This window comes from Streptomyces sp. NPDC048270 (assembly GCF_040652335.1).
In the GTDB taxonomy this organism is placed as follows: Bacteria; Actinomycetota; Actinomycetes; order Streptomycetales; family Streptomycetaceae; genus Streptomyces.
On sequence record NZ_JBEZLV010000003.1, the window covers coordinates 112004 to 227346 of the forward strand.

General features: G+C 72.3%; 100 protein-coding genes, 2 tRNA genes and 1 pseudogene (2 of these 103 running past the window's edge). 75 read left to right on the top strand and 28 right to left on the bottom strand.

Going from position 1 to position 115343, the window contains the following annotated elements:
• The 7 genes from AB0D66_RS03815 to fxsT form a co-directional block, all read left to right on the top strand.
• Positions 1-833: the 3' portion of a trypsin-like peptidase domain-containing protein gene (locus AB0D66_RS03815; RefSeq protein WP_362296132.1), read on the top strand. Its footprint begins 1228 nt before the window's first position; only the last 833 of its 2061 coding nucleotides appear in the window; the start codon falls outside the window, past its left edge; its stop codon occupies positions 831-833.
• Between the two features lie 22 nt (positions 834-855).
• Complete coding sequence (locus AB0D66_RS03820; protein WP_362296135.1) at positions 856-1878, top strand: MoxR family ATPase; 1023 nt, start codon at positions 856-858, stop codon at positions 1876-1878.
• A gap of 6 nt (positions 1879-1884) precedes the next feature.
• Positions 1885-5457, top strand: coding sequence for an SAV_2336 N-terminal domain-related protein (locus AB0D66_RS03825; RefSeq protein WP_362296138.1), 3573 nt, complete (start codon positions 1885-1887; stop codon positions 5455-5457).
• 99 nt (positions 5458-5556) lie between these two features.
• Positions 5557-5757, top strand: coding sequence for an FxSxx-COOH cyclophane-containing RiPP peptide (gene fxsA / locus AB0D66_RS03830; protein ID WP_069921917.1), 201 nt, complete (start codon positions 5557-5559; stop codon positions 5755-5757).
• Positions 5758-5910: 153 nt separating this feature from the next.
• Positions 5911-7158, top strand: coding sequence for an FxsB family cyclophane-forming radical SAM/SPASM peptide maturase (locus tag AB0D66_RS03835; RefSeq protein WP_362296142.1), 1248 nt, complete (start codon positions 5911-5913; stop codon positions 7156-7158).
• The gene (locus tag AB0D66_RS03840) at positions 7155-8411 is read left to right on the top strand and encodes an HEXXH motif domain-containing protein (RefSeq protein ID WP_362296145.1); all 1257 of its coding nucleotides are present in this window, start codon (positions 7155-7157) and stop codon (positions 8409-8411) included. Before AB0D66_RS03835 ends, AB0D66_RS03840 begins: the two co-directional genes overlap by 4 nt.
• Positions 8412-8484: 73 nt before the next feature.
• Positions 8485-11496 (top strand): FxSxx-COOH system tetratricopeptide repeat protein, encoded by a 3012-nt coding sequence (gene fxsT, locus AB0D66_RS03845; RefSeq protein WP_362296148.1) that lies wholly within the window; start codon positions 8485-8487, stop codon positions 11494-11496.
• Between the two features lie 416 nt (positions 11497-11912).
• On the opposite strand, the gene AB0D66_RS03850 is transcribed toward fxsT, so the two are convergent.
• Positions 11913-12125: a hypothetical protein gene (locus AB0D66_RS03850; protein ID WP_362296151.1), complete on the bottom strand. Its 213-nt coding sequence runs from the start codon at positions 12123-12125 to the stop codon at positions 11913-11915.
• A gap of 284 nt (positions 12126-12409) precedes the next feature.
• Here AB0D66_RS03850 and AB0D66_RS03855 point away from each other — a divergent pair, with 284 nt between their 5' ends.
• Positions 12410-13255 carry a helix-turn-helix transcriptional regulator gene (locus AB0D66_RS03855; RefSeq protein WP_362296154.1) on the top strand — a complete coding sequence of 282 codons (846 nt, stop codon included), beginning with the start codon at positions 12410-12412 and terminating at the stop codon, positions 13253-13255.
• Positions 13256-13269: 14 nt separating this feature from the next.
• Positions 13270-13848, top strand: a complete 579-nt coding sequence (gene cyaB / locus AB0D66_RS03860; protein ID WP_362296157.1) for a class IV adenylate cyclase — start codon at positions 13270-13272, stop codon at positions 13846-13848.
• Between the two features lie 201 nt (positions 13849-14049).
• Here cyaB and AB0D66_RS03865 read toward each other — a convergent pair whose 3' ends face one another.
• From AB0D66_RS03865 to AB0D66_RS03880, 4 genes are all read right to left on the bottom strand, one after another.
• Positions 14050-17925: a multifunctional oxoglutarate decarboxylase/oxoglutarate dehydrogenase thiamine pyrophosphate-binding subunit/dihydrolipoyllysine-residue succinyltransferase subunit gene (locus tag AB0D66_RS03865; protein ID WP_362296160.1), complete on the bottom strand. Its 3876-nt coding sequence runs from the start codon at positions 17923-17925 to the stop codon at positions 14050-14052.
• Positions 17926-18184: 259 nt separating this feature from the next.
• Positions 18185-19264: a HAMP domain-containing sensor histidine kinase gene (locus AB0D66_RS03870; protein WP_362296164.1), complete on the bottom strand. Its 1080-nt coding sequence runs from the start codon at positions 19262-19264 to the stop codon at positions 18185-18187.
• Positions 19261-20001 (bottom strand): response regulator transcription factor, encoded by a 741-nt coding sequence (locus AB0D66_RS03875; protein ID WP_069921921.1) that lies wholly within the window; start codon positions 19999-20001, stop codon positions 19261-19263. The genes AB0D66_RS03870 and AB0D66_RS03875 overlap by 4 nt, the downstream gene beginning before the upstream one ends.
• A gap of 127 nt (positions 20002-20128) precedes the next feature.
• A complete protein-coding gene (locus AB0D66_RS03880; RefSeq protein ID WP_362296169.1) occupies positions 20129-21898 on the bottom strand; it encodes a glycoside hydrolase family 3 N-terminal domain-containing protein in 1770 nt (589 codons plus the stop codon).
• 136 nt (positions 21899-22034) lie between these two features.
• Here AB0D66_RS03880 and AB0D66_RS03885 point away from each other — a divergent pair, with 136 nt between their 5' ends.
• On the top strand, positions 22035-22754 hold the full coding sequence (locus AB0D66_RS03885) for a TetR family transcriptional regulator (protein WP_362296172.1): 720 nt from the start codon (positions 22035-22037) through the stop codon (positions 22752-22754).
• Here the strand turns inward: AB0D66_RS03885 and AB0D66_RS03890 are convergent.
• Complete coding sequence (locus tag AB0D66_RS03890; protein WP_362296175.1) at positions 22744-23301, bottom strand: hypothetical protein; 558 nt, start codon at positions 23299-23301, stop codon at positions 22744-22746. The two genes, AB0D66_RS03885 and AB0D66_RS03890, sit on opposite strands and share 11 nt — an antisense overlap.
• A 36-nt stretch (positions 23302-23337) precedes the next feature.
• On the opposite strand from AB0D66_RS03890, the gene AB0D66_RS03895 reads away from it, so the two are divergent.
• The 4 genes from AB0D66_RS03895 (at position 23338) to AB0D66_RS03910 (ending at position 28734) form a co-directional block, all read left to right on the top strand.
• The gene (locus tag AB0D66_RS03895) at positions 23338-24735 is read left to right on the top strand and encodes a hypothetical protein (RefSeq protein WP_362296178.1); all 1398 of its coding nucleotides are present in this window, start codon (positions 23338-23340) and stop codon (positions 24733-24735) included.
• A 44-nt stretch (positions 24736-24779) separates the two neighbouring features.
• A complete protein-coding gene (locus AB0D66_RS03900) occupies positions 24780-25667 on the top strand; it encodes a sulfurtransferase (RefSeq protein WP_362296181.1) in 888 nt (295 codons plus the stop codon).
• 107 nt (positions 25668-25774) lie between these two features.
• Complete coding sequence (lon, locus tag AB0D66_RS03905; RefSeq protein ID WP_362296184.1) at positions 25775-28183, top strand: endopeptidase La; 2409 nt, start codon at positions 25775-25777, stop codon at positions 28181-28183.
• Positions 28184-28287: 104 nt separating this feature from the next.
• Positions 28288-28734, top strand: coding sequence for a MarR family transcriptional regulator (locus AB0D66_RS03910; protein WP_362296187.1), 447 nt, complete (start codon positions 28288-28290; stop codon positions 28732-28734).
• A 161-nt stretch (positions 28735-28895) separates the two neighbouring features.
• Here AB0D66_RS03910 and AB0D66_RS03915 read toward each other — a convergent pair whose 3' ends face one another.
• Positions 28896-29669, bottom strand: a complete 774-nt coding sequence (locus AB0D66_RS03915; RefSeq protein WP_362296190.1) for a hypothetical protein — start codon at positions 29667-29669, stop codon at positions 28896-28898.
• A 390-nt stretch (positions 29670-30059) separates the two neighbouring features.
• On the opposite strand from AB0D66_RS03915, the gene AB0D66_RS03920 reads away from it, so the two are divergent.
• The 5 genes from AB0D66_RS03920 to AB0D66_RS03940 all read left to right on the top strand — a co-directional run bounded on the left by AB0D66_RS03920 (position 30060) and on the right by AB0D66_RS03940 (position 36036).
• Entirely contained in the window at positions 30060-33050 is a 2991-nt protein-coding gene (locus AB0D66_RS03920) for a nitrate- and nitrite sensing domain-containing protein (protein ID WP_362296193.1), read from the top strand.
• Positions 33047-33523 carry a roadblock/LC7 domain-containing protein gene (locus AB0D66_RS03925; RefSeq protein WP_361754853.1) on the top strand — a complete coding sequence of 159 codons (477 nt, stop codon included), beginning with the start codon at positions 33047-33049 and terminating at the stop codon, positions 33521-33523. Before AB0D66_RS03920 ends, AB0D66_RS03925 begins: the two co-directional genes overlap by 4 nt.
• Positions 33520-33903 (top strand): DUF742 domain-containing protein, encoded by a 384-nt coding sequence (locus AB0D66_RS03930; protein ID WP_069921927.1) that lies wholly within the window; start codon positions 33520-33522, stop codon positions 33901-33903. Before AB0D66_RS03925 ends, AB0D66_RS03930 begins: the two co-directional genes overlap by 4 nt.
• Positions 33904-33919: 16 nt before the next feature.
• Complete coding sequence (locus AB0D66_RS03935; protein WP_362296727.1) at positions 33920-34525, top strand: ATP/GTP-binding protein; 606 nt, start codon at positions 33920-33922, stop codon at positions 34523-34525.
• Positions 34526-34677: 152 nt separating this feature from the next.
• Positions 34678-36036: a styrene monooxygenase/indole monooxygenase family protein gene (locus AB0D66_RS03940; RefSeq protein ID WP_362296198.1), complete on the top strand. Its 1359-nt coding sequence runs from the start codon at positions 34678-34680 to the stop codon at positions 36034-36036.
• Between the two features lie 119 nt (positions 36037-36155).
• Here the strand turns inward: AB0D66_RS03940 and AB0D66_RS03945 are convergent.
• Positions 36156-37271, bottom strand: a pseudogene (locus AB0D66_RS03945) (NlpC/P60 family protein); the annotation flags it as partial.
• Between the two features lie 817 nt (positions 37272-38088).
• Between AB0D66_RS03945 and AB0D66_RS03950 the strand changes: the two are divergent.
• Complete coding sequence (locus tag AB0D66_RS03950; protein WP_362296201.1) at positions 38089-44265, top strand: DNRLRE domain-containing protein; 6177 nt, start codon at positions 38089-38091, stop codon at positions 44263-44265.
• Between the two features lie 150 nt (positions 44266-44415).
• Positions 44416-44748 carry a hypothetical protein gene (locus AB0D66_RS03955; protein WP_362296204.1) on the top strand — a complete coding sequence of 111 codons (333 nt, stop codon included), beginning with the start codon at positions 44416-44418 and terminating at the stop codon, positions 44746-44748.
• Positions 44749-45113: 365 nt separating this feature from the next.
• On the opposite strand, the gene AB0D66_RS03960 is transcribed toward AB0D66_RS03955, so the two are convergent.
• Entirely contained in the window at positions 45114-45515 is a 402-nt protein-coding gene (locus AB0D66_RS03960; RefSeq protein ID WP_362296206.1) for a hypothetical protein, read from the bottom strand.
• A complete protein-coding gene (locus AB0D66_RS03965; protein WP_362296207.1) occupies positions 45515-45922 on the bottom strand; it encodes a DUF6325 family protein in 408 nt (135 codons plus the stop codon). Before AB0D66_RS03965 ends, AB0D66_RS03960 begins: the two co-directional genes overlap by 1 nt.
• Positions 45923-46017: 95 nt before the next feature.
• On the opposite strand from AB0D66_RS03965, the gene AB0D66_RS03970 reads away from it, so the two are divergent.
• The 3 genes from AB0D66_RS03970 to nadE all read left to right on the top strand — a co-directional run bounded on the left by AB0D66_RS03970 (position 46018) and on the right by nadE (position 49816).
• A complete protein-coding gene (locus AB0D66_RS03970) occupies positions 46018-47385 on the top strand; it encodes an FtsW/RodA/SpoVE family cell cycle protein (RefSeq protein ID WP_362296210.1) in 1368 nt (455 codons plus the stop codon).
• Complete coding sequence (locus AB0D66_RS03975) at positions 47382-48842, top strand: penicillin-binding transpeptidase domain-containing protein (RefSeq protein WP_362296212.1); 1461 nt, start codon at positions 47382-47384, stop codon at positions 48840-48842. Before AB0D66_RS03970 ends, AB0D66_RS03975 begins: the two co-directional genes overlap by 4 nt.
• Before the next feature lie 143 nt (positions 48843-48985).
• Positions 48986-49816 carry an ammonia-dependent NAD(+) synthetase gene (gene nadE / locus AB0D66_RS03980; RefSeq protein WP_362296215.1) on the top strand — a complete coding sequence of 277 codons (831 nt, stop codon included), beginning with the start codon at positions 48986-48988 and terminating at the stop codon, positions 49814-49816.
• A gap of 27 nt (positions 49817-49843) precedes the next feature.
• Here the strand turns inward: nadE and AB0D66_RS03985 are convergent, their stop codons facing one another.
• Entirely contained in the window at positions 49844-50950 is a 1107-nt protein-coding gene (locus AB0D66_RS03985; RefSeq protein ID WP_362296218.1) for a ferritin-like domain-containing protein, read from the bottom strand.
• 167 nt (positions 50951-51117) lie between these two features.
• On the opposite strand from AB0D66_RS03985, the gene AB0D66_RS03990 reads away from it, so the two are divergent.
• Genes AB0D66_RS03990 through AB0D66_RS04000 form a run of 3 tightly spaced genes read left to right on the top strand, consistent with a single transcriptional unit; the run spans position 51118 to position 53101 of the window.
• Positions 51118-52047: a diiron oxygenase gene (locus AB0D66_RS03990; RefSeq protein ID WP_362296220.1), complete on the top strand. Its 930-nt coding sequence runs from the start codon at positions 51118-51120 to the stop codon at positions 52045-52047.
• A gap of 60 nt (positions 52048-52107) precedes the next feature.
• Positions 52108-52821, top strand: coding sequence for a helix-turn-helix domain-containing protein (locus AB0D66_RS03995; RefSeq protein WP_362296222.1), 714 nt, complete (start codon positions 52108-52110; stop codon positions 52819-52821).
• Positions 52822-52831: 10 nt separating this feature from the next.
• Entirely contained in the window at positions 52832-53101 is a 270-nt protein-coding gene (locus AB0D66_RS04000) for a hypothetical protein (protein WP_362296225.1), read from the top strand.
• A 43-nt stretch (positions 53102-53144) separates the two neighbouring features.
• Here the strand turns inward: AB0D66_RS04000 and AB0D66_RS04005 are convergent, their stop codons facing one another.
• From AB0D66_RS04005 to AB0D66_RS04015, 3 genes are all read right to left on the bottom strand, one after another.
• The gene (locus tag AB0D66_RS04005) at positions 53145-54374 is read right to left on the bottom strand and encodes a HAMP domain-containing sensor histidine kinase (protein ID WP_362296228.1); all 1230 of its coding nucleotides are present in this window, start codon (positions 54372-54374) and stop codon (positions 53145-53147) included.
• A complete protein-coding gene (locus AB0D66_RS04010; RefSeq protein ID WP_362296231.1) occupies positions 54371-55258 on the bottom strand; it encodes a hypothetical protein in 888 nt (295 codons plus the stop codon). Before AB0D66_RS04010 ends, AB0D66_RS04005 begins: the two co-directional genes overlap by 4 nt.
• Before the next feature lie 120 nt (positions 55259-55378).
• Positions 55379-56065: a hypothetical protein gene (locus tag AB0D66_RS04015; RefSeq protein WP_362296234.1), complete on the bottom strand. Its 687-nt coding sequence runs from the start codon at positions 56063-56065 to the stop codon at positions 55379-55381.
• A gap of 192 nt (positions 56066-56257) precedes the next feature.
• Between AB0D66_RS04015 and AB0D66_RS04020 the strand changes: the two genes are divergently transcribed.
• Positions 56258-57079, top strand: coding sequence for a nuclease-related domain-containing protein (locus tag AB0D66_RS04020; RefSeq protein ID WP_362296237.1), 822 nt, complete (start codon positions 56258-56260; stop codon positions 57077-57079).
• A 630-nt stretch (positions 57080-57709) separates the two neighbouring features.
• On the opposite strand, the gene AB0D66_RS04025 is transcribed toward AB0D66_RS04020, so the two are convergent.
• Positions 57710-58930, bottom strand: a complete 1221-nt coding sequence (locus AB0D66_RS04025) for a Ku protein (protein ID WP_362296240.1) — start codon at positions 58928-58930, stop codon at positions 57710-57712.
• 31 nt (positions 58931-58961) lie between these two features.
• On the opposite strand from AB0D66_RS04025, the gene ligD reads away from it, so the two are divergent.
• Both ligD and AB0D66_RS04035 read left to right on the top strand, forming a co-directional pair.
• Positions 58962-59867 carry a non-homologous end-joining DNA ligase gene (gene ligD / locus AB0D66_RS04030; RefSeq protein WP_362296243.1) on the top strand — a complete coding sequence of 302 codons (906 nt, stop codon included), beginning with the start codon at positions 58962-58964 and terminating at the stop codon, positions 59865-59867.
• Entirely contained in the window at positions 59867-60913 is a 1047-nt protein-coding gene (locus tag AB0D66_RS04035) for an ATP-dependent DNA ligase (protein WP_362296730.1), read from the top strand. Before ligD ends, AB0D66_RS04035 begins: the two co-directional genes overlap by 1 nt.
• A gap of 49 nt (positions 60914-60962) precedes the next feature.
• Here AB0D66_RS04035 and AB0D66_RS04040 read toward each other — a convergent pair whose 3' ends face one another.
• Positions 60963-61358: a DUF6479 family protein gene (locus AB0D66_RS04040; RefSeq protein WP_362296246.1), complete on the bottom strand. Its 396-nt coding sequence runs from the start codon at positions 61356-61358 to the stop codon at positions 60963-60965.
• 139 nt (positions 61359-61497) lie between these two features.
• Here AB0D66_RS04040 and AB0D66_RS04045 point away from each other — a divergent pair, with 139 nt between their 5' ends.
• Entirely contained in the window at positions 61498-61824 is a 327-nt protein-coding gene (locus AB0D66_RS04045; RefSeq protein WP_362296248.1) for a plasmid stabilization protein, read from the top strand.
• A gap of 236 nt (positions 61825-62060) precedes the next feature.
• Here the strand turns inward: AB0D66_RS04045 and AB0D66_RS04050 are convergent, their stop codons facing one another.
• Both AB0D66_RS04050 and AB0D66_RS04055 read right to left on the bottom strand, forming a co-directional pair.
• Positions 62061-63047: an XdhC family protein gene (locus AB0D66_RS04050; RefSeq protein WP_362296251.1), complete on the bottom strand. Its 987-nt coding sequence runs from the start codon at positions 63045-63047 to the stop codon at positions 62061-62063.
• A 652-nt stretch (positions 63048-63699) separates the two neighbouring features.
• Positions 63700-63777 (bottom strand) — tRNA-Arg (locus AB0D66_RS04055).
• A gap of 244 nt (positions 63778-64021) precedes the next feature.
• Here AB0D66_RS04055 and AB0D66_RS04060 point away from each other — a divergent pair.
• Complete coding sequence (locus AB0D66_RS04060) at positions 64022-65233, top strand: hypothetical protein (RefSeq protein ID WP_362296254.1); 1212 nt, start codon at positions 64022-64024, stop codon at positions 65231-65233.
• Between the two features lie 276 nt (positions 65234-65509).
• Here AB0D66_RS04060 and AB0D66_RS04065 read toward each other — a convergent pair whose 3' ends face one another.
• Positions 65510-66442 carry a hypothetical protein gene (locus AB0D66_RS04065; protein WP_362296258.1) on the bottom strand — a complete coding sequence of 311 codons (933 nt, stop codon included), beginning with the start codon at positions 66440-66442 and terminating at the stop codon, positions 65510-65512.
• Between the two features lie 1074 nt (positions 66443-67516).
• On the opposite strand from AB0D66_RS04065, the gene AB0D66_RS04070 reads away from it, so the two are divergent.
• The gene (locus AB0D66_RS04070) at positions 67517-68056 is read left to right on the top strand and encodes a nuclease-related domain-containing protein (protein WP_362296261.1); all 540 of its coding nucleotides are present in this window, start codon (positions 67517-67519) and stop codon (positions 68054-68056) included.
• Here AB0D66_RS04070 and AB0D66_RS04075 read toward each other — a convergent pair.
• Both AB0D66_RS04075 and AB0D66_RS04080 read right to left on the bottom strand, forming a co-directional pair.
• The gene (locus tag AB0D66_RS04075) at positions 68029-68712 is read right to left on the bottom strand and encodes a YdcF family protein (RefSeq protein WP_362296263.1); all 684 of its coding nucleotides are present in this window, start codon (positions 68710-68712) and stop codon (positions 68029-68031) included. The genes AB0D66_RS04070 and AB0D66_RS04075 overlap by 28 nt on opposite strands.
• The gene (locus AB0D66_RS04080; protein WP_362296266.1) at positions 68709-69503 is read right to left on the bottom strand and encodes a GntR family transcriptional regulator; all 795 of its coding nucleotides are present in this window, start codon (positions 69501-69503) and stop codon (positions 68709-68711) included. The genes AB0D66_RS04075 and AB0D66_RS04080 overlap by 4 nt, the downstream gene beginning before the upstream one ends.
• Positions 69504-69659: 156 nt before the next feature.
• Here AB0D66_RS04080 and AB0D66_RS04085 point away from each other — a divergent pair, with 156 nt between their 5' ends.
• The 12 genes from AB0D66_RS04085 (at position 69660) to AB0D66_RS04140 (ending at position 76510) form a co-directional block, all read left to right on the top strand.
• On the top strand, positions 69660-69989 hold the full coding sequence (locus tag AB0D66_RS04085; protein ID WP_362296268.1) for a hypothetical protein: 330 nt from the start codon (positions 69660-69662) through the stop codon (positions 69987-69989).
• 2 nt (positions 69990-69991) lie between these two features.
• Complete coding sequence (locus AB0D66_RS04090) at positions 69992-71332, top strand: FtsK/SpoIIIE domain-containing protein (protein WP_362296271.1); 1341 nt, start codon at positions 69992-69994, stop codon at positions 71330-71332.
• 77 nt (positions 71333-71409) lie between these two features.
• Positions 71410-71601: a hypothetical protein gene (locus AB0D66_RS04095; RefSeq protein WP_362296273.1), complete on the top strand. Its 192-nt coding sequence runs from the start codon at positions 71410-71412 to the stop codon at positions 71599-71601.
• A 67-nt stretch (positions 71602-71668) separates the two neighbouring features.
• Positions 71669-72334, top strand: a complete 666-nt coding sequence (locus AB0D66_RS04100; RefSeq protein WP_362296276.1) for a DUF2637 domain-containing protein — start codon at positions 71669-71671, stop codon at positions 72332-72334.
• An 18-nt stretch (positions 72335-72352) separates the two neighbouring features.
• Positions 72353-72541: a mobile element transfer protein gene (locus AB0D66_RS04105; RefSeq protein WP_266786457.1), complete on the top strand. Its 189-nt coding sequence runs from the start codon at positions 72353-72355 to the stop codon at positions 72539-72541.
• Between the two features lie 19 nt (positions 72542-72560).
• Complete coding sequence (locus AB0D66_RS04110) at positions 72561-72719, top strand: hypothetical protein (RefSeq protein ID WP_362296280.1); 159 nt, start codon at positions 72561-72563, stop codon at positions 72717-72719.
• Between the two features lie 23 nt (positions 72720-72742).
• The gene (locus AB0D66_RS04115) at positions 72743-73084 is read left to right on the top strand and encodes a SpdD-like protein (protein WP_362296282.1); all 342 of its coding nucleotides are present in this window, start codon (positions 72743-72745) and stop codon (positions 73082-73084) included.
• Positions 73085-73176: 92 nt separating this feature from the next.
• Positions 73177-73362, top strand: a complete 186-nt coding sequence (locus AB0D66_RS04120; RefSeq protein ID WP_362296285.1) for a hypothetical protein — start codon at positions 73177-73179, stop codon at positions 73360-73362.
• 5 nt (positions 73363-73367) lie between these two features.
• The gene (locus tag AB0D66_RS04125; RefSeq protein WP_362296288.1) at positions 73368-73553 is read left to right on the top strand and encodes a hypothetical protein; all 186 of its coding nucleotides are present in this window, start codon (positions 73368-73370) and stop codon (positions 73551-73553) included.
• Positions 73554-73557: 4 nt separating this feature from the next.
• The gene (repSA, locus tag AB0D66_RS04130; protein WP_362296291.1) at positions 73558-74955 is read left to right on the top strand and encodes a replication initiator protein RepSA; all 1398 of its coding nucleotides are present in this window, start codon (positions 73558-73560) and stop codon (positions 74953-74955) included.
• A gap of 11 nt (positions 74956-74966) precedes the next feature.
• The gene (locus AB0D66_RS04135) at positions 74967-75140 is read left to right on the top strand and encodes a helix-turn-helix domain-containing protein (RefSeq protein ID WP_362296733.1); all 174 of its coding nucleotides are present in this window, start codon (positions 74967-74969) and stop codon (positions 75138-75140) included.
• On the top strand, positions 75137-76510 hold the full coding sequence (locus tag AB0D66_RS04140; RefSeq protein WP_362296294.1) for a site-specific integrase: 1374 nt from the start codon (positions 75137-75139) through the stop codon (positions 76508-76510). The genes AB0D66_RS04135 and AB0D66_RS04140 overlap by 4 nt, the downstream gene beginning before the upstream one ends.
• A gap of 219 nt (positions 76511-76729) precedes the next feature.
• On the opposite strand, the gene AB0D66_RS04145 is transcribed toward AB0D66_RS04140, so the two are convergent.
• Positions 76730-76801 (bottom strand) — tRNA-Arg (locus AB0D66_RS04145).
• A gap of 82 nt (positions 76802-76883) precedes the next feature.
• Here AB0D66_RS04145 and AB0D66_RS04150 point away from each other — a divergent pair.
• The 25 genes from AB0D66_RS04150 (at position 76884) to AB0D66_RS04270 (ending at position 103262) form a co-directional block, all read left to right on the top strand.
• Positions 76884-77381: a response regulator gene (locus AB0D66_RS04150; RefSeq protein ID WP_362296297.1), complete on the top strand. Its 498-nt coding sequence runs from the start codon at positions 76884-76886 to the stop codon at positions 77379-77381.
• Positions 77382-77641: 260 nt separating this feature from the next.
• On the top strand, positions 77642-78598 hold the full coding sequence (gene nrtL / locus AB0D66_RS04155; protein ID WP_362296300.1) for an ArgS-related anticodon-binding protein NrtL: 957 nt from the start codon (positions 77642-77644) through the stop codon (positions 78596-78598).
• A 19-nt stretch (positions 78599-78617) separates the two neighbouring features.
• A complete protein-coding gene (gene lysA, locus AB0D66_RS04160) occupies positions 78618-80009 on the top strand; it encodes a diaminopimelate decarboxylase (protein ID WP_362296302.1) in 1392 nt (463 codons plus the stop codon).
• Positions 80010-80169: 160 nt separating this feature from the next.
• Positions 80170-81459, top strand: a complete 1290-nt coding sequence (locus AB0D66_RS04165; RefSeq protein WP_069924058.1) for a homoserine dehydrogenase — start codon at positions 80170-80172, stop codon at positions 81457-81459.
• Positions 81460-81465: 6 nt separating this feature from the next.
• Entirely contained in the window at positions 81466-82536 is a 1071-nt protein-coding gene (thrC, locus tag AB0D66_RS04170) for a threonine synthase (RefSeq protein WP_362296304.1), read from the top strand.
• Positions 82537-82861: 325 nt separating this feature from the next.
• The gene (thrB, locus tag AB0D66_RS04175) at positions 82862-83788 is read left to right on the top strand and encodes a homoserine kinase (RefSeq protein ID WP_362296307.1); all 927 of its coding nucleotides are present in this window, start codon (positions 82862-82864) and stop codon (positions 83786-83788) included.
• Between the two features lie 423 nt (positions 83789-84211).
• Positions 84212-86368: a transcription termination factor Rho gene (gene rho, locus AB0D66_RS04180; RefSeq protein ID WP_362296310.1), complete on the top strand. Its 2157-nt coding sequence runs from the start codon at positions 84212-84214 to the stop codon at positions 86366-86368.
• A gap of 367 nt (positions 86369-86735) precedes the next feature.
• Entirely contained in the window at positions 86736-87836 is a 1101-nt protein-coding gene (locus AB0D66_RS04185; RefSeq protein ID WP_362296313.1) for an LCP family protein, read from the top strand.
• Positions 87837-88085: 249 nt separating this feature from the next.
• Complete coding sequence (rpmE, locus tag AB0D66_RS04190; RefSeq protein ID WP_069921957.1) at positions 88086-88304, top strand: 50S ribosomal protein L31; 219 nt, start codon at positions 88086-88088, stop codon at positions 88302-88304.
• A 120-nt stretch (positions 88305-88424) separates the two neighbouring features.
• Positions 88425-89504 carry a peptide chain release factor 1 gene (prfA, locus tag AB0D66_RS04195; protein ID WP_362296317.1) on the top strand — a complete coding sequence of 360 codons (1080 nt, stop codon included), beginning with the start codon at positions 88425-88427 and terminating at the stop codon, positions 89502-89504.
• Positions 89505-89585: 81 nt separating this feature from the next.
• A complete protein-coding gene (gene prmC / locus AB0D66_RS04200) occupies positions 89586-90431 on the top strand; it encodes a peptide chain release factor N(5)-glutamine methyltransferase (protein WP_054224694.1) in 846 nt (281 codons plus the stop codon).
• 58 nt (positions 90432-90489) lie between these two features.
• Positions 90490-91137, top strand: a complete 648-nt coding sequence (locus AB0D66_RS04205; protein WP_362296320.1) for an L-threonylcarbamoyladenylate synthase — start codon at positions 90490-90492, stop codon at positions 91135-91137.
• Positions 91134-91766 carry a protein-tyrosine-phosphatase gene (locus AB0D66_RS04210; RefSeq protein WP_362296324.1) on the top strand — a complete coding sequence of 211 codons (633 nt, stop codon included), beginning with the start codon at positions 91134-91136 and terminating at the stop codon, positions 91764-91766. Before AB0D66_RS04205 ends, AB0D66_RS04210 begins: the two co-directional genes overlap by 4 nt.
• Positions 91767-91890: 124 nt before the next feature.
• Positions 91891-93120, top strand: coding sequence for a serine hydroxymethyltransferase (gene glyA, locus AB0D66_RS04215; protein WP_362296327.1), 1230 nt, complete (start codon positions 91891-91893; stop codon positions 93118-93120).
• 116 nt (positions 93121-93236) lie between these two features.
• On the top strand, positions 93237-94571 hold the full coding sequence (locus AB0D66_RS04220; protein WP_362296329.1) for an MraY family glycosyltransferase: 1335 nt from the start codon (positions 93237-93239) through the stop codon (positions 94569-94571).
• Between the two features lie 274 nt (positions 94572-94845).
• Positions 94846-95283 (top strand): hypothetical protein, encoded by a 438-nt coding sequence (locus AB0D66_RS04225; RefSeq protein WP_362296332.1) that lies wholly within the window; start codon positions 94846-94848, stop codon positions 95281-95283.
• A 241-nt stretch (positions 95284-95524) separates the two neighbouring features.
• Entirely contained in the window at positions 95525-96334 is an 810-nt protein-coding gene (gene atpB / locus AB0D66_RS04230; protein ID WP_361755181.1) for a F0F1 ATP synthase subunit A, read from the top strand.
• A gap of 77 nt (positions 96335-96411) precedes the next feature.
• Complete coding sequence (gene atpE / locus AB0D66_RS04235) at positions 96412-96636, top strand: ATP synthase F0 subunit C (protein WP_030545783.1); 225 nt, start codon at positions 96412-96414, stop codon at positions 96634-96636.
• A gap of 42 nt (positions 96637-96678) precedes the next feature.
• On the top strand, positions 96679-97221 hold the full coding sequence (locus AB0D66_RS04240) for a F0F1 ATP synthase subunit B (protein ID WP_069921965.1): 543 nt from the start codon (positions 96679-96681) through the stop codon (positions 97219-97221).
• Positions 97218-98033 carry a F0F1 ATP synthase subunit delta gene (locus AB0D66_RS04245; protein WP_362296335.1) on the top strand — a complete coding sequence of 272 codons (816 nt, stop codon included), beginning with the start codon at positions 97218-97220 and terminating at the stop codon, positions 98031-98033. Before AB0D66_RS04240 ends, AB0D66_RS04245 begins: the two co-directional genes overlap by 4 nt.
• Before the next feature lie 130 nt (positions 98034-98163).
• Positions 98164-99759 (top strand): F0F1 ATP synthase subunit alpha, encoded by a 1596-nt coding sequence (gene atpA, locus AB0D66_RS04250; RefSeq protein WP_362296338.1) that lies wholly within the window; start codon positions 98164-98166, stop codon positions 99757-99759.
• 20 nt (positions 99760-99779) lie between these two features.
• Positions 99780-100697 carry a F0F1 ATP synthase subunit gamma gene (locus tag AB0D66_RS04255; RefSeq protein WP_362296341.1) on the top strand — a complete coding sequence of 306 codons (918 nt, stop codon included), beginning with the start codon at positions 99780-99782 and terminating at the stop codon, positions 100695-100697.
• Complete coding sequence (gene atpD, locus AB0D66_RS04260; protein WP_030008700.1) at positions 100697-102139, top strand: F0F1 ATP synthase subunit beta; 1443 nt, start codon at positions 100697-100699, stop codon at positions 102137-102139. Before AB0D66_RS04255 ends, atpD begins: the two co-directional genes overlap by 1 nt.
• Positions 102140-102279: 140 nt before the next feature.
• Positions 102280-102651 (top strand): F0F1 ATP synthase subunit epsilon, encoded by a 372-nt coding sequence (locus AB0D66_RS04265; RefSeq protein ID WP_030720897.1) that lies wholly within the window; start codon positions 102280-102282, stop codon positions 102649-102651.
• Between the two features lie 164 nt (positions 102652-102815).
• Positions 102816-103262 (top strand): DUF2550 domain-containing protein, encoded by a 447-nt coding sequence (locus tag AB0D66_RS04270; protein ID WP_215148874.1) that lies wholly within the window; start codon positions 102816-102818, stop codon positions 103260-103262.
• Between the two features lie 74 nt (positions 103263-103336).
• Here AB0D66_RS04270 and AB0D66_RS04275 read toward each other — a convergent pair whose 3' ends face one another.
• The 3 genes from AB0D66_RS04275 to AB0D66_RS04285 form a co-directional block, all read right to left on the bottom strand.
• Entirely contained in the window at positions 103337-105235 is a 1899-nt protein-coding gene (locus AB0D66_RS04275) for a glycosyl hydrolase family 18 protein (RefSeq protein ID WP_362296346.1), read from the bottom strand.
• Between the two features lie 150 nt (positions 105236-105385).
• Entirely contained in the window at positions 105386-106030 is a 645-nt protein-coding gene (locus tag AB0D66_RS04280; protein ID WP_362296349.1) for a response regulator transcription factor, read from the bottom strand.
• Positions 106027-107226 carry a histidine kinase gene (locus AB0D66_RS04285; protein WP_362296738.1) on the bottom strand — a complete coding sequence of 400 codons (1200 nt, stop codon included), beginning with the start codon at positions 107224-107226 and terminating at the stop codon, positions 106027-106029. Before AB0D66_RS04285 ends, AB0D66_RS04280 begins: the two co-directional genes overlap by 4 nt.
• A 153-nt stretch (positions 107227-107379) precedes the next feature.
• On the opposite strand from AB0D66_RS04285, the gene AB0D66_RS04290 reads away from it, so the two are divergent.
• Complete coding sequence (locus AB0D66_RS04290; protein WP_362296352.1) at positions 107380-107925, top strand: hypothetical protein; 546 nt, start codon at positions 107380-107382, stop codon at positions 107923-107925.
• A 58-nt stretch (positions 107926-107983) separates the two neighbouring features.
• Here the strand turns inward: AB0D66_RS04290 and AB0D66_RS04295 are convergent, their stop codons facing one another.
• Entirely contained in the window at positions 107984-108556 is a 573-nt protein-coding gene (locus AB0D66_RS04295) for a cob(I)yrinic acid a,c-diamide adenosyltransferase (RefSeq protein ID WP_362296355.1), read from the bottom strand.
• A 211-nt stretch (positions 108557-108767) separates the two neighbouring features.
• Here AB0D66_RS04295 and AB0D66_RS04300 point away from each other — a divergent pair, with 211 nt between their 5' ends.
• From AB0D66_RS04300 to AB0D66_RS04310, 3 genes are all read left to right on the top strand, one after another.
• Entirely contained in the window at positions 108768-109616 is an 849-nt protein-coding gene (locus tag AB0D66_RS04300) for a 3-hydroxyacyl-CoA dehydrogenase family protein (RefSeq protein ID WP_362296358.1), read from the top strand.
• A gap of 186 nt (positions 109617-109802) precedes the next feature.
• Positions 109803-110126, top strand: a complete 324-nt coding sequence (locus AB0D66_RS04305; RefSeq protein ID WP_069921974.1) for an STAS domain-containing protein — start codon at positions 109803-109805, stop codon at positions 110124-110126.
• 182 nt (positions 110127-110308) lie between these two features.
• The gene (locus tag AB0D66_RS04310; RefSeq protein WP_362296362.1) at positions 110309-113407 is read left to right on the top strand and encodes an ATP-binding protein; all 3099 of its coding nucleotides are present in this window, start codon (positions 110309-110311) and stop codon (positions 113405-113407) included.
• Between the two features lie 60 nt (positions 113408-113467).
• Here AB0D66_RS04310 and nucS read toward each other — a convergent pair whose 3' ends face one another.
• Positions 113468-114139 (bottom strand): endonuclease NucS, encoded by a 672-nt coding sequence (gene nucS, locus AB0D66_RS04315; protein WP_362296365.1) that lies wholly within the window; start codon positions 114137-114139, stop codon positions 113468-113470.
• Positions 114140-114359: 220 nt separating this feature from the next.
• Here nucS and AB0D66_RS04320 point away from each other — a divergent pair, with 220 nt between their 5' ends.
• A complete protein-coding gene (locus AB0D66_RS04320; protein WP_362296368.1) occupies positions 114360-114752 on the top strand; it encodes an SCO5389 family protein in 393 nt (130 codons plus the stop codon).
• 56 nt (positions 114753-114808) lie between these two features.
• Here the strand turns inward: AB0D66_RS04320 and AB0D66_RS04325 are convergent, their stop codons facing one another.
• Positions 114809-115343 carry the 3' portion of an LLM class flavin-dependent oxidoreductase gene (locus AB0D66_RS04325; protein ID WP_362296370.1) on the bottom strand. The gene runs 497 nt beyond the window's last position, so the window shows 535 of its 1032 coding nt (coding positions 498-1032); its start codon lies off the right edge, out of view; it ends in the stop codon at positions 114809-114811.

Consider the following 115343-nt stretch of genomic DNA (forward strand, 5'->3'; position numbering starts at 1 on the left):
CGGCCGGGCGCGCGGTGCGCGGCCCGGTGCGGCCGTCCGGCGGGCTGCCGTCCGGGGCGTCGGTGCTGCTGGAGGTGTGGGCGCACGGCTGGGAGGACGTCTACGACTGGCGGGTCTCGGTGCTGGCCGGCCCGGAGCGTCCCGGGCGGGTGACGCCGGTGGAATCCGGGGTGCGGGCCACCGAGGCGGGCCTGCCGGAGGTGTTGCGGGCCCCTCTCGCGGAGTCCTTCCGGCGCTGCGACACCCACGAGGCCGCGGCCCCGCTTGAAGTGGCGGTCGCCCCCGAGCTGTTCGGGCTCGCGGTGGACGAGTGGGTGCTGGTGGGCAGGGTGCCGGTGGGGGTGCAGCGGCCGGTGGTCTTCCGCCACCCGGCGGGGAACCCCGGGCCCGCCGCGGCCGCCCGGTGGGCCCGGGCGCAGACCGGGCCGCTGCTGGACGAACGGGCCGACTGCGTACGGGGGCGGCCGCGCAGCCCGTCCGCGGCCTGGCTGGCCGGCCTCCCCGACAACACCGTGCCGGTGCACTGCCGCGCGGCGGCGGTGGAGCCCACGCTGGGCTCGCTGCACGCCGTGGGGGACGCCGGGTACGGGGTGGTGGTGTGCCGGCGGCCCCCGGCGGATCCGGGGGTCTCGTGCGCGCCCTTCCACCGCGGGCTGCGGGAGGAACTGGCCGACGCCGGGCGGGCGGAGGTGCTGCCGCTGCGGCTGCAGGCGCTGCGGGGGCGGGCGTACGGGGCCGACCCGGACGCGTACTGGTCGGCGGGGGCCGCCCTCGTCTGGAACGACCCTGCCCGCGCCCTGCCCGAGGACGAGCCGCTCCAGGGCGACCTGTGACCGGCAGGAGGGAGCAGCACCCATGAACGACGAATGGCTCATATACCGCGGTGTCGGCGAGCCCCACGACGGGATCGAGGCCCTGCCCGACCCGCCGCCGTGGCGGGACTTCGACGGCGGGCCCGTGGGGGAGGCCGGCGGCCCGGCCTCGGTGGCGGACGGGAACGTCGCCCGGCGGCTCGGGGCCCACCGGCAGGCCGCCGAGCTGCACCGGCCCGAGCCGGAGGAGCTGGAGGCCATCAACGCGGCCCTGTACCTGCGGCGGCCGCTGCTGGTGACCGGCTTCCCGGGCACCGGCAAGTCCACCCTCGCGCACGCCGTCGCGCACGAGCTGAAGCTCGGGCGGGTGCTGCGCTGGCCGGTGGTGTCGCGCAGCGTCCTCCAGGACGGGCTGTACCGCTACGACGCCCTGGCCCGGCTCCAGGACGTGCAGCTCGCGGCGAGCGGCGGGGCGACGGGCGGGGCGCCGGGTGGGGCGACGGGCATCGGGAAGTACATCCGCCTCGGTCCGCTGGGCACCGCCCTGCTGCCCACCGCGCGCCCCCGGGTGCTGCTCGTCGACGAGCTCGACAAGAGCGACATCGACCTGCCGAACGACCTGCTGAACGTGCTGGAGGAGGGCGAGTTCGCCCTCCCCGAGCTGGAGCGGGTGGCCGACACCGAGCCCGAGGTGCAGGTGCTCACCGACGACGGGGCCAAGGTGACCGTCCGGGGCGGCCGGGTGCGCTGCCGGGCCTTCCCCTTCATCATCCTGACCAGCAACGGGGAGCGCGACTTCCCCGCCGCGCTGCTGCGCCGCTGCATCCAGCTGAAGCTCGGGCAGCCCGGCGAGAAGCGGCTCGCCACCATGGTCCGGGCCCATCTGGGGGAGGAGGCGGCCCAGTTGGGCGCCGACCTGATCCGCGAGTTCCTCAGCCGCTCGCAGTCCGAGCTGGTCGCGGCCGACCAGCTGCTCAACGCCGTCTACCTGACGCACTACGCCGCCCCGCCCACCCGGGAGGACCTCGCGGACCTGCTCATCCAGCGCCTCGACCGCCCGAGGTGACGGGCCGTGCCGCCCGCCGGAGTGCCCGGCATCCGTGAACTGGTCGTGCTGCTGCGCGGGGCCGGGCTCGATCCGTCCGCCGAGGAGCTCGCCGACGCGCTGTGGCTGGCCGCGCGGATGGCCCGGCCGGAGCCGTCCGCGCCGGATGCGGAGGCGCCCCTGGCAGAATCGGAGGCTGAAGATCCGGTCAGGCTGCCCGAGGGTCCCGAGCGGGTAGAACCGGAGACCGAGGAACCGGTCAGGCTCTACGCCCCCGGGCCGCGCCGGGCGGGCGAGGCGGAGGCGGCGCCCACCGGGGAGCCGCCCGGTGAGCGCGGTGTGCCCGTACGGGTGCCCGCGGCGGCCGCGCTGCCCCGCATCCTCGAGATCCAGCGGGCCCTGCGGGCCCTCCAGCGGCACCGGCCGCCCGCCCCGCCCACCCGGACGGTGCTCGACGAACCGGCCACCGCCGAGGCCAGCGCCCGGGCCCTCGGGCTGGTCATCCCGGTGCTCCGGCCGGAGAGCCGGCGGGAGGCCACCGTACGGCTGGTGATGGACGCCTCGCCGTCGATGGCGGTGTGGCACGACATGTTCGAGGAACTGCGCTCCGTGTGCGAGCGGTTGGGTGCCTTCCGGGACGTCCAGGTGCACTACCTGCACCGGCTCCCCGACGGCACGGCGGCCCTCGGGCGCGGCCCCGTGCCCGGCGCCGGCCTGCGCTCCGGGGACCAGCTGCGCGACCCCACCGGCCGGGCCCTGACCATGGTGGTCTCCGACTGCGCCGGACCGCTGTGGCGGGAGGGCTCGGCACACCGGCTGCTGCACCGCTGGGCCGAGTGCACCCCGTGCGTGGTCGTCCAGCCGCTGCCCCAGCGGCTGTGGGGCCGCAGCTGGCTGCCGACCGAGCGCGGCACGCTCACCCGGATCGAGGGCAGCGGAGGGAAGCTGAAGTTCCGGTCGGACCGGCCGCCGCTGCCCGGCCGCCCCACGGGAGGCCTGACCGTCCCCGTGCTGCCGCCCAGCGCCATCGCCCTCGGCGCCTGGGCCCGGCTCGTCGCCGGGCTCGGCACCGGGCCGGTGCCGGCCGAGGTGGGCCGGGTGTCGGCCGCCCATCCGGCCGCGCCCCTTCCGCCGCCCCGCGCCGTACGCCCGCCGCGCGAACTGGTGGCCCGCTTCCGGTCCTCGGCCGCGCCCCGCTCCGTCCAGCTGGCCGTGTACCTGTCGGCGGCCCCGCTGACGCTGCCCGTCATGCGGCTCGTGCAGCGCACGATGCTGCCCGACTCCGAACCCTCGGACCTGGCCGAAGTCCTGCTGAGCGGCCTGCTGCGGCGCAGCGCTGACACTCCCGGCCAGTGGTACGAGTTCGCCCCCGGGGTGCAGGACGTACTGCTGGGGCCGCTGGGGCGGGACGAGGCCGCCCTGGTGCTGAAGCACTGCTCGGAGTATGTGCTGGCCCACTTCGGGCGGGGGGTGCGCAACTTCCCCGCACTCGCCGTCTCGCAGCTCACCGGAGCACCGCCCGCCGAGGCCGAGGACGGCCCGGACCTGAACACGGCTCCGGCGCCCGGCACGGGCCCCGGGCTCGTGCCGGGCGACGCCGAGCGGGTTCCCGCCGGGCGGCTCCCGCAGGCCTTCGCGCAGGTCTCGGCCAAGGTCGTACGGCGCTACCTGCCCGGCTTGCCGGAGGAGGGACCGCCGGTGCGCGAGTCCGCCACGCCCCCGCCGCCGCCCGCGAGAGCCGGCGCGGTGCGCGCCGCCCGGGAACGGCTCGCCGACGCGGACCGGGACCGGACCGGCGACACGGACGGGGACGCCCGGGCGCTCTACGAGGCCGTGGCCGTCCTGCGCCGCGCGGTCGCCGCCCCCGCCGGGCCCGGCGACCCGCCGGAGGAGGCCGAGACCGAACTGGCCGGCGCCCTGCTGCGGCTGTGGGCGGCGCAGCGGGACCCGGAGCTCCTCTCCGAGGCGGAGCGGACCCTGACCGGCCTGAGCACGCCCCCGGCCCGGGCCGTGCACGGCCGGGTGCTGTACGAGCGGGCGCTGGCCGGCGAACCCCGGGCGGACCTGCTGGCCGCCGCCGACCGGGAGTTCGCGGCGGCCGCCACCGCCTCCGGCGACCCCGGACTGCGGCGGGACTGCGCGGTGCGGCGCGCCGAGACCCTGATCCGGCTGAGCGTGCTGCGCGAGGACCCGGGCGCGCTGCGCGAGGCGCGGGCCGCCCTGGAGCCCGTCACCGGCGCCGCCGGCGACCCGGCGGCCCACCCCGAGCTGCAACGGGCCCTGGGCCGCGTCCTGCTGGCCCTGCTGCCCCACACCCCGGACCCGGCCGAGCGCACGGCCGTGGCCGCGGAGGCCGCGGCCCGCCTGGCCGTGACCGGCCCGGCCGCGGACGACGCAGCCGGGCGGGAGACGCGCGCCCGGACCCGGGTCGAACTGGCCGGGGCGCTGCGGTACCTGCCCGCGCGGCTCGAAGAGGCGGCGGGGGAGCTGCGGGAGGCCTTCGAGGAGGCGGGCGGGGACCCGGACCTGCGGGTGGCCGCCCTGGTGTGCCTGGCGCGCGTGCACCGGGCCCGGTACGAGCGGGACGCCGACCCGGTGGCGCTGGAGGACGCCGCCCAGGCGTACGGCCGGGCCCGCCGGCTGATCCCCCGGGACGCGGAGGCCTTCGGGGAGCTGCTGCCCGAGTGGGGCGACGTCCTGCTGGAGCGCGCCCGGGCCGCCGACGGCCGGGCCTTCACCGGAGCCGCCGTACGCGTGCTGCGCGAGAGCCGGGCGGCGGTGCCGCAGTCCGACCCGGGGGTGGCGCACCGGCTGCTGCGGCTGGCCGCCGGGCTGCGGCTGCGGCACGGCTACGAAGGGGACCCGGTGGACCTGCGGGAGGCGGAGTACCTGCTGGAGCTCGCCGTCCGGCAGAGCCGCAGCCCGCTGGAACGGGCCGGGGCCTGGCGGGACCACGCGGACGTGCAGCTGGAGATCCACGGGCACACCCGGGCGGCGGACCGCCTGGACCGGGCGGCCGACTCCTACCGGCGGGCCTGGCGGGCCGCCCTCGAGGCCGACCGCGACGAGCGCCGGGACCTGGCCGTGGAGCTGGCGGCCCGCGTACAGGAACTGCGCGGGGAGGTACTGGAGCGGCTGGCCCGGCCCCGGGCGGCCCTGGACGCCTACCGCTCGGCGCTGGAACTGTGGGCGCGGCTCGGCGGCGGGGGCGCGCAGGAGAGGCCGGAGACCGGAGCCGAGGAGCGGCCGGCCGGACCGCCGGAGGGCCGGCACGACGGCCTGGACGGCGGGCTGGACAGCGGCCCCGGCGGGTCGGACGACGGGCTGGACAGCGGCCCCGGCGGGCCGGACGACGGGCTGGGCGATGACCCGGGCGGCGGGCTGGGCGCCGAGCTCGGCCGCGGGCTGGGCGGCGGCCCAGGCGGCGGCCCGCGCGGCGGACGTCCGGACGGACCGCCGGCGGGCCGGTCGGCGAGACCGTCGGAGGGCCGGTCGGGCGGCCCTGCGACGGTCCCTCCGAGCAGGGCTTCGGGCGGGCAGGCGCAGGGGCGGGCCGAGGCGCTCGCCGAGCGGATCAGAGCCCTGGAAGCGGCTCTTTGAGCGGCTTTGCGCCCCCGGTGCCGCCGTTTCCGGGCGCCGGGGGAGGGGAAAGGGCAGTGGACCATCGAACATGCGACGCAACAGGGGGACCGGCGGCCCATGGTGACGAAGGATCAGGACCTGGCGGTGGCGGCCCAGGCCCACAAGTGCCCCGCACGGCTGCCGGACCTCTCCGGACTGGATCTGGCCGCGCTGCGCGGGATCGACCATCCCGTGCTGGCCCAGGTGATCGAGGGCATGGTCGAGCGGGTCACGCACCCGGCCGAAATCCTGAACGCCTTCGACTCCGGCGTCGATTGACCGGGCGCGCCACCCGGCCCGCCCGAGTTGCGGCGCCCGCAGCCCACTTGACCACTTTCCGCCGTTAGCCGAGGCCGTCCGGAGGGCAGGGATGCACCGTCCGCAGGGGGCGCCTCCCTGCGGTGACCGGGGGCGGGGGCGGGAGGTACAGCGATGAGGCACACCCACACGAGCGCGGCCGGGCAGCCCGCGCACCGCACCCACGCGCCCTGGCCCTACACCCGGCTCGACGTGCCCGCCCTGCGCGCCGCCGGACACCGGCCCCACCCCGTACGGCAGTTCGTGCTCAAGACGCGCAGCCGCTGCAACCTCGCCTGCACCTACTGCTACGTCTACGAGATGGCCGACCAGGGCTGGCGCGCCCAGCCCACCGCCATGGACCCCGCCACCGCCGCCCGCGCCGCCGAGCGGATCGCCGAGCACGCCGCCGCCCACGACCTGCCCCGCGTCGACCTGGTGCTGCACGGCGGGGAACCGCTGCTCACGTCGCCCGCCGGGCTGGCCGGGCCGGTCGACGCCGTCCGGGCCGCCGTGGCCGCGGCCGCCCCGCGCACCCGCGTCACCGCCACCGTCCAGACCAACGGCACCCTCCTCACCCGCGGCCGTCTCGCCGCCCTCGGCGCCGCCGGGATACGCGTCGGCGTCAGCCTCGACGGCGGGCTCCCCGCGCACAACACCCGGCGCGTGGACCACGCCGGCCGCCCCGGATTCGGCGCCGCCGCCCGCGGCCTGCGGCTGCTGGCACGGCATCCGGACAGCTACGCCGGGGTGCTCTGCGTCATCGACCTCGCCCACGACCCGGTCGAGACGTACGAGTCCCTGCTCGCCTTCGCCCCGCCCACCCTCGGGCTGCTGCTGCCGCTCGCCAACTGGAGCTCGCCGCCGCCCGGCCACCACCCGCCCGGCACCCCGTACGCCGACTGGCTCCTCGCCGTCTTCGAACGCTGGTGGCACGACGGGCTGCGGCGCACCCGGATCCGCGTCTTCGAGGAGATCATCGCCCTGCTGCTCGGCTTGCCCGCCGCCACCGAGACCCTCGGGCTCGCGCCCGCCGCCACCGCCGTCATCGAGACCGACGGCTCCATCGAACAGGCCGATTCGCTGAAGTCCGCCTACGAGGGCGCCGCCGCCACCGGCATGACCCTGCGCACCCACAGCTTCGACCAGCTCCTCGACCACCCCGGCTTCGCCGCCCGCCAGCTCGGACTGGCCGCACTCCCCGACGGCTGCCGGGCCTGCGAACTCGTCGAAGTGTGCGGCGGCGGGCACTACCCGCACCGCTACCGGGCCGGCGAGGGCTTCCGGCAGCCCTCCGTGTACTGCGCGGACCTCCAGGTCCTGATCCGGCACATCGCCGCGGCCGTCGCGGGCGCCGCCCGCCCCCCGGCGGTCGCCTCATGACCGCCGCCCTCACCTCGTTCACCGTCTCCTCCCGCACCCTGCGCGCCCTCGCCTCCACCGAACCCTGCGCCGAGGGCACCCGCCTGGTCCGCGACGTACGCCGCTCCAAGCGCCTGGTCCTGCTGCGGGCCGTCCTCGACGCCGCCCCCGGCGCCCGGGCCGGGGAGACCGCCGACCACTGGGCCCTGCTGGAAGCGGCCGAACGCCACGCCCCGGACGCCGTGCGCGACGTCCTGCACTACCCGGCCACCGGAGTGTGGGCCGAGGAGACCCTGCGCCGCCTGCACGCCCCGTACGGGCCCCCGCCGGACCTCGGCCACCTCGGAGCCCTCGCCGTCGCCGCCGCCCTGCGCGCCCGGATCGCCTTCACCCACACCCTGCGGCCCCAGCACGGCCGCCTCGTCCTGCCCACCCTCGGACTGCTGCGCCCCGAACGCCCCGGCCCGCTCGCCCTCACCGAGCGCTCCTGGGACCCGGAGGACCCGGCCACCCTGCCCCTGCACCCCCTCCCCGGAGGGCGCACCGCCCTCGACGACCTCGACCCCTACCGGGCTCCCGGCCCCGCCCGCCCGGCCCCCGTCCGCCCCGCCCGCCGGCTCACCCCCAAGGGGCACAAGCGCTGGGACACCCAGTGGACCGGCGCGCTCACCCTGCTCCAGCGCTACGACACCGCCCGCGCCGAGGAGACCGTCCGCCTGCTGCGCTCGGTCGTACCGCTGGCCGGCGGCTCCCGCTCCAGCGGCGCCACCCTGCCCGCGGCCGCCGGCTCCGTACTGGCCCGCGCCCAGGCCCCGCCCGCCCTGGCCGCCACCCTCGTCCACGAGGTGCAGCACGGCAAGCTCACCGCCCTCGCCGACGTCCTGACCCTGCACACCGCCGACCGCACCCCCCGGTACTGGGCCCCCTGGCGCACCGACCCCCGCCCGCTGGAAGGACTCCTGCACGGCGCCTACGCCCACCTGGCCCTGGCCGGGTACTGGCAGCGCGCCGCCCTCTACGGCGCCCGGGGCGCCTGGGCCCAGCACGCCCGCACCCGCGCCCAGGTCGCCGCCGTACTGCCCGTCCTGCGCAGCCACGAGCAACTGACCTCCGCCGGGCGGGAGTTCACCGACGCCATGGCGGACGCCGAGCGGGCCATGGACGAGCTCCCGCCGCCCGGGGACCAGCACACCACCGCCCGCCGGGCCGTCGACCGCGAGCGCCGCACCTGGTGCGAGGCCCATCCCGAACTCGTCCCGTTCGTACGGGCTTGAGGGGCTTCGCCGGGGGCCGTGCTGCGGTACCTTTCAAGCCCGTCCACTGCCCGGATTTCAGGGAGACGGCCGCATGACCACCGGTAGTCGGCAGGAACAGGGCTCCACCGCTGGACCACAGCGCTTCGTCATCAGCTTCGCCGGGTTCAACCGGCCCTGGGCCGTGTGGATCGCCCACCGCCTGGAGGAACACGGCCACCGGGTCGCCCTCCAGCGCTGGGACCCGCAGAACAGCCCCGGCGTCGCCGAGGCCCTCGACGACCTCGCCCGCTCCGGCAGCCGGGTCCTCCTGGTCCTCAGCGAACGCTACTTTTCCGCCGGAACCCATGCCGACATGCAGGACGCGGCGTGGAATACCGCCCTGCGCACGGTCACCGACCGCCACCCCGACCGGTTCGCCGCGGTCTGCCTCACCGACGCCCCGCTGCCCAGCGCCGTGGCCGTACTGGAGAAGACCGACCTGTGGGGCCTGGACGCGTACGAGGCGGAGTACCGCGTGCTGCGCCGCCTGGAGCTGCCCACCGACCGCATCGGCACCGAGACCGGCCGCCGGGGACCCCGCTTCCCCAACGACCCGCCCGAGATCTGGGGCCGGGTCCCGCGCCGCAACCCCCGCTTCACCGGCCGCAACGACGTCATCGGCACCCTGCGCGCGGCGCTCACCGAAGCCCCCGCCGGCGCCTCCACCGTCACCCTGCTCGGGCTCTCCGGCGTCGGCAAGACCCAGGTCGCCACCGAGTACGCCTACCGCTTCGCCTCCGAGTACGACATCGTCTGGTGGGTCCCCGCCGAGGACCGGCCCACCCTGCGCGAACGCCTCGCCGACCTGGCCCCCGCGCTCGGCCTGCCGCGCGGCGCCGGCAGCTACGGCGAGCAGATCCGGGCCGTCCTCGAAGCGCTGCGGCGCGGCTCCCCGTACGGCCGCTGGCTGATGGTCTTCGACGGCTGCGACAACCCCGACGACCTCACCGACCTGCTGCCCTCCGGCGCGGGCGACGTCATCATCACCTCGCGCAACCGCGAATGGGCCTCCCGCCACACCAGCCTCGTCGAAGTCCCCCTCTACGCCCGGCCCGAGTCCATCACCTTCATCCGCCGCCGGGCCCTGCGGCTCACCGCCGCCGAGGCCGACCAGCTCGCCGAGGCCCTGGAGGACTACCCGCTGGCCCTCGACCAGACCGCCGGCTGGCTCGCCGACTCACCGCTGACCGTCGGCGACTACCTGGCGCTGCTCCAGCGCCGGCTGGACTCCCGCGAGGCCGTCACCGTCTCCGACGACTACCCGCTGCCCTTCCCCACCGCCCTGGCCATACTCCTGAACAACGTCCGGGAGAACTTCCCCGACGCCCTCGCCCTGCTGCGGCTGTTCGTGTTCTTCGCCCCCGGACCCGTACCGCTGCGGCTGCTGCGCGAGTTCCCGGCCGACGACGTGCCCGAACAGCTCGCCGGGCTGATCAACGACCAGATCCGGTGGAACGCCGCCCTCAACAAGCTCGTCCAGTTCTCCGTCGTCCGCCTGGAGTACTCCGACCTGCCCGTGGAAGAGGGCGGCGGCGGGCTGGAGACCGTACAGCTGCACCGCATGGTGCACGGCATCGTCCGCGAGAACCTCTCCGAGGACGAGGCCGAACCGCTCGCCCGCGCCGTCCGCCAGGTCCTCGCCGCCGCCGACCCCGGCCGGCCCTCCGACGCCCGGCTGTGGCCCCGCTACGCCGAGCTCATCCCCCACCTGACCACCTCCGGGGTGCTGACCAGCGGCAACCCGCGCATCCAGAACTTCCTGCTCCAGTGCCTGCGCTACCTGGTCCTCGCCGGGGAGTACCGCACCTGCCTGCGGCTGTGCGAGGAGACCGACCAGGCCTGGCGGGCCATGCTCGGCGAGGACCACCCCAAGGTCCGCGAGCTCAGCTACCAGTACGGCGGAGCCCTGCGCAACCTCGGCCTCTTCCGCAGGGCCGAGACCCTCACCAGGGCCGTCGCCGACCGGATCACCGGCGAGCGCGGCGAACGCGACCTGGAGACCCTGCGCGCCAGCAGCGCGTACGGCGGAGTGCTGCTCTGCATCGCCAAGTTCGAGCCCGCCCGCGAGATCTTCGAGCACTGCCTGGCCACCTACCGCGACCTGCTCGGCGAGGACGACTCCACCACCCTCGGCGCCCAGAACAACCTCGCCGCCACCTACCGGCTGCTGGGCCGCTACCAGGACGCCTACGACCTCGACCTGGACACCCTGCGCCGCCGCGAGCGGGTGCTGCGGCCCCAGCACATCTCCACCCTGTCCTCCGGCATCGCCTGCGCCATGGGGCTGCGGCTGATGGGCCGCTACCGGGAGGCGCAGACCCGGCAGGAGCAGGGCGTCAAGCTCAACACCCAGGTGCTGGGGCTGGGCCACCCGCAGACCCTGCGCGCCGAGCACAACCTGGGGCTGTGCCTGCGCCGTTCGGGAGACATCCCCGGCGCCGGGCTGCGGCTGCGGACCGTGTGGGAGCGGGCCACCCGCGTCTTCGGGGTGGACTACCCGTGGACGCTGATGGTGGCCTCCGACTACGCCACGTACCTCCGCGAGTACGGGGACATCGGCGAGGCGCGCCGGATCTCGGAGGACGTGGTCCGCGGCTACCAGTCGCAGCTGGGCCTCGCCCATCCGTACAGCATCGGCACGGTCGGCAACCTCGGCCTCGTCCTGCGCGCGCAGGGCGAGCGCGCGGAGGCCCTGTCCCTGGCCGAGCAGGCGCTGGTCGGCATGCGGGGCGCGCTGGGCGACCGGCACCCCTGGACGCTGGGCTGCGCCCTCAACGCCACCGGGCACCGCAACATCACCGGGCGCCTGGAGGACGCGCTGTCCCTGAGCCGGGACACGCTGCGCGCGGCCGAGCAGGTCCTGGGCCCGGACCACCCGATGACGCTGAGCGCCCAGATCGCCCTCGCGGCCGACCTCCGCTCGGTCCGGGAGGACGCGGAGGCGGGCAAGCACGAGGACGCGGGCATCAAGGGCCTCACCCGCACCCTGGGCCCCCAGCACGTCCACACGGTCGCCGCGAAGCAGCAGACCCGGCCGTACTGGGACTTCGAGCCGCAGCCTTAGGGGGGTGGGGGCGGGGTTTCGGCTGGGCTCGATCAGGGAGGGTTTGGGGGTTTCCCGTCAGTCCCATCGTCCTTCCGCGTCGGGGCGGTCCCTCAAGAGCGCTCCTTCGTCGCGTCGCTTCGCGATGTCGCTGCGCTCCACTCTTGACCGACCACCCCGCCCCGGAAAGACAAGGACTGCCGGGAAGCCCCCAAAGGAACGGTCCACTGGTTCCCGGCCAGAGCCAGGGGGCATCAGCGACCGGTTCGCTGGTTCCCGTTTGCCGTGCCTCCGCCCGGGCCGCCGGGAGGGGCCCGGGGGGCGGCGGGCGCCCCAGATCGCTACGCGCTCCTGCCGCTTGGCGTCCGCAGCCCGTCTTGGGTGGGACATAGGCCACCCATGACGGGGTGCGCGTCAGGATGCGTTGCGCCTGAGGATCAGTCGGCGGGCGCGACGCTGCCCACCGCGGTCGTGAACTCGCGACCGGTGGCGCCCCGGATGTACGCCAGTTCCACCCAGTGCTCGCGGACGGCAGAGTCCGAGACGTTCTCGTTGATCACGGCCATCAGCTCGCCCTCGGCCCCGGACGCGATATCGCGGACACGGCGGCGCAACAGGCGGTGCGGCACGTACGCGTACCGCTCAGCCATCGGACCACTCCTCGATGGAAGCGATGAAGCGTTCCCAGCCGACGCGGGCACGGTCGAAGAGGTCCTGGCTGAGGCCGGCGCCGGCCTCGGGGCTTGGCAAGGGGCTGTCCGGAGTTTCACGGGCGTCTGGAGTCATCGGCGGGCCTTCCGGATCTGGACGAGTTGAGGTCGCGCGGGCGCATGGACAGCATCCGGTGACTGTGCGTACAAGCTCGATACCCGCGCGGTAATCTCACGGTGGGATGATTTCCCATCTCGCAGGAGGATGAGGGGAGTAGTCGACCGTGAGCACACCGCTCGTGCCGACTTCCCTGCCCGACTGGGCGTGGGAGCGCGCTGATGTACGCCAAGCACTGCGTGCGCGCGATGTGGGGGCGGTGTTCCGGTGTGTGCAGCAGTACGGCGGAGCCAGTCAGGCGCGCATCGCCGCAGCGGTCGGTATGACCCAGGCGCGCGTGAACGAGATCATCAATCGGCGCCGTGAGGTGTCGCGCCTCGATGTGTACGAGCGGATCGCCGACGGGCTGAACATGCCTGACGACGCCCGCCACCTCCTCGGATTGGCGGCCGGTCGTGAGCGGCGCTCCGGTGGGGCGGCGTTCGACCTCGCGGCGTTTCCCGAGGTGGTGCGGGTCTACTCCGCGCAGGCCTCCGCGCGGGCGGAGATTCAGCAGCAGGTGCGGGGTGCGGCGGAGTTGGACATCCTCGCTGTGCGTGGACTCGGCTTGATCGGGCTGAATGATTCGATGCTGCGCGCCCACCTGGGGCGTCAGGGCGGCGGTCTCCGAGTGCGTGTGCTCCTGCTCGACCCCGAGGCGCCGACTCTCGCCTTACGGGCCGCTGAAATCGGTGAGTCTGCGGAGTCTCTCGCAAGCGGTGTGCGGCTGGCCGAGGTTCGGCTCCGTGAGCTTGCGGGGATCTGCGACATCGAGGTGTACCGGTACGGCATGCTGCCGACGTGGCGGTTGATCCGGGCTGACTCCACGATGTTCGTCGGGGCGTTCGACGCAGGTTGGGAGGGGCACGAGCCTGCCACCTACAAGGTGATGGAGACGCCGCACGGCCCGTTGTTCAGGGGGTTTCGGCGCATGTTCGAGGCCATCGTCAGGGACGCCGCGCGTACGGTCTGAGAGGGGACTGGCGGATGATCGAAGCGGAGCTCAAGGCGTGCGTGCGCGTGCCGGAGGAGACGCTGCGCCGGCTGGAGGAGCGAGGCGTGGGCCGGGCCGAGGTATACCAGGACACCTACTACGACACGGTAGAGGGGGCGCTGGAGGCTCGGGACGAGGAACTCCGGGTCAGAACGGTGCACGGGGTGGACGAGACGCGCACCGTCCTCACGTACAAGGGCGCCCCGGTGGATGAGGAGTCCGGGTCGAAGCCGGAGCACGAGACGCGCGTGGAGGACGCCCAGGCTGTGCATGCAATGCTGCGCGGCCTCGGGTATGTGCAGGCTGTCGCGTTCGAGAAGAGGTGCAGGAACTACGCGTTCGAGGCGCGGGGCCGGCAGATGCTCGCCACCTTGGTCCGCGTCCCCGAGCTGGACGGGACGTTTCTGGAGCTGGAGACCCTGGTCGAGGAGAAGGACGTACCGGGTGCCCTTGAGGATGTTCGTGAGGTTCTGACCGAACTCGGCATCTCCGGAGTGGATCTGACGCGTGAGCAGTACACCGCTGCGGTAAAGGCGCGTCGTCGCGCCGGGGCTGTGAGCCCCACTGTGTGACGGGGTCTGCGGCGGCCCGGGCCTCGGGGGCGTCTGCGCGAGGTGGCCGCCAAGACCGCGACACCCACCAGCGCGGAAACCAACGCCGGATGAAGGAGCCTCGGCTCACCCCGGAGTGAGGGGTCGTGCGCTGGACGGCCGGAAGGCCCGGCTCCCGTGAGGGGGCCGGGCCTTCCGTGTTGCGTCAGCTCCGCGCAGCGGCTACGCCTCGAAGACCTCGTCCAGGAGGAGCTGCTGCTCCGCCTGGTGGCGCTTGGCCGAGCCGACCGCCGGGGAGGAGCCGTGCGGGCGGGAGACGCGGCGCAGGCGCTCGCCGGCCGGGACGTCCGCGCCGACCGCCAGGTCGAGGTGGTCGATCAGGTTGAGGGCGATGAAGGGCCACGCGCCCTGGTTCGCCGGCTCCTCCTGGGCCCAGATGTACTTCGCCGCGTTCGGGAACTTGGCGATCTCCGCCTGGAGTTCCGCCCCCGCCAGGGGGTAGAGGCGCTCGATGCGGATGATCGCGGTGTCGGTGATGCCGCGCTTCTCCCGCTCGGCCTCCAGGTCGTAGTAGACCTTGCCCGCGCAGAAGACGACCTTGCGGACCGCGTTCGGGTCCACCGTGCTGTCGCCGATGACCGGACGGAACGAACCGGTCGTGAACTCCTCCGCCTTCGACGCCGCGGCCTTCAGACGCAGCATCGACTTCGGGGTGAAGACGATCAGCGGCTTGTGGTGCGGGTTGTGGACCTGCCAGCGCAGCAGATGGAAGTAGTTCGAGGGGAGGGTGGGCATGGCCACCGTCATGTTGTCCTGCGCGCACATCTGGAGGAAGCGCTCGGGGCGTGCGGACGAGTGGTCCGGGCCCTGGCCCTCGTAGCCGTGCGGGAGGAGGAGGGTGACGCCGCTGGTCTGGCCCCACTTCTGCTCCGCCGAGGAGATGAACTCGTCGACGACGGTCTGCGCGCCGTTGACGAAGTCGCCGAACTGGGCCTCCCAGAGGACCAGCGCGTCCGGACGGGCCAGCGAGTAGCCGTACTCGAAGCCCATGGCCGCGTACTCGGAGAGCAGCGAGTCGTAGACGTTGTAGCGGGCCTGGTCGTCCGACAGGTACTGCAGCGGGGTGTAGTCCTCGCCGGTCTGACGGTCGATGAGGACCGCGTGGCGCTGGCCGAAGGTGCCGCGGCGGGAGTCCTGGCCGGACAGCCGGACCGGGGTGCCCTCCATCAGCAGCGAACCGAAGGCGAGGGTCTCGCCCATGCCCCAGTCGATGGTGCCCTCGTCGATCATCGCCGCGCGGCGCTGCAGCTGCGGCAGCAGGCGCGGGTGCACGGTGACGTGCTCGGGGACGTTGACCTGGGACTCGGCGATCCGCTTCACGACCTCCTGGGAGATCGCGGTGTTCACCGGGACGGGGAACTCCTGCGCGGTCTGCGCGGGAGCCACCGGGGCGCCGGCGGCGGGCTGCGTGGCGGCCTCGCGGACCTCCGCGAAGACCTTCTCCAGCTGGCCCTGGAAGTCCTGGAGCGCCTGCTCGGCCTCTTCCAGCGTGATGTCGCCGCGACCGATGAGGGACTCGGTGTACAGCTTGCGCACCGAGCGCTTCTTGTCGATCAGGTCGTACATCAGCGGCTGCGTGAAGGCCGGGTTGTCGGACTCGTTGTGGCCGCGGCGGCGGTAGCAGATGAGGTCGATGACCACGTCCTTGTTGAACGCCTGGCGGAACTCGAAGGCCAGGCGGGCAACGCGGACGACCGCTTCCGGGTCGTCGCCGTTCACGTGGAAGATCGGCGCCTCGATCATGCGGGCCACGTCGGTCGCGTACATCGAGGAACGCGAGGACTCCGGGGCGGCGGTGAAGCCGACCTGGTTGTTGATCACGACGTGGACGGTGCCGCCGGTGCGGTAGCCGCGCAGCTGCGACATGTTCAGCGTCTCGGCGACGACGCCCTGGCCGGCGAAGGCCGCGTCGCCGTGGAGCGCGAGCGGGAGGACCGTGAAGTCGGTGCCGCCCTTGTTGATGACGTCCTGCTTGGCGCGGGCGACACCCTCCAGGACCGGGTCGACCGCCTCCAGGTGGGAGGGGTTGGCGACGAGCGAGACCTTGATCTGCTCCCCGTCCAGGCCGGTGAAGGTGCCCTCGGCGCCCAGGTGGTACTTGACGTCGCCGGAGCCGTGCATGGACTTCGGGTCGAGGTTGCCCTCGAACTCGCGGAAGATCTGCGCGTACGACTTGCCGACGATGTTCGCGAGCACGTTCAGGCGGCCGCGGTGGGCCATGCCGATGACGACCTCTTCGAGGCGGGCCTCGGCGGCCGAGTCGATGACGGCGTCGAGCAGCGGGATGACGGACTCGCCGCCCTCCAGCGAGAAGCGCTTCTGGCCGACGTACTTCGTCTGCAGGAAGGTCTCGAAGGCCTCCGCCGCGTTCAGGCGGCGCAGGATGCGCAGCTGCTCCTCGCGCTCCGGCTTGGAGTGCGGGCGCTCGATGCGGTCCTGGATCCAGCGGCGCTGCTTGGGGTCCTGGATGTGCATGAACTCGACGCCGGTGGTGCGGCAGTACGAGTCGCGCAGCACGCCGAGGATGTCGCGCAGCTTCATCATCGACTTGCCGGAGAAGCCGCCGACCGCGAACTCGCGCTCCAGGTCCCACAGGGTGAGGCCGTGCTCGGTGATGTCGAGGTCGGGGTGCTTGCGCTGCTTGTACTCCAGCGGGTCGGTGTCGGCCATGACGTGGCCGCGGACCCGGTAGGAGTGGATCAGCTCGAAGACGCGGGCGGCCTTGGTGACGTCGTCGTCGTGCGAGGCGTCGATGTCCCGGTTCCAGCGCACCGGCTCGTACGGGATGCGCAGCGCCTCGAAGACGTCGTCGTAGAAGCCGCTCTCGCCGAGCAGCAGGTTGGCGACGATGCGCAGGAACTCGCCGGAGGCCGCGCCCTGGATGACCCGGTGGTCGTAGGTCGAGGTCAGGGTCATGACCTTGGAGATGCCCAGCTTGTTCAGGGTGTCCTGCGAGGTGCCCTGGAACTCGGCGGGGTAGTCCATGGAGCCGACGCCCATGATGACCGACTGTCCGGGCATCAGGCGGGGCACGGAGTGCACGGTGCCCAGGCCGCCGGGGTTGGTCAGCGAGACGGTGACGCCGGTGAAGTCGTCCATCGTCAGCTTGCCGACGCGGGCGCGGCGGACGATGTCCTCGTAGGCCTGCCAGAACTCGAAGAAGTTGAGGGTCTCGGCCTTCTTGATGCCGGCGACGACGAGCTGGCGGTCGCCGTTGGCCTTCACCAGGTCGATCGCGAGGCCGAAGTTGACGTGCTCCGGCTTGACCAGGGTCGGCTTGCCGTCCTTCTCCGCGAAGGAGTTGTTCATCGACGGCATGGCCTTGATCGCCTGCACCATCGCGTAGCCGATGAGGTGGGTGAAGGAGATCTTCCCGCCTCGAGCGCGCTTGAGGTGGTTGTTGATCACGATGCGGTTGTCGAACAGCAGCTTCACCGGGACGGCGCGGACGGACGTGGCCGTCGGGACGTCGAGGGAGGCGTTCATGTTCTTGGCCACCGCGGCAGCCGGGCCGCGGAGCGTCACCAGTTCCGGGCCCGCGGGGGCCTCGGTGGCGGGCGCGGCCTGCTTGGCTACGGGAGCGGGGGTGGCGGGCGCGGCCGGTGCGGCGGCCGGGGCCTGGGAGGTGACAGTCACAGCAGGGGCACCAGAGGGGGTGGCAGGAGCAGGGGCAGGAGCTGGCACGGGCGTGGGCGCGGGGCTCGGGGCGGCAGGGGCCGCGGCGCGCGCCGCCCCCGTGGCGGCGGCGTCGACGGCCTGCGGAGCCGCGGCGACGGCGGGGGCGGCCTGTGCGGAGGCGCCGTCCGTCGTCGGGGACTTCTTCGGCTCTTCGGCCTTGACCGGAGCGGCGATGCCCCCCGGCTTGTAGTCGGCGAAGAAGTCCCACCAGGCCCGGTCGACCGAGTTCGGGTCCTGGAGGTACTGCTGATAGATCTCGTCGACGAGCCACTCGTTGGCACCGAAGCCTGAGGCAGGGGTCTTCCCGCCCTCTGCTGCTTCGGTCGTGGTGCTCGGGTTACTGGGGGACTGTGGCGACACGGCGGCAACCGCCCTCTTCCGCTTCACAAGGTATGGACAGCGGGAATAAAGGCTACGCCTCCTCGGCCGCGACATGCAGACCGGGCGGGACATCCGTCGCGTAGGTCACATCGAACGGCGGGTTTCGCTGCCTGGAATGGCGGGAAACAAGCGTGGTTCGGGTAGGGGGCACCGTGGTTGCGGCCCCCTTGGCTTCGCACCCCTGACGGACCCCGGGTACGTGTGGCCGAGATCATGTCCTTCCCACTCGAACCCTACGTCAACGCGGCGCCTGCGAGCTGCCCGGAAGCGTGACAAGGATGCGGCAGCCCCGTGACGATTCGGCCACGCCGATATGCCCTCCGTGCAGCTGCACGGCCCAGCGGGCGATCGCCAGGCCCAACCCGGTGCCGCCGTCCCCGGCCCGTGCGCTGCCCCGGTTGAACCGCTCGAAGACCCGGTGCCGCTCCGCCTCCGGGATGCCGGGGCCCTCGTCCCGGACCTCCAGCGCCAGCGAGCCCGGCGCGTCGCCGGCCCGGGCGCGGACCGTGACCCGGCCGTGCGGGGGGCTGTGCTTGACCGCGTTGTCGATCAGGTTCGCGACGACCTGGTGCAGCCGCTCCGCGTCCGCGTGGGCCGTCAGCTCGGGCGGGAAGACGTCCAGGTGCAGGTGCACGTCGTTGCGCGTGTGCCCGCCCGAACCGGAGAGCAGGCCCGGCCGTCCGGCGGCCGCCAGCCCCGACTCCTTCAGCACGCCCGAGAGGTACGGCCACACCTCGAAGCGGCGGGCCTTCAGCGGGACCACCCCGTTGTCCACGCGGGACAGGTCCAGCAGGGTCTCCACGAGGCGGCCGAGGCGCTCGGTCTGCTTGAGCATCGTGCGCATGGTCTCCGGATCGGCGGCCGAGACCCCGTCCACCACGTTCTCCAGGACGGCCCGCAGTGCGGAGATCGGCGTGCGCAGCTCGTGCGAGACGTTGGCGACGAGCTCCTTGCGGTGCCGGTCCACCGCCTCCAGGTCGTCCGCCATCAGGTTGATCGTCGAGGCCAGGTCGCCCAGCTCGTCGCGGCGCCCCGCCTCGCGCACCCGGCGGGTGTAGTCGCCGTGGGATATCGCCCGGGCCACCCGCGTCATGTCGTCCAGCGGCGCCGTCAGGCTGTGCGCCACGAACTGGGTGATCAGCATCGAGGCGATCACCGAGAAGACGGTGATGAACCGCAGCTCGGTGTCCGTGCGCAGGGCGACCAGCAGCAGGCCCGTCGTGATGAAGACCGAGACCACCACGAGGGTGCCCAGCTTCGTCTTGATCGAGAACGGCGAGAAGGGCCGCAGCCCCGGCCCGGGGTGCCGGCCGCTCATGCCTGCGCCGGTGTCTCCAGGGCGTACCCGACGCCGTGGACGGTCCGGATCCGCTCCGCCCCGATCTTCCGCCGCAGGGCCTTGATGTGGCTGTCGACCGTACGGGTCCCGGAGGCGTCGGCCCAGTCCCACACCTCGGCCAGCAGCTGCTCCCGGGAGAGCACCGCCCGCGGGGTCCCGGCCAGGCACACCAGCAGGTCGAACTCGGTCGGCGTCAGGTGCACGTCCTCCGCCTGCACGCGGACCCGGCGCTGCGCGTGGTCGATCTCCAGGTCGCCCAGCCGCAGCGTGGCCCCGCGCGGGGTGTGCGCGGCCTGTGTGGCCCGTTCCACACGCCGCAGCAGGACGTGCACCCGCGCGGCGAGCTCGCGGATGGAGAACGGCTTGGTCATGTAGTCGTCCGCCCCGACCCCGAGGCCGACCAGCAGGTCGGTCTCGTCGTCGCGGGCGGTGAGCATCAGCACCGGGACCGGCCGCTGCGCCTGGACCCGGCGGCAGACCTCCAGTCCGTCGAAGCCCGGCAGCATCACGTCCAGGACCAGCAGCTCGGGCAGCCAGCTCTCGGCCGCTGCGACGGCGGCAGGGCCGTCCGCGGCGGTCTGGACCTGGAAGCCCTCGGCCCGCAGGCGCGCCGCGATGGCCTCGGCGATGGTGTGGTCGTCCTCGACGACGAGCACGCGCCGCTGGGCGCCGGGGGTCGCCGAGGCGCCGTTGTGGGTGGTGTGTGTCTGTTCCATGTCCCGGTCCGCCCCTGAAGATCTGCGTGGTGGGGTGCAGCGTAGAGGAGGCACCGGCCTGCGGCTATGCGGGGTTCGGACAGGGCATTTGTGCTGATGATCCGGGTTGGGGGAGGGATGTACCGGCCTACAGGGACAGCCCGTGGCCGTGTGCGAACACCGGGTCCTCGGTGTCGTTGGGGACGTCGGGGCGGGAGGCTTCGACGGCCTCCATGGAGCGCGGGAGCTCGAACGGGAGGCGACCTTCGGGGACGGCCCGGCCGAAGGCCACGTCCAGCAGGGCGGCGTCCGAGGCGCCGTAGTCGGCGATCAGGGCCGCGGCGCGCGCCGCGATCTCCGGGATGACGGCGGCCCGTTCCAGGTTGATGCAGACCAGGGTCGGCACCTGGTCGAGCAGGGCGAGGATCCCGGCGAGCTCGGGCTCGGGGAAGGCCAGCGAGCCGGAGTGGAAGAAGGACTCGAAGATGTTCTCCCTCGGCTCGTACGGGGTCCGCAGGCGCAGCACGGCCAGGTCGGCGGCGGCCGGGTCGGCGACGACCTCCCCGTACTGGGCGGCCACGGCCTCGTCCACGTTCCGCACGTAGAGCTTGTGCGGGGGCTCCGACTTCGCGGAGAGCGGAATAAATCGCTCCGGATTTGTCAGAACGGTCAGCGAGCGGCGCTGGGCCGCCGCGCCCAGGGCGGTGAAATCGGCGCGCCCCACCGTCTCCTGCGCCGCGTCCGGGTCGACGTACGGGTTCTCGAAGAGGCCGAGGCGGAACTTCTCGCGCAGCAGCCGCCGTACCGACGCGTCGACGCGGGACTCCGCGACCCGCCCGGAGCGGACCAGCTCCACGACCACCTCGGGGCACTGCTCGCCGCCGAACTGGTCGCAGCCGGCGTCCAGGGCGCGCGCCGCGCGCTCGGCGACGCCCAGGTGCTCCAGGCCCCAGGCGCGCGCCGGGTGCGTCTGCCCGAAGATCGAGGAGTCGGTGAGCAGGCCCCAGTCGGTGCACACGACGCCCTCGAAGCCGAGCTCCTCGCGCAGCAGGCCGGTGACCACGCCCTTGTTGAAGCCGAAGCCGACCTCCTCCCAGTCGGTGCCGATCGGCTGGCCGTAGTACGGCATCATCTGCGCGCATCCGGCGGCGACCGCCGCCCTGAAGGGCTCCAGGTGGTGCTCGCGCATCCCGCCCGGGTAGACCTGCTCCTTGCCGTGCGCGAAGTGCGGGTCCTCGCCGTCCTTCTGCGGGCCGCCGCCCGGGAAGTGCTTGACCATGGCGGACACGGACGCGGGGCCGAGCTCGGGACCCTGCAGGCCGCGTACGTACGCCCGCACGAGCTCGGCGGTCAGCCGGGCGTCGGAGCCGAAGGTGCCGGTCTGGCGGGCCCAGCGCGGTTCGCTGGCCAGGTCGATCTGCGGGTGCAGGGCGACGCGGAAGCCGACGGCCAGGTACTCGCGGCGGACGGTGTCGGCGAACCGGAAGACCAGCTCCGGGTCCCCGATCGCGGCCAGTCCCAGGGCCTCGGGCCAGGCGGAGAAGGCGCCGGAGTTGAAGGAGGCGCCCACGTTGTCGGTGAAGGCGTGGCGCGGGTCGGTCGAGAGGGTGACCGGGATGCCGAGCCGGGTGGCCGCGGCCATCTCCTGCACGGCGTTCTGCCACCGGGCCATCTCGCGGGCCCCGTGGCTGCCGAGCAGGTTGAAGTGGGTCAGGAGCCGGTCCCCGATCAGCTCGGGGGTGGTGAAGGGGAGCATCGAGCCGTCGGTCTCGGTGACCGGGCTGCCGTCCGCGTTCATCATCAGCATGGAGTGGAAGAGCTGGCCGGCCTTCTCCTCCAGCGTCATCCGGGACAGCAGGTCCTCCACGCGCCGGTCCAGGGGGAGCGAGGCGTCTTTGTAGGCGGGGGTCGCGTTCATCGGAAGGCTCCTGGGAGGCGGGGAGGACCGGGTGCCCCAACGTAGACGCGAAAACCGTGTACCCACTAGGTTTTCGAAAGTGACCTGGATCACTCCGTTCCCGTGGTCCCGGACGCCCAGGCCTAGGGTGGTGCGCATGGCACAGGACAAGGGGCGGGCGGCCCCGAAGGCCGCGGGCCGAGGGACCTACGCGGTGGGCGACGCCCGCCGGCAGAAGATCCTCGACACCGCGGTCGAGCACTTCGCGCGGTGGGGCTACCACGCCTCCTCGCTGGCCCGGATCTCCGCCGACTGCGGGATCACCCAGGGCGGCCTGCTGCACCACTTCCGCAGCAAGGAGGACCTGCTGCTGTCCGTGCTGGCGCAGAGCGAGCGGCACGACATCGAGCGGCTGTTCAGCCCGCCCGCCGGCTCGGTGGCCGCGCACTTCGCCACCGTCGTCGCCCTCGCCGCCGACAACGCGCGGCGGCCCGGGCTCGTCCGGATGTTCAACACCCTGGTCGGCGAGTCCGGCAACCCCGGACACCCCGCCCACGCGTACTTCCGGGAGCGCTACGCCCGCGTCCTCGGCTACACCGTCGACCTGCTGGAGGCCGGCGTCGCGCGCGGCGAACTGCGCCCCGGCACCGACTGCGAGGGTGTCGGCCGCGAGCTCCTCGCGGTCATGGACGGCCTGCAGATCCAGTGGGTGCTGGCTCCCGCCAGCGTGGACATGCCGGCCCGGCTGCACTCCTACCTGGACCGGCGGCTGCGGGAGGTCTCGGCCGACGGGGCGGGCCTGCCGGCCCCCGCCGCCACCCCCGCCCCCGACCGCTCGCCCGACCCCGACCGTGCCCTGCCGGCTCCTAGGCGGTGAAGGGGGGCAGCGCGTCCAGGACCTTCTTCAGGGCCGGGGCCAGGGCCTCCTGCTCGGCGGCCACCTCGAAGCCGCCGTGCACGAACGCGTAGGTGAACCCGTCGTACACCGTCGTATCGCCCGTGGCCATCCGCGGCAGGCGCGCGAAGTCCGCCTCCCCGAGCGCGGCGCGCAGGGCGGCGAGCCGCGCCTGCGGCAGCTTGCCGGCGCCCTCCGGCTCGGCCTTGGCGCCCAGCCGGGTCCACGAGCCGTCGCCCTTGACGACGAGGGTGTGGGTCCGGCCGGCGTAGCCGCCGCTGCGGGTGGCCCGGACCAGGGTCCCGGCCGGGTCCGGCGACGCGGCGGGGGCCGGACTCGCTGCCGTCGGGGCGGTCGCGGACGGAGCGGCGGGCGTGGGGCTCGCCGTGCCCGCCGCGTCCGCCGGCGTCTGCGGGCCGCTCGCGGGCGGCCGGCCGTCGACATCATCGGAACCGGACGGCCCGCATCCGGCGGCCGGAATCGCTGCCAGGACCGCCGCCGTCACCGCCACCACTCGGAACGCTCGCACACCCACCTCCGCAGGTACTCCGACCGAACCCCGAGTATGGAGTCCCCGCACCCGCGACAACAGCACCCGGAGGCAGCCATCCGCCGCATCGCCCCCTGGCGCGTGCTCCCGCCGCTGCTCGCCGCCCTCCTCGGCCTGTGGGGCCTGGAGCGCGGCGGCAGCATGTGGCGCGACGAATCCGTCACCTGGCAGGTGGCGCACCGGCCGCTCGGCGGCCTCTGGGACCTGCTCGGCGAGGTGGACGCCGTGCACGGCCTGTACTACCTGCTCATGCACGGGGTGTTCGCCGCCTGGGACGGCGGCCCGTGGGCACTGCGGCTGCCCTCCGTCGCCGCCACCGCCCTCGCCGCCGCCGGCGTGGCCGCCCTCGGCCACCGGCTCGCGGGGGAGCGGGCCGCACTGCTCGCCGGGCTGGCGTACGCCGTGCTCCCGCCCGTGCAGATGTACGCGCAGGAGGGCCGCTCGTACGCCCTCGTCGCCGCGGCCGTGGTGTGGGCCACCTACCTGATGCTGCGCGAGCGGTGGACCGCGTACGCCGCCGTCCTGCTGCTCGGCTGCTGGCTGCACGAGTTCGCGGTGCTGGCCCTGCTCGCACACGCCGTCCCGGCCTGGCGCTCGCGCGGCTGGCGCATCGCCGCCGGGGCCGTCGTGGCCCTGCTGCTGCCCCTCGCCCTGGTCAGCGCCCGACAGGCGGAGCAGCAGCTCGGCTGGCTCGGGCGGCCGTCCTGGCAGGACTGGGCGGCCTACGGGGTGCTCGCGGGCGCCGCGCTGCTCCTCGCCCGGGGCGCCGGGCGGCACGGCCTGGCCGGCCTGGTGCGCGTGGCGCTGCCCCTCGCGCTGCTGCCGCCCGGGCTGCTGATGACGCTCTCGCTGGTCCACCCCTGGTACGTCGACCGGTACGTCCTCTACGCGCTGGCCGGGCTCGCGCTCCTGGCGGGCGCCCGGCTGGCCGCGACGCGCGGCTGGTGGCCGTGGCTGCTGGTCGCGGCCCTGCTGGTGCCCGCCGGCTGCTGGTCGGTGTGGCTGCGCACCCCCGAGAGCCGCAAGGACGACGCGCTCGCGGTGGCCGCCACGGTCCGGGAGCTGGCCCGCCCCGGGGACGCCGTGCTCTTCCTGCCCTCCCGGCGCCGCGAGTGGCTGCTGTCCTCGCCCGGCGTCTACGACGGGCTGCGCGACGTGGCCCTGGCCCGCTCCCCGGAGGCCTCGCACAGCCTCCAGGGCACCGAGCTGCCCTCGGTGGACCTGCGCGCGGCGCTCATCGCGTCCCCCCGGGTCATCGCCCTGCTGGACCCGGCCGGCCAGCCGCTGGACCCGTACCCGCGCGAGGCCGTGAAGCGGCAGACGCTGGCCGCCTGGTTCGACCTGTGCTCGGTCACCGAGGTGCGGGGCGCCCGCGTCGCCCTCTACGCCCGCCCGGGCGGCTGTCCGGCCTGAGGGGTGCGGCAGGATCGAGCTCCGACCACCCGAGGAGCCGCCGCATGACCCCCGACGTCCCCAACTCCCCCGAACCGCCCGGGCCGCTGGTCGGCGCCGACTGGCTGGCCGCGCGGCTCGCCGGGCCCGGGCTGGTCGTCTTCGACGCCTCCGTGGGCGCCCACCGCGGCGCCGGCCGGCGGATCCCCGGCGCCCGCCCCTTCGACCTCGACGGGGAGCTGTCCGACCACGGGGCCCCGGCCCCGCACGCCATGCCCACGGCCGCCCGGTTCGCCGAGGCGATGCGGGCCCTCGGCGTCGACGACACCGACACCGTGGTGGTGTACGACGGCGCCGGCGTCTACTCCAGCGCCCGCGCCTGGTGGATGCTGCGCGCCATGGGCTTCGACCGGGCCGCCGTCCTCGACGGCGGGCTGCCCGCCTGGACCGCCGCCGGCCTGCCCCTCCAGGACGCACCCCCCGCGTACGAAGGCCCCCGCGGCTCGTTCACCGCCCGGCCGCGCCCCGGGCTGATCGTCGGAGCCGAGGCCGTCGCCGCGGCGCTGGCCGACCCGGCCGCCGCCGTCCTCGACGCCCGCACCCGCGAGCGGTTCTCGGGCGCCGCCCCGGAACCCCGCCCGGGTTTGCGCGGCGGCCACATGCCGGGCGCCCTCAACCTGCCCTTCGGCGACCTCCAGCGGGAGGACGGCCGGATGCGCCCCGCGGGGGAGCTGCGGGAGGCCTTCGCGGCCCTGGCCGGCGAGCGGGAACGGCTCTACTTCAGCTGCGGCTCCGGAGTCACCGCCTGCGTCCTCGCCCTCGGCGCGGACCTCGCCGGCTACCGGCGGACGGCCGTGTACGACGGCTCGTGGAGCGAGTGGGGCCTGCCCGGCCCGGCCTCCGGCGAGCGCCCGGTGGCGGTGGGCCCGGCGAGCGCCGAGACGGCCGGGTGACGGCCGCCCACGCTGCGTTCGCCCCAGGCGAACGCAGCGTGGGGAACAACGGGCGGCGCAGCTGCATTGAGTCGGCATAGCTCAACTTCACTGCCGAAGGGTTGATCATGGCTTCGACGTCCGTAACGCTCACTCTGCCCGTGCTGCCGCTCGACGACGAGGTCGTGCTGCCCGGAATGGTCGTTCCGCTGGACCTGTCCGACGCCGAGGTGCGCGGGGCCGTGGAAGCGGCCCAGGCGGCGGCGGGCACCGGCAAGCCCCGGGTCCTGCTCGTGCCGCGCATCGACGGGAAGTACGCCGCGACCGGGGTGCTCGGCACGGTCGAGCAGGTGGGCCGGCTCTCCGACGGGGACCCCGGCGCGCTCATCCGCGGCCGCGGCCGCGTCCGGATCGGCGCCGGGACCACCGGCCCCGGCGCCGCGCTCTGGGTCGAGGGCGAGACCGTGGACGAGCACGTGCCCGACCCGCTGCCGGGAGCCGTCGCCGAGCTCGTCAAGGAGTACAAGGCGCTCGCCACCAGCTGGCTCAAGAAGCGCGGAGCCTGGCAGGTCGTCGACCGGGTCCAGCAGATCGAAGGGGTGTCGGCCCTCGCCGACAACTCCGGGTACTCGCCGTTCCTCACGGTCGAGCAGAAGGTCGAACTGCTCGAGACCGCCGACCCCGTCGCCCGCCTCAGGCTGGCCGTCAAGGCGCTCAGCGACCACCTCGCCGAACAGGACGTCGCCGAGTCCATCGCCAAGGACGTGCAGGACGGCGTCGACAAGCAGCAGCGCGAGTTCCTGCTGCGCCGCCAGCTGGAGGCCGTCCGCAAGGAACTGCGCGAGCTGAACGGCGAGAAGGACGGCGAGGAGTCCGACGACTACCGCAGCCGCGTCGAGGCCGCCGACCTCCCCGAGAAGGTCCGCGAGGCCGCCCTCAAGGAGGTCGACAAGCTCGAGCGGGCCAGCGACCAGAGCCCCGAGGGCTCCTGGATCCGCACCTGGCTGGACACCGTCCTCGAACTCCCCTGGAACGAGCGCACCGAGGACCGGTACGACATCCAGGGCGCCCGCGCCGTCCTCGACGCCGAACACGCCGGGCTCGGCGACGTCAAGGACCGCATCACCGAATACCTGGCGGTCAGGAAGCGCCGCGCCGAGCGCGGCCTGGGCGTCATCGGCGGCCGCCGCGGCGGGGCCGTGCTCGCGCTCGTCGGGCCGCCCGGCGTCGGCAAGACCTCGCTCGGCGAGTCCGTGGCCCACGCCATGGGCCGCACGTTCGTCCGCGTCGCCCTCGGCGGCGTCCGCGACGAGGCCGAGGTGCGGGGACACCGCCGGACCTACGTCGGCGCCCTGCCGGGCCGGATCGTCCGCGCGATCAAGGAAGCCGGGTCGATGAACCCGGTCGTCCTCCTCGACGAGATCGACAAGGTGGGCTCCGACTTCCGCGGCGACCCGGCCGCGGCCCTGCTGGAAGTCCTGGACCCGGCGCAGAACCACACCTTCCGCGACCACTACCTGGAGGTGGAGCTCGACCTCAGCGACGTGGTCTTCCTGGCCACGGCCAACGTCCTGGAAGCCATCCCGGAGGCACTCGCCGACCGCATGGAGCTGGTCCGCCTCGACGGCTACACCGAGGACGAGAAGATCGTCATCGCCCGCGACCACCTGCTGCCGCGCCAGCTGGAACGCGCGGGCCTCGGCGCCGACGAGGTGGTCCTGGAGGACGAGGCGCTGCGCAGGCTCGCCGGCGAGTACACCCGCGAGGCCGGCGTGCGCACCCTGGAGCGGTCCCTCGCGCGCCTGCTGCGCAAGGTGGCCTCCCAGCACGAACTGGGGCGGCGGGAACTGCCCTTCAGCATCGGCCCCGACGACCTGCGCGGGCTCATCGGACGGCCCCACCACGTCCCCGAGTCCGCCCAGGACCCGGCGGAGCGGCGGACCGCCGTCCCCGGCGTGGCCACCGGCCTCGCCGTGACCGGCGCCGGCGGCGACGTCCTCTTCGTGGAGGCCTCGCTGGCCGATCCGGAGACGGGCGGGGCCGGCCTGACCCTCACCGGCCAGCTCGGCGACGTCATGAAGGAGTCGGCGCAGATCGCACTCGGCTTCCTGCGCTCGCACGGCGCCGAACTGGAGCTCCCGGTCGGCGACCTGAAGGACCGGGGCGTGCACATCCACTTCCCGGCGGGCGCGGTGCCCAAGGACGGACCGAGCGCGGGCATCACCATGACGACGGCCCTCGCCTCGCTGCTCTCCGGGCGCCCGGTGCGCACGGACGTGGCCATGACCGGCGAGGTCTCGCTGACCGGGCGCGTCCTTCCGATCGGCGGGGTCAAGCAGAAGCTGCTGGCCGCGCACCGGGCCGGCCTGACCACCGTGATCATCCCCAAGCGCAACGAGGCCGACCTGGACGACGTCCCGGCCGAGGTGCTGGAGGGACTGGAGGTGCACCCGGTGACCGACGTGCGCCAGGTGCTGGAACTGGCCCTGTCGCAGGCCCGAGCGCAGGAGGTGGCGCCGGTCGGCGCCGCCGCCTGACGGGCGCCGTACGACGGCCCGGGACCCCGCGCGGCGGGGCCCCGGGCCGTCGGCGCGCCCGCTGCGAAATACTGGCGGCCCACCCACCACCGAAGGAGCAGGACGTGTACGGGAGCGAAGACCAGGAGTTCCTTGCCCTGGAGCGGGAGCTGTCCGTCTTCCTCCGGCGCGCCCGCGCCTCCTCCGGCGAGATGGCGCGCGCCCTGCACCCCGAGCTGGAGCCCGCCGCGTACGGGCTCCTCGTACGCCTGGAGGCGGCCGGCCGGCAGCGGGCCACCGAGCTCGCCGCGTACTTCGGCGTCGGCAAGGCCACCATGAGCCGCCAGCTGCGGGCCCTGGAGGTCCTCGGCCTGATCGCCCGCGAGCCGGACCCCGCCGACGGCCGGGCCTTCCTGGTCGGCCTCACCGAGGAGGGCCGCGAGCGGTTCCTGCGGGTACGGGGCGCCCGGCGCGAGCAGTACATGCGCAAACTCGCCGACTGGGACCGCGGCGAGGTGGCGGAACTGGCCCGGCTGCTCAACCAGCTGAACGCGGGCGAGGACACGCCGTAGGCGGCGCGCGGGAGCCCGGCGGCGCCAGCGGGCCCGGCCGTGCGGGCCTGCGGCTCGTGCGGGCCTGAGGCTCCGTGCGGCTCCTGCGGGCCTGAGGCTCTTGCGGGCGTGCGGCTCCTGCGGGCCGCTCGGGGGGCGGGGTCCCGCCCGTGCAGCCCTCGCTACAGCTCCGCGTAGACCGCCGAGGCGTCGTCGTGCCGCTTGTACCGGCCCGGCGGGCGTGCCGGGTCGGACTCGAGGGCGCGGACGCGGCCGATCAGCCCCTCCGCGCCCTCCTTCCGCAGGACCGCCAGGCACTGCGCCCAGTCGCCCTCCCCGAACGTGTCCGTCCACCGGCTCGCCCCGTCCGTGAGCGCCGCCACCGCCCGGACCCGGTCGCGCGGGGTGCGCCCGGTCACCGCCCGGGCCGCCACCTCCGGATCCGCGGCCGCCGTGAAGAAGCCGCCCTCCGCGTTCCGCAGGGCGTCCGTCGCCTCCACCGACCGCAGCACCTCCCGGGGGACCCGGTCCAGCCGGTCGTCGAGCACCGCCGTGACGCCGCCCGCCGGGTCCTGGAGGAGCAGGACCGAGTCCGAGAGCACCAGGTGCTCCACGTACGCCTCGTCCCAGCGCACCACGACCACCGTCGCCTGCGGCGTGCGGACGTGAGAAAGGTCACAGGTGGCCCGGTGCGCCTCGGCGGTGGTGCGGACCGCCTCCGCCAGGATCCGGTCCAGCGACATGTCCCGCCGCGATCCGGACAGTTCGGTCAATCGGCCGCCGAGCCGGGCCGCGAACCACGGCACCCCGTGCACGCAGCCGTCCTCGCCGCGCGGCGGGGTGACCCCGTCCAGGGCGACCAGTACGCCACCGCCCGAAGCGGGGATCGCGGCCGACAGCCAGTCCTCATTGGGGCGTTCCGGACTGCCGGGGGCGGAGGCGAGGTCGATGCGCATGCGGACATTCTGCCCGGGGAGGGGGTGTGGAGCGCGGGTAGGTCCGTACCAAGTGGCGGGACGGCCGGCCGGCGCCGCCGCAGGGCGCCGCGGGGCCCCGCGCGGGCCCGACCCCGGAATGTGGGCGGGCATACTGCCAAAGCCCGCGACGATCTTTCAACCGCCTGTCCACGGACGCGCCCTGACACCGGATGTCCGAGTTGGTCGCCAACTGATCCTTGATGTTCACTCGTTCGAGTGGCCGGGTGGGCGATGTGCGGCTCTCTTCCCATCGCACTGCAAAGGTCTGAGGCGGTACGAGGGGGCAGGAGGCGTTTACTTGTTGACCGGCCGTTACCTCGGCCACACGAGTAGACGAGCAAGAGCACACGTACAGGATTGCGAGCACCGGTGCAGAAGAAGCGGTCTCGGAAGAACGGCACCGCCACCGACGGCCCGGCCCCCGCAGGACGCCGCGTCCGCGTGCGCCGCAGGCTGGTCGTAGGCGTGGCCGTCGCCGGCCTCACCGTCCTCGCGGCCGGCGCCCCCGCCGTCGTCTCCGCCTCGAGGGAACTGAACGACTCCCAACGCCTGGTCACCCTCGCGGAACAGACCCGGCACACCCTCACCCTCGCCCACCTCCTCGGTGACGAGCGCGACGCCGTCGTCGAGTACGCCGCCAAGGGCCGCCCCGGCTCGGCCAAGGCGCCCGTCCAGGAACGAGCCGCCCGAACCGACCGGCAGATCGCCGAGGTCCAGGCCGACGCCGACGAGGCGACCGCCCGCGCCCTCGCCCGCGTCCAGGCCGTCCGCACCGAAGCCGTCGACGGCAGGGGCAGCGCCCTCGCCGCCCACCAGGCCTACGCCGGCGTCCTCGCGGAACTGCTCGCCCCCGGCGACCGGCTCGCCGAACTGACCCCGCCGCGCGCCACGGCCGCCCTCGCCACCACCCGCCCGATGGCCCCGCTGGGCCAGGCCGTGGAACAGGCCTCGGCCACCCGCGGACTGCTGCTCGCCGCGCTGGCCGTCCCCCGCGGCGAGCAGCTCCCCAACTCGGCCGTCGTCGACGAACTCACCACCGCCGCCCAGCGCTCGCGGGTACGGGAACAGGCCGCGCTGGACGACTTCGCGCGGGCCGCGCGGCCCGACGTGCGCCAGACCCTCGCCGCCACCGTCACCGGACCCGAGGTCAAGGCAGCCGACGACTACCTCAAGCGGCTCACCGACCGGCCCACGCTCACCTCCGCCGACCGCAGGACCGACGCGGGCGCCGTGGGCTCCGCGCTCACCGCCCGCATCGACCGCATGCGGTCCGTCGAATCCACCCTCGCCGGCCAGCGCGCCACCGCGCTCGCCGCGCAGCGCGACGACGACGTGACCCGGCTCGAGACCGTGATCGCGCTGCTCGGCGTGCTGTTCCTGGTCACCGTGGGCGTCTCCACCGCCGTGGCCCGCTCGCTGACCCGGCCGCTCTCCGTGCTCCGCCGCGGCGCGGCGCGGCTGGCGACGCCGGAGGGCTCGGTGGAGCCGGTCCGGTTCACCGGCCGCAACGACGAGTTCGCCGAGGTCGTGCGCCACCTGAACGCGGTGCGCGACCAGACCGTCTCCCTGCACACCCGGATCGCCGGGCTCGACGCAGACCGGCGCCGCATCATCGGCCGCAACGAGGCGCTGGCCTCGGGCCGTGAGGTGCTGGAGGAGGAGCTGGCCAAGCTGCGGGCCGGGCTCGAAGAGCACCGCCGCATCATGTCGACGACCTCCGTCTCGCTGTCGCTGCGGACCCTCGGCCTGGTGGAGCGCCAGCTCGCCGTGATCGAGGAGCTGGAGTCCAAGGAACAGGACCCCGACCGGCTGGCGACCCTGTTCAAGCTGGACCACCTGGCGACGGTGATGCGCCGCCACAACGAGAACCTGCTCGTCCTGGCCGGCCAGGAGCACGGCCACGGCCAGGGCCTGCCGGTGCCGCTGGTCGACGTCATGCGGGCGGCGGTGAGCGAGATCGAGCGCTACGAGCGCGTCGACCTCGCCGCGCTGCCCTCGTACACCCAGGTCGCCGGGCACGCGGCCGACGACATCTCGCACATGCTGGCCGAACTGCTCGAGAACGCCACGACGTTCTCGCCGCCGGAGGTCAAGGTCAAGGTGTCCGGATGGCTGCTGGACTCCGGCGACGTGGTCCTGTCCGTCGTCGACGAGGGCATCGGCGTCACCGAGGACCGGCTGGAGGCCCTCAACGCCCGGCTGTCCACGCCCGAGGCCTACGACGAGGAGCCCGAGGCGGAACACGGCCTGGGCCTCGGCCTGTACGTGGCCGGGCGCCTCGCGGCACGGCACGGGGTCACCGCCGAGCTGCGCACGCCGCGGCACGGCGGCACCGAGGCACTGGTGGTCGTCCCGGCCACGCTGCTCCCCGCGACCCCGCCGGCCTCCCCGATCCACAGCCTGGCCACGCCGGGCGCGCCCGCGCTGCGGCTCCCGGGCGTGATCGCGGAGGCCAACGAGAACACCCTCCAGGGCCGCCTGCGGCGCAGTGCGGCGCAGGACGGGCCGGTGGCGGAGGCGGAGGCGGAGACCGCGGCTGCGGCCGGGGCCGGGGCCGGGGCTCCGGAGGAGCAGGCGCAGGCGCCGGCGACGGCTTCGGCGGCCGAGGCTTCGGGGGACGCTCCGGGGGGCCTTCCCGGGGAGGGGCCGGCGGCTGAGGTTCCGGACGCCCCGGTGGACGCCCTGGCGGCCGAGGCTCCGGTGGTTCCGGCGGCCGAGGCTCCGGTGGTTCCGGAGGCGGCCCCGGAGGTCGGGGTTCCGGCCGCGGCTGCGGCCGGGGCTACGGCGGCGGCCCCCGCGGCGGAGGTCCCGGGTGGGCCCGGTCCCGAGGAGCAGTTGCTCGCGCGGGTCGTTCCCGACGCGGAAGGGGCGGGCTTCGCGGCGGCGGACCCCGAGTCGGGGATCCCGGCCGGCGCGCCCGGTGCCGCGTCAGGTGCCGACGTACGAGAGACCGCGCACGAGCCCGATCCGCACCGGCATGCCGCCGCCGAGGACAACTGGCTCCCGCGCCAGGGCAGCCACCCCGCCGACCCGGCCGGCCCCGAGGCCGAGGCCGTCACCGACAAGGGCCTGCCCAAGCGCACCCCGCGCTCCGTGCCCGCCGGCCGACCCGGCTCCGGCGACGCACCCCCCGAGCCGCCGCGCAAGGTCGACGCCGACGAGCTGCGGCGCCGCCTCGGCGGGTTCTACCAGGGCGCGCAGGACGGCCGGCGCGTGGCCGCCGCCGAGCTCCGGCAGGACCGGGACGGGGACCAGGACCGGGACCAGGACCGGGACCAGGACCGGGACGGGGACGGGGACCAGGTCCGGCATCAGGGGCAGACCGACCGGGGGGACACCGCACAGGAGGCACGCACATGACCGCGCCCAGTACGTACGGACTGAGCACCCAGGCCCGCAACCTGCAGTGGCTGCTGACCGACCTGGTCGAGGAGGTACCCGGCGTCAACTCCGTCGCCGTCGTCTCCTCGGACGGGCTGCTGCTCCTGTCCTCGGACCCGGGAGCGGACTCCCCCCAGGGGCCCCGCACCAAGGGCCCGCGCGGCGCCTCGGCCGACCTGGCCACCATCGTCTCCGGCCTCGGCAGCCTCACCACCGGCGCGGCGGCCCTCATGGACGGCGGCGGCGTCAAGCAGACCATGGTGGCGATGGAGCACGGCTCCGTCTTCGTCATGGCCATCAGCGACGGGTCCCTGCTGGGTGTGCACGCCGCCCCCGACTGCGACATGGGCGTCGTCGCCTACCACATGGCCCTGTTCGTCGGCCGCGCCGGCCACGTCCTGACCCCCGAAGTCCGCAGTGAGCTGCGCCAGTCGATGGAGAAAACCCCGTGAGGAGTCCGGCCTCCGACCGGCTGCCGATACGCGGCGCCGACCGCCGTCCCGCCCGCGTCCGCCCGTACTCCCTGACGGGCGGCCGGACCCGCTTCACGCAGGTCCTGCTGGTGGAGACCTTCGTCGCCGCCCTGGACACCGGTCCCGCCAAGGCGCCCGACCGCATGCCCGAGATGCCCGCCATCGTCGAGGTCTGCCGCCGCATGCGCACGATCGCCGAGATCGCCGCGCTGCTGAAGCTGCCGCTCGGCGTGGTCCGCGTCCTGGTCAGCGACCTCGCCGACCAGGGAAGGCTCCGCGTCTACGGCACGGGCCACGGCACCGGCCGACCCGAACGCGCGCTGCTGGAAAGGGTGCTCAGTGGTCTTCGCCGTCTCTGACCAGCCGGTCCGGCCGATATCCGCACCGGAGGCGGAGGACGAGCCCGTCCAGCCGTGGCAGTACGACCGCTCCCGCGCTCCCGTCGCCGTCAAGGTGCTGGTCGCGGGCGGCTTCGGCGTCGGCAAGACCACGTTCGTCTCGTCCGTCTCCGAGATCACGCCGCTGCGCACCGAGGCGGTCATGACCCAGGCCAGCGTCCCGACCGACGACCTGACCGGCACCCCGGACAAGCACACCACCACCGTCGCGATGGACTTCGGCCGCGTCACCCTCGACGACGACCTGGTGCTGTACGTGTACGGGACCCCCGGCCAGGAGCGGTTCTGGTTCATGTGGGACGACCTGGTGCGCGGCGCCGTCGGCGGCATCGTCCTGGCCGACACGCGGCGGCTGCGGGACTGCTTCCCGGCCCTCGACTACTTCGAGAGCTGCGGGCTGCCGTACGCCGTCGCCGTGAACCACTTCGAGGGCTCGGAGTCGTACGAACCTCAGGACGTGCGGGAGGCACTGACCATCCCGCCGGAAGTGCCGGTCGTGATCATGGACGCGCGGCGTCGGGCGACGGTCGTCGAATCCCTGCTGACGCTGGTGGGGCACGCCCTGGACAGCACTCCGGAATAGGGGCGGCGGCCGGCCCGCCCGACAGCGACAGCCCGACCGAAGAGCGACAGCCCGCTCGAAGAGCGACAGCCCGCTCGAAGGGCGAAAAGACTCCCGAAGAGCGAAAAGCACTCCCGAAGAGCGACAGCACCTCCGAACAGAGAACGTGAGAAATGCGCAGGATACTTGTCGTAGGGGCCGGCCAGTCCGGGCTCCAGCTCGCCCTCGGACTCCAGTCGAAGGGGTACGAGGTCACCCTGATGTCGAACCGGACGGCGGACGAGATCCGCACCGGCCGGGTGATGTCCACGCAGTGCATGTTCGACTCGGCGCTCCGGCACGAACGTGACCTCCAGCTCGACTTCTGGGACCAGCAGGCCCCGAAGATCGAGGGCCTCGGCGTCTCGGTGGCGGCCCCCGACAGCAGCCGCGCCATCGACTGGCTCGGCCGCCTCAAGGGGTACGCGCAGTCCGTCGACCAGCGCGTGAAGATGGCCGGCTGGCTGGACACCTTCGCGCAGCGCGGCGGGCAGCTGGTCATCCACGGCGCCTCGGTCGCCGACCTCGACTACTTCTCCCGTACGTACGACCTGGTGCTGGTGGCCGCCGGCAAGGGCGAGCTGGTGTCCCTGTTCGAGCGGGACGCGGCCCGCTCCCCGTACGACGCCCCGCAGCGGGCGCTCGCCGTCTCCTACGTGCACGGGCTCGGCCCGCGCCCGGAGCACCCGCAGACCGAGGCCGTGCGCTGCAACCTGGTCCCGGGTGTCGGCGAGCTGTTCGTGATGCCGACCCTCACCACCTCCGGGCGGGCGGACATCCTGTTCTGGGAGGGCCTGCCGGGCGGGCCGCTGGACGTGTTCCAGGGCGTGCGGGACCCGGGCGAACACCTGGCGCTCACGCTGAAGCTGATGGAGAAGTACACGCCGTGGGAGTACGCGCGTGCCACGAAGGTGGAGCTGACGGACGCGGGCGGCACGCTGGCCGGCCGTTACGCGCCGGTGGTCCGCAAGCCCATCGGGCGGCTGCCGGGCGGCGGGCTGGTGCTGGGGGTCGCGGACGTGGTCGTCGCCAACGACCCGATCACCGGGCAGGGCTCGAACTCCGCCGCCAAGTGCGCGGCCTCGTACCTGTCGTCGATCCTGATGCACGGGGACAAGGCGTTCGACGAGGCGTGGATGAAGGCGACCTTCGACAAGTTCTGGTTCACGACGGGCAAGCCGGTGACCCAGTGGACGAACGCGATGCTCGGCGTCCCGCCGGAGCACGTACTGAACCTGATCGGGGCGGCCGGGCAGCTGCAGCCGGTGGCGGATCGATTCGCCAACGGCTTCGACCACCCGGCCGACTTCGACGCGTACTTCTACGACCCGGAGGACGCGGCGGACTACCTGGAGTCGGTGGCGGCCGCGGCCGCGGCTGCGGAGGCGGCTTCCGGGTCGGGGTCGCGGGCGGCTTCGGCTTCGGGGGCGGGCCCGGATTCCGAGTCGGCTTCGCCTTCGGGGTCGGTCGCGGGCGACGCCGCGGAGGAGTAGCCGGTGTCATCCCCCTCCGCCGCGGCCTCGGGCAGCGGCGGAGGGGTGAACTCCGCCAGCGGGACGCCCTCGGGGTCGGGGCGTACGGCGCCGAGGAGCGGGTTCGCGGCGATCGGTGAGACCTTGACCTTCGCCCCCGGGCGCGGCGCCTGGATCACCTTCCCGCCCCCGATGTACAGGCCCACATGGGTGGCCTTGGGGAAGTAGACCACCAGGTCACCGGGCCGCAGCCGGTCCAAGGGGACCCTGGGGAGCGTGGCCCACTGCTCCTGGCTGGTCCGCGGGATGCCGCGGCCGGCGTGCGCCCAGGCCTGCGAGGTCAGCCCGGAGCAGTCGAAGGAGCCCGGCCCCTCCGCGCCCCACACGTACGGCTTGCCGATCTGGGCCGCCGCGTAGGTGAGGGCCCTGCCGCCGGCGGCCGTGGGCGTGCCGGTACGGGCGGGCAGCCGGCCGGAGTCCACCAGCTCGCGCTGCGCACCGGCGGTGTTCGCGGCCTCGCGCGCGCCGAGCTGCGCGAGCTGCTCGGGGGTCAGGGCGGCGAGCGTCCGCTCGACCTCCTTGAGCTGGGTGGCGACCTCGTCCTTGTGTCGCTTCTGCCGCGCGGCCAGCGTCTGCTGGGAGCCCAGGGCCTGGCGGGCCCGGGTGGCGAGGGCGCCGGCCTCCCGCTCGCCGCGCCTGAGCCGCTCCAGTACGGCGGCCTGCCGGGCACCCTCGCGGGCGGTGATGCGCCGCTGGTCCAGGGCGGCCTGGGGGTTGCCGGCGAGCAGCATCCGGGCGTAGGGGGAGATGCCGCGGCCGCCCTGGTACTGCTCGCGCGCCAACCGCCCGAGCAGCGCCTTCTCGGACCCCAGGGCGGTACGGGCCTTCCCGAGCTCGGCGGCGAACCGCCGCTCCTCGTCCTGCCGCCTCTTGAGGGCGACCTCGGTGGCGTTGAACGCCTCGGCGGCCTCCTCGGCCCGCTGGTACAGGCCTTGCAGGCGGGCGAGGAGGGCCCCTACGGACTGGGTGGAGGTGCGGGGGGTGGCGGGGGTGGTGGGGGTGGTGAGGGTGCCTGGGGTGGTGAGGGTGGCTGAGGTGCCTGGGGTGGCTGGGGTGCCTGGGGTGGTGGGTGCGTCTGCGGCATTGGGGGTGCCTGCGGCAGTGGGTGCGCCGGGGTCGGCGTGGGTGACGGGGAGCGGGCCGGCGGCGACGAGCACCGCGGCGATGCAGGCGGCGCGAAGCAGCCGATGGGACATGGGATCACCTCCGAGGCGCCCGATGCTGCCACGCCCGGTATGACAAATCGCCCAACGGAGTCGGCGGGCCGGGCGGGCTCACCCGGTTGGGGGGCGGGGCTTCAGGGGGCGGGGTTTCGGCTGGGCCTGATCAGGGAGGGTTTGGGGGTTTCCCGTCAGCCCCACTGTCCTTCCGGGGCGGGGCGGTCCCTCAAGAGCGCTCCTTCGTCGCGTCGCTTCGCGATGTCGCTGCGCTCCACTCTTGACCGACCGCCCCGCCCCGGAAAGACAAGGACTGCCGGGAAGCCCCCAAAGGAACGGTCACGGGGGACGGATGGGGAGGAGGGGCATCAGCGATGCGAAGCCCCGGCCCCAAGGAGCCCTGCCGGCGCCGAGCCCGTCCCCAGCGGGCTCCAGGGCGGGGCGGGGGGTGGTCTGCCCACACCGGGCAGCGCCCAGAGGCGCGGCTCGCGGCTGTAGGCGCGGTAGATCGCTACGCGCTTCCCTCGGTTCGGCGTCCGTCGGCCGTCTGGGGCCGGGGCCGTCCCGCCGGGGTCTGTGGCGGCGAGGGCTGGAGTGGGTGTTTGCGGGGGTGCTTCGCTGTTTCGGGTGCAACTGGCGGTGTGCGGAAGGCAGTAGGGCGCAGGAGGTGGGAGGGGGTTCTCGCACTGAGATCTTGGCCATTGCAGGAGCGATCTTGAGGTGCGAGTATCGGCTCCGTTTTGCCTTCCCTTGAGAAAGTACTTCGTTGAACAGACCTTTCATATCCCCGGCGGAAACGGGTCATCCCCGTTCCGCAGGGGGTCGTTCCTCCCGGCGCATCAGAACCGTCGCCGGTATGGCGGCCCTGGTCCTGGCCGCGAACACCGTCCTCGTCGCGCAGGCGGCGGTCGCTGCCCCGCCGGCTCCGAAGCCGGCCGCCAAGCCTTCGGCCGGACCGGCCGAAGCGCAGGACGCCGCCACCGCGCACCTGCTGGCGCGGCTGCAGAAGCGCCCCATCGAGATCCTGGACGAGCGCACCGACTCGACCACGTCCTTCGCGGAGCCGAACGGCAGCACCTCGGTGCAGACGTACACCGGTCCCATCCGCGTCAAGGACGCGCAGGGCCGCTGGCAGCCGGTCGACACCAGCCTCGTCGACGCCGGTGACGTCGTGCGCCCGAAGTCGGCCGCGGCCGACGTGGCGCTCTCGGACGGCGGTTCGGGCGAGGCCCTCGTCAAGGTGGGCCGGGGCGGCCAGTCCCTGGGCATCGGCTGGCAGGACAAGCTCCCCGCGCCGCAGCTCAAGGGCTCGACGGCGACGTACAAGAACGCCGTCGCGGGCGGCGGGGACCTGGTCGTCACCGCCCTGAAGGAAGGTTTCTCCCACTCCGTCGTCCTCCATGAGGCGCCCAAGACGGCTGTGGAATACCGGATTCCGGTCGAGGCGACCGGGCTGAAGCTCTCCGAGACCGCCGACAAGCGCCTGCGGTGGAATGATTCCGCCGACAAGGCCAAGGCGACCGCGCCCGCTCCGGTCATGTGGGACTCCTCCTACGACCGCGCCTCCGGCGACGCCGAGCACATAGCCCCGGTCGAGGTGGAGGTCGAGGAGGCCAAGGGCGGCAAGGGCCAGGTCCTGGTCCTCAAGCCGAGCCTGGAGTTCCTGCGCGACCCCAAGCTCACCTATCCGGTGACGATCGACCCGACCGACTCCCTGATGGGCCCGGTCACCGACACCTGGATCCAGTACGACGACTACCTGACCTCCCAGCGCGGCTCGACCGAGCTGAAGGCCGGTACGTACAACGGCGCCGAGAAGGCCCGCTCGTTCCTCCAGTTCAACGTCGAAAAGTACAAGGGCAAGCAGATCCTCGACACGGACCTGCGCCTGTACTCGCACTACTCCTCCACGTGCTCGACGGCCAACTCCGGCAACCAGGTGAGCCGCATCACCGCCGCCTGGGACCCGTCCGCGATCACCTGGGCCAACCAGCCCGCGACGACGTCCGCCGGCGCCGTGACCTCCACCGCCGCCAAGGGCTACAACGCCTCCTGCCCGGCCGGCCACGTCTCCTGGGACGTCGACGCGATCGTCCAGGCCTGGGCCGACGGCCAGCCGAACCACGGCGTCCGCATCGCGGCCGTGAACGAGGGCGACGCCCTCACCTGGCGCCGCTACCACTCGGCGAACCAGACCGACGGCGCGCACAACGCGGCCTACGAGCCCTCGCTGACGGTCAACTACAACACCAAGCCCGGTGCGGCCGTCCCCGTCTCGCCGCTGTCCGGCACCGCGACCGGCGACACCACGCCGACGCTGACCGGCAAGGCCACCGACGCCGACGGCAACACCGTCCAGCTCAGCTACGAGATCTGGACGCCCACGGGCACCGCCGCCCTGCAGGCCGGCAAGTCCGCGTTCACCGCCTCCGGCGTGGCCGCGCCGTGGACCCCCGCCACGGCGCTCGCGCCGGGCAGCTACAAGTGGCGCGCGGCCGTCTACGACGGCACGACGTGGAACGGCACCTGGTCCGCCTGGCAGACCTTCACCGTCGACACGGCCAAGCCCGCCACCACCGCGGTCTCCTCCACGGCCTTCCCGGCCGGCCAGTGGTCCGGAACGGCCGACCCCAAGGGCGACTTCTCCGGCTCCTTCACCTTCACGCCGCCGGCCAGCGACGTGAAGGACATCCAGTACCGGCTGGACTCCGGCGCCTGGGTGACCGTCGCGACGACCGGTGCCGCCGTGGCCCGCACGCTCACCTTCAAGGCGGGCCCGCACACCGTCACGGCCCACACCCGCGACGCGGCCGGCAACGCCTCCGCCGACGTCACGTACACCTTCTCGGCCGGCAAGGGCGCGGCGCTGACCGCCCCCTCCGAGGGGGACCGGCCCGCGCGCCGAGTCACCCTGCTGTCCGAGGGCAGGACCACCTACACGGGCGTGCGCTACCAGTACCGCCACGGCGAGGCGGACACCTGGAAGGACGTGCCGGCGCCCCACGTCCGGCGCAGCTCCGACGGCACCGCCATCACCGCCTGGCCCGTCGCGGCCACCGGCGGCAAGCCCGCGTCGCTGTACTGGAACGTCACCGACACCCTGAACAACGACGGCCCCGTCGACGTACGGGCCGTCTTCACCGACGGCACGCTCTCGGACGCCTCCCCGGAGGCGACGGTCACCGTCGACCGCAACGCCGGCGAGGCCCCGACCACCTCGGTCGGCCCCGGTTCGCTCAACCTGCTCACCGGTGACTACCGCCTGAGCGCCAAGGACGTCTCCGCGTTCGAGGTGTCCGTGGCGCGCACCGCCTCCTCCCGGGCGAACCCGTCCGACTCCGAGGGCCAGGCCCAGATCTACGGTCCCGGCTGGGTCTCCTCGGTCGTGGCACAGACCTCGGGCAGCGGCTACACCCAGCTGCGCAAGACCTCCGCGACCTCCGTGGAGATCCTCGACGCGGACGGCTCCTCCACCGCGTTCACCGCCACCGCCGGCGGCGGCTGGGCCGCCGAGGCCGGAGCCGGCACGCTCACCCTGACCGGATCCCTCACCTCGGGCTCCTTCACCCTGCGCGACACCGGCGACGCGTCCGTCAACGTCTTCACCAAGGCGGCCGCCGGGTCCACCACCTGGACCCTCGCCACCTCCGCGGCGGCCGTGGACGACTCCACGGTCACGCAGGTCTCGGAGACCGTGGTCAAGGGCACCGAGACGGTCGCCCGTCCGAAGTACCTGATCTCGCCCACCGAGGGCGTCACGGCGGCCGCCTGCCAGGCCGCCCCGGCCACCAAGGGCTGCCGCGTGGTGGAGTTCGGCTACGCGACGGCCACCACCGCCACGGGCTGGTCGACCGCGGCCGACTTCGGCGACTTCGCCGGACAGGTCAAGGAGATCAAGCTCTGGGCCACCGACCCCGGCGCGGCCACGGCCCGCTCGGAGGTCCTGTCGGTCTACCGCTACGACAAGGACGGCCGCCTGCGCCAGCAGTGGAACCCCCACTACTCGCAGGCCACGCAGGTCCAGTACTCCTACGACGCCGGCAACCGGGTCTTCTGGATGCAGCCCGGCGAAGAGCTGCCGTGGAACTTCCACTACGGCAAGGCCGGCTCCTCCCTCACCGCCGGTGAGGGCATGCTCCTGAAGGTGACCCGCCCGACCCTCGCGCAGGGTTCGGCGACCACCGTCTCGGGCGAGGCCGTCAGCACGGTCGTGTACGACGTACCGGTGGCCGGTGCCAAGGCGCCGTTCACCATGGACGCCGCCGCCGTCGCCACCTGGGCGCAGAACGAGGTTCCCGCCGACGCGACCGCGGTCTTCCCGGCCGATTCCGTGCCGGCCTCCTCGACGGGCGGCGACCTCGCGGCCACCGCCTACGCCCGCGCGAGCCTGACGTACATCGACGCCAACGGGCGGGAGACCAACACCTCCACCCCCGGCGGCGGTCTGACCACCACGGAGTACGACGCCTACGCCAACCCGGTCGCCTCGCTGAGCGCCGCCAACCGCGACCTCGCCCTGGGCACCGCCCCGGACGCCGCGGCCACGCTCTCCGCGCTCGGCCTGTCGGCGCTGTCCACGGCCGAGCGCGCCGAGCGCCTGTCCGAGACGGGCGTCTACTCGCAGGACGGCCAGCGCCTCCTCGACAGCTACGGCCCGGTCCACCAGGCCGTGCTCATCGGCGACGTGGCCGCCTCCGGCGCCAACCCGGCGCTGCCGGCGGGCTCCCAGGTCCCGGTGCGCCTGCACACCGCGAACAAGTACGACGAGGGCCGGCCCGCCGGTGCCGAGGTGTCCGGCCAGGTCACCTCCAGCGTGACCGGGGCGTCGATCGAGGGGTACCCCCAGGACGCGGACGGCCGCACCACGGTCACCACGTACAACTGGGCCACCGGCGAGGAGATCACCACCAAGGACGGCCAGGGCAAGCAGCTGGCCAACACCCGCTCCACCTACCGGGCGGACGGCCGGCTGGCCACCACCAGCGTCGCCGCGTCCAACGGCAGCGACGCGGGCACGCTCACGTACACCTACTACACGGCGACGGGCAGCGGAGAGTGCGCCGCCCGCCCCGAGTGGGCCGGCCTGCTCTGCAAGACGGCTCCCGCGGCGGCGGTCACCGGCGGCGGCTCCAACCCCGCCGAGCTGGCCACCACCACCTACCAGTACAACCGCTGGGGCGGGGTGGCCGTCACGGCCAAGACGGCCAACGGCGCCACCGTCACCAGCACCATCACCTACGACGACGCCGGACGGCGGGCCAAGGCCTCCGCGAGCGGCGGACCGGGCACCGCGGTGGCCGACACCCTCTTCACCTACGACCCGCAGACCGGCAAGACCACGTCCCAGACGTCCAACGGGCAGACCGTGAGCCTCGCCCACGACGCCCTCGGCCGTCTGATCTCCTACACGGACGGGTCCGGCAACACGACCCGCACCGAGTACGACGCGATGGACCGGCCGGTGAAGTCCTCGGACTCCACCTCCGCCTCCACCACCTACGGCTACACCGCCGCGGGTGACCTGGGCACCATGACCGACTCCGTCGCGGGCACGTTCACCGCCGGCTACGACGTCGAGGGCCGGCTCGTCTCGCAGAACCTGCCCGGCGGATACCAGCTCAAGCTGGGGTCCGACACCACGGGCCGGGTGACCTCGCGCCAGTACACCGACTCCGCCGGCGTGATCGCGCTGGCCGACGTCGCCGAGTACCACATCACCGGGCGCCAGGCGGGTCACACCCAGACCGACGGCGCCACGGTCGCCAGCGGACTGCGCTACGACTCGACCGGGCGCCTGACCCAGGTCACCGACTCGGGCACGGCCGGCTGTGTCGTGCGCGGCTACGCGTTCGACGCGAACGGCAACCGCACCTCCAAGTCGTCGACGGCCGACGACTGCGACCCGGGGACCGCGGACGCGGTCAACGCGACGCAGGCCTACACGTACGACAGCGCGGACCGGCTGACGGGCCGCACCTACGACGCCTTCGGCCGCACCACGGCCAACGGCGGCGTGCAGCTGGAGTACTTCGCGGGTGACAAGCTGCGCTCCGAGACGGTGGGAGCGCAGCGCCGGATCTGGGACCTGGACGCCGCCGGCCGCGGCGCCGTCGCCACCACCCAGACCCAGGGCACCGACGGTGTCTGGAGCACGACGGGCAAGACCACGCAGCACTACGGCGACGAGTCGACCAGCCCTGACTGGCTCGCGGAGGCCGACGGCAGCATCACGCGCTTCGTCAACGACATCACCGGCGCGCTGGGTGCCACCACGGGCCAGGCGGGCGGGACCGTCCTGCAGTTCGCGAACCTGCGCGGGGACGTCGCGGTGCGGCTGGACCTGGACAACCCGGCGGCGTCGGTCGTCCAGCGCTACGACGAGTACGGCGTGCCGCTCGACGACACCGGGGCCGCCCGCTACGGCTGGAAGGGCTCCGCGCAGGTCTCCAGCGAGACCCTCAGCGGCCTGGCGCTCACCGGCGCCCGCGTCTACGAGCCGTCCACGGGCCGCTTCCTGCAGTCCGACCCGAAGTACGCGGGCGGCTCCAACGCCTACGGCTACTGCAGCGGCGACCCCGTCGGCTGCAGCGACATCAGCGGGCAGGCGAGCTACTACCGGTACTACGACCTCGGCAAGACCGGTGCGTCCGACAAGTCGGTGTTCAAGTACTGGAAGAGCCACTTCAAGGCGGTCTTCCCGATCCCGGGTCGGCCGAACAAGATCACGCACGAGGGCCAGGACTTCACGCTCTGGCCGGTGGTCCACGGCATCTCTATGTACTTCCCGATGAACGTGAACAGCATCGGCAAGAGCTACCTGCAGCTGGGCGCCCGCTTCGGGCACCCCGACTGGCCGGGCGGCTGGATCGGCTTCGACCTGTACAAGTCGAAGGGCCGCATGAAGCTCGAGGTCCGCGGCAAGCTGGGCGGCGCGGCGGCGGTCGGCGGCCGCACCTTCAGCGAGAACCGTGCCAAGGGCTACTGGGACAAGCTGGGCAAGAACCTCAGGAGCGTGGTGCGCAACAAGTTCTGAGCAGGCGTGACACCTCGGTGGGCGCGCTGCCGAGAATGAATTGAACCCGTTCAATCCCGTGGTGTCATAATGGAGCCCGGGCCGTCCTTCCGTGCGGGAGGGGGCCCGGGCTCTCCGTCGTTTCCGCACCTCACAGGGACCGTGCCGCACATGAGGCCAGGACGATCCGCCCGACTGCTCCGTGCCGCGGCCGCGCTGTACGTCGCGCTGGTGGCGGCCGGTGTGCTGGCGGGCGCCCTCACGGGCGCGCCGCCGGACGCCACGGTGCCGCTGTACTTCGCGACCCTGCCCGGCTCGCTCCTCGTGACGGTCTTCGTGCTCTTCCCCGCGGGCGCGCTGGCCGGGCCGGGGGACCCGGGGGCGGCGCACCCCTTCGGGCTCCTGGTCCCGCTCGTGGGCGGGGCCGTGCTGAACGTCCTGCTGGTGTGGGCGGTCCTCGCCTTGGCTCGCAAGGCGGCCGCCTCCCGGCGCACCGGCCGCTGAGCCGCGCGGGGCCCTGCGGGGAGGCCCGCCCGCCCTGCCACCCCCTCTGCCGGGATGCGACCGCCCGCCGCTCGCCACCGGGTCGTCCGCCACCGGGTCGTCCGCCGCCGGGTCGTCCGCCACCGGGTCGTCCGCCGCCGGGCCGCCGGGCCGCCGCCCGCCGCGGGGTCGTCCGCCGCCGGGCCGTCGGCCGCAGAGCTGCCCGCCGTCCGCCGCCCGCCGCCGGGTCGTCCGCCGCCGGGCCGTCGGCCGCAGAGCTGCCCGCCGCCCGCCGCCGGGCCGTCGGCCGCAGAGCTGCCCGCCGCCCGCCGCCGGGTCATCGGCCGCTGAGCCGGGCGCGCCCCTGTGCGGAGGCGGGGCGCCTTTCAGCCCCGCAGCAGCCGGGCCTTGGCCGCGGTGAACTCCTCCGGGGTGAGCAGGCCCTCGCGGGCCAGGGCGGCGAGGGCGGCGAGGTCCGGAGCCAGGCCCGCCGGGGGCGCGGGGGCGGCCGGCGGCGGCTCCTCCGGGGAGCCGGGGTCCGGCGGCCACGGCCCCTCCTCGTGCTCCGGCTCCGGTTCCTGCTCCGGCGGCCACTCCACGCGCCCCGTGTCCTCCGCGGCGCCGACCGCCCGCCCCAGCAGCCCCCGCGGCGGCGCGTCCACCGCCCCGGCCGCACCCGTCGAGCCCTCCACCGCCCCCGCCGCGCGCGCCAGCAGCCCCCGCAGCAGCGGACGGCCCGCCGGGCGGTCCGCGGCGCGGACCGTCACTCCCACCGGCCGGATGAACATCAGGCCGCCCCCGTCCGGGTGTCCGCGGGGACCCGGTCCGGCGGGATGCGGACCGAGCCCACGATCCGCCCGCCCGCCGCGCGTACGGCGATCGCCGCGTCCTCGGCCCACACGTGCTCGACCAGCAGCAGCAGGGCGCAGTTGCCGCGCTCCAGCAGCTCCGCCGCCTCGTGCACGTCCTCCGGTCCGATCAGCCGCGCCACGTCCCGGCCCGTCAGCAGGCCCCGTAGCTCCACGAACTCGTCGAACTCCGCCGCGAGCACCTCCCCGGCGGCCGTCCGCGTCGCCACGAGCCCGTCGATCAGCCGGACCACCCCGGTCTTGCGCAGCCCCATCACCGCCTCGACCGCCGGCACCCGCAGCTGCTCCTCCGGGAAGGCGAGGACGATGAACTCCACAGGTCCCATAGGGCTCGGCTCCTGATTCCGACCGTTTATGACGACTCTTCGGCACACTATGACATAAGCGGACATAGCATCCGTTCGCTTGCTACGTTTCGCCTATGACCGCTCTGACGGCACAGGTGGCGGAGCCCGCCCCGCCCCCACCGCCCGACGCCGGCGCCCCCAAGCGCCGGGGCGTCGAGCTGACGCTGCTCGTCGGCGCCGTCCTGATCTCCGTACTCGGCCACCTCCACGTCGGTCTCGCGACCACCGGCCACTTCCCCCGCCCTGCCGCCCACTACGCGGCCGGCCTCGCCGTCGCAGCCCTGCTCGCGCACCTCGCCGTCCGCCTGCGGGCCCCGTACGCCGACCCCGTCGTGCTGCCGATCGCCGTCCTGCTCAACGGACTCGGCCTCGTCCTCATCCAGCGCCTCGACGCGACCACCCCCGGCCACCTCGCCGCCGGGGACCAGCTGCGCTGGTCCGCCCTCGGGGTGGCGCTCTTCGTCCTCGTCGTCCTGGTCCTGCGCGACCACCGGGTGCTCCAGCGGTACGCGTACCTGTCCGTCGCCGTCGCCCTCGTGCTGATGCTCGTCCCCGTCTTCTTCCCGGCGGTCAACGGCGCCCACATCTGGATCCGCTTCGCCGGACTCTCCTTCCAGCCCGGGGAGTTCGCCAAGATCCTGCTCGCCGTCTTCTTCGCCTCCTACCTCGCCGCGAACCGCACCGCCCTCGCCCTCACCGGCCGCCGGCTCTTCTGGAAGCTGCGCCTCCTGCCGGGCCGGGTCCTCGGGCCGATCCTCGCGATCTGGGCGCTGAGCGTCGGCGTGCTGGTCCTGGAGCGGGACCTCGGCACCTCGCTGCTGTTCTTCGGACTGTTCGTGATCATGCTGTTCACGGCCACCGGACGGATCGGCTGGATCGCCATCGGCCTCGCCCTGGCCGGGCTCGGCGCCTACGCCGTCGGGACCTTCGAACCGCACGTGCACAGCCGCGTCGACGACTGGCTGAATCCTTTCGCCTCCATCGAGCGCGGCGAAGGCCCCGGCCAGCTCGCCCAGTCCCTCTTCGCGTTCGGCGCCGGCGGGCTGCTCGGGGCCGGGCTCGGCCACGGCCAGTCCTTCCTGATCGGCTTCGCCGCCAAGTCGGACTTCATCCTCGCCACCGCCGGCGAGGAGCTCGGCCTCGTCGGCCTCGCCGCGATCCTGCTCCTCTACGGCCTCCTCGTCGCCCGCGGATTCCGCGCCGGGCTGGCCCTGCGCGACCCCTTCGGCCGCCTGCTCGCCACCGGCCTCGCCTCGATCATCGCCCTGCAGGTGTTCGTCATCGCCGGCGGCGTCACCGGCCTGATCCCGCTGACCGGCATGGCCATGCCCTTCCTCGCCCAGGGCGGCTCATCCGTCGTCACCAACTGGATCATCGTCGCCCTGCTGGTCCGGCTCAGCGACAGCGCCCGCAGGCCCGCACCGCAGGAGCCCCCCGAGTGATCCGCTACATCCGCTGGTGCGCGTACTTCTGCGCCCTGCTGCTCGTCGCCCTGCTGGTCAACATCGCCCGCGTGCAGGTCTGGGAGTCCGCCGCCTACGGCGCGAACCCGGCCAACAAGCGCCCCGCGATCGAGCGCTACGCGCAGCCGCGCGGGGACATCCTCGTCGACGGGCGTCCCGTCACCGCCTCCCGCGACAGCGGCCAGCTGCTGCGCTACGAGCGGACCTACGCCGACGGCCCGCTGTACGCGCCCGTCACCGGCTTCTCCTCCCAGACGTACGGGACCAGCTTCGTCGAGCGCGCCGAGGACCCGGTCCTCGCGGGCGCGGACCCGGGGCTCTCGGCCTTCCCGCTCTGGTACGACCTGACGCGCGGCCGTCCGGCCGGCGGGAACGCGGCCACCACCGTCCGGGCCGGCGTGCAGCGGGCCGCGTACGCCGGGCTCGCGGGCAAACGCGGCGCGGTGGCCGCCGTCGAGCCGGCCACCGGGAAGATCCTCGCGCTGGTCAGCAGTCCCTCGTACGACCCCGCCGCGCTCTCCGGCACGGGCAGCCGGGTCAAGGCGGAGTGGGCGCGGCTGAACGCGGACCCCGCCCGGCCGATGCTCAACCGGGCGCTGCGCGAGACCTACCCGCCCGGTTCCACCTTCAAGATCGTGACGGCGGCGGCCGCCCTCGACGCGGGGGTGGTCACCGATGTGGACGCGCCCACCGAGACCCCCGACCCCTACCCGCTGCCCGGTACCCGCACCCTGCTGCCGAACGCGGGCACGGGCTGCCAGGACGCCTCGATGGCCGAGGCCGTGCAGTGGTCCTGCAACACGGTGATGGCGAAGATCGGGGTGCGGGTCGGGCTGCGCGGCATGGTGGAGGCGGCGGAGCGCTTCGGGTTCAACCGGGACGGGCTGCGCGTGCCCTCGTGGGTGTCGCGGTCCAACTTCGACACCGACATGAGCCAGGACCAGCTGGCCCTGTCCGCGATCGGGCAGTTCAACACCCGGGCCACGCCGCTGCAGATGGCGATGGTGGCGGCCGCGGTCGCCAACGGCGGGGAGCTCAAGTCCCCCTACCTGGTGGACCGCACCACACAGGACGACGGATCCCCCGTGCGGCGCGGCCACCAGCGCAGCCTGGGCCGCGCCATGAACCCGGCCACCGCGCTGCGGATGCAGGAGCTGATGGTGAAGGTGGTGGAGGACGGGACGGGGAAGAACGCGGCCGTCCCGGGCGCGGTGGTCGGCGGCAAGACGGGCACCGCCCAGCACGGGGTCGGCAACGCGGGCACCCCGTACGCCTGGTTCATCTCCTGGGCCAGGGCCGAGGGCGCCCCGCTGCCGGCCGTGGCCGTCGCGGTGGTGGTCGAGGACGCGGCCGCGAACCGGGGCGACATCAGCGGCAACCTGGCGGCGGCGCCGATCGCCCGGGCGGTGATGGAGGCGGCGCTGTCCGCACGGTGACCGGCCCGGGCGGCGGGACGAGCGGCGGGGGCGGGCCGTACGGGCGGGACGTACGGGGGCGGGCCGTACGGGTGGGGCCGGGCGTCGATTAGGGTCGGGGGAGCAGCGAACCGCGTACCCACGCACGACCCCGAGGAGCAGCCGTGAGCGAGCCTGCGTCCACCGCACTGCAGCAGCAGATCGCCCGGGAACTCCTGGTGAGCGAGACCTTCGACGCGGAGCGCGAGATCGAGCGCCGGGTGGCCTTCCTCACCGAGCGCCTCACCTCGACCGGCCTGCGCTCCCTGGTCCTCGGCATCAGCGGCGGCGTGGACTCCACCACCGCCGGCCGGCTGTGCCAGCTCGCCGTGGAGCGGGCCCGCGCGGCCGGGCACGAGGCCGCCTTCTACGCGATGCGGCTGCCCTACGGGGTCCAGGCCGACGAGAAGGACGCGCAGCTCGCGCTCTCCTTCATCCGCGCGGACCACGTCCTGACCGTCGACGTGAAGCCCGCGAGCGACGCCGCCCTCGAGGCCTCGATCGCCGGCGGGGTGGCCTTCCGCGACGCGCACCACCAGGACTTCGTCCAGGGCAACATCAAGGCCCGCCAGCGCATGATCGCGCAGTACGCGGTCGCCGGCGCGCACGACGGCCTGGTGGTCGGCACCGACCACGCCGCCGAGGCGGTCTCCGGCTTCTTCACCAAGTTCGGCGACGGCGCCGCCGACCTCGTCCCGCTGACCGGCCTGACCAAGCGCCGGGTGCGCGCCGTCGCGGACGCCCTCGGCGCGCCCGCCGAGCTCGTCTGGAAGGTCCCGACGGCCGACCTGGAGACCCTCGACCCGGGCAAGGCCGACGAGGACGCGCTGGGCGTCACGTACGACGACATCGACGACTTCCTGGAGGGCAAGCCGGTGGACGGGCGCGCCTTCGAGGTCATCGCCCGCCGCTACCGGCTCACCGAGCACAAGCGGCAGCTCCCGATCGCGCCGTAGCACCCGCCCCGGCCGCGGCGCCGGGCCTCAGGCGTCCGCCCCGTCGGAGATGGCGGCGCGGACCTCCGCCACCCGCTGTGACTCCTCGGCCGCGAACCGCTCGCGGTCGAGGGCCTCGGCGATCTCCTCGTCCTGCCGCATCAGCAGGTCCAGGTTGGAGTCGCCCATCTCGAAGACGCCCATCTCCAGATACGCCTTCTGCAGCCGCTCGCCCCACAGCCCGATGTCCTTCACGCACGGCACGATCCGGCTGAACAGCAGCCTGCGGAACAGGGCCAGGAACTCCGACTGCTCGCTGAACCGCTCGGCCTCCTTCTTCGGGATGCCGAAGTTCTCCAGCACCTCCACCCCGCGCAGCCGGTCCCGCATCAGGTAGCAGCCCTCGATCACGAACTCCTCGCGCTCGCGCAGCTCGGCGTCCGTCAGCTGTTTGTAGTAGTCGCGCAGCGCCATCCGGCCGAAGGCCACGTGCCGGGCCTCGTCCTGCATCACGTACGCCAGGATCTGCTTCGGCAGCGGCTTGTCGGTCGTGTCGCGGATCATCCCGAAGGCGGCCAGCGCCAGTCCCTCGATCAGCACCTGCATGCCCAGGTACGGCATGTCCCAGCGGGAGTCGCGCAGGGTGTCGCCCAGCAGTCCCTGGAGGCTGTCGTTGATCGGGTACAGCATCCCGACCTTCTCGTGCAGGAAGCGCCCGAAGATCTCGGCGTGCCGGGCCTCGTCCATGGTCTGGGTGGCGGAGTAGAACTTCGCGTCGAGGTCCGGCACGGACTCCACGATCCGCGCGGCGCACACCATCGCGCCCTGCTCGCCGTGGAGGAACTGGCTGAACTGCCAGGAGGCGTAGTGCCGGCGCAGTTCGCCCTTGTCCCGCTCGGTGAGCTTGGCCCAGTGCCGCGTCCCGTACAGGGTCAGCACCTCGTCGGGGGTGCCCAGCGGGTCGTACGGGTCCACCTCGGTGTCCCAGTCGACGCGCTTGGCGCCGTCCCACTGCTTGTCCTTGCCCTTCTGGTAGAGCGCGAGGAGGCGTTCGCGGCCTTCGTCGTACTCCCAGCTGAAGCGGGCCGAGCCGGAGGAGGGGATCTGCCAGACGCCCTCGCCCGGGTCCGTGGTGTAGAGCTCGTGCGTCGACACTGACGCCCCCTTTGTCACCTACTGCCGTACAGGACCGGTCAGTTGGCAGCGTCACACGTTGGTAGACGCGCGGTCAACAAGTCGTGCGCGGGGGATTGACGACCTTGCTGACAAGCAGTCTCATAACCAGTGACCGCCGGTAACTCGACGACGAGGTGTCCGAAGCCATGACGACCGTGACCGATCGAGCCGTGCTGAGGGACGCCCTCGGCCTGCTCAAGGACCGCGAGCAGATCGCCGAGCGGCTGCTCGAATCCTCCGCCAAGCACTCCTTCGATCCCGACAAGGAACTCGACTGGGACGCCCCGGTGATCGAGGGCAAGTACTACTGGCCCCCGGAGCTGCTCTCCCTCTACGACACCCCCCTCTGGAAGAAGATGGGGGAGGAGCAGCGCATCGACCTCTCCCGCCACGAGGCGGCGGCGCTCGGCTCGCTCGGCATCTGGTTCGAGATCATCCTCATGCAGCTCCTGGTCCGGCACATCTACGACAAGTCCCTGACCAGCAACCACGTGCGCTACGCGCTCACCGAGATCGCCGACGAGTGCCGGCACTCGATGATGTTCGCCCGCATGATCCAGAAGGGCGGCGCCCCCGCCTACCCGGTCTCCCGCGTCAACCACAACCTCGCCCGCGTCCTCAAGACCGTCTCCACCACCCCCGGCTCCTTCGCCTGCACCCTCCTGGGCGAGGAGATCCTCGACTGGATGCAGCGCCTGACCTTCCCGGACGAGCGCATCCAGCCGCTGGTCCGCGGCGTCACCCGGATCCACGTCATCGAGGAGGCCCGGCACGTCCGGTACGCCCGCGAGGAGCTGCGCCGCCAGATGCTGACGGCCCCGCGCTGGGAGCAGGAGCTCACCCGCATCAGCTGCGGCGAGGCCGCCCGCGTCTTCTCCCTCGCCTTCGTGAACCCGGCCGTCTACGAGAACGTCGGCCTCGACCGCCGCGAAGCCGTCGCCCAGGTCAAGGCGAGCGGCCACCGCCGCGAGGTCATGCAGAGCGGCGCCAAGCGGCTCACCGACTTCCTCGACGACATCGGCGTGCTGCGCGGGGTCGGCCGCAGGCTGTGGAAGAGCTCGGGCCTCCTCGCCTGATGCCGTGACCCCGTGAAGCGTTCCGGTCACAGCCCGAGGGACGTCGTCTAGTCTGCGGGCATGACCGTACGCGCGTACCGCAGGCTGAGCGTCGAGGAGCGGCGGGCCCAACTCCTCGACGCCGCCCTGTCGCTGTTCGCGCACCGGGCGCCGGAGGAGGTCTCGCTCGACGACGTGGCCGAAGCCGCCGGGGTCTCGCGCCCGCTCGTCTACCGCTACTTCCCCGGCGGCAAGCAGCAGCTCTACGAGGCCGCCCTGCGCTCGGCGGCCGACCTGCTCGAACTGTGCTTCGCCGAACCGCAGCAGGGCCCGCTGACCCGGCGCCTCGGCCGGGCCCTCGACCGCTACCTGGCCTTCGTCGACGAACACGACACGGGCTTCGCGGCCCTCCTCCAGGGCGGCAGCGTCGTGGAGACCTCCCGCACGACGGCGACGGTCGACGGCATCCGCCGGGCCGCCGCCGAACAGATCCTCTTCCACCTGGGCGTCCCCGCCCCAGGCCCCCGCCTGCGCATGATGGTCCGCACGTGGATCACGGCGGTCGAGGCGGCCTCCCTCATCTGGATCGACGAGGGCAAGCAGCCGGAGGTCGGCTCGCTGCGCGACTGGCTGGTGGACCAGTTCATCGCCCTGCTCACCGCCACCGCCGCCACGGACCCGGAAACCGCCGCCGCCGCCCGCGCCGCCCTCGCCCTGGAATCGGCGGACGGCCCGGTCGGGGTGCTGGCCCGGCGCGTGATCCCGGTGGTGTCCGAGGCCGCCCACCTCCTGTGACACTGGTGGGGTGAGAAGCGAACCGACCCCGTTCGAGGGCGGCCCGATGGACGGCCGGGTCCTCCCGATCCTCCTCGGCCCGACCGGCCACCCGCCGAAGTGGTACGAGATCCCGGTCCCGGCGCCGGACGGCGGCGCGCCGACGGTGCTCCTCTACGAACGCGTCCCGGCGGGCTACTCCAAGCGCCTGGGCCTCCAGAAGGGCTGGAAGTACCGCCACGTCCCGACGGGCACGAAGCCCCGCCCCCGCTGGCCCTGGACCAAGCCGCCACGCCCCTGACCCGGGCGGGGGCAGGTCCCGGCCCCTGCCGAGGCGACGGCGGTCAGCCCGGCAGGGAGAGGACCGCCTCCGCCCCGCCGCCCGACGCCGTCCGGAACTCCAGCCGCGCCCCGATCGCCTCCGCCTGCCCCGCCGCGATCGTCAGCCCCAACCCGTGGCCCTTGCCCCCGCTGCGGAACCGCTGGGGGCCGTGCGCCAGCAGGTAGTCGGGGAACCCGTCGCCGTGGTCCCGTACCGTCACCACCGGCCCGTCCACCGTCAGTACCACCGGCGCCCGCCCGTGCTTGTGCGCGTTGGCCACCAGATTGCCCAGCACCCGCTCCAGCCGCCGCCGGTCCGTCTCCACGTGCGCGTCCCGGACCACGACGACCTCCGTGTCCGTCCCGGACGCCCGGACCACCCGCCCCGCCAGCCGCCCCAGCTGGTGCAGATCCGTCTCCACCACCTCGCTGCCCGAGTCCAGCCGCGAGATCTCCAGCAGGTCCTCCGTCAGCTGCCGCATCGTCCGCACCCGCTCGCGCACCAGCTCCGTCGGCCGCCCCTCCGGCAGCAGCTCCGACGCCGCCTGCAAGCCGGTCAGCGGCGTGCGCAGCTCGTGCGCCACGTCCGCCGTGAACCGCCGCTCGCTCTCCAGCTTCGCCTGCAGGCTCCCCGCCATCGTGTCCAGCGCCCCGGCCACCGTCGCCACCTCGTCCTGGTGCCGCGAGGGGTCCTTCGTGCGCGGGTCGCCCACCCGCGCGTCGAGGTCGCCCTGCGTGATCCGGCGCGCCACCGTCGCCGTCTGGTGCAGCCGGCGGGTCACGCGGGTCACCGCGAAGGCGCCGACCAGCAGCGTCCCGCCGATCGCCAGGACCGAGGACCCGATGATCGCGTTGTCCAGCCCGCTGATCGTGCGCGCGCTCTGCTCGTAGTCGATGGCCGTGGCCAGCGCCCGCCCGTCCGCCGGAGCCGCCGCCCACATCGTCGGGCGGCCCCGGTAGTCGCCCACGACCGTCCCGCGCTGCCCGCTGAGGGCCAGCGCCCGCAGCCGGGGCGGCAGCCCCGCGGGATCCAGGGCCGAATCGGGCGGCAGGGCCTCACCGGCCTCGTACGCGCGGGAGGCGTCGTGCAGCTTGCCGAGCGCCTTCTCGCGCGCCGTCGCCACGGTCTGCCGGGTCACCTCCACATGCACCAGCACGCCCAGCGCCGCCGCCAGCGCACAGCACATCACCACGATGAAGCACGCGGACTTCCAGGTCAGCGTGGCGGTCCAGGCGGGCAGCCGGGGTCTCACGGCGTGCCTGGGCCCTCGGGCGCGCCCGCGCCCGACGGCTTCGACCGGGGGCCGGTGCCGGGCCCGGTGCCGGTACCCGCGCCGGGGCCGTCCCCGCTGCCCGTGCCGGAACCCTTGCCCGGACCCTTGCCTGGCCCCTTGCCGGGGGCCGCGCCGTGGCCGGGGCTCGCCGGACCCTGCGGATTGCCCGGCACCCGTACGATCTGCTCGCGCGTCGGCAGCATGGTCAGCTGCTTCTCGTCCCAGGACCAGGCGGTGATCAGCTCGTACCCGTTGTTTCCGCTCGGCACCCGCAGGATCACGTCCCGCCCGGCCAGGTCCACGTTGATGACGGTCTGCGTCGTCGCCATGATGCGGTTGAGGCGTCCGTCGGCGTCCGCCGTGTACACCCGTACCGACATCATCTTGTCCGGGTACTCGATGCCGACGATCAGCTCGTCCTTGCCGTTGCCCGTCAGGTCCCGGTAATACGGCGTCAGCACCGGGCACTCCCCGGGCTCCGCGCCCTCCTTGCCGCACTGCCTGATCGCGGCGGCGGTCTCGGCCGGCATCCCGTCCGGGCCGACATCGGTCTTCGGATGGGCCCGCAGCTCCGCCTGCACCAGCCCCACCGGGTCCACGGCGTGCACGTCCTGGCCCTGGACGGGGGCGATTCCCTTGACGTACTCGGGCGGGGCGCCGCCCGGATCGGCCGGCGGTACGACGGCGCCCTGGCGGTCGGGCCACAGGTGCACGGGCCCGCTCGCGGTCGGCGTCGAGCCCGCGCCCACCAGCCCGCCGGCATCGCCGCAGCCCGTCAGCAGGGGCAGCGCCGCGAGCAGGCCGGCCAGTACGAGCGCCTGCGGAACGCGGGCGGCGGCCGGGCGGAAGGGAAACGTTTTCACAGAGCCCAGCGTCCTCCATGTCCGCAGCGGTACGACCTTCGGGTCCCGCCAACCTTATGCGGAGGTTTGCCCAATTCACTCAAGGCTTTTTCGCGGGGCCCTGGTGCCGTGCCGCCGGTGTCAGCTCTCGGTCCGCCCGCGCCGCAGCATCGCGAAGCCGAGCCCGGCGGCGCCGACGGCCGCGATGCCGCCGCCCGCGGCGAGCAGGAACACGCCCTCGCCCGGTCCGTCGGCCAGCGTGTCCAGGCGCAGCGACTCGGCCGGGCCGGTGGCCGCGGACCGGCTCTCGCCGCCCGCCGCCTTCGGCGCCGACGCGGGCACGACCTGGCCGGTGCGGGTGCCGGTCTTGTGACCGTCGCGCGCGACGGCGTGGGCCCGGCCCCCGGCGGAAGCGCCGGCCCCGTCACCGGCGTCGGCGCCGGTGTCGGGGCCCGTGTCGGGGCCCGTGTCGGCGCCCACCCAGGACGTCAGCCGCCCGTCGGACTCCAGCGCGGCGTGCAGGTCCCCGGCCCCGCCGAAGCCGGTGATGCCGTCACGGCTCGTCAGCGTGGTGGCCTTGTGGCCCCCGGCGGTCAGGATGTCGGCCCGGTAAGCGCCTTCGGCGGTGCGGTAGACCTTGGCGGTGGAGGTGCCGTCCGCGAGCGTGAGGCTCTTGACCAGCGTGGCCTGCGGTGCCGCGGAGTGCGCGGACGAGGCCGCGGGCACCCCTTCGGCGAGCGCGGCGGCAGCGGGCAGCGCCAGCAGGCTTCCGGCGCATGCGGTCACGGCGGCGGCGCGAACGAGAGTGCGGCGGCTGACGGTGCTCACGGAAAGCCCTTCGGTGCTGGTCACTGGTCGGCGTTGGTCGGTCCTGGTGGGACAAACCTAGGCGCCGGCCGTTGCGGCCGAGCCCCGGTCTTGTAACAGCGATGTCGCAGGGTCACGTCGGAGTCGTTACACGGCGGGGGGATTGCCGTGCGGCGCCCCGGCTGCTCCCATGGACGACGGGGGTGAGGGCCCATGAAGGGACTCAGGGTGATGCCGGGCGGCCGGGCCGCCCGGGGCCGGTTGTATGTCAATCTGCCCGACGGGCGGGCCGTGGCCTGGTACGACCGGCAGGCCAACCGGATCAGCGTCCTCGCGGACGACCAGCGCGACGCGATCCTCGCCGCGTTGCGGCCCTACCTGACCGGAACGGTCTCGATCGGCCCGCCTCCCGTCCCCACGGCCGCCACCCTGGCCGGCCTCACCCTGCCGCCGGACGCGGACCTGGCCCCGAACCGCCCCGGCGAGACCCTGCTGGGCGAACTGGAACACGGCCCGGCGGGGACCAGGGCCCGCCAGCGCCTGCGCCAGGACCTGTCGGCCCAGCAGCGGATGGGGGACACCTTCGACGCCCTGGAGACGGAGGGCTGGCGGACCCTGCACTGCGTCCCGGTCCCCGGTCTCGGCCGCATCGACCACCTGCTCATCGGCCCCGCCGGGATCTACTGCGTCCGCACGGTCCCGGGCCGCCGCCAGCGCGCGGTGGCCGGCGACCTCCTGCTCACGGTCGGCCGCACGGAACCCCGCCCCGACCCCCGCTGGACCCGCCGCGCGGCAGCCCGCGCCACCCGCGCCCTGCACGCCCAGGTCACCCCGGCCCTGGCCGTGGTCGACGCCTCCCGCGTGGAGGTGGCCCCGACCCTCCGCGACATCCGCATCCTCCAGCCCCCCACGGCCCCGGCAGCCCTCACCTCCTCCCCGCCCGCCCTCAAACCCCCGGACATCGAAGCCCTGTTCACCCTGGCCCGAGACACCAGAACCTGGCTAGGCACTACCCCCACCCCCACGACCACCTGAGACACGGCCCGCCTCCCAGCCCCACGGACGCCTGCCGCACGGCCCTCCTCCCACCCCCACGACCACCTGAGACACGGCCCCCCTCCCAGCCCCACGGACGCCTGCGGCACGGCCCTCCTCCCAGCCCCACGGCCACCTGAGGCACGGCCCTCCTCCCAGCCCCACGGCCACCTGAGGCACGGCCCTCCTCCCAGCCCCACGGCCACCTGAGGCACGGCCGCCTCTCACCCCCACGGCCACCTGAGGCACGGCCGCCTCTCACCCCCACGGCCACCTGAGGCACGGCCCGCCTCCCAGCCCCACGGCCACCTGAGGCACGGCCCCCTCTCACCCCCACGGCCACCTGAGGCACGGCCCGCCCCCAGCCCGGCCGACGCCTGAGACGGGGGCGCGCGGAGCCCCCTCCCAGCCCCGCCGGCGTTTGAGGCGCGGGCGCGGAGCGCCGTAGGGGGTACCGGAGCCCGATGGTCGGCGCGGGCCAAGTCCAGCCCGCCGCACGGCGACCCGCACCCAACGGCCTGCGCAGCCCCCTCCCAGCCCCGCCGGCGTTTGAGGCGCGGGGTCTGGGGCGGAGCCCCAGTTCGGGAAGGGGCGGGGAGGGGGGAAAGCGCCGCAGGCCCCGCCCACCCCTCAGGCGGAGCTCCGCTTCCGCGCCGGCGCAGCCTTCTTCGCGGCACCCGCCGCCTTCTTCGCCGCCGCCGAAGTCGACTTGGCCGACGCCGACGCCGACGCACCCGCCGACTTCCCGCCCGAAGCCGTCGACTTGGCCGTCTTCGCCGTCGACTTGGCCGCCCCCGCCGCCTTCTTCCCGGCACCCGCCGTCTTCTTCGCCGCGGCCGAAGCCGCCGTCGACTTCTTCCCACCCACAGCCTTCGGCGCAGACGCAGACGCAGACGCAGACGCCGCCTTGGCCCGAGCCCCACCCCCACCCGCCTTCCGCCGCCCCCGAATCGGCGTCACCTCGGCCCCGGCCCCGCCCCCGGCCCCGCCCCCGGCCCCGCCCCCGGCCCCGCCCCCGGCACCCGCCCCCGCCCCACCCTCCGCAGAACCCCCGGCACCCGCCTCCGCCTCCCCCCGCGAAGCCTTCGCCGCCTTCACGCTCTTCTCCAGCGCCGCCATCAGGTCGATCACCTGCCCCCCGGCCGGCTCCACGACGGCCTCCGTCGGCTCGAACGCGCCACCCGCCTTCGCCGCGATCATCGCCTCGACGGCCTCGCGGTAGTCATCGTGCAGCGAGGACAGCTCCACCTCGCCCAACGTCGCCATCAGCGCGTCCGCCAGGTCGAGTTCGGCGTCCCGTACGCTCACGTCCGCATCCGGCGCCACCCCCTCCGGCACCCGGATCTCATCCGGCCACAGCAGCCCGTGCATCGCGATCACGTCGTCCACGACCCGCAGCATCCCCAGCCGCTCCCGCCCCCGCAGCGCGTACTTGGCGATCGCGACCTTCCGGCTCCGCTTCAGCGCCTCCCGCAGCAGGGTGTAGGGCTTCGCCGCCGTGGCCCCGTTCGCCGCGAGGTAGTACGCCGCGTCCATCTGCAGCGGATCGATCTCGTCCGCCGGTACGAACGACATGATCTCGATCGTCCTGGCCGTCGCGATCGGCAGCTGCGCGAGGTCCTCGTCCGTGATGGGGATGATCGACCCGTCCGCCTCCTCGTAGCCCTTCCCGATCTCGGCGCTCGGCACCTCCTCGCCGTCCAGCTCGCACACCTTGCGGTAGCGGATCCGCCCGCCGTCGCCCAGGTGGATCTGGCGGAAGGAGATCGAGTGGCTCTCGGTGGCGTTCACGAGCTTGATCGGAATGCTGACCAAGCCGAAGGAGATCGCCCCGTTCCAAATGGATCGCACGGTTCCTCCTGATTCGTGGCAATCTCATCGTATGACGCCGATCACACTGGTGGAGGGCCGTCGCATCGCGCTGAGCAATCTCGACAAGGTGCTCTACCCCGAGACCGGCTTCACCAAGGGCGAGGTCCTGCACTACTACGCCACCGTCGCGGGCTTCCTGCTGCCCCACATCCACGACCGGCCGGTGTCCTTCCTGCGCTATCCCGACGGCCCGGACGGCCAGCTCTTCTTCACCAAGAACCCGCCGCCCGGCACGCCCGACTGGGTGAAGACCACCCCCGTGCCCCGCTCCGAGGACCTCTCCGCCGAACAGGTGGTCGTCGCCGACCTGGCCACCCTCATGTGGTCAGCCAACCTCGTCGTCGAGTTCCACACCCCCCAGTGGACCGCCGGCAGCCCCGCCATCGCCGACCGCATGGTCCTCGACCTGGACCCCGGCGCGCCCGCCTCCGTCGTCGAGTGCTGCGCCGCCGCGCTGTGGCTGCGCGACCGGCTCGCCGCCGACGGCCTGCACGCGTACGCCAAGACCTCCGGCTCCAAGGGCATGCACCTGGCCGTGCCCCTGCGGCCGACCCCCTCCGAGCAGGTGTCGGCGTACGCGAAACTGCTCGCCCAGGAGGCCGAGCGCGAGCTCCCCGACCTGGTCGTGCACCGCATGGCCAAGGCGCTGCGCCCCGGCAAGGTCTTCGTCGACCACAGCCAGAACGCCGCCGCCAAGACCACCGCCGCCCCCTACACCCTGCGCGCAAGGGCCCGGCCGACCGTCTCCGCACCGGTGTCCTGGGAGGAGGTCGAGGCCTGCCGTCGCCCCTCCGACCTGGTCTTCCTCGCCGACGACGTCCCGCCGAGGCTGGAGCGCGACGGGGACCTCTTCGGCCCGCTGGCCGACCCCGACCGGGCGGGCCGGCTGCCCGGAACGCGAGGAGCCCGGCCGTGATCCGCGTCGCGCTGGCCACGGCCGTACGGACCCTCCCGCGCGGGGCGGGCCTGGCGTACGAGCCGAAGTTCGACGGCCACCGCCTGGTCATCGTGCGCACGGAGACCGATGTCCTGCTCCAGGCGCGCTCCGGCCGGATCGTGACCAGCGCCTTCCCCGATCTGGAGGTGGCCGCGCGGCAGTTGCCCGCCGGTACCGTCCTCGACGGCGAGGTGGTGGTCTGGCACGCGGGCCGGACCGACTTCGCGCTCGTGCAGCGCCGGGCGGCCGCCACGGCCGCGCGGGCCGCCGTACTCGCCCAGACTCTGCCGGCCTCGTACGCCGCCTTCGACGTGCTCGAGCTGGCCGGGCTGGACCTGCGCGGGCGGGCGTACGAGCGCCGCCGGGCCCTGTTGGTGGACCTCCTGCTGCCGCTCGGCCCGCCGCTGCAGCCGGTCCCGATGACCACCGATCCGGAACTCGCGGCCACCTGGTACGAGACCCTCCCCGCCAGCGGCATCGAGGGCCTGGTCGTCAAACGGCTGGACCAGACCTACCCGGCCGGGCGGCGCGGCTGGCAGAAGCTGCGGCACACGGACGTGCGCGACGCGGCGGTGGTCGGCTACACGGGGACCCCGCGCCGCCCGCTGGCCCTGGTGCTCGTCCTGCCGGTCGGGGACGAGACCCCGCTGGTGTCGAGCCCGCTGACGGCGGCCCTGCGCGCGGAAGTGGCACGGGCGGTGGCGGCGCGGACGGCGGCCGCGACGGCTGAGACGGAAACTCCGGCGGGAGCTCCGACGGGCGCGACGGGAACTGCGGCGGGAACGACGGGCGGGGCCGGATCGACGGGCGGGACCGGATCGACGGGCGGGACCGGATCGACGGGCGGGACCGAAACGGCGGGAACAACGGTCGGGGCCGGGGCTCCCCCCGGGCCGACGGTCACCGCGATCGGCCTCGGCGAGGTGGCTTACCGGCCGCTCGACCCGCCCCTGACCGCGGAGGTCCGCCACACCTCGGCCCGGCACCCGCCGCCCGAGGTCCTGCGGCTGCGCACAGACCTCTGACCCGCGCGGGAGGCGCGGGCCAGAGGGAGTGCGGGGACCGGGGCCGGTGTCAGCTGTGTGCGCCGCGTCCCGAGTCCGGGGGAGCGCCGGGCTGTGGATGCGGACCCGGCCCCTCCGAGTGCTTGTGGGCGGATTCGCGCGCCTTGCGGACCTCGTCCGGGTGGCTGGAGGTGGTGGAGCCGAAGTTCCCGTAGCCCTGCATCTCGTGCGGCCTCAGACCGCCCTCGGGGATCTCCACGTGCTCGCGTTCCTCGCGGACCTCGTAGACGGCTCCGCCGTTCGGCAGGTGGGGCTGGCTCTCGGGCGCGGGGGGCGGTGGCTCCTTCGCCCGGACCCGCTGACCCAGCCTGAAGCCGGCGAGCAGGAAACCCGCGACGATGATCCCGATGACCAGGAACCAGGCGATGTCGGTCAGGGTCGAGTCCACGCTGAGGATCGTGTCCATGGAGCCAGTTTCCCGCACTTCGGAGCGATATGCGCTGTTCTGGGCTGGATACCTTGCGCCACCCGGGGTACGCGCCAAGGGCAGCGGAACGAAGCCGTACGCAGCCGAAAGCGATCCCGACCCGATGAGGAGGCCGGTCATGCCCCGCGGATCTTCCCCCAAGCGCGAACGTCAGTACGAGCACATCAAGGAGGGCCTGGAGGAGCGCGGCGAGCCGGAGGAGAAGGCCAAGGAGATCGCCGCCCGGACGGTCAACAAGGAGCGCGCCCGGGCCGGCGAGTCCAAGACCGCCAGCAAGGAGTCCCTGCAGGACATGTCCTCGTCCCGCCGCGGCGGCCTGCACTCCCACTCCGGCCCGCAGGGCCCCACGTACGACCAGCTCTACGCGGAGGCCCGGCGCCGCAACGTCCACGGCCGCTCGGACATGAACAAGGCCCAGCTCAAGCGCGCCCTGGGCGAAACCTGAACCAGCCGCCGACCGAACCGGCCCGGCGCAGCCGCAGCCGAAACCGCGGCCGCGCCGAGCCGCTCCCGCGGCGGAGCCGCCCGAGCACCCGAGAGACCCCCGCACCGGCTCGGCGCACGGCCGGATACTCAGCCCGTACGCCGGCACTCCGGTGCACTCCGGGGCGCTCACAGCCGCACAGCACACCGCATGGCCTTCCCACCGGCGAAGGCCATGCGGCTAAGACGCTGATCCCCTCAAGAATTGATGGGACCGTCCGTGTCCCGCAGGGTGTCGAGCTCGCGCCCGCCCAGCACCCCCAGGATCTCGGCGCAGATCGCCAGCGCGGTCTCCGCCGGCGTTCGCGCACCGAGGTCCAGCCCGATCGGCCCGTGCACCCGGGCCAGTTGGGCCTCGCCCACCCCGGCGGCGACCAGCCCCTCCCGCCGCCGCGCGGTCGTCCGGCGCGAGCCGAGCGCCCCGACGTACGGGACTCCCAGGGCCAGCGCCAGGCGCAGCGTCGGCACGTCGAACTCCTCGTCGTGGCTCAGCATGACCAGGCACGCGGCGTCCCGCCGCGCCTCGACCACCTTGGCGGCCTCCTCCGCACCGTCGACCAGTACGGCCTCCCAGCCCAGCAGCAGCGCCTGCCGCTCGATGATCCCGGCCAGCTCCCCGCCCCCGCCGATCACCAGGTACGGAGCCGACGGGTACGCCTCGACCAGCACCAGCCCGGTCTCCCCGTACAGCGCGTCCCGCCCGGCCCGCCGCGTCGCGAGCAGTTCCCCGGCCCGCCGCCCGGCATCGTCGAAGGCGGCATCGGTGGCCCGTACGACCTCACTGACGGCCCGGTCGGCACCCTCGTTCAGGCGGGTCACCAACGCCACCCCGACCCCGTCGCCGAGCAGCTCCCACCACTCGGCCGGGATCGCCGCCAGCGGCTGGAGCAGCACCTCGGCCTGCCCGCCACAGGTCAGCTTCGCCTCCACGGCCTCGGCCCCGCGCACGGACACCTCGCACACCCGCGCGGTGTCCCGGGCCCCCATGGCCCCGGCCTCGGCGACGAGCTCGGCATCAAAGACCCCCCGGTACAGCGCCCCGACACACTCCCCCCGCGACGCATCGACGAGCACGGCCCCGGCCGGATCCCGGGGCCCGAACCCCTGCTCGGTGACGGGCCGCGCCAGAAACCCGTCCCGCCCCTCGGCCACCCACTGCCGCGCCGTCTCCACCAACTCACGCATCGGTGCCGCCCCATTCCTGTATGCGCCACTTCCCGCAAAGCACCAGGTCAACGGCACAATGCGGCCTCACACCCCACCCTACGCACGCTCCCCACCCCCACCCACCCCCCAAACCCACAGACCCACCCCCACCCCCCTCGTACAGACCACCGGGACCTCAACCGATCCCGCAGCCCGAACCCAAGCCGCAGGCGCGATGGCCGGCCTTCGGGCGGTGCGGAAACAGGAGGCCAGGGCCGGGGCGACGGCCCGCGCTGCGCGTGGCGGGCACCTTGCGGAAGTCGGGAAGGCCTCACCACCCGGTCCAGGCCCGGAACTTGTCGAGGAGGCCGAAGAAGAGGCCGGGGCGCCGTGAGCTCGAGCGCTCGCCCGGCAGTCCCCAAGTTCCCCTGCCCGCTCGGCGGATCGTCGAGAGACGGCCGTCTTCACGCCCCACTGCCCCGACCGCGGACACGGAACGCAGAGGCGTCGGCCCGGCCACCGAGGAACCCGCACTCACAGGCCGGAGTGAGGGGTTGGGAAGTGCGGGGGAGGTGGACGCCCCGGGGCCGCTGTCTCATCCAACGCAGGGCGGCAGTTGGCTGCGCATACGCGAAGACCCCGTCCTCAGCGTTCTCGCTGATGGCGGGGTCTTTGGGCACTTCCTGCGAAGTGCCCCCGGCAGGATTCGAACCTGCGCACACGGCTCCGGAGGCCCCGTGCGTCTCATACGTTTCGCGAGGTCAGGCGCCCAGAGAGAGTACTTGTTACCCAACCCGTCCACGAATGGGCCGCACAGGCAGGTCCATCCTGCCAGCCGTACGGGCCGAGGTGTGGGGAAGGCGTCGGCGAACGAGAGGCGGGGGAGGTGTCGGGAGAAGATTGTCTCCCCAGTTTCTCCAAGGCCTGCCTCAGTTGCCCGAGCTTTCGGCATCATCGCGGAAGGGAAGCGACCGCGACGAGGAGATGGGGGCAGGTTGCACACCCAGCGTTTCATGGAGATGGCCGGCGAAATGATGCGTTCGGCTCTGAAGTCGTGGCGGGGCGGGAACCGCTTGTTTGCGGCTCTGCATGCGGGCATGGGGGCTGAGCACTCCCTCAAGGCGATCCTCTGTCACCATGATCCGCTGCTCATCTCCGCCCACGGCGACCGTGCGTTGAGGTTCCACGCTCTCGGGTTCAGTGGCGAGAAGGGTGTCAAGCCTCTGGAACAGGCCCGCACGATCGGCATGGCGGAGGCCTTCAAGGACGCAGAGGTTGTCATGCGGGGCCAGATGCCAGTGACGCTCGAAGCCTTCGCGCCCGTGATGGACGCCCGGAACGGAATCGCTCACCTTGCCCACCATGACCCGACCACCGCGGAGCATGTGGTGTCCACAGCCCTCAAGGTGGCGGAGGCTGTACGCGAGGGACTGAAAGCGCCAGCAAGTGACTTCTGGGGCGAGTACGTTCACACCTTCGGCGACCTTGCGCAGGTCTCGGCTATGTCCGAACCGCCGGAGATCGACCTTCAGCGGGCCGCGGAGGGCCTTGCTCAGGCGGAGGCGGCCGAGGCTGAGTGCGCGGCGCGGGAAGCCGTTCGAGCCGTGATCAGTACGGCACGTGAGGCGATCACCCAGATCCCGCTCTGGGGGGATCCGCTGGGCAGCAGCGAGGCTGCCAAGAGTGCACTGGATGTCACCCGCCGATCCATCGTTTCGGCTGCGTTGTACGCGGCTAGTATGCGGGCTCAACGCGAAACATCGGCGCTCCTGAGGTCGTACGGGTATCTATCGCGCAGGGAGCCGACTGCGTCCGTGTCAGCGCGTGATGCAGTGGCCGTGAAGACCCTCGTGGCGCGGGAAGTCCAGGGAGCCTTCGCGGCCGGGCTTCCGACGGAGCTGCAGTACGTCCTCACAGCTCCCTCCAGCGACGTGGTCTGGCGTCCTCGCCCGCACGAGTCGTCGGGATACGGCATGAATCTCTCCCGTTGGGAGGCGTGCCCCGCGTGCCCGGCTTGGGGAGACCTTTACGGCTACCTAGAGCCTGGTGCGTGCAGCGATTTCGAGTGCAACGCGGGTGGGTCCTACTGCGGGCAGCACGACGAGGGACCTCCCACGACGGCACACGCGCAGGCTTACGTCTGCCCGATGTGCTGTCTGGTGCTTGACACTGAGCAAGAGCTGGAAGCGGCTTACATGGAGTTAGTCGCTCTCTACGAAGGCTAGCGCGGTCATGAGCCTCAGCTCAGGTCTCGTACCTGAGCTGAGGTTCATGCCGTGCGCCCTCTTCGTCCCGAAGGAACTCGGGTGGTGCTGCTTCCTGGGGCTGCTGCGTCTCTCACCTGCGCTGATGGTCCGCAGACGTTCGCACTCGTCCGCCGCTGTTCGTCGGCATTGTCACGCAGATAGACACTCAACCGAAGCTCGCAAGTCGGGCCGTTGAGCGACCCTAGCTTTTGATCCCAAGTGCGGAGCCGACTCCTGGTGGGTCCTCATTTGAACTTAACCGAGCCTTCGATTGATCTCCTCATCGGAAAGGGGTTGATAGGCCTCATCTACCCTTTCTCGATAGGCTTCGAGGAGATTTACATTGTCGCGATTCCAGATCTCCTCGGTCCTCTTCGTGTTAAGAAGGCGGCGAGCTTGATACTCGTCACGCTTCTTGAGGTCCTCTTTTCGAGGGGCGACCGGTTTTCCGTTGATGAAAGTAGTCAGATCGTCTTGGATGGATCCCAAGATTTCACCCTGCCAGTATTTGCCGTGACTCATGCGGAGGTTCCGGTGGGTGGCAGTCTTGGGGACTAGCAGAAGCGGCTTAGCCTTACCGCCTCCCGCCTGCTCTACGTGTGGGAGGGGCATGGGCGCCTTCCCCCATGCCTTAGAGTCGCGATCCCACACCTGGTAATCGCCCTCGCGTGCGCCCCGCTGGAGTTCGGGGTGCTTTTCCATCTGCCGTGCAGTGAATCTGGCAAGGTCGCCGAAGATCAGTCGGGTCGTGAGATCGGAAACCCGATCATCCGCAATGTCTGGGACAAAGAGCGGTATGTCTTCCAGTCGCTTCAGGATCGGAACGCTGAGAGTGCAGAGCGGGTTCTCACTCAGAGAGTGCCAGATAGCGTCGCCGATCTCTTTGCTGGCGCCAGACCCGTCGAAGCCGACCGCAGACATTCCCAGCCGGGTTTCTCGCGGCTCGTGGAATTGCCAGAGCATTTCCCGGGCGCTCTGGTTCTCGGAGCTGGATGTCGACCACAGGCGACGAAGGAACTCGCTAAAGAAGGCGTCGATAGATCCGTAGGCTTCTAGCGCCCACTTGTCTCCGCTCTTGGCCCAGAATCGGATAGAGGATGGGTCTACGTACAGCCTGTTGTCCCGATCCACGTGCACATCGACGAACTCAACCGAATCGTTAAGGTTGTAGTGATCTGTTACGCGCACTTCCCCCCCTGCGGTTCACTCACTCGTAGGGTGAGAGGCTGACTAGGCCCAAGATCACCCGTTTGCGCTGTTATTTCCATCCCAACGCCGCGCTAAACAGAACTTTGAGCTGAGAAGTCCACCGGCCCCGTGAAGGATCAGAGCGGAAGCCGGACTGAGACAACAGCCCCTCCCCAACTCCCATCCCGTCTGCCGTCGACCCACACACTGTGGAGCAGGCGCGGTGCCGGGCGTCCAGGTGGAGCGCGCCACTGTACGAACGACCTGGACGCCCGGTGCCGTGTCTGCTCGGCTCTGCCTGGGTCGACGGCAGACGGGATGGGAGCCCCCACCGCCACAACCCACCGGCCGGCACCCGCTCACGGAGCCCCCGCCATCCCGGAGCCGGAGCGCCCCCGCCGGAGGCATGTCGGTAACGGTGAGACGACCGCGGGCGTCGGGGGCTCGGACTCATGCCCTTGGGCCTATCCCACTTGTAGGGGCGGGCGTCGGCGCAGCGGGGGCGGAGCGGGCCGAAGGCAGGAGCGTCGCCCCGAGCGGAGCCGGGAAGCCCGCCCGGCGGAGCGGAGCGCAGCCGGGTGCTTGATGAGGTAGAGAAACCTGTAACAGCTCGTGCTGCTCCGGCGGTCTTGCCGATCTGCCCACCGCCTGTTCGCATATACGTGGGGACGGCACGCAGGGGGGCGGCTGATGAGCGAGCTGACGGTCCATCCGTGGAAGAGGCATGGCAGAGACCGGCTCTACGTGAATCTGCCGGACGGTGTGGCTGTGGCTTGGGCGGATCGAGCGACCAAGGTTGTGACGATCAAGATTGCGAAGTACCAGGACGAAGCTCTGGCACTTCTGCGGCTTCACCTTGGCGACGGGCTCGTGGTCGGCCCCACTCCGGCGCCTACCCGTGAGCCCCGCCCCGCGGCGCCTCCCAGGCAGTCAGGGCAACCCGCCTCCACACCCCCGCCACGCCGATCCGAGCGGCTGGCGTCGGTCCCACCCCTCAGCCCGAGTGAGGACCTGGCCAGAAATCGGCCCGGCTCCCGACTCGTCGGGACGATCGCCGAACGAGGACCGTCAACGGTGCAGCGGCTGAAGGCGAAGTTACTGCGGCAACCCTCCGAGTGGGACAGCTGGTACGCCGGCCTGGAAGGTGAGCGCCGGGTAGGTCGTGAGCTGGAACGCCTCGTCCCACTGGGCTGGCGGGTGCTCCACGGGATCGAGAAGGGCAACGGCGGCGACATCGACCACCTGATGATCGGCCCCGGCGGGGTGTTCACCGTCAATACCAAGCACCACCGGGGTGCCTCGGTCTGGGTGGGCGACTCCATGGCGAAGATCAACGGCGGACCGCCCCGCCCGTACGCTGCGGCAAGCCAGTCAGAGGTTGACTTCGTGCGGAAGGTCCTGGGGCGGTACTGCGCCTTCGAGGTTCCTGTCGAACCGGTCCTGGTCTTCGTCGGCATCGCGTCCCTGGATCGGGCAGTAACGCAGTACGCCGTCCGCGTCTACCAGGAGCGGGAGGTGGCCGCTCTGGGACCGCTCGCCGGTGCGCTCACGCCTAAGCAGGTGGAGCACGTTCACGGCGTCGCTCGTCACCGACGCATCTGGCTCCGCGCCTGACCGGCAGCATCTCGCAGGAGGCGACTCGTGAAGCCCTGCCGGCAGAGTCGTTCGTACGCCTCTGTCACGTCGTCCGGGACGTGCTGGCTGATTATGAATCCCTGCTCGGGATAGACCATAAGCCTCTGCAACGCTCCGACCAGCATGTCGATGACCAGTCGGGCGTCGCCGATCGAGTCGACGTACTCCTCCAGCGTCATCGGGCTGGAAGCGCTGATGACCTCCACTCCGGGCCAGAGCTTTCGTGCCGTGGCGTACGCCCGGCGTTCCTCGTACGGCTTGCTGATCAGCAGGATGGAGGACACGTCGACGCCGGCCTCTTGCAACAGCGTGCGAGAGAAGGTGATGTTCTCTCCCGTGTTCCGGGCGCGCGGTTCGACAAGCACGGCAGAACTGGGGACGCCGAGTTCCAACGCCCGCTCGCGGTAGTGGACGGCCTCACCGCGGGGCATCCGCTCGCGCGTCGTCGGGCTGGTGGCTCCGGTGAACACGAGCAGGGGGGCCATGCCGCGCTCGTAGAGCTCGACTGCCGTCTCGGCCACGCCCAGGTCGTGGCTACCGAGCCCGATCGCCACCGAGCACGGCTGCGGAGCGTGACCCATCTGGTGGTAGTCCCACAGGAGTCGGGTGTCTGCCCAGTCTCGCGTCGAGATCACTCCTGGCCGTCCCTGTCCTTTGCCGAGTCCGGTACCTGGAAGTCGTATTCCCAGGCGAAGCGCGAAGCAGCGTGCACCCCGAGGGCGAATTCGACCACGGTGCCGTCGGCCGTGTACGTCGTCCGGTGCAGCTCGACTACTGGTTCGCCCTGCGGAAGCTGCAAGAGCCTGACTTCGTCAGCTGTGGGGGTGCGGGCGAAGATTCGCTCCTTCATGTGGTCGATCTCGTAGCCGGCGTCGTACAGGACGCGAAAGCCGCCGCCACGACCGGCCGGACCGGGGGTCGGATCCACCAGCCGGGTTCCCTCGACGTGCTCGGGCCGGTAGTAGCTGGTGAGCGTGTGGGTCGGCTGGTCGCCTTCCTTCACCAGTCGTGCGCGTGCGTAGACCTGCGCGCCCGCCGGCAGCCCGTGCGCGGCAGCGGCCTCGGGTGGCGCCTCGATGAGGCTGACCGATTGCGTCTGCTCGTTGCGGCGGTACGCACGTCCTGAGGCCACACGGTCCGCGATGAACGCCACCTCGTCGCCGTCGCGCCATTTGGCCTTGTCGTACCGGGCGATGCCGAGTCGCTTCAGCGGCACCTGCTGTCGCACGACAGTTCCGTGGCCGCGAGATGAGGTGACCAAGCCTTCCGCTTCCAGCGCCTTGTAGGCCGCATGGACGGTTGCCTTGGAGCCCTCGCCGGCGTCCACCAGGTCCCTGATGTGTGGCAATTGCTGGCCGGGGGCGTAGTCGCCTCCTCTGATCCGCTCAGCCAGCTTGTCAGCTAGCTCTCTCCACTTCGGGGCCATCGCGTATCCCTTTCGTCGGCATCAAGTCAAACACAGTCCTAGGACTGTTGGCAGTCCTAGGACTGCGCTGCACTATCTACTCAAGCGCTCGCAGTCCTAGGACAGCGGGCGTCGGTAGTCCTCTTCGGGCTGCCCCCGACAACGCTGGAGGCATTGATGCCGTCGTTCAAGGTGGACACGTCGACCGCCGTGGTGTTCGTGGCCACGGCCCCGACCCCGAAGCTCGTGAGCAAGCAGACCGGTGAGCGGGCCATGGACCGGGAGACGGGCGCCGGTCTGTCGACCGTGGGCCTGCTGATCTCGGACGAAGGGGAGGGCAACCTCTACCAGGTGACCGTCCCGGAGACCGGTCTCCCCGAGGGCCTGGTGCCGGGCATGCCGGTTTCGGTGATCGGCCTCAAGGCCCGTGACTGGGAGAACACGTTCAACGGCCAGACCCGGCACGGCATCTCGTTCCGCGCCGTCGCCCTCACAGTCGGGGCCTGACCATGGCCGACCTGACGCCCTTATGGGAGATCGGTCTGCCCCTGGCCGGTGCGGGAGGTGCCCTCGGCTACGCCAGGGCTCGCGCACCCCGCGTGTACTGGTCCCTCGTCGGGCTGCCGATGGCGAGTGCACGGTTCACGATGACGTACCGCTCGACGATGGACGTGTGCGGGCTGACGGTCCAGCCGTCCCGCTTCCGGGCCTTCCTCGTCCGCAACGTCGCCCGCCGCAGCGACGTACAGCCCGTCCCGCCGAAGGTCCGCCGGCTGCGGGGCTCCACGACCGGCATGTGGGTCTCCCTGCGTCTGCCGGCCGGGCTGGAGCCCGCTGACGTGGTCGCAGCCTCGGAGCGGCTCCGCCACGCCTGGGGTGTCCACTCCGTCAACGTCGTGGAGACCAAACCCGGGTTCGTGGAACTGCGGATGACCGGCTACGACGTCCTGCGCCGGGTGAAGATGCCGCGCCGGCTGCCGTCCGGTCGGCTGGTGGCGCCGGTCGCGCTCCGGGAGGACGGAACGGCGTTCGTCCGGGACTACGAGAAGGTTCCGCACGCGCTGACGCTCGGCGCCAACCAGTCCGGCAAGTCGATGTACCAGCGGAACTTGATCAGGGGGCTCGCGGGCCTTCGAGTCGCGCTCGTCGGCATCGACTGCAAGCGAGGAGTCGAACAGCGTCGGTACGCTGCTCGGCTCTCTGCTCTCGCCGTCACGCCGGATGAGGCATCCGGCCTTCTCAATGCCCTCGTCGGCGAGATGGAGGACCGCTTCGACCTGCTGAACCAGTACGGAGCTACCGACCTCTGGGCCCTGCCAGACGAGGTCCGGCCGGTGCCGGTCGTACTGCTCGTGGACGAGGTCGCGGAACTGTTCCTCGTAGCCACCAAGAAGGACGAGGAACGCCGGGACCAGATGGTCACGCAGTTGATCCGCCTCGGGCAGATGGCCCGCGCCGCCGGCATCTACCTGGAGATCTGCGGCCAGCGCTTCGGCTCCGAACTCGGCAAGGGCGCCACCACGCTCCGCGCTCAGCTCACCGGCCGCGTGGTCCATCGAGTCAACGACAAGCAGACCGCCGACATGGGCTTGGGCGACATCGCCCCGGACGCCGTCATGGCAGTGACGACGATCCCGGCGGACAAGCCCGGCGTCGCGGTGGCAGGCGACTCGTCCGGCGGCTGGACCCGAATCCGTACCCCCGAACTGAGCGCGGAAGGGGCTGCCGAGATCTGCGCCCAGTTCGCGCACCTGACCCCGGGCCTTCCCGCCCTCGCGGCGTACCGGCCGGTGCCCCCGGCCACCGCACCGGTACCGCTGGTGAAGCCGATCCCGGCCATGGACCAGTAGTCCCTTCCCCTTGGTCGGCGCGACCTTCTCGCGCCAGGTCCCTACCCGGCCCATGCCTGGAACCGAAAGGAACCGACATGACCACCGCCAAGACGCCGTCACCCCGAGAACCCCGCCCGCGCAAGCCCGCCCCGGCAGCCGAGAAGTGCGCCACCTGCGCCGGATCGGGCGAGACCACGACGACGGTCCGGGTCGGACGGAAGCGCCGGGAGATCGGCGCCACGCAGACCGGGCTGTGTCTGGACTGCCTCGGCTCCGGCACCGCGTGACCCGTTCCCGAACCCGCCGGTGCCGGAGAACTGGACCGGCACCGGTCTCCCCGAAAGGAGGTGACCCGTGTCCCGCACTCTCCGCCTCGACCCCGTGCTCATCCAGGCCGTCATCGCGGGCGCCCTGTCCTTCGCCCACCTTCACGACCTGGCTGCGGCAGCCGGACAGCACGGCTGGAAGGCCTGGGCCTATCCCGTCAGTGTCGATCTGCTGCTGGTCGCCGCATGGCGCCGGATGCGTGCGGACACGGAGAACCGCGACGCCTGGCTGTGGTTCACCATCGCCCTCGTCGCGTCGCTCGGCGCCAACGTCGCCACCGCCGGGCTGCTCGACCTGCACAACGTCCCGCCCTGGCTGCGCATCCTCGTCGCCGGCTGGCCAGCGCTCGCCTTCCTCGGAGGCACCCTCCTGGCCCACGCTCCCGCCCCCGCGGCAGAACCCGAGCGCACGGAACAGCACCAGGTCGAGCCCGCCCCGGACGTCACCGTGGAGCGGGCACCCGAACCGGCTCCCGAACTGCCGCCGGCGGACCCCGCTGCGGAGTACGAACCGCCGCAGGCAGCCCCGACCACCCCCGCCGTCTCGGTACCGCCCGCGCTGCTGGACCACGCCCAGAAGATCGCGAACGCCCACCAAGCCCAGACCGGCACCCCGATCGACACCGCGACCCTGCGGAGCCGCCTCGGCGTACCGCCCGCGCTCGCCGACGCGATCGCACTCCAACTCGCCTGACAGGAAGGAGACATATCCGTGCGCCCGAACCGCTTCCACAACGTCATCCGCATCGGCCCGGTGCAGGTCGGCACCCACAACGACGGCCGGGGCCGTACCCGCCACACCGCCGTGTGCACCGCCCCCGGCTGCGACTTCTCCGCCGACTACCTCACCCGCGCCGCCGCAGAACTCGCCGCCCGAACCCACCGCTGCAACCCGCGCTGACCACGAGGAGATCCACGTCATGGACGTACCGCTCTGGCTCGCGCTGATCGTCGTCGGCGCGCTCGGCATCAAGTTGGTCCGCCCGCCCTGGTGGCTCGTCGCCGTGATCCTCCTGGGCGGCTACCTCCTCGCGGACAGCCTGCTCGCCCCGGCCATCGACACCGCGACCACCAAGTAACCCACCTCCGAAGGGAGAACGCCATGATTCGCCCGAAGATCCCGGTCAACCCGCTCCCGACCGGCCTCGTCGCCCCGCTCGTCCACCCCACCACCGGGGACGTCACGTACGGCGCGACCGCCGTCCCGGCCTGCGACTGCAACCAGGTCCCGGCCGCCACGACCGGTCAGCCTCGCGTCCAGCTCCCCGCGGTCCGCCTCACCCCGGCCGGCCTCGTCGCCGTCGTCGCTGGTGGCGCCGGACTCGTCCTCGTCGTCGGCGCGGTCCTGGTTTCCATGCTGCTCGCCGTCGCCATCACCGGCGCCTCGGTCGCCGTCTGCGCGGTCGTCCTGCGCTCGCTCCTCAACGGCCAGAACCACCGCTGACCGGCCCCGGGACGGCCCTGAAACCGCCAAGTCTCCGCCGTCCCGGCGCCGTGCTCCTGCCCGAACCAAGCGATCCGGAAGGAAGCGCCATCATGACCCAGAACACCCCTGCCCTGCGTCCGGTCTGCCCGAACTGCGACGGCCACCCCACCGTCGCCGTCACCCTCGGAGGCCGCGACCACGCCGGACGCCTCCGCACCATCACGGCCCACTGCCCGGCCTGTCACGGCACCGGCACACTCGCCCGCCGCACCACGCCCATCACGGCCGGGCGGTGAACGGCATGACCAGCCTCAGCCCCGCCACCGACCGCCCCGGTCTGCACATCAGCAAGCCGTCCCCGGAGGCACCCGTCACTGCCTCGGCGGTCTGCCACTGCGGCGCCTCCGCCACGGCGACCGGTGACACCCAGGTGGGTGCGTTGGTCGCCGGCTGGAACGCCAACCACGGCTCCGCCCACGGGAAGTGAGCACGTGACCGACACCGCCACCCTGGCGGGCCTGGACCCGGCCACCCTGAGCGACCTGCTCAAGGTGGCCGGGGCCCCCGGCTTCGACCGGCTGCACGAACAGATCCGCCGCACCGGTGGTTGCGCCGCCCCGGTCCGGCTGAGCGGCGGAACGAAGCTCCTCGACCCCGCCACCCGCACCGTCCTCCACGCCTACAGCACTGACACCGAACCCGGTGGCGTGCTCCGTGTCGCCTGCGGCAACCGCCGGGCCTCGAGGTGCCCAGCCTGTGCCTGGACGTACGCGGGCGACACCTACCACCTGATCCGGGCCGGACTCGTCGGCGCTCCCGACAAGGGCACCCCCGAGACGATCCGCGACCACCCCCGCGTCTTCGCGACCCTCACCGCTCCGTCCTTCGGGCCGGTCCACAACCGCCGCCCCGGCCTCCGGCCCTGCCGCTGCGGCATCCGCCACGACGAGGACGCGCCCGCGCTCGGCACCCCGCTCGACCCGGACACCTACGACTACGCGGGCGCCGTGCTGTGGAACAACCACGCCTCCGAACTCTGGCGGTACTTCACGATCTACCTCCGCCGCGAGATCGCCCGCCGCGCCGGCCTGACCCAGAAGGCCGCCCGCGAACAGTCCCGCGTCTCCTTCGGCAAGGTCGCCGAGTACCAAAAGCGCGGCGCTGTCCACTTCCACGCGGTGGTCCGCTTCGACGGACCGGACGGGCCCGACAGCCCACCGCCCGCCTGGGCCACCCTCGACCTGCTCACCGACTCGATCCGCGCCGCCGCTGCTCGCGTCCGCGTCGTAGTGCCTGCCAGCCCGAAGCACGGCATCAGCAACGACTGGGTGCTCGAGTGGGGCGAACAGCTCGATGTGCAGCCCATCGGCGCCTTCGGGGACGGGGAGGAGCTGACGGAACAGGCGGTTGCCTCCTACGTCGCCAAGTACGCGACCAAGGCAGCCGAGACCACCGGCACCGTGGACCACCCGGTCGGCAACAAGGAAGCCCTCGTGCTCCTCGGCGTTCCCGACCACCCGCGGCGCCTCATGGAAGCCTGCATGGACCTGGACCGGGCTTACCCGGACCGACGGCTCAGGGCCTGGGCCCACATGCTCGGGTTCCGCGGGCACTTCTCCACCAAGTCCCGCCGCTACTCCACCACCCTCGGGGCTCTCCGCCAGGTCCGTGCCGACTACCGCGCCGCCCAGCAACGCGCCTCCCTCGGCCTGCCCGACCCCGACGACCACCCGGAGGCCACCCTCCTCGTCGTCGCCCACTGGGCCTACGCCGGCCACGGCTCCACCCCCGGCGAATCCTGGCTCGCCGCCAACGTCCGCCGCGATATCCGGCTCAACCGCGAGACCGCCCGCGAAGCCCTGATGGACCTGGAAGGAGCGTTGACGTGAAGGACGAATTGATGACCGTTCCAGAGATCCTCGGGGAGCTGAAAGGAATCTCCCGGCGCACCTTTTACCGGTGGCGCGAGCTCGGTCATGCCCCTGAGGCCTTCAAGCTGCCCAACGGCGAACTGCGTGTGTGGCGGAGTGACTTTCTTGCCTGGCTGCGGAGCCGGGAGGGTGCTGCCGCGTGAAGTCGCTCGACGTCAAGATCTGGAGTGTCCGAAAGAGGGACACGAAGAAGCCTTCCTACGACGTGCGCTGGTCTGTGGCCGGGCAGGTCTTTTCCGAGTCGTTCAGGACGAAGGGGCTCGCGGACAACTTCCGATCCAAGCTGATGCGGGCGGCCCGTGACGGCGAGGAATTCGACACGGAGTCGGGCCTTCCCGGTTCGATGGCCGAGCAGAAGGCGACGCTGAGCTGGTACGCCTTCGCGCTCAAGTACCTCGCCATGAAGTGGCCCCACGCTGCGCCGAACACCCGGGACGGGATCAACGAATCCTTGGCCTCGGTCACGATGGCCCTGCTGGATGACCGACCCGGCCGGCCTGCCGATGTCGAGATGCGGAAAGCTCTTCGGAACTGGGCCTTTGTGCTGCCCGGTCCGGACAGCAGGGAGCTTCCCCCGGAGATCGGAAACATCCTGCACTGGGTCGGCAAGGCCTCTCGGCCCTTGTCAGACCTCACCGACCCGGCTCTTGGGCGAGCGGTGCTCGATTCCCTGAAGATCAAATTGGATGGGACTGCGGCTGCTGCCGAGACCGTACGGCGGAAGCGGCGCACCCTGGTCAATGCCCTGCACTACGCGGTGGATCTCGGGGAATTCCGGGAGAACCCGCTCGCGACGGTCCGCTGGCAGAAGCCCAAGGTGTCGAACGAGGTCGATCCACGTGTGGTGGCTAACCCTGAGCAAGCGCGATCACTCCTGCACGCCGTCTCGTACGTCGGCGGGTATAGCCGGGCTCATGGGCGGCGGCTGGTGGGGCTCTTCGCCGGGATGTACTTCGGGGGCTTCCGGCCGGCTGAGGTCGTGGGGCTGGCCGAGTCGGACCTGACGCTTCCGGTGGCAGGCTGGGGGACGGCACTCCTTCACCGGACGCGGCCGAGCGTCGGCAAGCAGTGGACCGATTCCGGGGAGAGCCATGACGACCGCGGGCTGAAGAACCGGCCCACGGAAGACGTACGGCGGGTGCCGATTCCTCCGCAGCTCGTGGTCATCCTGCGCGATCACCTCGACACCTTCGGCACCGCCAAGGACGGGCGTCTGTTCTTCAGTGAGGGTGGGGGAGTGGTCTCTTCCTCGACCTACTACCGGGCGTGGCAGGAAGCCCGAGTGCTGGCTCTTCCGCCGGCCGTCGCCGCCTCGCCGCTCGCCCACCGGCCCTACGACCTGAGGCACTCGGCGCTCTCCACGTGGCTCAACGCCGGCGTCGACCCTACCGAGGTCGCCGAGCGCGCGGGCAACAGCGTGGAGGTGCTGCTCAGTCGGTACGCGAAGTGCCTCGATGGTCGGCAGGAGGTGGCCAACCGGAGGATCGAGGATCTGCTCAGCGAGTACGAGTGATCGCGAGTGACTGGCGGTACGCTGCGAGGCCCCTGGACCTGTCCGGGGGCCTTCAGCGTTTCTACCGCTGACCTGGGGCGATGGGCCAAGATCCTGTCCACGAATAGTCCACAGGGTCTGACATACGGGTGCACAGGGCCGCAGTTGGCTGCACATACGCGAAGACCCCGTTCTCAGCGTTAGGGCTGATGGCGGGGTCTTTGGGCACCTCATGCAAGGTGCCCCCGGCAGGATTCGAACCTGCGCACACGGCTCCGGAGGCCGTTGCTCTATCCCCTGAGCTACGGGGGCGTGTCGTTCGCTGTGCGGCGACGGGTTGAACACTACCAGCTTCCCGGGGGTGATCAGGAACCCGTTTGCGGGGGAGAGGGAGGTGGGTCGCCCGGAGGGGGTGGAAGTGGCGAAAACCCGGACGCGGGGCCCCGTGCCGACCTACTCTCGAGTTGTGCCAGGCGTCTCGGGCCGGGTGCTTGTTGTCGACGACAACAAGGTCATCCGGCAGCTGATCAAGGTCAATCTCGAGCTGGAGGGCTTCGAGGTCGTGACCGCGAACGATGGTGTCGAGTGCCTGGACGTCGTCCACCGCGTGTGCCCCGACGTGATCACCCTTGATGTGGTCATGCCCCGGCTGGACGGGTTCCGGACCGCCGCGCAGCTGCGGGCCGATCCGCGGACCAGCGGGGTGCCCGTCGCGATCGTGAGTGCCTGTACCCAGCACGAGGTGGAGACGGGGATCGTGGCCGGGGTGGATGCCTTCGTGGCCAAGCCCTTCGAGCCTGCCGAGCTGGTGCGGGTCGTGCGGCGGCTGGCCGAGGGGAAGGACCGGCGTGACGGGCGGAAGGGTGCACCCGCCGGGAGGGGGAGGGGCTGAGGCGGTCGCTCTTCCGCTCCGCAGGCATTTACTCCGCAGGCATTTACACGGTCACGCTCCCGGCTCCTGTTTCCTGGCTTCGGCCCCCGGTTCTCGGCCCCGGCCCCCGTTCTCGTCCGCCTCCCCTTTGTATGTCTCCCGCCTGACCGCCTGCCGTCCGGCCGTCTCCTCCGCCGCCCCCTCAGCCCGATCTGAGCAGGCTCATTTCACATGGCGAAACCCTTCGCGGGGTGGGCGGTCGTCTCGCCTAGGCTGGTCCTGTGAATCCCGCCGATCTTCCCGATGCCGTCGTGCGCGCCGTGCGCTGCGCCGTCGAGGACGGGGAGCTCAGGCGGGGAGCGGAGGGGGCCGGGCGGGTCGTCGTCGAGCGGACGCGGCCCGGTGGGGTGGGGGACTACGCCACGCCCGTCGCCTTCCAGGTCGCCAAGGCCGCCGGATGCGCCCCGGGTGAGGTGGCCGGGGTGCTGGCCCGTCGGCTCGGTGCGGAGCCGGGGATCGAGCGTGTCGAGGTCACCGGCCCCGGGTTCGTGAACTTCGTGCTGCCGGCCCCCTCCGCTCCCCGCCTGGTCGCGGAGCTCCGGGACGGCCGGGTGGGGGGCGCCCTTCCCGCCGTTGACACCGCCCTTGACTTCGGGCCCGGGCTGCGCGAGCGCGTCGTACGCGAGAGCGTTCTGCGGCTCGTGCACGTCCAAGGCGGGCAGGACGTGCCCCAGGGGCCGGCCGTCGCGCCCCTCGCCAAGCGGGACGGCGATGTCGTCGCCCGGTTCGGGGCCGGTGCCGCGCGCTGGGCGATGCTCTGCGTGCCGGCCCGCGAGACGCCCGAGTTCCCCGCCTCGCTGCTCGTGCAGGGCGAGGAGAGCGAGTTCTTCCGGGTGCGGTACGCCCACGCGCGGAGCCGGGCGCTGATCAGGAACGCCGCCGGTCTCGGGTTCGGACCCGAGCCCGGAGAGGTGGACGCCCCCGCGCTGCTGCGGGTCCTGGCCGAGCACCGCCTCGTCCTCGAAGCCGCCGGCCACCACCGGGCGCCCGAGCGGCTCACCCGGCACCTCGTCGAGCTGGCGGACGCGCTGCTCGAGTTCCAGTACCGCGTACTGCCCCACGGGGACGAGAAACCCTCGGCCGCCCACCGTGCCCGGCTGGCTCTTGCCGAAGCCGCCGGGGCGGTGCTGGCCGGTGGCCTGGCCCTGCTCGGCATTGACGCACCGACACGCCTGTGACCCGCGAAGAGAGATACCGATGAGCCGTTCCGCGCACCCCGCCGGACCCCGTCACGCCGATGTCCTGCCCGAGGGGCACTACTCCCCGCCCCCGGCCGACCTCAACGCCCTCGACGAGAAGGTCTGGGCCCGGACCGTCACGCGGACGGCCGACGGGGTCGTCACCGTCGGCGGCATCGAAGTGACCAAGCTCGCCGAGGAGTTCGGGACCCCCGCCTACTTCCTCGACGAGGAGGACTTCCGCGAGCGCTGCCGGGCCTGGGCGCACGCCTTCGGCAAGGACGCCGACGTCTTCTACGCCGGCAAGGCGTTCCTCTCCAAGGCCGTCGTGAAGTGGCTGAAGGAAGAAGGGCTGAATCTCGACGTGTGCTCCGGCGGGGAGCTGACCACAGCCCTCGCCGCCGGGATGCCCGCCGCCCGGATCGCCTTCCACGGGAACAACAAGTCCGAGGCCGAGATCAGGCGGGCCGTCGAGGCCGGCGTGGGGCGGATCGTGCTCGACTCCTTCCAGGAGATCGCCCGCGTCGCGCACATCGCCCGTGAGCTGGGCGTGCGCCAGCCCGTCCAGATCCGTGTGACGGTCGGGGTGGAGGCGCACACCCACGAGTTCATCGCCACCGCCCACGAGGACCAGAAGTTCGGTATCGCCGTGGCCGACGGGTCCGCCGCCGAGGCCGTACGCCGGGCCCTCGGGCACGACTCGCTCGAGCTGCTCGGCGTCCACTCCCACATCGGCTCGCAGATCTTCGACATGGCCGGTTTCGAGGTGTCGGCGAAGCGGGTCGTGCGGCTGCTGGCGGCCGTACGGGACGAGCACGGCGTCGAGCTCCCCGAGATCGACCTCGGCGGCGGCCTCGGGATCGCCTACACCTCCGACGACGACCCGAGCGAGCCGCACGAGATCGCCAAGGCCCTCACCGAGATCGTCGCGCGGGAGTGCGAGAGCGCGGGGCTGCGCGCGCCGCGCATCTCCGTCGAGCCCGGCCGGGCCATCGTCGGGCCCACCGCCTTCACCCTGTACGAGGTCGGCACCATCAAGCCGCTCGAGGGCCTGCGGACCTACGTCAGTGTCGACGGGGGGATGTCCGACAACATCCGGACCGCGCTCTACGACGCCGAGTACTCCGTGACCCTCGTCTCCCGCACCTCCGACGCCGAGCCGATGCTCGCCCGGGTCGTCGGCAAGCACTGCGAGAGCGGCGACATCGTCGTGAAGGACGCGTTCCTGCCCGCCGACCTCGCCCCCGGCGACCTGCTCGCGGTGCCGGCCACCGGCGCGTACTGCCGCTCCATGGCCAGCAACTACAACCACGCGCTGCGCCCGCCCGTCGTCGCCGTGCGCGACGGGCAGGCCCGGGTGATCGTCCGGCGCGAGACGGAGGAAGATCTCCTGCGTCTCGACCTGGGATGATCCGGTTATTTCGGGGGGAAGCCCCCAGACCCCCAAAATAGGTGTCTCACTCAATGGACCGAGGGTGGAAACTGTTGTCCATTGAGTGAGACTTGTTCCCACCCCGCGTGCAAGCCGCGCGCGGGGTACTGATGGAAGATCGAAAGGCGTAGGTCGAATGATGCGTACGCGTCCGCTGAAGGTGGCGCTGCTGGGCTGTGGAGTGGTCGGCTCGGAAGTGGCTCGCATCATGACGACGCACGCCGACGATCTGACGGCCCGGATCGGCGCGCCCGTCGAGCTCGCGGGCGTCGCGGTGCGCCGGCCGTCCAAGGTGCGCGAGGGCATCGACCCCGCGCTCATCACCACCGACGCGACCGCCCTCCTCAAACGGGGTGACATCGACGTGGTCGTCGAGGTCATCGGCGGGATCGAGCCGGCCCGGACGCTGATCACCACCGCGTTCGAGAACGGCGCCTCCGTCGTCTCCGCCAACAAGGCGCTGCTCGCCCAGGACGGCGCCGCCCTGCACGCCGCGGCCGAGCAGCACGGGCTGGACCTCTACTACGAGGCCGCCGTCGCCGGCGCCATCCCGCTGGTCCGCCCGATGCGCGAGTCCCTCGCGGGCGACAAGATCAACCGGGTGATGGGCATCGTCAACGGCACGACGAACTTCATCCTCGACAAGATGGACTCGACCGGCGCCGGGTACCAGGAGGCGCTCGACGAGGCCACCGCCCTCGGGTACGCCGAGGCCGACCCGACCGCCGACGTCGAGGGCTACGACGCCGCCGCCAAGGCCGCGATCCTGGCCGGCATCGCCTTCCACACCCGGGTCCGCCTGGACGACGTCTACCGTGAAGGCATGACCGAGGTCAGTGCCGCCGACTTCGCCTCCGCCAAGCGGATGGGCTGCACCATCAAGCTCCTGGCGATCCTCGAGCGCGCCGCCGACGGCGAGTCCGTCACCGCGCGCGTGCACCCGGCCATGATCCCGCTCACCCACCCGCTCGCCTCCGTCCGCGAGGCGTACAACGCGGTCTTCGTCGAGGCGGAGGCCGCCGGGCGGCTCATGTTCTACGGGCCCGGCGCGGGCGGTTCGCCGACCGCGTCCGCGGTCCTCGGCGACCTGGTCGCCGTCTGCCGCAACAAGCTCGCCGAGGCAACGGGGCCGGGCGAGTCGGCGTACACCCAGCTGCCGGTAAGCCCCATGGGCGATGTCGTGACCCGGTACCACATCAGCCTCGATGTGGCCGACAAGCCGGGCGTGCTCGCCCAGGTGGCGACGACGTTCGCCGAGCACGGGGTCTCCATCGACACCGTGCGGCAGCAGGGCAAGGACGGCGAGGCCTCCCTCGTCGTCGTCACTCACCGCGCACCCGACGCCGCCCTCTCCGGGACCGTCGAGGCGCTGCGGAAGCTGGACACCGTGCGCGGTGTCGCCAGCATCATGCGTGTTGAAGGGGAGTAAGGACCCATGAGCAGCAATCGCACCCACCAGTGGCGCGGCATCATCGAGGAGTACCGGGACCGCCTGCCGGTCACGGACACGACTCCCGTGGTCACACTCCGTGAAGGCGGCACGCCGCTCGTCCCCGCGCAGGTGCTCTCCGAGCGCACCGGCTGCGAGGTGCACCTGAAGGTCGAGGGGGCGAACCCCACCGGGTCCTTCAAGGACCGCGGCATGACCATGGCCATCACCCGGGCCAAGGAGGAAGGCGCCAAGGCCGTCATCTGCGCCTCGACCGGCAACACCTCCGCCTCCGCCGCCGCGTACGCGGTGCGCGCGGGCATGGTCTCGGCCGTCCTCGTGCCCCGCGGCAAGATCGCGCTCGGCAAGATGGGCCAGGCGCTCGTGCACGGCGCCAAGATCCTCCAGGTAGACGGCAACTTCGACGACTGCCTGGCTCTCGCCCGTGCGCTGTCCGACAACTACCCGGTGGCCCTGGTCAATTCGGTCAACCCGGTACGCATCGAGGGCCAGAAGACGGCCGCGTTCGAGATCGTCGACGCGCTCGGCGACGCCCCCGACATCCACGTGCTGCCCGTCGGCAACGCCGGCAACATCACCGCGTACTGGAAGGGCTTCAAGGAGTACAAGGCCGACGGCCTGGCCTCCCGTACGCCCCGCGTGTGGGGTTTCCAGGCCTCCGGCTCCGCGCCCATCGTGCGCGGCGAGGTCGTCAAGGAGCCGCACACCATCGCCACCGCGATCCGGATCGGCAACCCGGCCTCCTGGGACTACGCGCTCGCCGCGCGTGACGAGTCGGGCGGCTTCATCGACGAGGTGACGGACCGCCAGATCCTCGCCGCCTACCGGCTGTTGGCCGCGCAGGAGGGTGTCTTCGTCGAGCCCGCCTCGGCCGCCTCGGTGGCCGGCCTGCTCAAGGCCGCCGAGCTGGGTCTGGTGGACCCGGGCCAGAAGATCGTGTGCACCGTCACCGGCAACGGCCTGAAGGACCCCGACTGGGCGATCGCCGGCGCTCCGCAGCCGGTCACCGTTCCGGTGGACGCCGAAGCCGCGGCCATCCGCCTCGGCCTCGTCTGACGCAGCGGCCGGGCAGCGGTTCCGCGAGCCGGGTTCCAGGGGTCCTCGAGGCCCCCGGAACCCGGCAACTCGCCCCGTACGACAACAAAAGCGCCGTGTGAGTGCGGCGGGGTCGGCCCATGGGCGCGACACGCATCGTGCGCCTCCTGTGCGCCCTATGTCGGATGAGAACCTTCCTTCGATACGCTGTACTTACATCCGCCACCGCGCATATGACCGTGGTGCTGCCCAGCGGGCCTTCGGGTGTCGTACGTTCTCCAGTACATTCGCAGCGAGCCAGCGAAGAGCGAAGATCTCGCACAGTCACAAGGAGTGTCATCGGACGATGGCCGGTCCAGCGTTCCGCGCCGCCGCCGTACGGGTGCGCGTCCCCGCCAGCAGTGCCAACCTCGGCCCGGGTTTCGACGCCCTCGGCCTGGCCCTGGGGCTCTACGACGACGTCGTCGTCCGGGTGGCCGACTTCGGCCTGAACATCGACATCGCGGGTGAGGGCGCCGACACCCTCCCGCGGGACGAGAGCCACCTGCTCGTACGCTCCATGCGCACCGCCTTCGACCTGCTGGGCGGGCAGCCGCGCGGCCTCGAGGTCGTCTGCGCCAACCGCATCCCGCACGGCCGGGGCCTCGGCTCCTCCTCCGCCGCCATCTGCGCCGGCATCGTCGCCGCCCGCGCCGTGACCATAGGCGGCGAGGCCAAGCTCGACGACGCGGCGCTGCTGGAGCTCGCCACCGAGATCGAGGGCCACCCCGACAACGTCGCCGCCTGTCTGCTCGGCGGCTTCACCCTGGCCTGGATGGACGGCGGCAGCGCCAAGGCGATCCGGATGGACCCCGCCGATTCCATCGTTCCGGTGGTCTTCGTCCCCTCCAAGCCCGTCCTGACGGAGACGGCGCGCGGCCTGCTGCCGCGTACCGTCCCGCACGTGGACGCGGCCGTGAACGCGGGGCGTGCGGGACTGCTCGTGGAGGCCCTGACCAGGCGTCCCGAGTTCCTCCTGCCGGCCACCGAGGACCGGCTCCACCAGGAGTACCGGTCCCCGGCGATGCCCGAGAGCGTCGCCCTGGTGAACCGACTGCGGGCGGACGGCATCCCCGCGGTCATCTCCGGCGCGGGCCCCACGGTCCTCGCGCTGGTCGACAACGACGCGGCCGACAAGGTCGCGCAGCTCGCGGGCGAGGGGTGGGCGGCGAACCGGCTCGCCCTCGACGCCGCGGGCGCGAGCGTGCTTCCGCTGGGAACCCAGGGCGGCTGAGCCAGGCCGGTCAGGGGCGGGCGGCCAGGGCAGGCCGCCCGCGCGGAAGGGCGTGATTGCCGGTGATTGAGAGGGGGAATGTCTGTTGGATCCGGTAGTGTTAGTCTCAAGTGCGCAACCGAAGCCGCCATGGCTCGGTGCTCAGTGTCCCCATCCGGGACCACCTTTCTTCCGGGAGCCTCCCCGACTGCTTTGATCACTTCCAGCAGTTTCGAGCACGCTCCGGAATCGGCGTGACATTCCCACGCTTCCAGCTCGGGGGCTTCTCGCCGGAACCACCCACGCACGTTTCTCTCCGCCGTTCTACCGGCGGACCACCGCCCCGGCTGCAGTCCACCCCCATCGGGTCACGGACTGTTGTCGGACAGCACAACCGGTCGCCGAGCCAGACAGGCCGACGTCCGCTCCAGGGAAGGACCCTTCGTGAGCGACACCACCGATCTGATGGGCGCTGCCGACACCTCTGTCGACACTGCCCCCGCCGCAGGCGCAGCCCCCAAGCGGCGCCGCTCCGGCACCGGCCTTGACGGCATGGTCCTGGCCGAGCTGCAGCAGGTCGCGTCGGGCCTCGGCATCAGGGGCACCGCGCGGATGCGCAAGAGCCAGCTGATCGAGGTCATCAAGGAGACGCAGGCGGGAGGCGCCGCTGCGCCCAAGGCCGCCGCCTCCGCCGCGGACACCGCCGAGGCCAAGCCGAAGCGCCGCGCCACCAGCAAGGCCCGCACGGGCGAGGACGCCCCCGCGGCGCCCGCCGAGAAGCCTGCCGCGCAGGCCCAGATCGAGATTCCGGGCCAGCCGGCAGGGGGCCCCTCCCGCTCGAGCGCAGCCGAGAGCGGGGGAGACGACGCCCCGGCCGGCGAGCGCCGCCGGCGTCGGGCCACCGCCCCGTCCGGCAGCCCGGAGGCCTCGGCCCCCGCCGCCGTGCAGGTCGAGCAGAAGACCGAGACCGTCAAGGCCGAGGCAGCGACGGCGACCGCCACCGCGCCCCAGACGGACGTGAAGGCCGAGGCCGCCACCGCCGTCTCCGCCCCGGCGCAGGAGGGCGAGGGCCGCGGCCGTCGCGACCGCCGCGACCGCGGCGCCGAGCGCGCCGAGCGCGGCGAGCGCCAGCGTGACCGTCGCGACCGCGGCGCCAAGGCCGACGAGCAGGGCCAGGGCGGCCAGGGCCAGGGCCAGGGTGCCCAGGGCGGCGGCCGTCAGGACCGCGCCGAGCGCGGCGACCGGCAGCAGCAGGGCGGCCGGGGCCAAGGCCAGGGCGGCCAGGGCCAGGGTCAGAGCCAGCAGGGCCGTCAGGACCGCCAGGACCGGCAGGACAACGGTCCGCAGGACGACTTCGACGACGAGGGCGGCCGCCGCGGCCGCCGGGGCCGTTACCGCGACCGCCGTGGCCGCCGCGGCCGCGACGAGTTCGCCCCGAACGAGCCGCAGGTCGCCGACGACGATGTGCTGATCCCTGTGGCGGGCATCCTCGACATCCTCGACAACTACGCGTTCATCCGGACCTCGGGCTACCTGCCCGGTCCCAACGACGTGTACGTCTCGCTCGCCCAGGTCCGCAAGGCGGGTCTGCGCAAGGGCGACCACACCACCGGTGCCGTGCGCCAGCCCAAGGACGGCGAGCGCCGCGAGAAGTTCAACGCCCTCGTGCGGCTGGACTCGGTGAACGGCATGGCGCCCGAATCCGGGCGCGGGCGGCCGGAGTTCCAGAAGCTGACCCCGCTCTACCCGCAGGACCGGCTCCGTCTGGAGACCGACCCGGGCGTGCTGACCACCCGCATCATCGACCTGGTGTCGCCGATCGGCAAGGGACAGCGAGGCCTGATCGTGGCCCCGCCGAAGACCGGCAAGACCATGATCATGCAGGCGATCGCCAACGCGATCACCACCAACAACCCCGAGTGCCACCTGATGGTCGTCCTGGTCGACGAGCGTCCGGAAGAGGTCACCGACATGCAGCGGTCGGTCAAGGGCGAGGTCATCTCCTCGACCTTCGACCGCCCGGCCGAGGACCACACCACCGTCGCCGAGCTGGCCATCGAGCGCGCCAAGCGCCTCGTCGAGCTGGGTCACGACGTGGTCGTCCTGCTGGACTCCATCACCCGTCTGGGCCGCGCGTACAACCTCGCGGCGCCCGCCTCCGGCCGCATCCTGTCCGGTGGTGTCGACTCGACCGCGCTGTACCCGCCGAAGCGCTTCTTCGGTGCCGCGCGCAACATCGAGGACGGCGGTTCGCTGACCATCCTGGCCACCGCGCTCGTCGACACCGGCTCGCGCATGGACGAGGTGATCTTCGAGGAGTTCAAGGGCACCGGCAACATGGAGCTCAAGCTCGACCGGAAGCTCGCCGACAAGCGCATCTTCCCGGCCGTCGACGTCGACCCGTCGGGCACCCGCAAGGAGGAGATCCTCCTCAACGCGGAGGAGCTCGCCATCGTCTGGAAGCTGCGCCGGGTGCTGCACGCGCTCGACTCGCAGCAGGCGATCGAGCTGCTGCTCGACAAGATGAAGCAGACGAAGTCGAACGCCGAGTTCCTGATGCAGATCGCGAAGACGACTCCGTCGGGCAAGAACGACGACTGAGCCCCGCCGCGCCGCATCACGGCCGCCCCCGTCGCCTCCGCGACGGGGGCGGCCGTGTTCGTGCGGGGCGACGTGCGCGGCACCAGGCCGAGCGGCCTGCGGTGCCGCGTGCGGGGCGCCGTGCGGAGCGGCCGTGCCCTGCGACGCACCGTGCGACCTTCACCACATACCGGCACCGGCTGAACCCCGGGACGCCCTCCCGCGTCCCGCGCGAAAACCGCAGGTGGCGGCGGGGCACCGAGGTGTTTCGCACCGGAACGTCCCCCGGGCCGCCCCGGTCCGGGCGCCCCGGCGGCCGTGGAACCCTGGGGGACGTTAGTCCGTCTGTGTCAGAGGACAGGGGACCGCGTTCAGGACTGAGGAGAGCATGAGCCAGGAGAGCAACGGCGGCAGCCATCGTGCCGCGGGCCGCCGCCGACGCAAGCCGCCGAAGCGCCGCAGGGCCCTCGTCATCGTCGCGTGGAGTGCCGCCGGCGTGGTCCTGCTGGGCGGGGCGGGCCTCGGCTACTTCTACTTCAAGCTGAACGGCAACCTGAAGACCGTCGACATCGACCAGGCGCTCGGCACCGACCGTCCGCAGAACGTCGACAACGGCTCGATGGACATCCTCGTCCTCGGCTCCGACTCCCGCGGCGGCGCGAACGCCGACTACGGCCCGGACGACGGCGGCTCCGCCCGCTCCGACACCGCGATGATCGTCCACCTGAACGAGGGCCACACGAAGGCCAGCATCGTGTCCATACCCCGCGACACGATGACCGCCCGCCCCGCCTGCACCACCGGCAAGGGCAAGACGGACCCCGGCGGCCCGCGCCGGCAGTTCAACGAGGCGTACACCGTCGGCGGGGCGGCCTGCGCGGTCAAGACCGTCGAGAAGATGTCCGGGATCCGCATGGACCACTACCTCGAGGTCGACTTCACGGGCTTCAAGAAGATCATCGACACCCTCGGCGGGGTGCAGATCACCACCGCGAAGCCGATCAAGGACGACTTCAGCCACCTGGACCTCCCGGCCGGCCCGAACAAGCTCAACGGCGAGCAGGCCCTCGGCCTGGTCCGCACCCGCCACGCTGTCGGGGACGGCGGCGACCTCGGCCGAATACAGCTCCAGCAGGCCTTCATCAAGGCGCTGATCAAGCAGGTCAAGAGCATCGGCCTGTTCGACAACCCCAAGCAGCTGCTCGACCTCGCCGACACCGGCACCAGGACGATCACCACCGACAAGGCGCTCGGCGATGTGAAATCCCTCATGGGCTTCGCCCAGAGCCTCCAGGGCATCAACGCCCAGGACATGCACATGATCACCCTGCCGGTGACCGGCGACGCGCTCGACCCGAACCGCGTCGCCCCGCTGAAGAAGGAGTCCAAGCTGGTCTGGGACGCCCTGCTGGCGGACCAGCCGATCCCCGCGGAGGCCACCGCGAACTCCGCCGGGGACAAGGGCACGGCCGGCTCCGTCGTCCAGTAGGACGGGGCGGGGGCCGGGCCGCGACAGGGCGGGGGCCGGGTGCGAGCCGGGCCCGAGCCGGGCCCGGGCGGGTCCGGAGCGCGGCGGCGGGAAGGTCCGGAATAGATGCCGGCCCCCTGCCGTTGAGGGAGGCGTCCTCAGAATTTTGACAGGCAGCCCGGTCCTGGCAGACTGGTCTGTCGGCCCCGGTTCACGCAGTGCGCAATTCGGCTCCTGCGACCCGGCGCCCTCCCGAATCTAGGAGACACCTTGAAGAGCGAGATCCACCCCGAGTACGTCGAGACCCAGGTCAGCTGCACCTGTGGCGCGTCGTTCACCACCCGCTCGACGCTGACGAACGGCGCCATCCGCGCCGAGGTCTGCTCCGAGTGCCACCCGTTCTACACGGGCAAGCAGAAGATCCTCGACACCGGTGGCCGTGTGGCGCGCTTCGAGGCTCGCTTCGGCAAGGGTGCGGCCAAGAAGTAGCGCGACCCAGGCGCCGGTCTCCGGCCGCCCCCTGTCCATTCGGGGGCGGCCGGACCGGCGCCTTTGTCGTCGTCCAGCACCCCCTGCAGTCCTTCGCACTTTTACCCCAGGAGTACCCCGATGTTCGAGGCGGTCGAGGAACTGGTCGGCGAGCACGCCGATCTTGAGAAGAAGCTCGCCGACCCTTCGGTCCACTCCGATCAGGCCAACGCGCGCAAGCTGAACAAGCGCTACGCGGAGCTGACCCCGATCATCGCGACCTTCCGGGCGTGGAAGCAGTCGGCGGAGGACATCGAGACGGCCAAGGAGTTCGCGGCCGTCGACCCGGACTTCGCCGCCGAGGTCAAGGAGCTGGCGCAGCAGCGCGAGGAGCTCACCGAGAAGCTCCGCCTGCTGCTGGTCCCGCGCGACCCCAGCGACGACAAGGACGTGCTCCTCGAGGTCAAGGCGGGCGCGGGCGGCGACGAGTCGGCCCTGTTCGCCGGCGACCTGCTGCGCATGTACCTGCGCTACGCCGAGCGCGTGGGCTGGAAGACCGAGATCATCGACGCCACCGAGTCCGAGCTCGGCGGCTACAAGGACGTCCAGGTCTCCGTGCGCACCAAGGGCGGCAACGGCGCCACCGAACCCGGTCAGGGCGTGTGGGCCCGCCTGAAGTACGAGGGCGGCGTGCACCGCGTCCAGCGGGTTCCGGCCACCGAGTCCCAGGGCCGCATCCACACCTCCGCCGCCGGCGTGCTCGTCACCCCGGAGGCCGAGGAGGTCGAGGTCGAGATCAACATGAACGACCTCCGCATCGACGTGTACCGCTCGTCGGGCCCCGGCGGCCAGTCCGTCAACACCACCGACTCGGCCGTGCGCATCACGCACCTGCCGACCGGTGTGGTCGCCTCCTGCCAGAACGAGAAGAGCCAGCTCCAGAACAAGGAGCAGGCCATGCGCATCCTGCGCTCGCGCCTGCTGGCCGCCGCCCAGGAAGCCGCCGAGCAGGAGGCCTCCGACGTGCGCCGCAGCCAGGTGCGCTCCGTGGACCGCTCCGAGAAGATCCGTACGTACAACTTCCCGGAAAACCGCATCTCGGACCACCGCACCGGCTTCAAGGCGTACAACTTGGACCAGGTGCTCGACGGCGACCTCGACTCGGTCATCCAGGCCTGTGTCGACGCCGACTCCGCCGCCAAGCTCGCGGCCGCCCAGTAAGGCCGTACGGCACCAGCGCCGTAGGGCAGTACGCCCCACCCGTACCACCCCCCCCGTACGACAGCAGCCCGGAGGACCAGCGTGAACTTGCTGCTTGCCGAGGTGGCCCAGGCCACCCAGCGGCTGGCCGCCGCCGGCGTGCCCTCACCGCGCTTCGACGCGGAGGAGCTCGCGGCCTTCGTGCACGGCGTCAAGCGGGGGGAACTGCACCACGTCAAGGACGCGGACTTCGACGCCCGCTACTGGGAGGCCGTCGCGCGCCGCGAGGCGCGCGAGCCCCTCCAGCACATCACCGGCCGCGCCTTCTTCCGCTACCTGGAGCTCCAGGTCGGCCCCGGGGTCTTCGTCCCGCGGCCCGAGACCGAGTCGGTCGTGGACTGGGCCATACACGCCGTCCGGGCGATGGACGTGGTCGAGCCGCTGATCGTCGACCTGTGCACCGGCTCCGGCGCCATCGCGCTGGCCATGGCGCAGGAGGTGCCGCGCTCGCGCGTGCACGCGGTCGAGCTGTCCGAGGAAGCCCTGCGCTGGACCCGCAAGAACGCCGAGGGCTCCCGGGTCACCGTCCACCAGGGGGACGCGCTCAGCGCCCTGCCGGAGCTCGACGGACAGGTCGACCTGGTCATCTCCAACCCGCCGTACATCCCGCTCACCGAGTGGGAGTACGTGGCCCCCGAGGCCCGGGACCACGACCCGGAGATGGCCCTCTTCTCCGGGGAGGACGGCCTCGACACCATCCGCGGCATCGAGCGCACCGCCCACCGGCTGCTGCGGCCCGGCGGCATCGTCGTCATCGAGCACGCCGACACCCAGGGCGGCCAGGTGCCGTGGATCTTCGCCGAGGAGCGGGGCTGGGCCGACGCGGCCGACCACCCGGACCTCAACAACCGCCCGCGCTTCGCGACCGCCCGCAAGGCGCTGCCGTGATCCGCGCCTGTTCTCCCAGTGACACCGTCACCCCCCTGCTGCACGAGGAGTCCCGCTGATGGCCCGGCGATACGACTGCAACGACGCGACGGACCGCAAGACGGGTCTGCGTGAAGCCGCATCCGCCGTGCGCCGCGGCGAGCTCGTCGTGCTGCCCACCGACACCCTGTACGGGATCGGCGCGGACGCCTTCAGCCCGGAGGCCGTCCACGACCTCCTCGCCGCCAAGGGCCGGGGCCGCGGTATGCCCACCCCGGTGCTCATCGGCTCCCCGAACACCCTGCACGGCCTGGTCACCGACTTCTCCGAGCAGGCGTGGGAGCTCGTCGACGCGTTCTGGCCGGGCGCCCTGACGCTCGTCGCCAAGCACCAGCCCTCGCTGGCCTGGGACCTCGGCGACACCGGCGGCACCGTGGCCGTGCGCATGCCCCTGCACCCCGTCGCGATCGAGCTGCTGACCGAGGTCGGCCCGATGGCGGTGTCCTCGGCCAACCTGTCCGGACACCCGGCACCCGAGGACTGCGACGCGGCGCGCGAGATGCTCGGCGACTCCGTGTCCGTGTACCTGGACGGCGGTCCGACGCCCGGCATCGAGCCCTCGTCGATCGTCGACGTCACCGGGAAGGTTCCCGTCCTGCTGCGCGCCGGGGCGCTCACCGCGGAGCAGCTGCGGGAGGTCGTACCCGACCTCGAGGTCGCCCCGTGAGCCCTGACGGGCGTGGCATAGCTGGGGGAACCGCTTTCCGCATACTCCACGTCAGCACCGGCAACGTGTGCCGCTCGCCCATCACCGAGCGGCTGACGCGCCACGCCCTCGCCCACCGGCTCGGGGGGCCGGTCACCGCGGACCTCATCGTGGAGAGCGCCGGCACCTGGGGTCATGAGGGCGCGCCGATGGAGGCGAACGCGGCCGCCGTGCTGGCGGACTTCGGAGCCGATGCCTCCGGATTCACCGGGCGGGAACTGCTCGACGAGCACGTCATCCGGGCCGACCTGGTGCTGACCGCCACCCGCGACCACCGGGCGCAGGTCATCTCGATGGGCCACTCGGCGGGGCTGCGCACGTTCACGCTCAAGGAGTTCACCCGGCTGGTCCGGGCGATAGATCCGGCCACCCTGCCGCCGCTGGACGACGGCATGGCCGAGCGGGCGCGGGCCCTGGTGCGGGCCGCGGCGGCGCTGCGCGGCTGGCTGCTGGCTCCGTCGCCGGACGCGGACGAGGTGTACGACCCGTACGGGGCGCCGATCACCTTCTTCCGCTCGATCGGCGACGAGATCAACCAGGCGCTGGACCCGGTGGTCACGGCCCTGACGGGCGTGACGGCCTCCCGCTGAGCCCCCTCCGCGCGCGCCGCGGAGCCTGCCGCCGCGTCCGTTTCCCGGCGGGCGGCCCGTCGCAGGGCACGATGCGCGGCCGCGGCCTAGAGTGGCTGGTACCCGGTACCCATGGAGTCGTGCCATGAGCGTCATCACCCAGCCCACGGACGTCCTGCGACGGCAGGACCCGCAGATGGCCGACGTGCTCGAGGGGGAGCGGCAGCGCCAGGCGAGCACCTTGCAGCTGATCGCCGCCGAGAACTTCACCTCGCCCGCCGTGCTCGCCGCGCTGGGCTCCGCGCTCTCCAACAAGTACGCCGAGGGATACCCGGGCGTCCGCTACCACGGCGGCTGCGAGTACGTGGACGTGGCCGAGCGGGTCGCCGTGGAGCGTGCGAAGGCGCTGTTCGGCGCCGAGCACGCCAACGTGCAGCCGCACTCCGGCTCCTCCGCGGTCCTGGCCGCGTACGCCGCGCTGCTGCGGCCCGGGGACACGGTGCTGGCGACCGGGCTCCCGTACGGCGGCCACCTCACCCACGGCTCGCCCGCGAACTTCTCCGGGCGGTGGTTCGACTTCGTGGGGTACGGCGTCGACGCGGAGACCGGGCTCATCGACTACGAGCAGGTGCAGCAGCTCGCCCACGCGCACCGGCCGAAGGCGATCGTCTGCGGCTCCATCTCCTACCCGCGCCACCCCGAGTACTCGGCGTTCCGGGAGATCGCCGACGAGGTCGGCGCGTACCTGATCGCCGACGCCGCCCATCCCATCGGGCTGGTGGCCGGCGGGGCCGCGCCGAGCCCCGTCCCGTACGCCGACGTGGTCTGCGCGACCACGCACAAGGTCCTGCGCGGTCCGCGCGGCGGGATGCTGCTGTGCGGCGCCGAGTTCGCCGAGCGGATCGACCGGGCGGTGTTCCCCTTCACCCAGGGCGGCGCCCAGATGCACACCATCGCCGCCAAGGCGGTGGCGTTCGGGGAGGCGGCCGCGCCCGCCTTCACCACGTACGCCCACCGGGTCGTCGCCAACGCCCGTGCGCTGGCGGAGGCGTTGGAGGGCCACGGCTTCGCCGTGACCACCGGCGGCACCGACACCCACCTGATCACCGCCGACCCGGCCGCGCTGGGCGTCGACGGCCCGGCCGCGCGCGGCCGGCTGGCCGCCGCCGGGATCGTGCTCGACACCTGCGCCCTGCCGTACGGGGACCAGCGCGGCGTACGGCTGGGCACGGCCGCGGTGACCACCCAGGGGATGGGGGAGGCGGAGATGCTCCGGATCGCGGCGCTGTTCACGGCCGCGCTGCACGGGGACGCGGCGCGGACGCGTGCGGAGGTCAAGGAACTGACGATGGGATTTCCCCCTTACGGGGAGTAAACAGGACAAGGGGGGCGTACGGGAACCGGGATACCGTCCCCTCGCGTCCTCGGCGGAGGGGACATCACAGCTAATGTGTGGGGCTGAGATGGCCGGCGATACATCTGGGGCAGCCCGTGCGTGAATATCTGCTGACACTTTGTGTCACGGTCGCGGTGACCTACCTGCTGACCGGGCCCGTGCGGAAGTTCGCGATCGCGGCCGGGGCCATGCCGGAGATCCGCGCCCGCGACGTGCACCGCGAGCCCACGCCGCGGCTGGGCGGCATCGCCATGTTCGGCGGCCTGTGCGCGGGCCTGCTCGTCGCCGACCACCTGCACAACCTCAACGGCGTCTTCGAACTCTCCAACGAACCGCGCGCGCTGCTCTCCGGCGCGGCCCTGATCTGGCTGGTCGGCGTACTCGACGACAAGTTCGAGATCGACGCCCTGATCAAGCTCGGCGCCCAGATGATCTCCGCGGGCGTGATGGTGATGCAGGGCCTGACCATCCTGTGGATCCCGGTCCCCTGGATCGGCACGGTCGCGCTCACCCAGTGGCAGGGCAACCTGCTCACGGTGGCCCTCGTCGTCATCACCATCAACGCGGTGAACTTCGTGGACGGCCTGGACGGCCTGGCCGCCGGCATGGTGTGCATCGCCGCCACCGCGTTCTTCCTGTACGCCTACCGGATCTGGTTCGGCTACGGCATCGAGGCGGCCGCGCCCGCGACGCTCTTCGCCGCGATCCTGATGGGCATGTGCCTGGGCTTCCTGCCGCACAACATGCATCCGGCCAGGATCTTCATGGGGGACTCCGGCTCGATGCTCATCGGCCTGGTGCTCGCCGCCTCCGCGATCTCGATCAGCGGCCAGGTAGACCCGGACGCGCTGGCCCTGTTCGCGGGCGGTGAGCGCAACGCGACGCACGCGATGTTCCCGGTCTTCATCCCGCTGATCCTGCCGCTGACGATCATCGCGATCCCGATGGCGGACCTGGTCCTGGCCATCGCCCGGCGCACGTGGAAGGGCCAGTCGCCGTTCGCCGCCGACCGCGGGCACCTGCACCACCGGCTCCTCGAGCTCGGACATTCGCACAGCCGCGCGGTGCTGATCATGTACTTCTGGTCGGGGCTGATCGCCTTCGGCACGGTGGCGTACTCGGTGAACTCCGCGTCGATGTGGATCGTGCTGGCGATCGCCGCGCTCAGCGCCGTGGGTCTGATCCTGCTGCTCCTGCCGCGCTTCACCCCCCGCGCCCCGCGCTGGGCGGAGGGCCTGGTGCCCCCGCGTTACCGGCACGCCGCACGGGCCGCCGAGGCCGCGGCGGAGGCGGCCGCGCGGGACGCCTCGGGCACCGAGCCGGAGCCCGCGAGGCCGATCGCCGCGGGGGTATCGGGCGTCAACGGGGCGACCGCCATCGGCCCCCGTTCGCGCTTCCCCGACCGGCGTAAGGCTGAATCGACCCGCTGACCACGGTGACGCATATCGGATATGCGCGCCCAATAGCAGACAAGAGGCGGCCCTGTCGCGCACACACGCGCAGGGTCCCTCTCATGTGTGACAGTCAGCACACTTCGCAGGTAAAGCTCTCATCAAATAGTTTGTGATACCGTTCACTAAACCCGGCGACAGAGCCGAAGGACCGTAGTGCGACGGTCCATTGGCCCGAGGATCACACTCGGACCGGGCTTACGCTCGTCCCGTACGAGTCCCGTGCCCCCACCACCACGCGGAGCAACCCGCCATGCGGTCTGATGACGTCCGATCTCTCCTGCAAGCTGCCGTACCCACCGCTGCCGCCGGCGCTCTCGCCGCCGTGATCAGCGCTCTGGTCGTCGGCGGCAAGGGGGCGGTCGGTGCCGTTGTCGCGACGCTGGTCGTGATCCTGTTCATGGGCATCGGATTCGTCGTTCTGCAGCGCACGGCGAAATCACTCCCGCATCTCTTCCAGGCCATGGGGCTCATGCTCTACGCGGCCCAGATTCTGCTGCTCTTCGTCTTTCTCGCCGCGTTCAAGAACACCACTCTGTTCCACCCCAAGGCCTTCGCGATCACGCTCGTCGCCACCACCCTCGTGTGGATCGGCGCACAGACGCGTGCTCATATGAAGGCCAAGATCCTTTACGTGGAACCGGACTCGATGAAGGGCGACAAGCCCGAAAATCCGGGGCCGAAGTCGTGAAGGGTAGGGCCGGGATAAGTGGGCGTTCGAGATCCTGCTATCGTCCGGTGCCAACTGCGGCACTGCGGGCGCGGGCATCTGAGCTGACGCCTGTTCCATCGCGAGGCTCGATGCCTGATCGCCGCCCCACCATCCGTTACACCAGTCCAGTGCCGAACCGCGGCTGCTCGCCGCGCCGACACAACGAGGTTGCCGTACCTATGCGCCACGCTGAAGGAGCCCTGCGGTGAGTGCTGCTGACATGACGCTCGCCTTCGATATCAACTGTCATTTCGAAGACGGCACTGGCTGCGGCTTCCCGGGCCCGACCCTGTACTCGTTCCTGTTCGAGCCGATCTTCGGTGACGCGGACAGCAGCCTGTACTTCAACAAGACGATGCTGCTCGCCCTGCTGGGCTCGGTCATCATCGTCGGCTTCTTCTGGGCAGCGTTCCGGAAGCCGAAGGTCGTCCCGGGCAAGCTTCAGATGGTCGCCGAGGCCGGCTACGACTTCGTACGCCGCGGCATCGTCTACGAGACGCTCGGCAAGAAGGAAGGCGAGAAGTACGTCCCCTTCATGGTGGCGTTGTTCTTCTTCGTCTGGATCATGAACCTGTGGTCGATCGTGCCGCTGGCCCAGTTCCCGGTGACCGCGGTCATCGCGTACCCGGCCGGCCTCGCCGCGATCGTCTACATCATGTGGATGTCGGTGACCTTCAAGCGCCACGGCTTCGTCGGCGGCTTCAAGAACCTCACGGGCTACGACAAGTCCCTCGGCCCGATCCTGCCGATGGTCATGGTGATCGAGTTCTTCTCGAACGTCATCGTCCGCCCGTTCACCCACGCGGTCCGACTGTTCGCGAACATGTTCGCCGGTCACACCCTGCTGCTGCTGTTCACCATCGCCAGCTGGTACCTGCTGAACGGGATCGGCATCGCCTACGCCGGTGTCTCGTTCGTCATGGTCGTCGTGATGACCGCGTTCGAGCTCTTCATCCAGGCTGTCCAGGCTTACGTCTTCGTGCTCCTGGCCTGCAGCTTCCTGCAGGGCGCGCTCGCCGAGCACCACTGAGCGAGTTCGCTCCGCAACCCCCCGAATCGTCCGGTGGCCAACCCCCACCGGTCCATGAAAGAGAAGGAAGAACTGGCATGTCCCAGACCCTTGCTGCCGTCGAAGGTTCCCTCAGCTCCGTCGGTTACGGTCTCGCGGCGATCGGCCCGGGCGTCGGCGTCGGCATCATCTTCGGTAACGGCACGCAGGCTCTCGCCCGTCAGCCTGAGGCTGCCGGTCTGATCCGCGCCAACCAGATCCTCGGCTTCGCCTTCTGTGAGGCGCTCGCCCTCATCGGTCTGGTCATGCCGTTCGTCTACTAAGACGAACTCCACGACTAGTCCGAATCGACGAAAGGCACTGATGTGAACCTCCTGGTTCTCGCGGCCGAGGAGCCTCAAAACCCCCTCGTCCCGCCGATCCCCGAGCTCGTCATCGGTCTGATCGCCTTCGTCATCGTCTTCGGTTTCCTCGCGAAGAAGCTCCTCCCGAACATCAACAAGGTTCTGGAAGAGCGCCACGCGGCGATCGAAGGCGGTATCGAAAAGGCAGAAGCCGCTCAGACCGAGGCTCAGAGCGTCCTGGAGCAGTACAAGGCCCAGCTCGCCGAAGCCCGGCACGAGGCCGCGCGCCTGCGCCAGGAAGCGCTGGAGCAGGGCACTGCGCTCAAGGAAGAACTGCGCGCAGAGGGCCAGCGGCAGCGTGAGGAGATCATCGCTGCCGGCCACGCCCAGATCGCGGCCGACCGCAAGGCCGCCTCGCAGGCGCTGCGTCAGGACGTGGGCAAGCTCGCCACCGACCTGGCCGGAAAGCTCGTCGGCGAGTCCCTTGAGGACCACGCCCGGCAGAGCCGCACGATCGACCGCTTCCTCAGCGAGCTCGAGGAGAAGGCCGAGGCCGCCCGATGAACGGAGCGAGCCGCGAGGCGCTGGCCTCCGCGCGCGAGCGTCTCGACGCGCTGACGGACAACACGTCCGTCGACGCGGCGAAGCTCGCCGGTGAGCTGGCTGCCGTCACCGCGCTGCTCGACCGTGAGGTCTCGCTGCGTCGGGTCCTCACCGACCCGGCGCAGTCCGGCGAGGCCAAGGCCGAGCTGGCCGGTCGACTGCTGGCCGGCCAGGTGGGCGGGGAGACCCTCGACCTGGTGTCCGGCATGGTCCGGTCCCGCTGGTCGCAGTCCCGTGACCTGGTGGACTCGCTGGAGGAGCTGGCGGCCACCGCCGACCTCACGGCGGCCCAGCAGGCAGACGCGCTCGACAACGTCGAGGACGAGATCTTCCGCTTCGGCCGGATCGTCTCCTCGAGCACCGAGCTGCGTGCCGCGCTGACCGACCGTGCGGCGACCGCCGCCGCCAAGGGCGAGCTGCTGCGCAGCCTGCTCGGCGGCAAGGTGAACGCCGTCAGCGAGCGCCTGGTGCTGCGTCTTGTCACGCAGCCGCGTGGACGTAGCCTGGAAGCGGGACTCGAGTCCCTTTCCAAGCTCGCCGCCGAGCGCCGTGACCGCATGGTCGCCACCGTGACCAGCGCGGTTCCGCTCAGCGACGTGCAGAAGCAGCGTCTCGGCGCGGTGCTGGCCAAGGTGTACGGCCGCCAGATGCACCTGAACCTCGACGTGGACCCCGAGGTCCTCGGCGGGATCTCGGTGCGAGTCGGCGACGAGGTCATCGACGGCACCATCGCGGACCGCCTCGCCGAGGCGTCCCGCCGCATGGCCGGCTGACCAGCCGCCAAAAGAACAAAAGCATTCCTAGCGGCCCGGTTGGGCCGTGCAGAACTTGCAGAAGATTCCTGGGGGTCGCCCCCAGACCCCTAAGAAGCTTCAGGCCCAACAAGGAGAGCAGGGAACCCAGATGGCGGAGCTCACGATCCGGCCGGAGGAGATCCGGGACGCACTGGAGAACTTTGTCCAGTCGTACCAGCCGGACGCGGCCTCGCGCGAGGAGGTCGGAACGGTCAGCGTTGCCGGCGACGGCATCGCGAAGGTGGAGGGCCTGCCCTCCGCCATGGCGAACGAGCTGCTGAAGTTCGAGGACGGCACCCTCGGTCTCGCCCTCAACCTCGAGGAGCGCGAGATCGGTGCGGTCGTCCTCGGCGAGTTCAGCGGTATCGAGGAGGGCCAGCCGGTGCAGCGCACCGGTGAGGTTCTCTCCGTCGGCGTCGGCGAGGGCTACCTCGGCCGCGTTGTCGACCCGCTCGGCAACCCGATCGACGGTCTCGGCGAGATCGCGACCGAAGGCCGCCGCGCCCTCGAGCTGCAGGCGCCCGGCGTCATGATCCGCAAGTCGGTCCACGAGCCGATGCAGACCGGCTACAAGGCCATCGACGCCATGGTGCCGGTCGGCCGTGGCCAGCGTCAGCTGATCATCGGTGACCGCCAGACCGGCAAGACCGCGCTGGCCGTCGACACGATCATCAACCAGCGCGACAACTGGCGCTCGGGCGACGTGAACAAGCAGGTCCGCTGCATCTACGTCGCCATCGGCCAGAAGGGCTCGACCATCGCGTCCGTTCGCGGCGCCCTGGAAGACGCCGGCGCGCTCGAGTACACGACGATCGTCGCCGCCCCGGCGTCCGACCCGGCCGGCTTCAAGTACCTGGCGCCGTACACCGGTTCCGCCATCGGCCAGCACTGGATGTACGCCGGCAAGCACGTCCTGATCATCTTCGACGACCTGTCGAAGCAGGCCGACGCCTACCGCGCCGTGTCGCTGCTGCTGCGCCGCCCGCCGGGCCGTGAGGCCTACCCGGGTGACGTCTTCTACCTGCACTCCCGTCTGCTGGAGCGCTGCGCGAAGCTCTCCGACGACATGGGTGCCGGCTCGATGACCGGTCTGCCGATCGTCGAGACCAAGGCGAACGACGTGTCGGCGTTCATCCCGACCAACGTCATCTCCATCACCGACGGCCAGTGCTTCCTGGAGTCCGACCTGTTCAACGCGGGCCAGCGCCCGGCGCTGAACGTCGGTATCTCGGTCTCCCGCGTCGGTGGCTCCGCCCAGCACAAGGCCATGAAGCAGGTCTCCGGCCGTCTGCGCCTGGACCTCGCCCAGTACCGCGAGCTGGAGGCGTTCGCCGCCTTCGGTTCCGACCTGGACGCCGCCTCGAAGGCCTCGCTGGAGCGCGGCAAGCGCCTGGTCGAGCTGCTGAAGCAGGGCCAGTACCAGCCGATGCCCGTCGAGGAGCAGGTCGTCTCCGTCTGGGCCGGTACCACCGGCAAGATGGACGACGTCCCGGTCAACGACATCCGTCGCTTCGAGTCGGAGCTGCTGGAGCACCTGCGCCGCGAGCGCAAGGACCTCCTCACCTCCATCGCCGACGGCGGCAAGATGTCGGACGACACCCTGTCCTCCATCGCTGACGCCATCGCTGCCTTCAAGCGCCAGTTCGAGACCTCGGACGGCAAGCTCCTGGGCGAGGACGCACCGGCCGTCAACGTCTCCAAGTGACGACGGAAGGGACCTGACTCATGGGAGCGCAGCTCCGGGTCTACAAGCGTCGCATCCGTGCCATCACGGCGACCAAGAAGATCACCAAGGCGATGGAGATGATCGCCGCCTCGCGCATCGTCAAGGCGCAGCGCAAGGTGGCGGCATCGATGCCGTACGCGACCGAGCTCACCCGTGCGGTGACCGCGGTGGCGACCGGCTCGAACACCAAGCACGCCCTGACCACCGAGGTCGAGACGCCGACCCGCGCCGCGGTCCTGCTCATCACGAGCGACCGCGGTCTGGCCGGCGGCTACTCCTCGAACGCCATCAAGCAGGCGGAGCGGCTCACCGAGCGGCTGCGCGCTGAGGGCAAGGACGTCGACACCTACATCGTCGGCCGCAAGGGTCTGGCCTACTACGGCTTCCGCGAGCGCAAGGTCGCGGATTCGTGGACCGGCTTCACCGACAGCCCGGCCTATGCCGACGCCAAGCGCGTCGCCGGGCCGCTGATCGAGGCCATCCAGACGGAGACGGCCGAGGGCGGCGTCGACGAGCTGCACATCGTCTACACGGAATTCGTGTCGATGATGACGCAGAACCCGGTGGACGGTCGGATGCTGCCGCTCAGCCTTGAGAAGGCAGAGGAGGAGACCGGCGCGAAGGGCGAGATCCTTCCGCTGTTCGACTTCGAGCCGTCGGCGGAGGACGTCCTCGACGCCCTGCTGCCGCGCTACGTCGAGAGCCGCATCTACAACGCGCTGCTGCAGTCGGCCGCTTCCGAGCACGCCGCCCGCCGCCGCGCGATGAAGTCGGCCACCGACAACGCCGGGGATCTCATCAAGAGCCTCTCCCGGCTTGCCAACGCGGCCCGCCAGGCCGAAATCACCCAGGAAATCAGCGAGATCGTCGGTGGCGCCAGCGCCATGGCAGACGCGACCGCGGGGAGTGACAAGTAATGACGACCACTGTTGAGACGGCCGCCGCCACGGGCCGCGTCGCCCGGGTCATCGGCCCGGTCGTCGACGTGGAGTTCCCCGTCGACGCGATGCCCGAGATCTACAACGCCCTCAAGGTCCAGGTCTCCGACCCGGCCGAGGACGGCGCACTGAAGACCCTGACCCTCGAGGTCGCGCAGCACCTGGGTGACGGCCTCGTCCGTACCATCTCGATGCAGCCGACCGACGGCCTGGTCCGCCAGGCCCCGGTGACCGACACGGGCGAGGGCATCACCGTCCCCGTCGGTGACTTCACCAAGGGCAAGGTGTTCAACACCCTCGGTGAGGTGCTGAACTACCCGGAGGAGAACGCCAACGTCACCGAGCGCTGGCCGATCCACCGCAAGGCGCCCCGCTTCGACGAGCTCGAGTCGAAGACCGAGATGTTCGAGACCGGCGTCAAGGTCATCGACCTCCTCACCCCGTACGTCAAGGGTGGAAAGATCGGTCTGTTCGGTGGTGCCGGTGTCGGCAAGACCGTTCTGATCCAGGAAATGATCTACCGCGTCGCCAACAACCACGACGGTGTGTCGGTCTTCGCGGGCGTCGGTGAGCGTACCCGTGAGGGCAACGACCTCATCGAGGAAATGGCCGACTCGGGCGTCATCGACAAGACGGCCCTCGTCTTCGGCCAGATGGACGAGCCCCCGGGCACCCGTCTGCGCGTCGCGCTCGCCGGTCTGACCATGGCGGAGTACTTCCGCGATGTGCAGAAGCAGGACGTGCTGTTCTTCATCGACAACATCTTCCGGTACACCCAGGCGGGTTCCGAGGTGTCGACCCTGCTCGGCCGTATGCCCTCCGCGGTGGGTTACCAGCCGAACCTGGCCGACGAGATGGGTCTCCTCCAGGAGCGCATCACCTCGACCCGTGGTCACTCGATCACCTCGATGCAGGCGATCTACGTCCCCGCGGACGACCTGACCGACCCGGCGCCGGCGACCACCTTCGCCCACCTCGACGCGACGACGGTTCTCTCCCGTCCGATCTCCGAGAAGGGCATCTACCCGGCCGTGGACCCGCTGGACTCGACGTCCCGCATCCTCGACCCGCGGTACATCGCGGCGGACCACTACGCCACGGCGATGCGCGTCAAGGGGATCCTGCAGAAGTACAAGGACCTCCAGGACATCATCGCGATCCTCGGTATCGACGAGCTGGGCGAGGAGGACAAGCTCGTTGTCCACCGTGCCCGTCGCGTCGAGCGCTTCCTGTCGCAGAACACCCACGTGGCGAAGCAGTTCACCGGTGTGGACGGTTCGGACGTCCCGCTCGACGAGTCGATCACCGCGTTCAACGCGATCTGCGATGGTGACTACGACCACTTCCCCGAGCAGGCGTTCTTCCTGTGCGGTGGCATCGAGGACCTGAAGGCCAACGCCAAGGAGCTGGGCGTCTCCTGATCCGGCGCGCTCCGCGAGGGGCGCATCCGGTTCGAAGGTTCCACGGAGAGGGGCGGGTGTGTCCCGTCCCTCTCCCCACGCCCATTAGAATTTGACCCAACACCCGGCTGACCCGCCGGGTGGTGACCCGAGGAGCCACCTTGGCTGCTGAGCTGCACGTCGAGCTGGTCGCGGCGGACCGCAATGTCTGGTCCGGCGAGGCCACCCTTGTTGTCGCCCGCACCACGTCCGGCGACATCGGCGTCATGCCCGGTCACCAGCCGCTTCTCGGTGTGCTGGAATCGGGCCCTGTGACCATCCGCACCAGCGACGGCAACACCGTCGTCGCGGCGGTGCACGGCGGATTCATCTCGTTCGCGGACAACAAGCTGTCGCTGCTGGCCGAGATCGCCGAGCTCGCGGACGAGATCGACGTCCAGCGTGCGGAGCGGGCACTGGAGCGCGCGAAGTCGGAGGCCGATGCGGCCGCCGAGCGTCGCGCGGATGTCCGGCTGCGCGCCGTAACGGGCTGAACACCCGTCGGAGTTTGAACCGCTGAGTGCCGGAGGGCGACCTCCGGGGCTCGGCAAACCTCAGCCGCGGTCCGTTCTGGAGTTTTCCAGACCGGGTCGCGGCTGAGGCGATGCAGGTCGTTTTTTTGGCATGCGGTATTCGATGAGCGAGGAGGTCGGTGAAGATGCTCCTCGCTCTGCTTGTGAGCGGCCTGGTCGTAGCCCTGGTGGTGATCGGGCTGTTTGTCTTCGGCCTGCGCCGCAGACTCATCCAGCGCTCCGGCGGCACCTTCGACTGCAGCATGCGCTGGGGAGTGCCCGAGGAGACCGACACCTCCGGCAAGGGCTGGGTGTACGGGGTCGCGCGCTACAGCGGCGACCGCATCGAGTGGTTCCGGGTGTTCTCGTACTCGCCCCGCCCGCGCCGGCTGCTGGAGCGCTCCTCCATCGAGGTCGTCGCCCGCCGTGCCCCCGAGGGCGAGGAGGAGCTGGCCCTGCTCTCCGACGCCGTCGTGCTCGGCTGTGTGCACCGGGGCACGCGCCTGGAGCTGGCGATGAGCGAGGACGCGCTGACCGGTTTCCTGGCGTGGCTCGAGGCGGCGCCGCCCGGGCAGCGGGTGAACGTCGCCTGACGCGCATCGCCGCGTTCTGGACGTGGAGAAGCCGGGGAGACGGGGGCGGACCCGTCTCCCCGGCTTCGGTCTTCCTACTGGAGCCCGGTGTGGATGGCGTTCGCGAGCTCACCGTTGCCCGTGTCGCCGCTGAACTCCCAGAAGAACGCTCCCTTGAGGCCCTGCTGCTTGGCCCAGGCCATCTTCCCGGCGATGGTGGCGGGGGTGTCGTAGCTCCACCAGTTGCTGCCGCACTTGGCGTAGGCCGTGCCGGCGATGGTGCCGGTGGCCGGGCAGCTGTTCTTGAGCACCTTGTAGTCCTCGATGCCCTGCTCGTAGGTGCCCGGGGCCGGTCCGGTGGCCGTGCCGCCGGGTGCGGCCTGGGTGACGCCGGTCCAGCCGCGGCCGTAGAAGCCGATGCCGAGGTTGAGCTTCGAGCCCGCCACGCCCTTGGCCTTGAGCTTGGCGATGGCGTCGGCCGAGGTGAAGCCGGCCTGCGGGATGCCCGTGTAGGAGGTGAGCGGGGAGTGCGGGGCCGTCGGGCCCTGCGCCGCCCAGGCGCCGAAGAAGTCGTAGGTCATGACGTTGTAGAAGTCGACGTACTGCGCGGCGCCGGCGTAGTCGGCCGCGTCGATCTTGCCTCCGCTGGAGGCGTCGGCGGTGATGGCGGCGGTGACCAGGTTGTTCGCGCCGAACTTGGCCCGGGTCGCCTGCATCAGGTTCTTGAAGGCGGCCGGGCCGCTGGTGTCGCAGGACAGGCCGCAGGCGTTCGGGTACTCCCAGTCCAGGTCGATCCCGTCGAACACGTCGGCCCAGCGCGGGTCCTCGACGAGGTTGTAGCAGGACTGGGCGAAGGCGGCGGGGTTGGCCGCGGCCTGCGGGAAGCCGCCGGACCAGGTCCAGCCGCCGAAGGACCACAGCACCTTGATGTGGGGGTAGGCCTTCTTCAGCTTGCGCAGCTGGTTGAAGTTGCCGCGCAGCGGCTGGTCCCAGGTGTCGGCCACGCCGTCGACGCTCTGGTCGGCGGTGTAGGCCTTGTCGTAGTCGGCGTAGGCGTCACCGATGGTGCACTGGCCGTTCTGGACGTTGCCGAAGGCGTAGTTGATGTGGGTGATCTTGCTCGCCGAACCCGAGGTGACCAGGTTCTTCACGTGGTAGTTGCGCCCGTAGACGCCCCATTCGGTGAAGTAGCCGAGCTTGACCTTGCCCCCGGGGTCCGGGGGCTGGGTGCCGCCGGAGGTGGTCACCGACAGGCCGCCGGAGGAGGGGCCGGTCTGGTCGACGGTGTCCCGGGCGGTGACGGTGTAGGTGTACGTCGTGCCCTTGGTCAGGCCGGAGTCGGCGTAGCCGGTGCCGGTGACGGTCGCGATCTTGGCGCCGCCGCGGTAGACGTCGTAGTTCTTGACGCCCTTGTCGTCGGTGGCCGGGGTCCAGCTCAGGGAGAGCGAGGTCTCGGTGACGTTGGCGGCGGTGGGGGCGCCGGGCGCGGTGGGGGGAGTGTCGCCCGGCTGGGTGCCGTCGCAGGAGACGCCGTTGATCTTGCAGCCGCTGGGGGAGCCGCTGCCGCTGCCGTTGAATCCGAAGCTGGCGCTACCGCCGGGGGCGAGGGTGCCGTTCCAGCCGACGTTCTTGCCGGTCCAGTGGGTGCCGGAGCTGGTGACGGTGGCGTCCCAGGCGGAGGTGACCGCGGTACCGGCCGGGTAGTCCCACTCGACGGTCCACGAGGAGATGGTGGTGGTGCCGGTGTTCTTCACCGTCCACTTGCCCTCGAAGCCGGTGCCCCAGTCGGACACCTTGGTGTACGTCGCGGTCGCGGACGTGGCGGCCTGCGCGGGGCCGGCCAGCACGACGAGCCCGGTGACGGGCAGGGCGAGGGCGGCCACGACGGCCGCGACGCGCGTGAAGAACCGGGTACGCCTGGTGCGGGGTGGGGATGCTGTGCTCAAGGGTGATCCTCCGTAGGTCCGTCGTGGTCGTGGGGCCGACTTCGACATGGGGGTGGGACCTGCGCCGCCCGTGAGCACGCTTTGTCATGGCACGCTCACCACAGTTGTTTGCGGTGAGCGTAGAAAGGTCTGGACCAAGCGTCAAGAGGTCCAGACCTCATGCCGGAACTTCCCCGGGCGGACCGCCGAACCCCAGCGCTACAGGCCCAACTCCTGTGCCAGGACGGCTGCTTGGACGCGGCTGCGCAGCTCGAGCTTGCTCAGGAGCCGGCTGACGTGCGTCTTCGCCGTCGCCTCCGCCATGTCCAGGCGCAGGGCGATCTCCGCGTTCGACAGCCCCGCGCCCAGACACGACAGGACCTCGCGCTCGCGGCGGGTCAGCGTCTCCAGGGCCGGCGGGGCGGCGGGCCGGGCCGGGAGCGCCGGAGCCGCGAACTCCGCGATCAGCCGCCGGGTCACCGCCGGGGCGATCAGGCCCTCCCCGCGCGCGACCGTCCGTACCGCCTCGACCAGCTCCGCGGCCTCCGCGTTCTTCAGCAGGAAACCCGCGGCCCCCGCCCGCAGCGCCCCGAAGACGTACTCGTCGAGGTCGAAGGTGGTCAGCACGAGTACGTCGGCCAGCCCTTCCCCGACCACCTGGCGGGTCGCGGACACCCCGTCGAGCCTCGGCATCTGCACGTCCATCAGGACGAGGTCCGGCCGCAGCTCCCGGGCCAGGCGCACCGCCTCCTCCCCGTCGGCGGCCTCGCCCACCACCTCGATGCCGCCCGCACTGCGCAGGATCAGGACCAGCCCGGCGCGCACCGCGCTCTGGTCATCCGCCACCACCACCCTGATGGTCATGCCTCCACCGCCTTCTCCTCGGCGGGCAGGTTCGCCCGCACGTGCCACATGTCGCCCGACGGGCCCGCCGAGAACTCCCCGCCCAGCAGCTCCGCCCGCTCCCGCATGCCGATCAGGCCGGCGCCGGAGCCGGGGGCCCGCGGGCCCGGGCGCTGTCCGTAGGGGGAGTCCACCGCCACCGTCAGCCGGCCGTCGGCCCGGGCCACGCGGACCGTGACCGTGCCCGCTACCGCGTGCTTGAGGGCGTTGGTGAGCGACTCCTGGACGATCCGGTACGCGGCCAGCTCCACCGGGGTCGGCAGTGCGCCCTCCTCCGGCGGCCGGTCGTCGTGCAGTACGAACTCCAGGCCGCTCCCCGATCCGTTCGTACGGGCCTGCCCCAGCAGGGCGTCCAGGCCGTCCAGCGAGGGCAGTGCGACCGCCTCCTGCCCGGCTCCGGCGTCCCGCAGCAGCCCGATCAGGCGCCGCATCTCGGCCAGGCCCTGGACGCTGTTCTCCCGGATCACCCCGAGCGCCTCCCGGCTGGTGTCGGCCTGGTCGATGGAGAGCGCGGCGGTGGAGTGGATGGCGATGGCGGAGAGGTGGTTGGCCACCATGTCGTGCAGCTCCCGGGCCATCCGGGCGCGCTCGGCGGCGACGGCCTGGCTGCGGTCCATCTCGGCCAGCAGCGCCGTCTGCTCGGCACGCAGCCGGGCGGCCACGGCCGCCTCGCGGTGGTTGCGCAGGGTGGCGCCGGTCAGTGCCGGGGCGAAGCTGACCAGGCCGGTGACCACGCCGATCAGCAGGGCCTGCGGTGTGCGCAGCCAGGCCAGGAAGCCGATGGTGACGGCCACCGTGACCAGTCCGGTGCTGATCGGGAGCCGCCGGGCCGCGGCGGGCGAGCCGTACACGACGGCCGCGTACATCAGGTCGGTGTAGATCAGGATGGTGATGAGGCTGCCGACCGTGAACTCGTTGGCGATCACGCCGAGGGTGCCGACGGCCAGGGCCAGCGACGGCCGGGAGCGGCGCAAGAGCTCCATGGCGGAGAGCGCCACGAGGGGGATCAGGGCGGCCCAGGCGGGCAGGAGGTGCCGGACGCTGCTGCTGTAGACGCCCAGCGACCACATGACCAGGCCCGCGAGCAGGCTGACCACGGCCAGGAGGACGTCGTGGCGGTGGGGGCGCAGGCTCTTCGTGGTCACGTTCCCATCCAACAGGGTGCGCGGGGCGCCGACCTCGGCGGAGAGGCCGAGTTGCCAGTACATCGAAGGATGCAGCCGCCTTTCCTCACCGGCGACGAGGAAACGGGCCGCACCGCACGGGAGCCTGGAGGGGAAGCGTCAGTCCCGAGTGGAACGGAGAGTCCCGTGATCGTCGCGCTGATCATCGCCTGTGAGGTGGGCTTCTGGGTGCTGCTGGTCGCCGGCCTCGCCCTGCGCTACCTCGCGAAGATGCCCCGGCTGGGCGCGGCGGTCCTGCTGTGCGAGCCGGTGATGGAGCTGGTCCTGCTGGTGGTCACCACGCTCGACCTCAAGAACGGCGCCGAGCCGGACTGGAAGCACGGTCTCGCCGCGCTGTACATCGGCTACACCGTCGCCTACGGCCACTACACGATCAAGTGGCTCGACGGCCATGCCGCGTACCGGCTGGCCGGCGGGCCCAAGCCGGCCGGCGCCGGATACGGCAAGGCGAGGGCCGCCCACGAGTGGCGGCTGTGGATCCGGACCGTGGTCGCGGCGGCCGTCGCCCTCGGCCTCCTCCAAGCCGCCATCTGGTACGTCGGGGACGCGGGCGACGTCAGCTCGCTCCAGGCGTGGCAGTACGGCGCCCTGCGGGTGGTCGGCATCCACGCCCTGGTCGCCGTCGCCTACACGGTGTGGCCGAAAAAGGCCCCCGCGGGCCAGGTCTCCTAGCGGGCCCAGGGCCGGGCCCCGGCTGGGCCGTCCGGCCGCGGCGCGGGCCGCGCACCGGTCAGCGCTCGCCGCCGGGCACCCACAGCACGTCTCCGACCTCCTTGTTGGCCGTACGGGCCAGGATGAACAGGAGGTCGGACAGGCGGTTCAGGTAGGTGGCGGTCAGCGGGTTCATCACCTCGCCGTGCACCTCCAGCGCCGACCAGGTGGAGCGCTCGGCGCGGCGGACCACCGTGCAGGCCTGGTGCAGGAGGGCGGCGCCGGGGGAGCCGCCGGGGAGGATGAAGCTGCGCAGCTTCTCCAGCTCCTCGTTGAAGACGTCGCAGTCCGCCTCCAGCTTGTCGATGTAGAACTGCTCGACGCGCAGTGGAGGGTACTGCGGGTCCTCGACCACCGGGGTGCACAGGTCCGCGCCGACGTCGAAAAGGTCGTTCTGCACCCGTACCAGGACCTTCACGACCTCCGCCGGCAGGCTGCCGAGCGCGATCGCGGTCCCGATCGCCGCATTGGCCTCGTTGGCGTCGGCGTACGCGGAGATCCGCAGGTCGGTCTTGGCCGTGCGGCTCATGTCGCCGAGCGCGGTCGTGCCCTTGTCGCCGGTACGGGTGTAGATGCGCGTGAGGTTCACCATGCCGCCAGGGTAGTCCGGGCCAACTGCGGGCAGCCGCCGTGCTGCTGGGCCGTACCGGTGTGATGTCCGTCATCTGAGACGTGACGCGTGTTACTTCACGGTCACACCGCACCGGCCGGGCGCTAGTCTCCGCCGGAGTGGCTACGAGACCGGGCCCTCCGAGGCCGGGCCTTTTTGAAACCGTGCCAATTTCAGGAACATGGGGTGTGCAGTGGCTGGGAAGCTTGCCGTCATCGGTGCCGGCTTGATGGGGTCCGGGATCGCTCAGGTCTCCGCTCAGGCGGGCTGGGACGTCGTCCTGCGCGACGTCACCGACGCCGCGCTGACCCGGGGCACGGACGGGATCAAGGCCTCGTACGACAAGTTCGTCTCCAAGGGCAAGCTGTCGGCCGAGGACGCCGAGGCGGCCCTCGCGCGCATCACGACCACGACCGACCTCGACGCCGTCGCCGACGTCGACATCGTCGTCGAGGCCGCCTTCGAGAAGATCGAGATCAAGCACGAGATCTTCCGGGCCCTCGACAAGATCGTCCGTGAGGACGCCATCCTCGCCTCCAACACCTCCGCCATCCCGATCACCAAGATCGCGGCCGTGACGGAGCGTCCGGAACGGGTCGTCGGCGCGCACTTCTTCTCGCCCGTCCCGATGATGCAGCTGTGCGAGCTCGTCCGCGGATACAAGACGAGCGACGAAACCCTGGCCGCCACCCGCGCGTTCGCCGAGTCCGTCGGCAAGACCTGCATCGTCGTCAACCGCGACGTCGCCGGTTTCGTGACGACGCGTCTGATCTCCGCGCTCGTCGTCGAGGCCGCCAAGCTGTACGAATCCGGCGTGGCCTCCGCCGAGGACATCGACATCGCGTGCAAGCTGGGCTTCGGGCACGCGATGGGCCCGCTGGCCACCGCCGACCTCACGGGCGTCGACATCCTGCTGCACGCCACCAGCAACATCTACACCGAGTCCCAGGACGAGAAGTTCGCCCCGCCGGAGCTCATGCGCCGGATGGTGGACGCCGGGGACATCGGCCGCAAGAGCGGACAGGGCTTCTACAAGCACTGAAGCCCGGCCCGCAAGGCCGCAACCACTGAGCACCCTTGTTCGAACACCTTCACCCCTCAGGGTGAATTAGGTATCGGTTCGCTCACGGTCGGCAACTTCCCTGCCCGTGCGGCAGTCAGTTGCAGTGAGAGTTGCCGACCACGGACCAGTCGGACCACACGTATCGCAGTACCGCCGGGAGTACACATGCACATCAGGGGCGACCACGCCGAACTCGTCGTCGGGGGTCGCCTCGACGTGCGCAGCGCGGCGGACGCCCGTACGGTCCTGCACTCCGCCCTCGACGACGGCCACGGCGACCTCGTGCTCGACCTCACCGGGCTCGACTCCTGGGACGCGACCGGCCTCGGCGTGATCATGGGCGCGCACCGCAGGGCCGGCCGGACCGGGCGCCGCCTGGTGCTGCGCGGGGTGCCGCCGCAGATGCAGCGGCTGCTGGTGGCCACCCGGCTGCACCGGATCCTCTCGATCGAGGGCGGACTGGAAGCGGAGTCCCTGCCCCGGGTGTGAACTGACCGTTCCGTTTTCCTGCTGAAACGTAACGGTCCGGTGGTGATGGCACCCCCACGGTTCCGCCCACGACCGGCCACGGTCTAGGGTTCGGGCGGAAACCGGACCAGTAGCGGCAGCGGCGTGTGCGAAGGCCGGGCGGTACGACGGCGAGGCGCACGGCGCGATCGGGGGACATGGTCATGGACCACATACAGCGGCAGGCCACTCCGGAGGAGCAGTCCGGAGGCGCCGCCGCGCTGCCCGCGGCAGCCGGCTCCACGCCGCCGCCCGCGCCGACGGCGCCCGCGCGGGTCGTCACCCTCACCGCCGGTGACTTCACCCTCACCGTCAACCCGGTCGACGGCAGCGAGATCGAGCCGCTCCGGCCCGGTACGCGCCCCGGCCGCCCCGCCAAGCGCGACGCGGCCGCCCGCGCCGCCCGGGACGCCGCCGCCCGGCCGCCCGTCCTGCCCGGCGTCCCCGCCCGCGTCCGGCCGCTGCTGGAGCGCGACGAGGAGCGGGAGCGGCTGGTACGGCTGCTGGGCCGGGGCCGGTCCGTACGGCTCACCGGACCCTCGGGCTCCGGCCGCACCGCCCTGCTGGACGCGGTCGCCGACCGGTGCGCGGGCCTCGCCCCCGACGGAGTGGTACGGCTCTCCGGCCACGGGCACCAGCAGCCCGGCGAGCTGCTCCACGCGCTGTACGCGACCGTGTACGAGGCCCCGGGCCGGCGGCCCGACCGCATCGAACTCCTGGCCCGCGTACGGGACATCGGCGCCATCGTCCTCCTCGACGACCTGGAGATGGGCGGGCCCGCCCTCGACGAGCTGCTGCACGCCACCCCCGAGTGCGCCTACCTGCTCGCCGCCACCCCCGACACCCGGTCCCCCTCCGACGACTCGCACCTCGAGGAGGTCTTCCTCGCCGGACTGGGCAAGGCCGACTGCCTCGCGCTGCTGGAGACGCGCCTGGGCCGGCCGCTGACGGATCCGGAGACCGCCTGGGCCACCGATCTGCGGTTCGCCTCGGAAGGCCTCCCGCTGCGCTTCGTGCAGGCCGCCGCGATGCTGCGGCAGCGCGACGAGCTCAACCACACCGACGAGGACGACGACGAGGAGGAGCCCGGCGTCTTCGACGAGCGCCCCCGTGAGGCCGTGGAGGTGCCGCTGCCGACGCTCGCCGAGGGCGCGGCCCCCGCGGAGCTGCTGGCCTCGCGGGTCAGCGAGTCGGCCCGCGCCGCCCTGCGGATCGCGTGCGCGCTGGGCGGGGAGCTGCCGTACCACGCGCACCTGCCGGCCCTGGTGGGGGACACCCACGCCGACGCGGCGGTGGCGGAACTGCTGGACTGCGGGCTGCTCACCCCGGTCGGCACGCGCTACCGGCTGGCCGCGGGCGTCGCCCGGCAGCTGGAGGAGGTCGGGTACGGGGAGACCGCGGCCGAGGAGGCCCGCACGGCAGCCCGGCACTACGCCTGGTGGACCGGGCACTCCTCGGTGACCCCGGAGCGGGTCGCGGCCGAGGCGGACGCGGTGCTCTGCGCGCTGTCCGGCGCGGACGTGGTGGCGGCGGTGCTGCTGGCGCGGACGGCCGCCCCGGCCTTCGCGGCCTCGCTGCACTGGGAGGCCTGGGAGCGGGTGCTGCGCTCGGGCGCCGAGGCCGCGCGCAAGGCGGGGGAGGTCGCCGAGCAGGCGTACTTCCACCACGAACTCGGCGTGCTCGCCCTGTGCGAGGGACGCCTGGACCGGGCGCGGGCCGAGCTGGAGACCTCGATCGGGCTGCGCGGGGCGCTGGCCGACAAGCGGGGCACGGTGGCGGGCCGCCGGGCGCTGGCGCTGGTCGTGGACCAGGAGGCGGTGGCCGCGGGGGCGGCCGTGTCGCCGCCGCTGCGCCTGGAACCGCCGGCCGTGGCCGGCTCCGCCGGGGCGCCTGGTCCCGCCGGGGTGCCTGGCTCCGCCGGGGCGCCTGGCCCCGCCGCGGCCTCCGGCCCCGCCGGCGTGACGGCCCCGCCCGCGCTGTCCGCCCCGACCGGCTCCGCCGCGGGCGCAGGCCTGGCGGCCGGAAAGGGCCTGCCAGCCCTGCCCGGCCCGACCGGGCCGGCTGCCGGGGGAGTCCTCGGCGCAGGGACCGGCTTGGGCGCAGGGGTCGGCCAGGGCCCTGGAACAGGCTTGGCCGCAGGGAGCGGGCTGGGCGCTGGAACCGGCCCTGTTGGAACAGGACCGAGGGCTGGGACCGGCCAGGGCGCTGGAACCGGCTTGGGCGCAGGGACCGGCTTGGGGGCAGGGAGCGGCCAGGGCGCTGGAACCGGCTTGGGGGCAGGGAGCGGCTTGGGCGCTGGAACCGGCTTGGGCGGAGGGAGCGGCCAGGGCGCTGGAACCGGCTTGGGGGCAGGGACCGGCCCGGGCGCTGGAACTGGCCTTGTTGGAACAGGACCGGGCGCTGGGACCGGCCCGGGTGCAGGGACCGGCCAGGGGGTCGGCGGCGGCCCGGCCGCTGGGACCGGCTCGGGCGCGGCGAGCGGCCTGAACGTCGGGGCCGGGCCGGGCCCGGGGAGCCGTCTGGGCGCCGGCGGCCCGGGCGTGGGAACCGCCCTGGGTACCGGGAGCGGCCTGGCCGGGGGAACCGGCCCGGGGGCCTCCGGCTCCGGGGCGCCCGGCGGTGTCGACTCCGACGCCGTCACGCGGGTGTCCCCGGTGGTGCCCGTGATCCGGCGCCAGGACTCGACCCCCTCGACCCTGTCGGAGGTGTTCGAGGACGCCTTCCCGATCACCCCGAAGCCCGACCCCGCCGCGGCCCCCCGTACCGCCCCCGGACCGGCCCCCGACGCCGCGGCCGCGCGTCGGCGCCGGGCGCTGCTGGCCGGGGCGGGCGCGCTCGCCGTGGTCGCGCTGGGCACGGTGGTGAGCCTCGCGCTGAGTTCCTCCGACACCGCGAACCCGCCCGCGACGCAGAGTCCGGCGGTGTCGGCCACCCCGACGCGTCCGGCGACCGCGCCGGTGGCGCCGGAGCCCAGCGGGAACGATCCTGCACAGGAGCCCTCCGACCCGGCGGAGCCGACCCCGGAGTCCACCGCCCCGGGGGAGACGTCCGGCGCCACCCCGGGCCGTACGCCGTCCCGCACGCCCTCGCGCCGCCCGCAGTCCACCGCGCCGCAGCCCCCGGCCTCCCCGCCGGTCTCGCCGCCGCCCACCTCCACGGAGCCCTCTCCGACGCCGACGCAGACGGAGACCGCCCAGCCGACGCCCACGGCCACCGCGGGCACCGGTACGGGCACGGCGACGGCCACCGCCACCGGTCCCTGAACGCCGGCGGCTCCGTCCCGGGGGACGGAGCCGTGGTGAGGAGGCGGGAGGGAAGGCGGGTCAGAACAGCCGCAGCTTGTCGTCCTCGATGCCGCGCATCGCGTTGTAGTCCAGGACCACGCAGTCCATCCCGCGGTCCGTCGCCAGGACCTTGGCCTGCGGCTTGATCTCCTGGGCGGCGAAGACGCCGCGGACCGGGGCCAGGTGCGGGTCGCGGTTCAGGAGCTCCAGGTAGCGGGTCAGCTGCTCGACGCCGTCGATCTCGCCGCGCCGCTTGATCTCCACCGCCACCGTCGCGCCGGAGGCGTCCCGGCACAGGATGTCGACCGGCCCGATCGCCGTCATGTACTCGCGCCGGATCAGCGTGTAACCCTCGCCCAGCGTTTCGATGCGGTCCGCGAGGAGCTCCTGGAGGTGTGCTTCCACGCCGTCCTTGATGAGCCCCGGGTCGGTGCCGAGCTCGTGGGAGGAGTCGTGGAGGACTTCCTCCATGGTGATGATGAGCTTCTCGCCCGCCTTGTTGACGACGGTCCACACGCCGGCGTCGTCACCGCTCCCCTCTTTGAGGGTGCACGGGGGCGACATCCAGTTGAGCGGTTTGTACGCCCGGTCGTCCGCGTGGATCGAGACACTGCCGTCGGCCTTCACGAGGATCAGACGGGGTGCCGAGGGCAGATGGGCGGTGAGCCGGCCCGCGTAGTCGACGGAGCAGCGGGCAATGACGAGACGCATGGTCGGCAACGCTACTCGACGGACGGCGCTCCACGCGATTCGCCCCTGAAAGCCCCCTTCGACGATGGCGCGTTGTATGCGCATTCTCCTGGTGCGTCACCCATGGGGCGCCTACCGTGGTGAGCGGGAGGTTGCGGAGCGTGCACGCTGCGTCGCGGCCTCCTTCCCTGCCCGTAAGACTCCGGCAACCCAGAGCGCCGGGGTCACGAGAGGAGAACCCATGTCGCTCGACGTCTCACCGGCCCTACTCGAACAGGCCGAGCGAGGCGAGGTCGACGAAGCCGCTTTCGTCGACTGCGTCCGGACCTCCCTGCCTTACGCATGGGAGATGATCAGCTCTCTGGTGGCCCAGTTGAAGGTGGACGGCGGACAGTTCGCCGACAACCAGACGCCGCCGCCTGACGAGCAGGCGCGCGGCCAGCTGCTGCGCGCTCTCGCGAGCGACGCGATACGCGGTGCTCTGCAGCGGCACTTCGGAGTGCGCCTGGCGTTCCAGAACTGTCACCGGGTAGCGGTGTTCCCGCTGGACTCCTCGGTGGACGACCGGCTGGCCAAGTTCACTTCGATCCGCGGCCAGCTGCTCAACCAGTCGCCCGGGCTGCGGGACTGCTAGCAGTGCTGTCCGGCCGACCGGGCCGGACGGCACCCGGCACCGCCGGCAGGTAGGTCTCAGCCGAGACGGGGCAGGACTTCGGCGCCGAGGCGCCGTACGTTCTCCTCCGTCGCGGCGAGATCGCCCGAGCCCTCCGTCAGGAGGGCGAAGCGCGTGATGCCGGTCCGCTCGGAGGTGGCCGCCAGCCGGTCCAGCGCCAGCTCCGGGGTCCCCACCGGGTGCAGGTCGCACAGGAGTTCCGTGTAGGCGACCGGGTCCCGCATCGCGCGTACCCGGCCGTCCACGGTCACATGGGCGTCCAGGCCCTGCTTGAGCCAGCCCGGCAGCGCCTTCAGCAGCGTCTCGCGCGCGTCCGCCGTACGGTCCGCCAGCTGGCAGACCCCGGCGGAGACGTGGCCCGCGCCGGCGACGAACTCCGGGCGGTGGCCCGCCGCCAGGGCCGTCGACCGCCACAGCGCGACCATGCCGGCCTTGTCCTCGTCCCCGCAGTGCATGCCGAGCAACATGGGCAGCCCCCGCCGCGCGGCCAGCCGTACCGACGAGGGGGAGGTGCAGGCCACGATGACCTCAGGGCCCGCCGTGTCCCCGTCC

What these genes read in the sequence shown, in the direction of transcription:
- AB0D66_RS04125 (WP_362296288.1), top strand. Translation starts at nt 73,368, where the DNA reads ATGACCAGCCTCAGCCCCGCCACCGACCGCCCCGGTCTGCACATCAGC.
- AB0D66_RS04270 (WP_215148874.1), top strand. Translation starts at nt 102,816, where the DNA reads ATGCTCCTCGCTCTGCTTGTGAGCGGCCTGGTCGTAGCCCTGGTGGTG.
- AB0D66_RS04320 (WP_362296368.1), top strand. Translation starts at nt 114,360, where the DNA reads ATGTCGCTCGACGTCTCACCGGCCCTACTCGAACAGGCCGAGCGAGGC.
- AB0D66_RS03885 (WP_362296172.1), top strand. Translation starts at nt 22,035, where the DNA reads ATGGCACAGGACAAGGGGCGGGCGGCCCCGAAGGCCGCGGGCCGAGGG.
- lysA (WP_362296302.1), top strand. Translation starts at nt 78,618, where the DNA reads ATGAGCCGTTCCGCGCACCCCGCCGGACCCCGTCACGCCGATGTCCTG.
- AB0D66_RS04085 (WP_362296268.1), top strand. Translation starts at nt 69,660, where the DNA reads ATGCCGTCGTTCAAGGTGGACACGTCGACCGCCGTGGTGTTCGTGGCC.
- atpD (WP_030008700.1), top strand. Translation starts at nt 100,697, where the DNA reads ATGACGACCACTGTTGAGACGGCCGCCGCCACGGGCCGCGTCGCCCGG.
- AB0D66_RS04280 (WP_362296349.1), bottom strand. Translation starts at nt 106,030, where the DNA reads ATGACCATCAGGGTGGTGGTGGCGGATGACCAGAGCGCGGTGCGCGCC.
- nucS (WP_362296365.1), bottom strand. Translation starts at nt 114,139, where the DNA reads ATGCGTCTCGTCATTGCCCGCTGCTCCGTCGACTACGCGGGCCGGCTC.
- prfA (WP_362296317.1), top strand. Translation starts at nt 88,425, where the DNA reads ATGTTCGAGGCGGTCGAGGAACTGGTCGGCGAGCACGCCGATCTTGAG.
- AB0D66_RS04275 (WP_362296346.1), bottom strand. Translation starts at nt 105,235, where the DNA reads ATGTCGAAGTCGGCCCCACGACCACGACGGACCTACGGAGGATCACCC.
- AB0D66_RS04120 (WP_362296285.1), top strand. Translation starts at nt 73,177, where the DNA reads ATGACCCAGAACACCCCTGCCCTGCGTCCGGTCTGCCCGAACTGCGAC.
- AB0D66_RS03880 (WP_362296169.1), bottom strand. Translation starts at nt 21,898, where the DNA reads ATGAACGCGACCCCCGCCTACAAAGACGCCTCGCTCCCCCTGGACCGG.
- AB0D66_RS04225 (WP_362296332.1), top strand. Translation starts at nt 94,846, where the DNA reads ATGCGGTCTGATGACGTCCGATCTCTCCTGCAAGCTGCCGTACCCACC.
- glyA (WP_362296327.1), top strand. Translation starts at nt 91,891, where the DNA reads ATGAGCGTCATCACCCAGCCCACGGACGTCCTGCGACGGCAGGACCCG.
- AB0D66_RS03995 (WP_362296222.1), top strand. Translation starts at nt 52,108, where the DNA reads ATGACCGTACGCGCGTACCGCAGGCTGAGCGTCGAGGAGCGGCGGGCC.
- AB0D66_RS04115 (WP_362296282.1), top strand. Translation starts at nt 72,743, where the DNA reads ATGATTCGCCCGAAGATCCCGGTCAACCCGCTCCCGACCGGCCTCGTC.
- thrC (WP_362296304.1), top strand. Translation starts at nt 81,466, where the DNA reads ATGAGCAGCAATCGCACCCACCAGTGGCGCGGCATCATCGAGGAGTAC.
- AB0D66_RS03960 (WP_362296206.1), bottom strand. Translation starts at nt 45,515, where the DNA reads ATGTTCATCCGGCCGGTGGGAGTGACGGTCCGCGCCGCGGACCGCCCG.
- AB0D66_RS04295 (WP_362296355.1), bottom strand. Translation starts at nt 108,556, where the DNA reads ATGGTGAACCTCACGCGCATCTACACCCGTACCGGCGACAAGGGCACG.
- AB0D66_RS04255 (WP_362296341.1), top strand. Translation starts at nt 99,780, where the DNA reads ATGGGAGCGCAGCTCCGGGTCTACAAGCGTCGCATCCGTGCCATCACG.
- AB0D66_RS04310 (WP_362296362.1), top strand. Translation starts at nt 110,309, where the DNA reads ATGGACCACATACAGCGGCAGGCCACTCCGGAGGAGCAGTCCGGAGGC.
- atpB (WP_361755181.1), top strand. Translation starts at nt 95,525, where the DNA reads ATGACGCTCGCCTTCGATATCAACTGTCATTTCGAAGACGGCACTGGC.
- AB0D66_RS04245 (WP_362296335.1), top strand. Translation starts at nt 97,218, where the DNA reads ATGAACGGAGCGAGCCGCGAGGCGCTGGCCTCCGCGCGCGAGCGTCTC.
- AB0D66_RS04165 (WP_069924058.1), top strand. Translation starts at nt 80,170, where the DNA reads ATGCGTACGCGTCCGCTGAAGGTGGCGCTGCTGGGCTGTGGAGTGGTC.
- atpA (WP_362296338.1), top strand. Translation starts at nt 98,164, where the DNA reads ATGGCGGAGCTCACGATCCGGCCGGAGGAGATCCGGGACGCACTGGAG.
- AB0D66_RS03915 (WP_362296190.1), bottom strand. Translation starts at nt 29,669, where the DNA reads ATGCGCATCGACCTCGCCTCCGCCCCCGGCAGTCCGGAACGCCCCAAT.
- AB0D66_RS03940 (WP_362296198.1), top strand. Translation starts at nt 34,678, where the DNA reads ATGCGCAGGATACTTGTCGTAGGGGCCGGCCAGTCCGGGCTCCAGCTC.
- AB0D66_RS03970 (WP_362296210.1), top strand. Translation starts at nt 46,018, where the DNA reads ATGACCGCTCTGACGGCACAGGTGGCGGAGCCCGCCCCGCCCCCACCG.
- AB0D66_RS03875 (WP_069921921.1), bottom strand. Translation starts at nt 20,001, where the DNA reads ATGGAACAGACACACACCACCCACAACGGCGCCTCGGCGACCCCCGGC.
- AB0D66_RS03990 (WP_362296220.1), top strand. Translation starts at nt 51,118, where the DNA reads ATGACGACCGTGACCGATCGAGCCGTGCTGAGGGACGCCCTCGGCCTG.
- AB0D66_RS03900 (WP_362296181.1), top strand. Translation starts at nt 24,780, where the DNA reads ATGACCCCCGACGTCCCCAACTCCCCCGAACCGCCCGGGCCGCTGGTC.
- atpE (WP_030545783.1), top strand. Translation starts at nt 96,412, where the DNA reads ATGTCCCAGACCCTTGCTGCCGTCGAAGGTTCCCTCAGCTCCGTCGGT.
- AB0D66_RS04205 (WP_362296320.1), top strand. Translation starts at nt 90,490, where the DNA reads ATGGCCCGGCGATACGACTGCAACGACGCGACGGACCGCAAGACGGGT.
- AB0D66_RS03840 (WP_362296145.1), top strand. Translation starts at nt 7,155, where the DNA reads ATGACCGCCGCCCTCACCTCGTTCACCGTCTCCTCCCGCACCCTGCGC.
- thrB (WP_362296307.1), top strand. Translation starts at nt 82,862, where the DNA reads ATGGCCGGTCCAGCGTTCCGCGCCGCCGCCGTACGGGTGCGCGTCCCC.
- AB0D66_RS03895 (WP_362296178.1), top strand. Translation starts at nt 23,338, where the DNA reads ATGGAGTCCCCGCACCCGCGACAACAGCACCCGGAGGCAGCCATCCGC.
- AB0D66_RS04040 (WP_362296246.1), bottom strand. Translation starts at nt 61,358, where the DNA reads ATGGACACGATCCTCAGCGTGGACTCGACCCTGACCGACATCGCCTGG.
- AB0D66_RS04185 (WP_362296313.1), top strand. Translation starts at nt 86,736, where the DNA reads ATGAGCCAGGAGAGCAACGGCGGCAGCCATCGTGCCGCGGGCCGCCGC.
- AB0D66_RS03850 (WP_362296151.1), bottom strand. Translation starts at nt 12,125, where the DNA reads ATGGCTGAGCGGTACGCGTACGTGCCGCACCGCCTGTTGCGCCGCCGT.
- ligD (WP_362296243.1), top strand. Translation starts at nt 58,962, where the DNA reads ATGACGCCGATCACACTGGTGGAGGGCCGTCGCATCGCGCTGAGCAAT.
- cyaB (WP_362296157.1), top strand. Translation starts at nt 13,270, where the DNA reads ATGATCGAAGCGGAGCTCAAGGCGTGCGTGCGCGTGCCGGAGGAGACG.
- AB0D66_RS04135 (WP_362296733.1), top strand. Translation starts at nt 74,967, where the DNA reads ATGACCGTTCCAGAGATCCTCGGGGAGCTGAAAGGAATCTCCCGGCGC.
- AB0D66_RS03950 (WP_362296201.1), top strand. Translation starts at nt 38,089, where the DNA reads ATGGCGGCCCTGGTCCTGGCCGCGAACACCGTCCTCGTCGCGCAGGCG.
- AB0D66_RS03870 (WP_362296164.1), bottom strand. Translation starts at nt 19,264, where the DNA reads ATGAGCGGCCGGCACCCCGGGCCGGGGCTGCGGCCCTTCTCGCCGTTC.
- AB0D66_RS04305 (WP_069921974.1), top strand. Translation starts at nt 109,803, where the DNA reads ATGCACATCAGGGGCGACCACGCCGAACTCGTCGTCGGGGGTCGCCTC.
- AB0D66_RS03820 (WP_362296135.1), top strand. Translation starts at nt 856, where the DNA reads ATGAACGACGAATGGCTCATATACCGCGGTGTCGGCGAGCCCCACGAC.
- fxsA (WP_069921917.1), top strand. Translation starts at nt 5,557, where the DNA reads ATGGTGACGAAGGATCAGGACCTGGCGGTGGCGGCCCAGGCCCACAAG.
- AB0D66_RS04060 (WP_362296254.1), top strand. Translation starts at nt 64,022, where the DNA reads ATGGAGATGGCCGGCGAAATGATGCGTTCGGCTCTGAAGTCGTGGCGG.
- AB0D66_RS03955 (WP_362296204.1), top strand. Translation starts at nt 44,416, where the DNA reads ATGAGGCCAGGACGATCCGCCCGACTGCTCCGTGCCGCGGCCGCGCTG.
- AB0D66_RS04050 (WP_362296251.1), bottom strand. Translation starts at nt 63,047, where the DNA reads ATGCGTGAGTTGGTGGAGACGGCGCGGCAGTGGGTGGCCGAGGGGCGG.
- AB0D66_RS03835 (WP_362296142.1), top strand. Translation starts at nt 5,911, where the DNA reads ATGAGGCACACCCACACGAGCGCGGCCGGGCAGCCCGCGCACCGCACC.
- AB0D66_RS03965 (WP_362296207.1), bottom strand. Translation starts at nt 45,922, where the DNA reads ATGGGACCTGTGGAGTTCATCGTCCTCGCCTTCCCGGAGGAGCAGCTG.
- AB0D66_RS04020 (WP_362296237.1), top strand. Translation starts at nt 56,258, where the DNA reads ATGAAGGGACTCAGGGTGATGCCGGGCGGCCGGGCCGCCCGGGGCCGG.
- AB0D66_RS04080 (WP_362296266.1), bottom strand. Translation starts at nt 69,503, where the DNA reads ATGGCCCCGAAGTGGAGAGAGCTAGCTGACAAGCTGGCTGAGCGGATC.
- fxsT (WP_362296148.1), top strand. Translation starts at nt 8,485, where the DNA reads ATGACCACCGGTAGTCGGCAGGAACAGGGCTCCACCGCTGGACCACAG.
- AB0D66_RS04110 (WP_362296280.1), top strand. Translation starts at nt 72,561, where the DNA reads ATGGACGTACCGCTCTGGCTCGCGCTGATCGTCGTCGGCGCGCTCGGC.
- AB0D66_RS04090 (WP_362296271.1), top strand. Translation starts at nt 69,992, where the DNA reads ATGGCCGACCTGACGCCCTTATGGGAGATCGGTCTGCCCCTGGCCGGT.
- AB0D66_RS04045 (WP_362296248.1), top strand. Translation starts at nt 61,498, where the DNA reads ATGCCCCGCGGATCTTCCCCCAAGCGCGAACGTCAGTACGAGCACATC.
- lon (WP_362296184.1), top strand. Translation starts at nt 25,775, where the DNA reads ATGGCTTCGACGTCCGTAACGCTCACTCTGCCCGTGCTGCCGCTCGAC.
- AB0D66_RS04095 (WP_362296273.1), top strand. Translation starts at nt 71,410, where the DNA reads ATGACCACCGCCAAGACGCCGTCACCCCGAGAACCCCGCCCGCGCAAG.
- AB0D66_RS03925 (WP_361754853.1), top strand. Translation starts at nt 33,047, where the DNA reads ATGACCGCGCCCAGTACGTACGGACTGAGCACCCAGGCCCGCAACCTG.